The sequence below is a fragment of the Bacillus sp. FSL R10-2201 genome (genome assembly GCF_038008665.1).
Taxonomy (GTDB): Bacteria; Bacillota; Bacilli; order Bacillales; family Bacillaceae_G; genus Bacillus_A; species Bacillus_A mycoides.
On sequence record NZ_JBBOZP010000001.1, the window covers coordinates 337,672 to 453,014 of the forward strand.

At 35.8% G+C, this 115,343-nt stretch carries 99 protein-coding genes, 2 pseudogenes, 5 riboswitches and 1 other annotated feature (1 of these 107 running past the window's edge); of the genes and pseudogenes, 70 read left to right on the forward strand and 31 right to left on the reverse strand.

What is annotated here, in order from left to right:
• Positions 1 to 43: 43 nt before the first annotated feature.
• The 3 genes from NSQ69_RS01830 to NSQ69_RS01840 form a co-directional block, all read right to left on the reverse strand.
• Positions 44 to 235 carry a DUF3926 domain-containing protein gene (locus NSQ69_RS01830; protein WP_002091335.1) on the reverse strand — a complete coding sequence of 64 codons (192 nt, stop codon included), beginning with the start codon at positions 233 to 235 and terminating at the stop codon, positions 44 to 46.
• Entirely contained in the window at positions 228 to 1,409 is a 1,182-nt protein-coding gene (locus NSQ69_RS01835) for an ArsA family ATPase (protein WP_263894470.1), read from the reverse strand. The genes NSQ69_RS01830 and NSQ69_RS01835 overlap by 8 nt, the downstream gene beginning before the upstream one ends.
• Before the next feature lie 76 nt (positions 1,410 to 1,485).
• Positions 1,486 to 1,968 carry a MarR family winged helix-turn-helix transcriptional regulator gene (locus NSQ69_RS01840; RefSeq protein ID WP_000942491.1) on the reverse strand — a complete coding sequence of 161 codons (483 nt, stop codon included), beginning with the start codon at positions 1,966 to 1,968 and terminating at the stop codon, positions 1,486 to 1,488.
• 230 nt (positions 1,969 to 2,198) lie between these two features.
• Between NSQ69_RS01840 and NSQ69_RS01845 the strand changes: the two genes are divergently transcribed.
• The 10 genes from NSQ69_RS01845 to NSQ69_RS01890 all read left to right on the forward strand — a co-directional run bounded on the left by NSQ69_RS01845 (position 2,199) and on the right by NSQ69_RS01890 (position 13,196).
• Positions 2,199 to 2,435, forward strand: coding sequence for a YiaA/YiaB family inner membrane protein (locus NSQ69_RS01845; protein WP_002029490.1), 237 nt, complete (start codon positions 2,199 to 2,201; stop codon positions 2,433 to 2,435).
• A gap of 141 nt (positions 2,436 to 2,576) precedes the next feature.
• Complete coding sequence (gatC, locus tag NSQ69_RS01850; RefSeq protein WP_000086999.1) at positions 2,577 to 2,867, forward strand: Asp-tRNA(Asn)/Glu-tRNA(Gln) amidotransferase subunit GatC; 291 nt, start codon at positions 2,577 to 2,579, stop codon at positions 2,865 to 2,867.
• A 14-nt stretch (positions 2,868 to 2,881) separates the two neighbouring features.
• Positions 2,882 to 4,339, forward strand: coding sequence for an Asp-tRNA(Asn)/Glu-tRNA(Gln) amidotransferase subunit GatA (gatA, locus tag NSQ69_RS01855; protein ID WP_002010048.1), 1,458 nt, complete (start codon positions 2,882 to 2,884; stop codon positions 4,337 to 4,339).
• A gap of 14 nt (positions 4,340 to 4,353) precedes the next feature.
• Positions 4,354 to 5,781, forward strand: coding sequence for an Asp-tRNA(Asn)/Glu-tRNA(Gln) amidotransferase subunit GatB (gene gatB, locus NSQ69_RS01860; protein WP_002010050.1), 1,428 nt, complete (start codon positions 4,354 to 4,356; stop codon positions 5,779 to 5,781).
• Between the two features lie 559 nt (positions 5,782 to 6,340).
• Positions 6,341 to 7,246 (forward strand): diacylglycerol kinase, encoded by a 906-nt coding sequence (locus NSQ69_RS01865; RefSeq protein ID WP_002010051.1) that lies wholly within the window; start codon positions 6,341 to 6,343, stop codon positions 7,244 to 7,246.
• A gap of 194 nt (positions 7,247 to 7,440) precedes the next feature.
• Entirely contained in the window at positions 7,441 to 8,187 is a 747-nt protein-coding gene (locus tag NSQ69_RS01870; protein ID WP_002010052.1) for an HAD family hydrolase, read from the forward strand.
• Positions 8,188 to 8,342: 155 nt separating this feature from the next.
• Complete coding sequence (gene gabT / locus NSQ69_RS01875) at positions 8,343 to 9,707, forward strand: 4-aminobutyrate--2-oxoglutarate transaminase (RefSeq protein WP_002124901.1); 1,365 nt, start codon at positions 8,343 to 8,345, stop codon at positions 9,705 to 9,707.
• Positions 9,708 to 10,013: 306 nt separating this feature from the next.
• Complete coding sequence (locus NSQ69_RS01880; protein ID WP_002167042.1) at positions 10,014 to 11,381, forward strand: sigma-54 interaction domain-containing protein; 1,368 nt, start codon at positions 10,014 to 10,016, stop codon at positions 11,379 to 11,381.
• Positions 11,374 to 12,825 (forward strand): NADP-dependent succinate-semialdehyde dehydrogenase, encoded by a 1,452-nt coding sequence (gene gabD, locus NSQ69_RS01885; protein ID WP_002091321.1) that lies wholly within the window; start codon positions 11,374 to 11,376, stop codon positions 12,823 to 12,825. Before NSQ69_RS01880 ends, gabD begins: the two co-directional genes overlap by 8 nt.
• Before the next feature lie 47 nt (positions 12,826 to 12,872).
• Positions 12,873 to 13,196 carry a DMT family transporter gene (locus NSQ69_RS01890; protein WP_000263259.1) on the forward strand — a complete coding sequence of 108 codons (324 nt, stop codon included), beginning with the start codon at positions 12,873 to 12,875 and terminating at the stop codon, positions 13,194 to 13,196.
• Between the two features lie 40 nt (positions 13,197 to 13,236).
• On the opposite strand, the gene NSQ69_RS01895 is transcribed toward NSQ69_RS01890, so the two are convergent.
• Together NSQ69_RS01895 and NSQ69_RS01900 are read right to left on the reverse strand one after the other, a co-directional pair.
• Complete coding sequence (locus NSQ69_RS01895) at positions 13,237 to 14,466, reverse strand: aminopeptidase (protein WP_002169285.1); 1,230 nt, start codon at positions 14,464 to 14,466, stop codon at positions 13,237 to 13,239.
• Positions 14,467 to 14,582: 116 nt separating this feature from the next.
• Complete coding sequence (locus NSQ69_RS01900; RefSeq protein ID WP_002167040.1) at positions 14,583 to 15,665, reverse strand: polysaccharide deacetylase family protein; 1,083 nt, start codon at positions 15,663 to 15,665, stop codon at positions 14,583 to 14,585.
• Positions 15,666 to 16,170: 505 nt separating this feature from the next.
• Here NSQ69_RS01900 and NSQ69_RS01905 point away from each other — a divergent pair.
• Positions 16,171 to 16,878: a hypothetical protein gene (locus NSQ69_RS01905; protein WP_002186818.1), complete on the forward strand. Its 708-nt coding sequence runs from the start codon at positions 16,171 to 16,173 to the stop codon at positions 16,876 to 16,878.
• Positions 16,879 to 16,924: 46 nt separating this feature from the next.
• Here the strand turns inward: NSQ69_RS01905 and NSQ69_RS01910 are convergent, their stop codons facing one another.
• Complete coding sequence (locus NSQ69_RS01910) at positions 16,925 to 18,121, reverse strand: NupC/NupG family nucleoside CNT transporter (protein WP_002063580.1); 1,197 nt, start codon at positions 18,119 to 18,121, stop codon at positions 16,925 to 16,927.
• 197 nt (positions 18,122 to 18,318) lie between these two features.
• Positions 18,319 to 18,420, reverse strand: a riboswitch (purine riboswitch).
• A gap of 121 nt (positions 18,421 to 18,541) precedes the next feature.
• Between NSQ69_RS01910 and rlmD the strand changes: the two genes are divergently transcribed.
• The 7 genes from rlmD to NSQ69_RS01945 all read left to right on the forward strand — a co-directional run bounded on the left by rlmD (position 18,542) and on the right by NSQ69_RS01945 (position 28,003).
• A complete protein-coding gene (gene rlmD / locus NSQ69_RS01915) occupies positions 18,542 to 19,918 on the forward strand; it encodes a 23S rRNA (uracil(1939)-C(5))-methyltransferase RlmD (protein WP_002124913.1) in 1,377 nt (458 codons plus the stop codon).
• 201 nt (positions 19,919 to 20,119) lie between these two features.
• Entirely contained in the window at positions 20,120 to 21,109 is a 990-nt protein-coding gene (locus tag NSQ69_RS01920; RefSeq protein WP_002124914.1) for a tRNA dihydrouridine synthase, read from the forward strand.
• A gap of 214 nt (positions 21,110 to 21,323) precedes the next feature.
• On the forward strand, positions 21,324 to 23,342 hold the full coding sequence (locus NSQ69_RS01925) for a GAF domain-containing sensor histidine kinase (protein ID WP_002124915.1): 2,019 nt from the start codon (positions 21,324 to 21,326) through the stop codon (positions 23,340 to 23,342).
• Between the two features lie 376 nt (positions 23,343 to 23,718).
• The gene (locus NSQ69_RS01930; protein WP_003187106.1) at positions 23,719 to 24,237 is read left to right on the forward strand and encodes a YehS family protein; all 519 of its coding nucleotides are present in this window, start codon (positions 23,719 to 23,721) and stop codon (positions 24,235 to 24,237) included.
• 94 nt (positions 24,238 to 24,331) lie between these two features.
• On the forward strand, positions 24,332 to 25,039 hold the full coding sequence (locus NSQ69_RS01935; protein WP_063226350.1) for a M48 family metallopeptidase: 708 nt from the start codon (positions 24,332 to 24,334) through the stop codon (positions 25,037 to 25,039).
• A gap of 243 nt (positions 25,040 to 25,282) precedes the next feature.
• A complete protein-coding gene (locus tag NSQ69_RS01940; protein WP_341098893.1) occupies positions 25,283 to 26,764 on the forward strand; it encodes an ATP-binding protein in 1,482 nt (493 codons plus the stop codon).
• A gap of 387 nt (positions 26,765 to 27,151) precedes the next feature.
• Positions 27,152 to 28,003: a hypothetical protein gene (locus tag NSQ69_RS01945; protein ID WP_341098894.1), complete on the forward strand. Its 852-nt coding sequence runs from the start codon at positions 27,152 to 27,154 to the stop codon at positions 28,001 to 28,003.
• 144 nt (positions 28,004 to 28,147) lie between these two features.
• Here the strand turns inward: NSQ69_RS01945 and NSQ69_RS01950 are convergent, their stop codons facing one another.
• Both NSQ69_RS01950 and NSQ69_RS01955 read right to left on the reverse strand, forming a co-directional pair.
• The gene (locus NSQ69_RS01950; protein WP_341098895.1) at positions 28,148 to 28,843 is read right to left on the reverse strand and encodes a GNAT family N-acetyltransferase; all 696 of its coding nucleotides are present in this window, start codon (positions 28,841 to 28,843) and stop codon (positions 28,148 to 28,150) included.
• A 14-nt stretch (positions 28,844 to 28,857) separates the two neighbouring features.
• Complete coding sequence (locus NSQ69_RS01955; protein WP_002124921.1) at positions 28,858 to 29,967, reverse strand: mandelate racemase/muconate lactonizing enzyme family protein; 1,110 nt, start codon at positions 29,965 to 29,967, stop codon at positions 28,858 to 28,860.
• A gap of 93 nt (positions 29,968 to 30,060) precedes the next feature.
• Between NSQ69_RS01955 and NSQ69_RS01960 the strand changes: the two genes are divergently transcribed.
• A complete protein-coding gene (locus NSQ69_RS01960; RefSeq protein ID WP_002124924.1) occupies positions 30,061 to 31,338 on the forward strand; it encodes a hypothetical protein in 1,278 nt (425 codons plus the stop codon).
• Here NSQ69_RS01960 and nhaC read toward each other — a convergent pair.
• A complete protein-coding gene (nhaC, locus tag NSQ69_RS01965; protein ID WP_002010164.1) occupies positions 31,335 to 32,756 on the reverse strand; it encodes a Na+/H+ antiporter NhaC in 1,422 nt (473 codons plus the stop codon). The genes NSQ69_RS01960 and nhaC overlap by 4 nt on opposite strands.
• Before the next feature lie 289 nt (positions 32,757 to 33,045).
• On the opposite strand from nhaC, the gene NSQ69_RS01970 reads away from it, so the two are divergent.
• Entirely contained in the window at positions 33,046 to 34,161 is a 1,116-nt protein-coding gene (locus NSQ69_RS01970; protein ID WP_002124929.1) for a M20 peptidase aminoacylase family protein, read from the forward strand.
• A 151-nt stretch (positions 34,162 to 34,312) separates the two neighbouring features.
• The gene (locus tag NSQ69_RS01975) at positions 34,313 to 34,921 is read left to right on the forward strand and encodes a methyltransferase (RefSeq protein WP_078203775.1); all 609 of its coding nucleotides are present in this window, start codon (positions 34,313 to 34,315) and stop codon (positions 34,919 to 34,921) included.
• A gap of 50 nt (positions 34,922 to 34,971) precedes the next feature.
• On the opposite strand, the gene ahpF is transcribed toward NSQ69_RS01975, so the two are convergent.
• Both ahpF and ahpC read right to left on the reverse strand, forming a co-directional pair.
• Positions 34,972 to 36,498, reverse strand: coding sequence for an alkyl hydroperoxide reductase subunit F (ahpF, locus tag NSQ69_RS01980; protein ID WP_002124933.1), 1,527 nt, complete (start codon positions 36,496 to 36,498; stop codon positions 34,972 to 34,974).
• A 14-nt stretch (positions 36,499 to 36,512) separates the two neighbouring features.
• Positions 36,513 to 37,076: an alkyl hydroperoxide reductase subunit C gene (gene ahpC / locus NSQ69_RS01985; protein ID WP_000924420.1), complete on the reverse strand. Its 564-nt coding sequence runs from the start codon at positions 37,074 to 37,076 to the stop codon at positions 36,513 to 36,515.
• Positions 37,077 to 37,666: 590 nt separating this feature from the next.
• Between ahpC and mtnK the strand changes: the two are divergent.
• From mtnK to NSQ69_RS02000, 3 genes and pseudogenes are all read left to right on the forward strand, one after another.
• Positions 37,667 to 38,901 (forward strand): annotated as a pseudogene (mtnK, locus tag NSQ69_RS01990) (S-methyl-5-thioribose kinase).
• 12 nt (positions 38,902 to 38,913) lie between these two features.
• Complete coding sequence (gene mtnA, locus NSQ69_RS01995) at positions 38,914 to 39,957, forward strand: S-methyl-5-thioribose-1-phosphate isomerase (protein WP_002124936.1); 1,044 nt, start codon at positions 38,914 to 38,916, stop codon at positions 39,955 to 39,957.
• A 54-nt stretch (positions 39,958 to 40,011) separates the two neighbouring features.
• Positions 40,012 to 40,653 carry an L-fuculose-phosphate aldolase gene (locus NSQ69_RS02000; RefSeq protein WP_002010177.1) on the forward strand — a complete coding sequence of 214 codons (642 nt, stop codon included), beginning with the start codon at positions 40,012 to 40,014 and terminating at the stop codon, positions 40,651 to 40,653.
• A gap of 44 nt (positions 40,654 to 40,697) precedes the next feature.
• Here NSQ69_RS02000 and NSQ69_RS02005 read toward each other — a convergent pair whose 3' ends face one another.
• Genes NSQ69_RS02005 through NSQ69_RS02015 form a run of 3 tightly spaced genes read right to left on the reverse strand, consistent with a single transcriptional unit; the run spans position 40,698 to position 43,708 of the window.
• On the reverse strand, positions 40,698 to 41,705 hold the full coding sequence (locus NSQ69_RS02005) for a FecCD family ABC transporter permease (protein ID WP_002191791.1): 1,008 nt from the start codon (positions 41,703 to 41,705) through the stop codon (positions 40,698 to 40,700).
• Positions 41,702 to 42,742, reverse strand: a complete 1,041-nt coding sequence (locus tag NSQ69_RS02010) for a FecCD family ABC transporter permease (RefSeq protein WP_002029518.1) — start codon at positions 42,740 to 42,742, stop codon at positions 41,702 to 41,704. Before NSQ69_RS02010 ends, NSQ69_RS02005 begins: the two co-directional genes overlap by 4 nt.
• Before the next feature lie 48 nt (positions 42,743 to 42,790).
• Complete coding sequence (locus NSQ69_RS02015) at positions 42,791 to 43,708, reverse strand: iron-hydroxamate ABC transporter substrate-binding protein (RefSeq protein WP_000732562.1); 918 nt, start codon at positions 43,706 to 43,708, stop codon at positions 42,791 to 42,793.
• Positions 43,709 to 44,038: 330 nt separating this feature from the next.
• On the opposite strand from NSQ69_RS02015, the gene NSQ69_RS02020 reads away from it, so the two are divergent.
• Positions 44,039 to 45,088, forward strand: a complete 1,050-nt coding sequence (locus NSQ69_RS02020) for an NAD(P)/FAD-dependent oxidoreductase (RefSeq protein ID WP_002124939.1) — start codon at positions 44,039 to 44,041, stop codon at positions 45,086 to 45,088.
• A gap of 231 nt (positions 45,089 to 45,319) precedes the next feature.
• Here NSQ69_RS02020 and NSQ69_RS02025 read toward each other — a convergent pair whose 3' ends face one another.
• Positions 45,320 to 45,688, reverse strand: coding sequence for a hypothetical protein (locus tag NSQ69_RS02025; protein WP_002029521.1), 369 nt, complete (start codon positions 45,686 to 45,688; stop codon positions 45,320 to 45,322).
• Between the two features lie 182 nt (positions 45,689 to 45,870).
• Here NSQ69_RS02025 and NSQ69_RS02030 point away from each other — a divergent pair, with 182 nt between their 5' ends.
• The 7 genes from NSQ69_RS02030 to NSQ69_RS02060 all read left to right on the forward strand — a co-directional run bounded on the left by NSQ69_RS02030 (position 45,871) and on the right by NSQ69_RS02060 (position 51,674).
• Positions 45,871 to 46,110, forward strand: coding sequence for a helix-turn-helix domain-containing protein (locus NSQ69_RS02030; RefSeq protein WP_002029523.1), 240 nt, complete (start codon positions 45,871 to 45,873; stop codon positions 46,108 to 46,110).
• Between the two features lie 247 nt (positions 46,111 to 46,357).
• Positions 46,358 to 46,882 (forward strand): hypothetical protein, encoded by a 525-nt coding sequence (locus tag NSQ69_RS02035; protein WP_002029525.1) that lies wholly within the window; start codon positions 46,358 to 46,360, stop codon positions 46,880 to 46,882.
• A 20-nt stretch (positions 46,883 to 46,902) separates the two neighbouring features.
• On the forward strand, positions 46,903 to 47,346 hold the full coding sequence (locus NSQ69_RS02040; RefSeq protein ID WP_002029527.1) for a hypothetical protein: 444 nt from the start codon (positions 46,903 to 46,905) through the stop codon (positions 47,344 to 47,346).
• Positions 47,347 to 47,524: 178 nt separating this feature from the next.
• Entirely contained in the window at positions 47,525 to 48,193 is a 669-nt protein-coding gene (locus tag NSQ69_RS02045; RefSeq protein ID WP_002029528.1) for a hypothetical protein, read from the forward strand.
• A gap of 232 nt (positions 48,194 to 48,425) precedes the next feature.
• The gene (locus NSQ69_RS02050; protein ID WP_002016709.1) at positions 48,426 to 49,691 is read left to right on the forward strand and encodes a hypothetical protein; all 1,266 of its coding nucleotides are present in this window, start codon (positions 48,426 to 48,428) and stop codon (positions 49,689 to 49,691) included.
• 143 nt (positions 49,692 to 49,834) lie between these two features.
• A complete protein-coding gene (locus tag NSQ69_RS02055) occupies positions 49,835 to 51,061 on the forward strand; it encodes an ATP-binding protein (RefSeq protein WP_002186822.1) in 1,227 nt (408 codons plus the stop codon).
• 229 nt (positions 51,062 to 51,290) lie between these two features.
• Positions 51,291 to 51,674: a hypothetical protein gene (locus tag NSQ69_RS02060; RefSeq protein ID WP_033708170.1), complete on the forward strand. Its 384-nt coding sequence runs from the start codon at positions 51,291 to 51,293 to the stop codon at positions 51,672 to 51,674.
• A 25-nt stretch (positions 51,675 to 51,699) separates the two neighbouring features.
• Here the strand turns inward: NSQ69_RS02060 and NSQ69_RS02065 are convergent, their stop codons facing one another.
• Positions 51,700 to 52,332 carry a cyclase family protein gene (locus NSQ69_RS02065; protein ID WP_002091277.1) on the reverse strand — a complete coding sequence of 211 codons (633 nt, stop codon included), beginning with the start codon at positions 52,330 to 52,332 and terminating at the stop codon, positions 51,700 to 51,702.
• Between the two features lie 85 nt (positions 52,333 to 52,417).
• Positions 52,418 to 52,530: riboswitch (SAM riboswitch) on the reverse strand.
• Positions 52,531 to 52,679: 149 nt separating this feature from the next.
• Here NSQ69_RS02065 and NSQ69_RS02070 point away from each other — a divergent pair.
• Entirely contained in the window at positions 52,680 to 53,789 is a 1,110-nt protein-coding gene (locus NSQ69_RS02070) for a PRK06851 family protein (protein ID WP_078422397.1), read from the forward strand.
• A 113-nt stretch (positions 53,790 to 53,902) separates the two neighbouring features.
• Positions 53,903 to 54,685 (forward strand): nucleotidyltransferase domain-containing protein, encoded by a 783-nt coding sequence (locus NSQ69_RS02075; RefSeq protein WP_002124948.1) that lies wholly within the window; start codon positions 53,903 to 53,905, stop codon positions 54,683 to 54,685.
• 134 nt (positions 54,686 to 54,819) lie between these two features.
• Here the strand turns inward: NSQ69_RS02075 and NSQ69_RS02080 are convergent, their stop codons facing one another.
• Both NSQ69_RS02080 and NSQ69_RS02085 read right to left on the reverse strand, forming a co-directional pair.
• Entirely contained in the window at positions 54,820 to 56,121 is a 1,302-nt protein-coding gene (locus NSQ69_RS02080) for an MFS transporter (RefSeq protein WP_002016702.1), read from the reverse strand.
• A gap of 142 nt (positions 56,122 to 56,263) precedes the next feature.
• Entirely contained in the window at positions 56,264 to 57,790 is a 1,527-nt protein-coding gene (locus NSQ69_RS02085; protein ID WP_341098896.1) for an FAD-dependent oxidoreductase, read from the reverse strand.
• 578 nt (positions 57,791 to 58,368) lie between these two features.
• Here NSQ69_RS02085 and NSQ69_RS02090 point away from each other — a divergent pair.
• On the forward strand, positions 58,369 to 59,454 hold the full coding sequence (locus tag NSQ69_RS02090) for a fatty acid desaturase family protein (RefSeq protein ID WP_002091268.1): 1,086 nt from the start codon (positions 58,369 to 58,371) through the stop codon (positions 59,452 to 59,454).
• A 50-nt stretch (positions 59,455 to 59,504) separates the two neighbouring features.
• Here NSQ69_RS02090 and NSQ69_RS02095 read toward each other — a convergent pair whose 3' ends face one another.
• The 3 genes from NSQ69_RS02095 to NSQ69_RS02105 all read right to left on the reverse strand — a co-directional run bounded on the left by NSQ69_RS02095 (position 59,505) and on the right by NSQ69_RS02105 (position 61,942).
• On the reverse strand, positions 59,505 to 60,197 hold the full coding sequence (locus NSQ69_RS02095) for an amino acid ABC transporter permease (protein ID WP_002186825.1): 693 nt from the start codon (positions 60,195 to 60,197) through the stop codon (positions 59,505 to 59,507).
• Positions 60,198 to 60,303: 106 nt separating this feature from the next.
• A complete protein-coding gene (locus NSQ69_RS02100; protein WP_078203778.1) occupies positions 60,304 to 61,098 on the reverse strand; it encodes an ABC transporter substrate-binding protein in 795 nt (264 codons plus the stop codon).
• 121 nt (positions 61,099 to 61,219) lie between these two features.
• Positions 61,220 to 61,942: an amino acid ABC transporter ATP-binding protein gene (locus NSQ69_RS02105; protein WP_002029539.1), complete on the reverse strand. Its 723-nt coding sequence runs from the start codon at positions 61,940 to 61,942 to the stop codon at positions 61,220 to 61,222.
• A gap of 376 nt (positions 61,943 to 62,318) precedes the next feature.
• On the opposite strand from NSQ69_RS02105, the pseudogene NSQ69_RS27685 reads away from it, so the two are divergent.
• Together NSQ69_RS27685 and NSQ69_RS02110 are read left to right on the forward strand one after the other, a co-directional pair.
• Positions 62,319 to 62,504: pseudogene (locus tag NSQ69_RS27685) on the forward strand (HAMP domain-containing protein); the annotation flags it as partial.
• A 15-nt stretch (positions 62,505 to 62,519) separates the two neighbouring features.
• Positions 62,520 to 63,446 carry a methyl-accepting chemotaxis protein gene (locus NSQ69_RS02110; protein ID WP_412675106.1) on the forward strand — a complete coding sequence of 309 codons (927 nt, stop codon included), beginning with the start codon at positions 62,520 to 62,522 and terminating at the stop codon, positions 63,444 to 63,446.
• 30 nt (positions 63,447 to 63,476) lie between these two features.
• On the opposite strand, the gene NSQ69_RS02115 is transcribed toward NSQ69_RS02110, so the two are convergent.
• Positions 63,477 to 64,811 carry an FAD-binding oxidoreductase gene (locus NSQ69_RS02115; protein ID WP_002124960.1) on the reverse strand — a complete coding sequence of 445 codons (1,335 nt, stop codon included), beginning with the start codon at positions 64,809 to 64,811 and terminating at the stop codon, positions 63,477 to 63,479.
• 377 nt (positions 64,812 to 65,188) lie between these two features.
• Here NSQ69_RS02115 and NSQ69_RS02120 point away from each other — a divergent pair, with 377 nt between their 5' ends.
• The 4 genes from NSQ69_RS02120 (at position 65,189) to NSQ69_RS02135 (ending at position 72,655) form a co-directional block, all read left to right on the forward strand.
• Entirely contained in the window at positions 65,189 to 66,853 is a 1,665-nt protein-coding gene (locus NSQ69_RS02120; protein WP_078203780.1) for a glycoside hydrolase family 13 protein, read from the forward strand.
• A 201-nt stretch (positions 66,854 to 67,054) separates the two neighbouring features.
• Positions 67,055 to 68,692, forward strand: a complete 1,638-nt coding sequence (locus tag NSQ69_RS02125) for a PTS transporter subunit IIBC (RefSeq protein WP_002029549.1) — start codon at positions 67,055 to 67,057, stop codon at positions 68,690 to 68,692.
• Between the two features lie 4 nt (positions 68,693 to 68,696).
• Positions 68,697 to 69,488, forward strand: coding sequence for an endonuclease/exonuclease/phosphatase family protein (locus NSQ69_RS02130; RefSeq protein WP_063226361.1), 792 nt, complete (start codon positions 68,697 to 68,699; stop codon positions 69,486 to 69,488).
• A gap of 305 nt (positions 69,489 to 69,793) precedes the next feature.
• Complete coding sequence (locus tag NSQ69_RS02135; protein ID WP_002124969.1) at positions 69,794 to 72,655, forward strand: YhgE/Pip domain-containing protein; 2,862 nt, start codon at positions 69,794 to 69,796, stop codon at positions 72,653 to 72,655.
• Between the two features lie 39 nt (positions 72,656 to 72,694).
• Here the strand turns inward: NSQ69_RS02135 and topB are convergent, their stop codons facing one another.
• Complete coding sequence (topB, locus tag NSQ69_RS02140; protein WP_341098897.1) at positions 72,695 to 74,884, reverse strand: DNA topoisomerase III; 2,190 nt, start codon at positions 74,882 to 74,884, stop codon at positions 72,695 to 72,697.
• 228 nt (positions 74,885 to 75,112) lie between these two features.
• Positions 75,113 to 75,222, forward strand: a riboswitch (TPP riboswitch).
• Positions 75,223 to 75,294: 72 nt separating this feature from the next.
• Between topB and thiM the strand changes: the two genes are divergently transcribed.
• Both thiM and thiE read left to right on the forward strand, forming a co-directional pair.
• A complete protein-coding gene (gene thiM / locus NSQ69_RS02145) occupies positions 75,295 to 76,104 on the forward strand; it encodes a hydroxyethylthiazole kinase (RefSeq protein ID WP_002124973.1) in 810 nt (269 codons plus the stop codon).
• Positions 76,105 to 76,117: 13 nt separating this feature from the next.
• Entirely contained in the window at positions 76,118 to 76,777 is a 660-nt protein-coding gene (gene thiE, locus NSQ69_RS02150; RefSeq protein ID WP_341098898.1) for a thiamine phosphate synthase, read from the forward strand.
• 131 nt (positions 76,778 to 76,908) lie between these two features.
• Here the strand turns inward: thiE and NSQ69_RS02155 are convergent, their stop codons facing one another.
• Positions 76,909 to 78,222: an anaerobic C4-dicarboxylate transporter family protein gene (locus NSQ69_RS02155; protein WP_002029556.1), complete on the reverse strand. Its 1,314-nt coding sequence runs from the start codon at positions 78,220 to 78,222 to the stop codon at positions 76,909 to 76,911.
• A 282-nt stretch (positions 78,223 to 78,504) separates the two neighbouring features.
• Positions 78,505 to 78,589: riboswitch (cyclic di-GMP riboswitch) on the forward strand.
• A 142-nt stretch (positions 78,590 to 78,731) separates the two neighbouring features.
• Here NSQ69_RS02155 and NSQ69_RS02160 point away from each other — a divergent pair.
• The 6 genes from NSQ69_RS02160 (at position 78,732) to NSQ69_RS02185 (ending at position 85,520) form a co-directional block, all read left to right on the forward strand.
• On the forward strand, positions 78,732 to 80,471 hold the full coding sequence (locus NSQ69_RS02160; RefSeq protein ID WP_059037279.1) for a methyl-accepting chemotaxis protein: 1,740 nt from the start codon (positions 78,732 to 78,734) through the stop codon (positions 80,469 to 80,471).
• Positions 80,472 to 80,532: 61 nt separating this feature from the next.
• A riboswitch (TPP riboswitch) is annotated at positions 80,533 to 80,634 on the forward strand.
• Positions 80,635 to 80,735: 101 nt separating this feature from the next.
• Positions 80,736 to 81,056 carry an MTH1187 family thiamine-binding protein gene (locus tag NSQ69_RS02165; RefSeq protein WP_000082898.1) on the forward strand — a complete coding sequence of 107 codons (321 nt, stop codon included), beginning with the start codon at positions 80,736 to 80,738 and terminating at the stop codon, positions 81,054 to 81,056.
• Complete coding sequence (locus NSQ69_RS02170) at positions 81,028 to 81,801, forward strand: ABC transporter permease (RefSeq protein ID WP_341098899.1); 774 nt, start codon at positions 81,028 to 81,030, stop codon at positions 81,799 to 81,801. Before NSQ69_RS02165 ends, NSQ69_RS02170 begins: the two co-directional genes overlap by 29 nt.
• Positions 81,798 to 82,796 (forward strand): ABC transporter substrate-binding protein, encoded by a 999-nt coding sequence (locus tag NSQ69_RS02175; RefSeq protein ID WP_002124979.1) that lies wholly within the window; start codon positions 81,798 to 81,800, stop codon positions 82,794 to 82,796. Before NSQ69_RS02170 ends, NSQ69_RS02175 begins: the two co-directional genes overlap by 4 nt.
• Positions 82,793 to 83,542: an ABC transporter ATP-binding protein gene (locus NSQ69_RS02180; protein ID WP_002124980.1), complete on the forward strand. Its 750-nt coding sequence runs from the start codon at positions 82,793 to 82,795 to the stop codon at positions 83,540 to 83,542. The genes NSQ69_RS02175 and NSQ69_RS02180 overlap by 4 nt, the downstream gene beginning before the upstream one ends.
• Before the next feature lie 445 nt (positions 83,543 to 83,987).
• The gene (locus tag NSQ69_RS02185; RefSeq protein ID WP_002167016.1) at positions 83,988 to 85,520 is read left to right on the forward strand and encodes an ABC-F family ATP-binding cassette domain-containing protein; all 1,533 of its coding nucleotides are present in this window, start codon (positions 83,988 to 83,990) and stop codon (positions 85,518 to 85,520) included.
• Positions 85,521 to 85,992: 472 nt separating this feature from the next.
• On the opposite strand, the gene NSQ69_RS02190 is transcribed toward NSQ69_RS02185, so the two are convergent.
• The gene (locus NSQ69_RS02190) at positions 85,993 to 88,017 is read right to left on the reverse strand and encodes a glycosyl hydrolase family 18 protein (RefSeq protein ID WP_078203785.1); all 2,025 of its coding nucleotides are present in this window, start codon (positions 88,015 to 88,017) and stop codon (positions 85,993 to 85,995) included.
• A 372-nt stretch (positions 88,018 to 88,389) separates the two neighbouring features.
• On the opposite strand from NSQ69_RS02190, the gene NSQ69_RS02195 reads away from it, so the two are divergent.
• From NSQ69_RS02195 to NSQ69_RS02225, 6 genes are all read left to right on the forward strand, one after another.
• Complete coding sequence (locus tag NSQ69_RS02195; protein WP_002010200.1) at positions 88,390 to 88,761, forward strand: DnaJ family domain-containing protein; 372 nt, start codon at positions 88,390 to 88,392, stop codon at positions 88,759 to 88,761.
• A gap of 10 nt (positions 88,762 to 88,771) precedes the next feature.
• Positions 88,772 to 89,086, forward strand: a complete 315-nt coding sequence (locus NSQ69_RS02200) for a thioredoxin family protein (RefSeq protein ID WP_002063639.1) — start codon at positions 88,772 to 88,774, stop codon at positions 89,084 to 89,086.
• Between the two features lie 13 nt (positions 89,087 to 89,099).
• Positions 89,100 to 89,351 (forward strand): hypothetical protein, encoded by a 252-nt coding sequence (locus NSQ69_RS02205; protein ID WP_000394370.1) that lies wholly within the window; start codon positions 89,100 to 89,102, stop codon positions 89,349 to 89,351.
• A gap of 293 nt (positions 89,352 to 89,644) precedes the next feature.
• A complete protein-coding gene (locus NSQ69_RS02215) occupies positions 89,645 to 90,226 on the forward strand; it encodes a TetR/AcrR family transcriptional regulator (RefSeq protein WP_002124986.1) in 582 nt (193 codons plus the stop codon).
• Between the two features lie 66 nt (positions 90,227 to 90,292).
• On the forward strand, positions 90,293 to 91,510 hold the full coding sequence (locus NSQ69_RS02220; RefSeq protein ID WP_002124988.1) for an MFS transporter: 1,218 nt from the start codon (positions 90,293 to 90,295) through the stop codon (positions 91,508 to 91,510).
• A 71-nt stretch (positions 91,511 to 91,581) separates the two neighbouring features.
• Positions 91,582 to 91,833 (forward strand): helix-turn-helix transcriptional regulator, encoded by a 252-nt coding sequence (locus NSQ69_RS02225; RefSeq protein ID WP_033708235.1) that lies wholly within the window; start codon positions 91,582 to 91,584, stop codon positions 91,831 to 91,833.
• Positions 91,834 to 91,908: 75 nt separating this feature from the next.
• Here the strand turns inward: NSQ69_RS02225 and NSQ69_RS02230 are convergent, their stop codons facing one another.
• Together NSQ69_RS02230 and NSQ69_RS02235 are read right to left on the reverse strand one after the other, a co-directional pair.
• Positions 91,909 to 93,192 carry an MFS transporter gene (locus tag NSQ69_RS02230; RefSeq protein ID WP_002169236.1) on the reverse strand — a complete coding sequence of 428 codons (1,284 nt, stop codon included), beginning with the start codon at positions 93,190 to 93,192 and terminating at the stop codon, positions 91,909 to 91,911.
• A 108-nt stretch (positions 93,193 to 93,300) separates the two neighbouring features.
• The gene (locus NSQ69_RS02235) at positions 93,301 to 94,614 is read right to left on the reverse strand and encodes an alkaline phosphatase family protein (RefSeq protein ID WP_002124992.1); all 1,314 of its coding nucleotides are present in this window, start codon (positions 94,612 to 94,614) and stop codon (positions 93,301 to 93,303) included.
• Between the two features lie 154 nt (positions 94,615 to 94,768).
• On the opposite strand from NSQ69_RS02235, the gene NSQ69_RS02240 reads away from it, so the two are divergent.
• A complete protein-coding gene (locus NSQ69_RS02240) occupies positions 94,769 to 95,062 on the forward strand; it encodes a YesK-like family protein (RefSeq protein WP_002124993.1) in 294 nt (97 codons plus the stop codon).
• A 93-nt stretch (positions 95,063 to 95,155) separates the two neighbouring features.
• Positions 95,156 to 95,363, forward strand: a binding site (T-box leader).
• Between the two features lie 45 nt (positions 95,364 to 95,408).
• Positions 95,409 to 96,839, forward strand: a complete 1,431-nt coding sequence (proS, locus tag NSQ69_RS02245) for a proline--tRNA ligase (RefSeq protein WP_002124994.1) — start codon at positions 95,409 to 95,411, stop codon at positions 96,837 to 96,839.
• Positions 96,840 to 97,107: 268 nt separating this feature from the next.
• Here proS and NSQ69_RS02250 read toward each other — a convergent pair whose 3' ends face one another.
• Positions 97,108 to 98,301 (reverse strand): cell wall anchor protein, encoded by a 1,194-nt coding sequence (locus tag NSQ69_RS02250; RefSeq protein WP_341099854.1) that lies wholly within the window; start codon positions 98,299 to 98,301, stop codon positions 97,108 to 97,110.
• Positions 98,302 to 98,534: 233 nt separating this feature from the next.
• Here NSQ69_RS02250 and NSQ69_RS02255 point away from each other — a divergent pair, with 233 nt between their 5' ends.
• The 7 genes from NSQ69_RS02255 to NSQ69_RS02285 all read left to right on the forward strand — a co-directional run bounded on the left by NSQ69_RS02255 (position 98,535) and on the right by NSQ69_RS02285 (position 105,113).
• Positions 98,535 to 99,413 (forward strand): ROK family protein, encoded by an 879-nt coding sequence (locus NSQ69_RS02255; RefSeq protein ID WP_002124997.1) that lies wholly within the window; start codon positions 98,535 to 98,537, stop codon positions 99,411 to 99,413.
• A gap of 128 nt (positions 99,414 to 99,541) precedes the next feature.
• Complete coding sequence (locus tag NSQ69_RS02260; RefSeq protein WP_002029589.1) at positions 99,542 to 100,138, forward strand: TerD family protein; 597 nt, start codon at positions 99,542 to 99,544, stop codon at positions 100,136 to 100,138.
• Between the two features lie 23 nt (positions 100,139 to 100,161).
• Positions 100,162 to 100,746: a TerD family protein gene (locus tag NSQ69_RS02265; RefSeq protein ID WP_002124998.1), complete on the forward strand. Its 585-nt coding sequence runs from the start codon at positions 100,162 to 100,164 to the stop codon at positions 100,744 to 100,746.
• A gap of 80 nt (positions 100,747 to 100,826) precedes the next feature.
• Entirely contained in the window at positions 100,827 to 101,405 is a 579-nt protein-coding gene (locus NSQ69_RS02270) for a TerD family protein (protein WP_002010227.1), read from the forward strand.
• Between the two features lie 73 nt (positions 101,406 to 101,478).
• Complete coding sequence (locus NSQ69_RS02275) at positions 101,479 to 102,270, forward strand: TerC family protein (protein WP_059037950.1); 792 nt, start codon at positions 101,479 to 101,481, stop codon at positions 102,268 to 102,270.
• Between the two features lie 110 nt (positions 102,271 to 102,380).
• Positions 102,381 to 104,012 carry a YceG family protein gene (locus NSQ69_RS02280; protein WP_341098900.1) on the forward strand — a complete coding sequence of 544 codons (1,632 nt, stop codon included), beginning with the start codon at positions 102,381 to 102,383 and terminating at the stop codon, positions 104,010 to 104,012.
• Between the two features lie 18 nt (positions 104,013 to 104,030).
• Positions 104,031 to 105,113 carry a toxic anion resistance protein gene (locus tag NSQ69_RS02285; protein WP_002029585.1) on the forward strand — a complete coding sequence of 361 codons (1,083 nt, stop codon included), beginning with the start codon at positions 104,031 to 104,033 and terminating at the stop codon, positions 105,111 to 105,113.
• A 188-nt stretch (positions 105,114 to 105,301) separates the two neighbouring features.
• On the opposite strand, the gene NSQ69_RS02290 is transcribed toward NSQ69_RS02285, so the two are convergent.
• Entirely contained in the window at positions 105,302 to 107,968 is a 2,667-nt protein-coding gene (locus tag NSQ69_RS02290) for a cation-translocating P-type ATPase (protein WP_341098902.1), read from the reverse strand.
• Between the two features lie 192 nt (positions 107,969 to 108,160).
• Positions 108,161 to 108,385 (reverse strand): DUF1128 domain-containing protein, encoded by a 225-nt coding sequence (locus NSQ69_RS02295; protein WP_002010236.1) that lies wholly within the window; start codon positions 108,383 to 108,385, stop codon positions 108,161 to 108,163.
• Positions 108,386 to 108,560: 175 nt separating this feature from the next.
• Between NSQ69_RS02295 and NSQ69_RS02300 the strand changes: the two genes are divergently transcribed.
• The 3 genes from NSQ69_RS02300 to NSQ69_RS02310 are packed head-to-tail and all read left to right on the forward strand — an operon-like array spanning position 108,561 to position 110,469.
• The gene (locus NSQ69_RS02300; protein ID WP_002125006.1) at positions 108,561 to 109,025 is read left to right on the forward strand and encodes a low molecular weight protein-tyrosine-phosphatase; all 465 of its coding nucleotides are present in this window, start codon (positions 108,561 to 108,563) and stop codon (positions 109,023 to 109,025) included.
• A 53-nt stretch (positions 109,026 to 109,078) separates the two neighbouring features.
• On the forward strand, positions 109,079 to 109,594 hold the full coding sequence (locus NSQ69_RS02305) for a DUF4075 domain-containing protein (RefSeq protein ID WP_002125007.1): 516 nt from the start codon (positions 109,079 to 109,081) through the stop codon (positions 109,592 to 109,594).
• A gap of 5 nt (positions 109,595 to 109,599) precedes the next feature.
• On the forward strand, positions 109,600 to 110,469 hold the full coding sequence (locus NSQ69_RS02310) for a YihY/virulence factor BrkB family protein (RefSeq protein ID WP_002125008.1): 870 nt from the start codon (positions 109,600 to 109,602) through the stop codon (positions 110,467 to 110,469).
• A gap of 181 nt (positions 110,470 to 110,650) precedes the next feature.
• Here the strand turns inward: NSQ69_RS02310 and NSQ69_RS02315 are convergent, their stop codons facing one another.
• Entirely contained in the window at positions 110,651 to 112,576 is a 1,926-nt protein-coding gene (locus NSQ69_RS02315) for a heavy metal translocating P-type ATPase (protein WP_002169232.1), read from the reverse strand.
• A 365-nt stretch (positions 112,577 to 112,941) separates the two neighbouring features.
• On the opposite strand from NSQ69_RS02315, the gene NSQ69_RS02320 reads away from it, so the two are divergent.
• From NSQ69_RS02320 to lepB, 3 genes are all read left to right on the forward strand, one after another.
• Complete coding sequence (locus NSQ69_RS02320; RefSeq protein WP_002186856.1) at positions 112,942 to 113,892, forward strand: DMT family transporter; 951 nt, start codon at positions 112,942 to 112,944, stop codon at positions 113,890 to 113,892.
• A 124-nt stretch (positions 113,893 to 114,016) separates the two neighbouring features.
• On the forward strand, positions 114,017 to 114,697 hold the full coding sequence (locus NSQ69_RS02325; protein ID WP_002029577.1) for a lysoplasmalogenase: 681 nt from the start codon (positions 114,017 to 114,019) through the stop codon (positions 114,695 to 114,697).
• 286 nt (positions 114,698 to 114,983) lie between these two features.
• On the forward strand, positions 114,984 to 115,343 hold the 5' portion of the coding sequence (gene lepB / locus NSQ69_RS02330) for a signal peptidase I (protein WP_002029576.1). It continues 177 nt past the right edge of the window; only the first 360 of its 537 coding nucleotides appear in the window; it begins with the start codon at positions 114,984 to 114,986; the stop codon falls past the right edge of the window.

Below are 115,343 nucleotides of genomic sequence, written 5' to 3' on the forward strand. Positions count from 1 at the left end.
GGGATAGAAAGCCTATAAGAAAAGGCTTTCTACAAGGGTATAGTTATTCAATTATGATGCTTTTTAAATTACTCTCAGGTTGCGGTTGTTCTTCAGCATAAGAGGAGAGCTCCTCTTGCAAAATATTTAGTGCGTGCTTAGCTGATTGCTGAATCGGATTCGGTAGCTCTTCTAATATACGCATACCGATTTTTATTTTTGTACGAATTACCTTTCTTAGTAATTCATCATGCATGTACTACACCTCCAAACCGAATGTTTAGTACATCATCTTCAAACTTAGCTCCTTGAATAGAAAGGTGTGTTAATGTTTTTGGTAAGGTGATATTTCGCTTCATAGAGCCGGCTCGAATAATAAGTTCATCACCTTTTTGATTTAATGAAAGTTCACTTTTGTTTGAGAAGGGAATGGACAGTACGAAAATATACTCATCGCCATCTTTTTTTACATATTGTGTGCGGCCATTAAATTTCACTTCAGTAGGAGAGGGGTCTGATTTAAATAAAGCATTTCCTACACGCTCTAACATAGGTAAACCAACAACTTCTTGTTCAAACATGGGAGCTTCGTAAATAGGAAGTGGCTGAAAACTATCTTTAATTAACGCCTTATATTTCTTTTGTGTATCTTTCCATGCCTGAAAGTAAGGGTCGGTAACAGTGTTAGGGATGACGCGGTTAATCATAATGGCATCTACGTTATAATCGTATAAGTTTAAATAAGTAAAACTACGCTGAGCTTCTTTAATGACCATTTTTTCAGGATTTACAACAACGCGAATACTCGTTACTTCTCGGTTTGATAAAATATCTCTCATTTCTCCAAGTTGTTCAAGCGTATTCGTTAATTCGTCCATAATATCATCAGTTGGAAGGGGGACACCAAGAAGTGGTTGAGCTACAGGACGAACAACTTTTAAAATCTTCCTTTTAATAGGAAAGAGTTTTTCCATCCACCAGCCGAGCATGTCTGGAAAGCTAAGCATTGCTAAAGTTTCTCCAGTCGGTGCGCAATCAATAATGATGACGTCGTAAGTGTTGTGTTTATAGTAATCGAGTACTCGAAGTAAGCTAATTAAATCTTCCATACCAGGGAACATCGTTAATTCTTCTGTTGTAATATCATCAGCTGCTTTGGAAGTGAAGAGTAGTGTAATATATTTCTGCAATTTCCCCCAGCTTTTTTCCATTTCATAAATAGTGTTAATTTCTTGTGCCCACAAGTTTTCGCGAATTTCTAGTGGCTCAGAAGATAGTTTTATGCCAAATGAATCCCCTAAACTATGAGCAGGATCTGTACTCATTACTAATGTTTTTAATCCTTGTTTTGCACTTTGGATTGCTGTTGCTGCTGAAATGCTAGTTTTTCCAACGCCGCCTTTACCTGTATACAGAATAATTCTCATCATTAATATCCCCTTTGTTTCGAATATCGAATATTACGAGTGTCGAAATATTTAATTGAATAAAAACCCAACTAGGGTCTTATTCAATCGGAATGTTTTTCATTTTAGGTGTAGAAACCTTTTCTTCTGTTTTTTGCTGTGACGTAGCAATGTGATTCATGATCTTTTGGAATATTTGTAGTAAGAATGCTTTTTCTTCTTCTGACAATGCATCTGTCACTAGGCTAAAGTAATGGGCCGCATTTTGTTTTACTTCTTGAACGAGCATTACGCCGTTTTCTGTTAAACGAATTAATACAATGCGTCGATCGCTTTCATTCCGGTAGCGTTCAATATATCCCTTTTTTACAAGGCGATTTACAACGCCCGTTGTTGTACTCATCGGTATATCAAGAAGATCAGCAATTTTTGTCATTGTAATATCCGTATTTCGCTCCATCCAAAGTAAACAAAATACTTCTGTCTTGGAAAGTGTTAAATCAAGACTTACCCATTCTTCAGGATAGAAAAGTTTCTTGGCGTTATCTAGCAGTAAGTCTAAAAAATGTTCATATTGTAACAATTATTTCCACTCCCGTATATTTCGAGGTTCGTAATATTTGTTTTTATTTTATGTGGAATTGAAATAAATGTCAATGTTTTTAACTGTTTTTTCAGATTAGAAAGAAAATTATCTTCAAAATAGAAATTTTTTGTGATAGATTAATAAATAGAAAAATGATTTTACATAAAAAACCATTGTGATAAATATATTTATCTATAATAGGTGTACAGCTAACGAGGGGGAGAACGATGAGAAGACGAAATACGCAAGCGTTCACGTTTTTAGCATGGACTTCATTTGTTTGTGCGCTTTCAGGAATGCTAATTGGGATTTACACGTTAGATGAAACGCTTAGTGTAAAAGGGTACTATTTAATCGGAACATTATTTTTAACGATGTCTTGTTTTGTATTACAAAAAACAATTCGTGATAATGAGGAAGATAATGAAAGATTTCCGAAAAATAAATCGTTAGATAAAGAGTAAATTGTAAAGAAAGGCACTTGCCTTTCTTTTTTTATGTAAAAATGCCGTAAGTGCCGTGTGTTGACTTGCTTGAAGTACTGAAAATTTGGTATCATCAATAGTATTGTAGATTGAACGATATATTATGGAGGTGGCCTAGCCGTGTCAAGAATTTCCGTTGAGAATGTAAAGCACGTAGCACATTTAGCACGTCTTGCAATTACTGATCAAGAAGCAGAAAAATTTCAAAAACAACTAGATGCAATTGTTACATTTGCAGAACAGTTAAATGAATTAGATACAACTGATGTAAAACCAACAACTCATGTATTAACTATGAAAAATGTTATGCGTGAAGATGTGCCAGAAAAAGGTTTACCAGTAGAAGAAGTATTAAAAAATGCACCGGATCACAAAGATAATCAAATCCGTGTTCCAGCAGTATTAGAATAGAGGAGGGAATTTCGATGTCATTATTTGATCATTCTGTATCAGAGTTACATAAGAAGTTAAACAACAAAGAAATTTCCGTTACGGATTTAGTAGAAGAATCTTACAAACGTATTTCGGATGTTGAAGATAACGTAAAAGCTTTTCTTACATTAGATGAAGAAAATGCACGCGCGAAAGCGAAAGAATTAGATGCAAAGATTGGTGCTGAGGATAATGGTTTATTATTCGGTATGCCAATTGGTGTAAAAGATAACATTGTAACTAACGGTCTTCGTACAACTTGTGCGAGCAAAATATTAGCAAACTTCGATCCAATTTACGATGCGACAGTTGTACAAAAGCTAAAAGCTGCTGACACAGTTACAATCGGTAAATTAAATATGGACGAGTTCGCAATGGGTTCTTCAAATGAAAACTCAGGCTTCTACGCTACAAAAAATCCATGGAACTTAGATTACGTTCCAGGCGGATCTAGTGGTGGTTCTGCAGCAGCAGTAGCAGCAGGAGAAGTATTATTCTCTCTAGGTTCTGATACGGGTGGTTCTATCCGTCAGCCAGCTGCATATTGTGGCGTTGTAGGTTTAAAACCAACTTACGGACGCGTATCTCGTTACGGATTAGTAGCATTCGCATCTTCACTTGACCAAATCGGACCGATTACACGTACAGTAGAAGACAATGCATACTTATTACAAGCTATTTCAGGTATTGACCGTATGGATGCAACTTCTGCAAACGTTGAAGTAGGAAACTACTTAGCTGGTTTAACAGGTGATGTTAAAGGTTTACGTATTGCTGTACCGAAAGAATACTTAGGCGAAGGTGTTGGCGAAGAAGCTCGTGAGTCAGTACTAGCTGCTTTAAAAGTATTAGAAGGTATGGGCGCAACTTGGGAGGAAGTATCTCTTCCGCACTCTAAATACGCTCTAGCAACGTATTACTTATTATCTTCTTCTGAAGCATCTGCGAACCTTTCACGCTTTGATGGCGTACGTTACGGTGTTCGTTCTGATAATGTAAATAACTTATTAGATCTTTACAAAAACACACGTAGCGAAGGTTTCGGTGATGAAGTAAAACGTCGTATTATGCTTGGTACATTTGCTCTTAGCTCTGGTTACTATGATGCATATTACAAAAAAGCACAACAAGTACGTACATTAATTAAAAATGACTTTGAAAATGTATTTGCTAACTACGATGTTATTATTGGACCAACAACGCCAACTCCAGCATTTAAAGTGGGCGAAAAAGTGGACGATCCAATGACAATGTATGCAAATGACATTTTAACAATTCCAGTAAACTTAGCGGGTGTTCCAGCGATTTCTGTTCCATGTGGATTCGGTGCTAACAACATGCCACTTGGTCTACAAATCATTGGTAAACACTTCGATGAAACGACGATTTACCGCGTTGCACATGCGTTTGAGCAAGCAACAGACTATCATACAAAAAAAGCAAGTCTGTAAGGAGGCGAGCATAGATGAATTTAGAAACAATTATTGGTTTAGAGGTTCACGTTGAGTTAAAAACAAATTCGAAAATTTTCTCTGCGAGTCCAACAGAATTCGGAGCGGAGCCAAATACACAAACAAGTGTAATTGACTTAGGATACCCAGGGGTACTTCCTACTTTAAATAAGGAAGCAGTTAACTTTGCAATGAAAGCTGCAATGGCATTAAACTGTGAAATCGCAACGGAAACGAAGTTCGACCGTAAAAACTATTTCTACCCAGATAATCCGAAAGCTTACCAAATCTCTCAATTTGATAAGCCAATTGGTGAAAATGGTTGGATTGAAATCGAAGTAGACGGTAAAAAGAAACGTATCGGTATTACACGTCTTCATTTAGAAGAAGATGCTGGTAAATCAACGCATGCAGCTGACGGTTCATTAGTAGACTACAACCGTCAAGGTATGCCTTTAATCGAGATCGTATCTGAGCCAGATATGCGTACTCCAGAAGAAGCATATGCGTACTTAGAGAAGTTAAAATCAATCATTCAATATACAGGTGTATCTGATTGTAAGATGGAAGAAGGTTCTCTTCGTTGTGATGCGAATATTTCACTTCGTCCAGTTGGACAAGAGAAGTTCGGTACAAAAGCAGAACTGAAAAACTTAAACTCTTTCACTTACGTGCAAAAAGGTCTTGAGCATGAGCAAGTGCGCCAAGAAAAAGAATTATTATCTGGTGGTATCATCCAACAAGAAACACGTCGTTATGACGAAGCAACGAAGAAAACAATCTTAATGCGTATAAAAGAAGGATCTGACGATTACCGTTACTTCCCAGAGCCAGACTTAGTTGAACTTTACATCGACGATGAGTGGAAAGAAGAAATTCGTGCTTCTATTCCAGAACTTCCAGATGCACGTAAAGCTCGCTATGTTGAAGAAGTTGGCTTACCAGCTTATGATGCGCATGTATTGACATTAACGAAAGAGATGTCTGATTTCTTTGAAGCAACAGTTGCAGACGGTGCTGATGCGAAATTAACATCAAACTGGTTAATGGGTGAAGTACTTGCATACTTAAACAAACAACAAAAAGAATTAAAAGACGTTGCATTAACGCCAGCTGGCTTAGCTAAAATGGTTCAATTAATTGAAAAAGGTACAATTTCTTCTAAAATCGCGAAGAAAGTATTTAATGAATTAATTGAAAAAGGTGGAGACCCAGAAGAAATCGTTAAAGCGAAAGGTCTTGTTCAAATTTCTGACGAAGGAACACTTCGTAAGGTTGTAACAGAAATTCTTGATAATAATGAGCAATCTATTGAAGACTTTAAAAACGGTAAAGACCGTGCAATTGGCTTCTTAGTTGGTCAAATTATGAAAGCTACAAAAGGACAAGCAAATCCACCGCTTGTTAATAAAATCTTACTTGAAGAGATTAATAAGCGCTAAAAAAAGAGAAGAATTCTTATTTTTGAACGCTAAAATAGTATAGATTCTTAAAGATTAAACAGAAAAAACACCCGTATTTGGGTGTTTTTTCTGAGTTAATCAAACGTTTGTTTAAATGGTGAAAAATAATTTAAACAAACGTTTGATTAACTGTCAAAAGTGAAAAAATGTTTGTATAGCAACTATGGTATGATAGTTGCAAAAAGGTGGGAATAATGATAAATCTAGACATAGAGAGTTTTTTCATCTCATGAAATAATAGATAATTATTATTCATTATATGTAAATTGATGTGAGAGAATGGATAGACATAAAGTGAAACTTTAATCAGTGGGAGTTTTACTGCCTGCAAATAGCGGGATAAATTTCTTGGTTAAATAAAGCAAAACTATCAGGAGTGAATAGTTACTTTTGATGGGCTACACGAATCGGGTTCTTACTGCCTGTTTGAGCGGAATTAAAGAAGGATAGGAAGATGAGAGGAGGTAAGCATAGGGATACTGAATAAGGGTTCGGTGTATTCGTTTTTCAATGAATAAGGAATTTCCTGTGCTAATAAATGATGAAGCGAGCAAGAATTATTTATAATCCTACTTCTGGGCGCGAGCTATTTAAGAAGAGCTTACCAGAAGTATTACAAAAATTAGAACAAGCTGGATATGAAGCGTCTTGTCATGCGACAACTGGTCCTGGAGATGCGACTGTGGCAGCGAGGCAAGCTGCGGATCGTAAGTTTGATGTTGTTATCGCAGCTGGTGGTGATGGTACGTTAAATGAAGTAGTGAACGGTTTAGTAGGACATGAGCATCGTCCAAAGTTTGGAATTATTCCAGTTGGAACGACAAATGATTTTGCGCGTGCGATCGGTGTACCTCGTGTTATTGAAGAGGCTGCGGATATTATTTGTGAAGGAACAACGGTACCGTTAGATCTTGGTAGAGCAAATGATACATATTTCATTAATATCGCTGGTGGCGGCCGTATTACAGAATTAACATATGAAGTACCAAGCAAGCTAAAAACGGTATTAGGCCAACTTGCTTACTATTTAAAAGGAATCGAAATGTTACCATCATTACATCCAACATATGTTGAAATTGAGTATGATGGGAAGTTGCTACAAGAAGAAATTACGATGTTTTTAATTACGAATACTCGTTCAGTTGGTGGATTCGAAAAAGTAGCACCATATGCATCTATTAACGATGGATTATTTGATTTATTAGTACTGAAAAAAGGTTCTATCGCTGATTTAATTAAAGCAGCAACACAAGCGCAGCGTGGGGAACATATTAACAATCCGAAAGTACTATATACACAAGCGAATCGTATTAAAGTGCATTCACCTGATAAATTAATGATCAACTTAGATGGTGAATATGGCGGAGATGCACCAATGGAATTTGAAAATATATATCATTGTCTGGAACTATTTGTTCCTGAACATCAAGAGGATGCCCTGTAAAGGCATCTTTTTTTTGCTTTCACCTCACTATTTGCGAGTAATAAGATTCCCCCACTGATTAAAGTTTCTCTATGTGCAGATGAATTGTAAATTGTAAGTTAGTTTGATTTTTATGGTATTTTTACAATCCGTTTATTTTATATCCATATTTTATTGATACACTGGAAGAGATAAGAAATGAGAGGTAGGATGCTATGGAGAAGGTAAAAGCAATATTATTTGATAAAGACGGGACATTAATGGATTTTCATTCAATTTGGATAAAAGTAGCTGAAGAGCTTGTCGCTGAATGTATAAAATTATATCAACTCCCACAGTCAATGCAGCAGGCTTTATTAAAAGAGATTGGCGTAGATGGAGCATTTGTTCACCCGCGTAGTGCGCTCGCTGCTGGAACGAGTCTTGATGTGGCCAAGGGGCTTTGTAAGTATATTGCATCATCTAGAGAAGAAGAGATGCATCAATGGGTGAGTGAAAAGTTGTTTGCTCTTATGTACGAGCATCGTTCACATATGAGAATGACGGCAGATTTACCGAAAGTTTTACAAGCGTTAAAGGATAGAGGGTTTATTCTAGGTGTCGTTACAGCTGATGATTTCGCGCCGACAGAATTATTTTTAAAGCAATATCAATTGGAAGCTTTTTTTGATTGTGTTATAGCTTCAGATACATTTCCAGCACAGAAGCCAGATAAAAAAATTGTAGAATCGTTTTGTGAGAGATTTAATTTAGAGACATGTGAAGTAGCAGTCATCGGGGATACACCGACGGATTTACATTTAGCGAAAAATGGTGGCGACTGTTATGCGATTGGCGTACTATCTGGTACGGGTGATCGTCAAACGTTAGAACCACTTGCAGATTTAGTATTACAATCTGTTGAAGATTTAATTTCTCATTCAGGTGAGTTTATTTGGGAACAAGGAAAGTCTAATGTATAAATGAATAAGTCTATAAAGACTCTATATGAGTCTTTATAGACTTATTTTTTTATGCCGAGATAGTAAGAGAATGGGATGAATACTAGAAAGAGGAAGTTGGCATGCATCTTGCAATATAAAGAGAAAACATTGTATAGAAAAGGATGGGGTACACAGTGAACACAAAAAAATTTGCTAAAGTAAATGAACAAATTCCAGGACCGAAAGCAGCGTCTTTATTAGAACGCCGCCAAAATATAGTACCAAAAGGAGTAAGTAATGGGATTCCAACATTTGTACAGTCTGCAAATGGTGCACTCGTAACAGATGTGGATGGAAATCAGTACATTGATTTCGCAGGAGCAATTGGGACAATTAATGTAGGACACTGTCATCCAGCCGTTAAAGAAGCGCTTCATAAACAAGTAGATCAATATATTCATACTGGATTTAATGTGATGATGTATGAGCCATATATTGAATTGGCAGAAAAGCTGGCCGCATTAGCGCCAGGTAATTTCGATAAACAAGTGCTGTTTTTAAATAGTGGGGCAGAAGCGGTTGAAAATGCAGTGAAGATTGCTCGTAAATATACGAAGAGACCTGGAATTATCGCATTTTCTAAAGGATTTCATGGGCGTACATTAATGACAATGACGATGACAAGTAAAGTAAAACCATATAAATTTGGATTTGGCCCATTTGCTCCAGAAGTATATAAAGCGCCATTCCCATATGAATACCGTCGCCCAGAAGGGTTAACAGAAGAGCAGTATGATGATTTTATCATTGAAGAGTTTAAGAACTTCTTCATATCAGAAGTAGCACCAGAAACAATTGCAGCAGTTGTAATGGAACCTGTTCAAGGGGAAGGCGGATTTATCGTTCCAAGTAAGAAATTCGTTCAAGAAGTACGCAGCATTTGTTCAGAGCACGGTATTTTATTTGTAGCTGATGAAATTCAAACAGGCTTTAGTCGTACCGGAAAATACTTTGCAATTGATCATTATGATGTCGTTCCAGACTTAATTACGGTATCTAAATCATTAGGTGCTGGTGTACCGATAAGTGGTGTCATTGGGCGTAAAGAAATTATGAATGAGTCTGCACCGGGAGAACTGGGCGGAACATATGCAGGAAGCCCACTAGGATGTGCGGCTGCATTAGCTGTGCTTGATGTAATAGAAAAAGAGAAATTAAATGATAGAGCGATAGAAGTAGGGAAAGTCGTAATGAACCGATTCCAAGAGATGAAAAACAAATATAATTGCATCGGTGATGTGCGCGGCTTAGGGGCAATGTGTGCATTCGAGCTCGTTCAAGATCGCAAGACGAAAGCGCCTGATAAAACACTAGCGTCTAATTTATGTGCAGAAGCAAATAAGCATGGATTACTTCTACTATCAGCAGGAACATATGGAAATGTTATTCGTGTTTTAATGCCATTAGTGATTACAGATGAGCAACTTGAGGAAGGTTTAACAATAATTGAAGAATCATTGCAAGCTTGTTATGAGCAAGCAAATATCGCTCGTGTTTAAAGAATTGGGATAACTTAAAAAAGGGCATAAAGCTTTTCTTTTTAGGCGGAAGAGAGCATCTGGTCATATATAGAATCGATCAGCCCCTTTTCCTGCCCCATGCCAAGCTAAAACAAAGTGAGGGTGTGGTTGCGATGGTATTCTGTATTTTTCAAGGCAGCGAATTATGTGTTGAAAAATATAAATAGATTTGTATAAATAACAAATTGAAAACATTCTAGCTTACTCTATATAAAATGCAGAAAATTCACTTTATAATAAAGGTAGTGAAGTGAATCGATGGATTTAAAGTAAGGGGTGGCTAGGATGGTTGCAGAAAAGGAACGAGTGTTGATGGATTTACAAGATGTATTTGAATATGCATTTGACGAAATTTTTGTTACGGATGATAAAGGAATCGTTGTACGTGTAAATAGCATGTGTGAAAGACATTACCAGCTCTCTGCTAAGGAATTAGTAGGAAAGCATGTAAAAGAACTACAAAAAGAAGGGATTTTTTATCCGTCTGCAACGTTAGAAGTAATTGAAAAGAAAAGGCCAGTTGAACTTGTTCAAACAACGAAATCAGGAGAGTATTTGCATGTTCGTACAAGGCCTGTTTTTGATGATGAGGGAAATTTAAGAAGAGTGATTAGTTATTCTCGTGATCTTACAGAACTCTATCAATTACGTCAAAAGGTAGAGGAAATGGATAATCAGTTAAAAACATATAAAAAAGAATTAAGAGAAACATATGAACACGAAGGACTTATTTTTAAAAGTATCGCTATGCAAAAAATAATCGAAACAATAAAAAAAGTATCAGTAGTAGATAGTACTGTTCTCGTATTAGGTGAGACTGGAGTGGGGAAAAGCCGATTAGTACGCCATTTGCATGAAGTGAGTCACCGGAAGAATGAAAGTTTCTATGAAATTAATTGTGCGGCATTGCCGACGAATTTAATCGAATCTGAGCTTTTTGGATATTCAGGTGGGTCTTTTACAGGTGCAAATCGTGAAGGGAAAAAAGGGCTATTAGAATCAGCGCATAAAGGAACCCTTTTCTTAGATGAAATTGGTGAAATGCCGCTTGAAATTCAAGCGAAGCTTTTGCAAGTATTGCAAGAAAAAACGTTTCGTCCTATAGGCGGAAGAGAATTAAAAAAGGTGGACGTTAGAATTGTAGCGGCAACAAATAGAGATTTAAGTACGATGGTGAAACAAGGAACATTCCGGAAAGATTTATACTATCGTCTGAATGTCATTCCAATTTCAATTCCACCACTTCGGGAGAGAACAGAAGACATTTTGCCGCTCATCTATCATTATTTACAGCATTTTAATAAAAAGTACGGACGGGATGTAAAGTTAGCTCCTAGTACGTTACAAATGTTTGTAGGGTACCCTTGGGAAGGAAATAATAGAGAGATTGAAAATGTAATTGAACGAATTGTTATCACTGCAGATGATTTTGTAATGGTAGAAGATTTGCCACTATCTATGCAAGAGGCCACAGTTGAACAATCCGGACAAAGTCTTTATAGAATGCTGGAAGAGGTAGAGCGAAATATTATTCTTAAAGCGTATAAAACGTATGGATCAAGTTATAAAGTGGCTGAGTTTTTACAAATAAGTCAATCTGCTGCTACTAGGAAGATTAAGAAGTTCATAGAGGAGGAAGAAAACATTGGATAAAAAAGCGACGTTCGTAAACTTAGAGAAAAAAGCGATGTATATAAATGGTGAGTGGATTACACTGCAAGAACAAATCGAAGTGAATAATCCAGCGACAAAGGAAGTATTTGCAACTGTACCAAAGGGCGGGATTACAGAGGCAAAGCAAGCAGTTGATGCTGCACATGAGGCTTTTAAATTATGGTCAAAATTAACGGCAGCGGATCGCGCAGTAAAGTTAAAAAAATGGTTCACGCTCATTGATGAAAATAAAGAAGAAATTGCAGCAATCATGACGAGAGAGCAAGGGAAGCCGTTTGCAGAAGCACTTGGTGAAGTGAATTATGCAAATAGTTTTGTTGAATGGTACGCAGAAGAAGGAAAGCGAATATACGGTGAAATGATTCCTGCTTCTCATCCGAATAAGCGTATTTTAGTTATGAAGCAACCAGTTGGGGTTATGGCAGCTATTACGCCTTGGAATTTCCCGGCTGCTATGATTACGAGAAAGGTAGCTCCAGCACTTGCAGCAGGCTGTACGGCAGTTGTGAAACCAGCGAGTCAAACGCCATTAACTGCATTGAAGTTAGTTGAATTAGCACATGAAGCAGATATTCCAAAAGGTGTAATAAATATTGTAACAGGTAGTGCAAAAGCAATTGCTGATACGTGGATGGAAGATGAGCGCGTTCGAAAAGTTTCCTTTACAGGATCAACTGAAATTGGAAAAGAATTAATGGCTAGCGCTGCGCAAACGATGAAAAAGGTTTCGCTTGAATTAGGTGGTCACGCTCCATTTATTGTTATGAATGATGCTGATTTAGATAAGGCGGTAGAAGCGGTAATTGGTTCGAAATTCCGTAACGCAGGACAAACGTGTATATGTACAAACCGCATCTTTGTTCAAGAAGAAGTGTATGAAGAATTTGCAGGGAAGTTCACAACAGCTGTAGAGCAGCTTAAAGTCGGAGATGGATTCGGCGAAGGAACAACTGTAGGTCCACTTATTGATGCGAATGCAGTTTCGAAAGTACAAGAACATATTGAAGATGCAATTCAAAAGGGCGGAGAAGTTTTATACGGTGGCCATAAATTTGCAGAGTTAGATGGTTATTTCATTCAGCCAACAGTAATTGGATTGGCAAATGACACGATGCTTTGTATGAATGAAGAAACATTTGGACCGGTTGCACCAGTTGCGAAATTTAAAACAGTTGAAGAAGTAATCGAACGAGCAAATAATACACCATATGGCTTGGCTGCTTATATTTTCACAAAAGATATTAGCCAAGCATTCCAAATTAGTGAAGCGTTAGAGTACGGAATTATCGGCTTAAACGATGGCCTTCCATCAGTTGCACAAGCACCATTTGGAGGCTTTAAAGAAAGTGGTATCGGCCGTGAAGGAGGCCATTTCGGTATCGAGGAATATTTAGAAATTAAATATATTTCGTTAGGACTATAAGTAGTATACTAGAATCTCTATAAGGTAACAGAGAAGGAGATTCTAGTATGGTATATTGGCTATTATTACTCGTAACAATTATTTTTGAAGTAGCTGGAACGATTGCGATGAAGTTATCGAACGGTTTAACAAAGCTTGTTCCAAGTGTACTTATTTTCGTATTCTATGGAATTTGTTTCAGCGTGTTTGCTATCGTTGTTAAAAAGATTCATTTAAGTATTGCTTATGCAATTTGGTCTGGTGTGGGAACGCTACTTATTACAATCATTAGTGTGTACTTTTTTAAAGAGCATATTAATTTATTCCAAGCATTTTGTATTCTCTTTATTGTTTTAGGAGTAATTGGACTGAAAGTGTCATCGGCATCATAAAAGGCTATCTTCCGGCGTGGAAGATAGCCTTTTATTTTTATTAAAACGCCCAGTTACCTTTACGGAAGATCGGCTCATGTCTTCCATCAGCTGTAATGCCGTCGATATCAAGCTCAGCTGATCCAATCATGAAGTCTTCGTGTGTAATACTAGCATTTGCGCCATTTTCAGCAAGTTCTTCTTTAGACATTGTTTTTCCGCCAATTAAGTTAAATGCATAAGCATTTCCGATTGCAAGGTGGCAAGATGCATTTTCATCAAATAGCGTATTGTAGAATAAAATATTTGTGTTTGAAATTGGTGAATCATGAGGTACTAAAGCTACTTCGCCTAAGAAGTGAGAACCTTCATCTGTTTCTACTAAATGTTTTAAAGCCTCTTCACCAGATTCAGCTTTATAGTCTACGATACGTCCGTTTTCGAATGTTAATGTAAAGTTATCAATAATATTACCTGCAAATGCTAACGGTTTTGTGCTAGATACTTGGCCGTTCACACCTGTTTTAAGAGGCATTGTAAATACCTCTTCAGTTGGAATGTTAGCCATAAATGCTACGTTCTTTTCATTTAAGCTACCAGCACCAGCCCATACATGCTTCTCTGGAAGTTCGATTGTTAAGTCTGTTCCAGGGCCTGTATAGTGAAGAGCTTTATAATGTTTTTCGTTTAAGTAATCTACTTTTGTATGTAGTGTTTCATCATGTTCTTTCCATGCTTCCACAGGATTTTCTAAATCAGCACGAGTAGCTTTGAAGATAGCATCCCATAGTTTTGTTTCTTGTTCTTCTGGCGCTACGTCAGGGAATACTTTTGCAGCCCATTCTTTCGTAGGAACAGAAATTACGCACCAGCTTACTTTATCTGCTTGTACATAATCACGGTATACTTTCATCGCTTCTCCAGCTACTTTATGAGCTGTTGCAATTTTCTTTGGTTCTACACCTTTTAATAGATCAGGATTCTCTGCATAGATGGACATAAATGCAGCGCCTTCTTTTGCTAATTCTTCACGAGCATGTGCTTTCCAAGAAGGGAATTCAGAGAAAGCTTCTTCAGGAGCTAGATCGAACTTTAAGCGTGTTAACGTCTCATCATTCCAATCAACATATACGTGTTTTGCACCAGATTTATATGCTTTTTCTGTAACTAGGCGTACAAACTGTACAGCCTCAAGAGGTGCACTGATTGATAAAGTTTGTCCGGGTTGAATATTAACACCAACATTGACTGCAAGGGCAGCATATTTCTCTAACGTTTGTTCAAATGACATATGTATAATCTCCTTTAGTTTGAAAGATTTCTTACTATATATAATACAAGAAAATTCTAAAAATATATATAAATATAACGTAAAAAGAGAGCTCAAAATGTATTGAGCTCTAATAGTTATTTAATCGAAGAAGCAAATTGTTCTACAGTCGTTGTATGGTGTATGCGAACACGCTTCATTTTTAACAACTCATCAGGTTCACCCTTCGTAATGAATTGTCCAGGCTTCGTTGTTGTTGCAAATTGATAGTGTTTCTTTGTTTCTGCGACAACTTTATCATCTACATGACCGAAAGGATAAGCAATTGCGATAACAGGCTTACCTGTTATTTTCTCTAGCTTTTCTTTTGATCCTTTTAACTCTTCATCATAGTTTGTAATTTTCGGCAAGTCTGCGTGTGTTGCTGTGTGAGATTGTACAGAAAAAATACCTGAATCAACCATTTCTTTTATTTCAGATGTAGAAAGAGCTCCTTCTACATCAACGTTATCAACAATCATATATTCTGTTGCCGCTGGTTTAAATGTATCGTCTTTTAGTTTTTGTAAAACATGAAATGCATTCATATTATTTTTCATACCGTCATCAAATGTAACGAAAATCGGCTTGTTTACTTTATTTATATCGCCCCAGCGTTCAAACGTTAACAAAGTATAACCATTTTCTTTTAAATACTTCATTTGTGCTTCAAAGTTAGCAGGCGATACGAATAAATCTTTAATACCTTGTCCATGATAATCATCAATTGCGTGGTACATAAGAACAGGAACTTTTTGCTCGAAAGTAATAGTAGATTTCGTAAGTGGAATAGTTTTTCCGCCCTCTGTTGTTCCTGTAGCTTCAATTTGATATTCACCGCGTTTTCCTTCAAATTCTTTTATATCAAAGGGAAGTGTAAATTGTTGATTTTTCTCTTTAGAAGAAAAGGATTTAGCACTTTCCTTTCCATCAGCAGTGCGCCAAATTTTATATTGTACTTCGGTTAAAGAATCTTTTATGTCTGTAATATGAATATTTGCGTTTGTAGATTCGTGCGTAATTGGATTATAAGAAATTTTACCTTGTTCCCGCACCGTCTCTTCTTGTTTTTTGACCTCTTGTACCTTTTTCTCTTTTTTAGGTTCTTGGCTTACATTGCTAGTATTACAGCCTACTAGAATAGCAGATGTACATAAAGCAATCGCTGCATATTTTCTCATAAAATCACCTTCTATTGTGTATTATGTTGCATGCTTACATTAAAATCCCCACCGCTATAAGAGAGGTGGGGATATACCCTTGTTCATCATATCATTTTTAGGTGAATGGTAGGTTAGTGACTTTGAATAGAGGTATTCTTGCGTTTCTTATTTGATTTGATAATGATATAACCTACTACAAAAATAAGAGGGATAATGAATACATAGATTGGCATTCCCCATACATAATAGCTTTTCATGCTTAAAACTAGTAAGTGTAAGAAGTCGAAAAGGGCGTGAGCTTTCATAATATCCTCCAATATATTTTTTACAAATTATAACATTGTTCATTTGTAATTTGTATATTTTGGTAAATAATTTAAGTTAATTTTAAAGTAAGAGAAAGGTTTATTAATATGCAATTTTGCATATGTAGAGTAGTTTCTATTAAAATATCAGGATCTTGGACTATAATAAGAACCGCTATAAATGTAAGTAAGAATGATGTACGGAGTGGAGAACAGAAATGAAATATAAAAAACTAGTATATATCCTTTTCATATCGCTATTCATAGTCGGTTGTCAAAGTGAAGTGAGTAAAGCGAATAGTGTGGAGGAGTATATTCCATCACGCCTTATGAATGCGGAAGTTACGGCGGATATTATGACGATTGAAATGGATCGTGATACCTTAAAAAAAGTAGAGGTTATTACTAAAAAAATGAGTGATCATGTGAAAAATGATAAAGAGTGGTATGTAAACTACATATCGGGGCATATAGATAAACAGGTGAAGCCATATCATCCTAATTTTGGTATTACAGAAGAAGAATATAACTTTTTTAGGAACGCCGTTGAGAATAGTAGTTTATCTAATACAAGTGATGGAAAACTGCAATTTAAACAAAAAAGTAACCATGAGATAGAAATTGTTTCAAGCAAAAACTTAGAGCTATTTCGAAATATAGTAATTGATACGGAGAAAAATATAGTAAAAACTTCGTTTGGAGAATGTCAGTATGTTGGAGAAGAAAAAACATCTTTGGAACAAAAGATAACGGGGCCCTGGCATGGCAAGCAATGGATGCTAAAAGAACAAAATTTAATTTATATATTTTCTTTGGGTAAGCTTGAAGGAGAGGATAAATCCATTATTGATATTTCAGTAAAAGGTATACACGAAGGAAAACTTATTAGTAAAGAGGAAGTAATTGAATTCCGTTCTATTTCATAAGGAATCAAAAAAATCACCTTACTTAAACAAGTAAGGTGATTTTTTATTAAATAAACAATCCAGCGATTGTTGCAGATAAAATAGAAGCAAGTGTCGATGCAAATAGCATTTTCCAACCGAATTTTGATACGATGCTTCCTTGCTTTTCAGAAAGGGCACGGATTGTACCAACGATTGCACCAATTTGGCTAATACTTGCAAAGCTAATTAAGAATACAGTAACGATTCCAACTGTACGTGGATCTAATGTTGCAGCAGCGCCTTTTAAATCAAGGATTGCTACAAACTCGTTTAATACAATCTTCGTACCCATAATACCACCAGCTGGGATAATATCATGAGTTGGGATACCCATTAAGAATGCGAATGGAGCAAGTATATAACCGAAGATTTGTTGTAAAGTAACAGCATATCCCATTGCACCTGAAGCAGCGCTAATTACGTAGTTTACAACTTCCATAACACCGATAAAGGCGATCATTAATGCGGCAACGATACCAGCTACTTTTAAACCATCAAGCGCACCGTTAATCATTGCGCCGATAAAGCTGTCTCCGAATAGAGTTCTATCAAATTTTTGAATCACTTCATCTTCCTTTTTCGTATCAACTGGTGTTAATAACGAACAAACGATTAAGCTTGAGAATAAGTTTAGTGGAAGAGCTGCTAGTACATATTTCGCATCTAACATCATTACGTATGATGCTGTAACAGAAGCAGAAACTGAGCTCATCGCAGAACAACAAATGATAAACATACGGTTTTTATTAAAATGCTGTAAATCGTTTTTAATAACGATTAACGCTTCACTTGAACCGAAGAATACAGAGTTTACTGCGTGGAATGATTCAACGCGTGGTAAACCAGTAATTTTTGAAATTGCACCGCCGACAACGCGAACGATGAATGGTAAAACACCTAAATAACTAAAGATAGAAAGTAGTGCTGAGAAAAATACGATAATTAATAATACATTTAAGAAAAAGACAAAATCTCTTTGAATTCCATTAAAGAGAAAATCGACACCTGTCGTACCAAGTTTAATTAGTTTGTTGAAAACTTTACTAATGAAGATGATAATTTGTTGACCAATTTTTGTGCCAAACATAAACCAACCGATTAAAATTTGGAAACCAATCATAATAGCAATTGCACGGAAGTTGATTTTACTTTTGTTGTTTGACAAAGCAAAGCATAAACCTAAAACGACAAGAATACCGATAATGCTCATTACATATTGCATGTAGTTGCCCCTTTCAGAAGTTCGTATAAAGTTTTTACATAAAACGCTCGTTATATTACTAAAAATAAAGTAATGGAAGTTTCATGTCATACGTAAGATGTCTGACCTTTTTGAAAAATAAAAAAAAGACCCCTATGGATTCACTTTCATCTATGAGAGAAAGCTAATCAATAGGAGTCTTTTTTATACATAGGCTAATATTCATTAGTTTTCCCCATAGTCCAGCAATTTAAGGTTGCCGGGTAGAAACTCTCGATCCATATTATCGACTATATATGAGGTAACATCGTCCGTATTAAATTAGTAGTAGCGTAACATTACTAGAGAACTATCGTCAATAGCTTTTTTTCTTCCAATAGAAATAGACCATATAAGTATGATAAAATGTAACGCAGTGTTATGAAAAAGAGAGGTCGGAAAATGAGTATAAAAATGACGCCACCAGTTGAAAAAAACGAGTTTATAGATGTAGTGTTTGAAGATTTAACACATGATGGTGCCGGTGTTGCGAAAGTGAAGGGATATCCTATTTTCGTAAAAAACGGATTACCAGGTGAGGAAGCGCAAATTAAAATTATTAAAGTGAAGAAAAATTTCGCGTTTGGTCGTTTAATGAAGCTTCATCAAGAAAGTCCATATCGTAAAGATGCAGAATGCCCCGTGTACAACGAGTGCGGAGGTTGTCAACTTCAGCACTTAACATATGAAGGACAATTAAAAGCGAAAGAAAAACAAGTACGTGACGTTATGCAGCGCATCGGTGGATTAAGTGATGTTCCTGTTCATCCTGTACTTGGAATGAAAAACCCGTGGGTATACCGCAATAAAGCACAAGTGCCAATTGGAGAACGTGAAGGTGGACTTGTAGCTGGTTTCTATCGTCAAGGAACGCATGACATCATTAATATGGAATCATGCTTAATTCAGGCGGAAGAAAACGATACATTAATTCAAGAAGTAAAACGTATTTGTGAAAAACACGGTATTTCGGCTTACAATGAAGAGCGTAACAAAGGAACACTTCGCCACGTAATGGCTCGCTACGGACAAGTAACAGGGGAAATTATGCTTGTCTTTATTACACGTACAGCTGAATTGCCAAATAAAGAAGCAATCATTGAAGAAATCGCAGCGAAATTCCCAGAAGTAAAATCAATCGTTCAAAACGTAAACACGAAACGTACAAACGTTATTTTCGGAGACAAAACGACAGTACTGTACGGATCAGAATATATTTATGACTTTATCGGTGACATTAAATTCGCGATTTCAGCACGTTCATTCTATCAAGTAAACCCAGAACAAACGAAAGTGCTATACGATAAAACGTTAGAATACGCAAAATTAAATGGTAACGAAACAGTAATTGATGCCTATTGCGGAATTGGATCAATCTCCTTATTCCTAGCACAAAAAGCGAAAAAAGTGTACGGCGTTGAAATCGTCCCAGAAGCAATCGAAGACGCAAACCGAAACGCAGCACTAAACAACATGACAAACGCTGAATTTGGCGTAGGAGAAGCAGAAGTAGTCATTCCAAAATGGTACAAAGAAGGCGTAATCGCCGACACAATGGTCGTAGACCCACCGCGTAAAGGCTGTGATGAAGCATTACTAAACACAATCATCGACATGAAGCCAAAGCGCGTCGTATATGTATCGTGTAACCCAGCAACATTAGCACGCGACTTAAAAGTGCTAGAAGAAGGCGGATATAAAACACAGGAAGTACAGCCTGTTGATATGTTCCCGCATACGACTCATGTAGAGTGTGTGACTTGGCTTAAGTTGGTATAATAAAAAAGCAGTTGATATAGAAAAATCTATACCATCTGCTTTTTGGTTTATAAAAATACCATTCAGCAACGATTTTAGTTAAAATGAGTATTGCTGATTTTCACAAAATATAAATGTCCAAATGTACTTTTGCTATTTGGCTTTATATTTTTAAATTGAGAGTTTGAAATTGTATTCATATTGAGAGGATTTGAATTTGAAATGATAGATAATTTTTGGAATGATTTACCACGACCGTTTTTTGTACTTGCACCAATGGAAGATGTGACAGATGTTGTTTTTCGTCACGTAGTAAGTGAAGCTGGTTGCCCAGATGTATTTTTCACAGAGTTTACAAACTCGGATAGCTATTGTCATCCAGAAGGTATGAAAAGTGTACGTGGCCGTTTAATTTTTACAGAAGATGAACAGCCGATAGTCGCGCATATTTGGGGAGATACTCCTGAATATTTCCGCCAAATGAGTATTGGTATGGCAGAGTTAGGATTTAAAGGCATCGATATTAATATGGGGTGCCCTGTACCGAACGTAGCATCAAGAGGAAAAGGTAGTGGTCTTATTCTACGTCCAGACGTTGCGGCAGAACTTATTCAAGCAGCAAAAGCGGGCGGACTACCTGTCAGCGTAAAAACACGACTTGGCTTTAAAGAGTTAAGCGAGTGGGAGGATTGGTTAACGCACATTTTTAAACAAGATATTGCAAACCTTTCTATTCATTTACGTACAAGAGAAGAAATGAGCCAAGTAGATGCGCACTGGGAACTAATTCCGGAAATTAAAAAATTACGTGACCGTATCGCACCAAATACGCTAATAACAATCAATGGAGACATTCCTGACCGTCAAACTGGAATGGAACTTGCAGAAAAATACGGTATTGATGGCGTTATGATTGGACGAGGAATCTTTAAAAATCCGTTTGCCTTTGAAAAAGAACCGAGAGAGCATAGCAGTCAAGAACACCTTGACCTTTTAAGACTGCAGCTTGACCTTCAAGATCAATATGCAGAAGTACTACCACGTTCAATCACAGGGCTTCATCGCTTCTTCAAAATTTATGTAAAAGGATTCCCTGGAGCTGCTGAACTAAGAAATCAATTGATGAACACGAAATCAACTGATGAAGTGCGTGCGTTGCTTGATAAGTTTGAGGCGAGTGTTGATAAGGATGGAGATAGTGAAACAGTGTAACTTTTGAAAGTTAGAGGGGATAGGGTGTAGCGATTTTATGAGTGTTTGTTCCATTTTAATTAAGGTGAACCGTATCATAAGTAAGTGAGGTATTCTATGTAAAACAAGGGTAAGAAAAGAATACAGGAGAAAATTGAAAATGGCAGGTTGGTCTTGATTTTCACTGATATTATCATGTTTATTTTATTATGCCTATAACTTGGAGGCTATGTGAATGTTAAGTGATCAGACGAGATATTCTAGGCTCGCGAATATAACAAAAATAATAAATACAAAATTAGAACTACGTGAAGTATTGCAGCGTGTAACAATGGCGATATCAGAGGAGATTGTTAGGTGCAACGCTGTTGGAATTTATTTACCCCAGGAAGATGGAACATTTAGAGGGTTTGCAGGAAAACCAGAGACCATAAATGGCGTAACGCTCGATACTCAGGTAATTGATCCTGAAATAGACTTACTGGCAAAAGAAGTTATTGAAACCAAAAAAACCATCTCTATCCCTGATACCTCAAAGGATCATCGGCCGGATCCGAGACCAGTTGATGCGTTCAAAATTAAGTCCTTATTAGCCCTGCCTATCTCATTTGGGCAAGAGTTATTTGGTCTGGTTTTTTTATTTGATTATGGAGCTCCAATGAACTTAACAGATTCAGAAATTCAAAGTGTTGAAGCTTATGTAAATATGGCTGCGGTCGCAATTCAAAACGCAAATAATTTAACACAAAAGGAAAACCTTATTGCCGAGAAGCAGCTGTTACTAGATGTTACCCGTGAGTTATCAATGTGTTCCTCGATACAGGAGAGTTTTGATAAATGTTTTTTTTACTTAGGACAGATTTTAGAGAGTAAAAACATGGCTGCCCACCTTTTAGACCCGATAGACAAAACAACGATTAAAACAACGAAGTTAAGCAAGGACTGTGATTGGACAGAAGCGGATTGGATGGAGAAAAGCTATGAAGCCAAGATCCAAGAGGTTATTCAAACAAAAAATATAGATAGTAAGGGTCTACTGATGATTCCATTGGTTTCAATGGGAGAAGTATTAGGGGTAATCGTCGTGGGCAAAGAGGGAAAAGCTCACAATTACGATAATTCCCAAATTCAACTGGCAAAATCTATCGTTGATGCCACAGCTCCTACGTTTTCAAACTTGTTATATATGGATCAACTTGAAAGCATGGTGGAAGAGCGAACGAGGGAACTAGCTGCTGCTAATGAAAAAGTTACAAGTGTGATTGAAATTATTACGGATGGATTCTTTACTTTGAATAATAAATGGGAATTCACGTACGTAAATAAGCATCAATATTTTCCACAAAGAAAAACAGCAAAAGATGTATTAGGTAAGAATATATGGGAGGTCTTCCCGAGTAGCGTCGACGCAGTTATGTATAAGGAATTTCATCGTGCAATGTCAGAGCGAATTACAGTTCATTTCGAATTTTTTTCTATCTCTGATGAATATTGGCACGAAGTTATTGCATACCCGTATGATGATGGTATTTGTTGTATTTTTAAAAACATAACGGAAAAAAAGCAATATGAGCAGGAATTGAAAAGGTTATCCAACATAGATTTAATAGGACAAATGGCAGCAGGTATCAGCCATGAGATCAGAAATCCAATGACAACAGTACGAGGGTTTTTGCAGTTATTAAAAGAAGAGCACACCTATGAGAAACATAATAAGTACTTTAAATTAATGATTGAAGAACTTGACCGTGCCAATTCTATTATTACTGAATTTCTCTCAATGGGTAATACAAAGAAATCGGATTTGCAGATGTTAGATTTAAATTCAATTATCCACGATATTATTCCTTTAATAAAGATTGATACGTATAATCAAAATAAATATATTCAAGTCGATACAAATGACATTCCAGAATTACTTTTAAATCGTAATGAGATACGGCAATTATTAATAAACCTATACCGTAATGGCTTAGAAGCGATGAGCACAGGGAAAATTCTAACCATTAGCACCTACAAGGAATGTCAAAATTGTGTGGTGCTTGCAGTGCGGGATCAAGGAAAAGGTATCAGGCCTGAAGTATTAGAGAAACTGGGTACTCCATTTTACACGACCAAAGATAATGGAACTGGATTGGGATTAGGCGTATGTTATGCTATTGCTACCCGGCATAATGCGAAAATAGAAATTCAAACAGGCTCGGAAGGCACTACCTTTTTTGTTAAATTTAATTATGAAAATAATGAACAATAACCTCATTTAGATTAGTTACGGTGAACCGTACCACAAATAAAAAGAAAAACCTAAGTAAACACAATCAATATATTTCACCTGAATTTTGCGTAACATTCATGTTTGAGTTGCCCACTAAATTAGAGTTGCATAAAAAGAAATGGACTAACCTATATCAGGTTAGTCCATTTTTAAGTGTGTTAATTAATAGTAAATCCCCATCCGTAATTTTGCGCGATTATCCCATCCTTTTTTGCTGTTTTAAAATCATCCCCAAAAGCATTAATCCACCTAAGACTACAAAACCTACCTCTAAAATGTTAAAGTAGTAACTTAACGATATTAATTTATACATGCTAAAAGCATTACTATAATCAACATTTCAGGAGGAAATACAATGGCAATGAGCAACAACGATATATTAAAAAGAGTAAGGTACGCTTTAGATATAAGAGATATAGATATGGTAGAAATCTTTGAACTTGGCGGGATGGAAGTAACGAAAGAGGACGTACTTGATATGCTTACAAAAGTAAAGAGAAGTCCACAACATGAAGCTGAAAATGATGATGTAATCGAAGATGAGTACGTATTAACATGCGACATGATGATGCTAGAGGCATTTTTAAATGGATTTATTACTTTAAAAAGAGGGAAGCAAGATCCGAAACCAGGGCAACCGGCACCTGTACAGAGCAAGGAGAGTGCCAATAACCTTCTTTTAAAGAAAATGAAAATAGCACTATCTTTAACGAGTGAAGATGTGCTTGATATATTAGACAGCGTAGGAGTTATCGTAACAAAAGGAGAATTAGGCGCTTTATTAAGAAAGAAAGGCCATAAGCATTACAAAGAGTGCGGCGATAGATACGCAAGGAATTTCATTAAGGGATTGGCTGTAAAGTATAGAGGGTAATAAGTTTGTTAAAGCAGTAAATGATATAATAGGTAGAGTAGGGCGTTTGTGTCCTATTCTTTTTTATTTGTAAAATAATACACTAGGTGATGAAATGGTACATACATATTTAGGTGAGACAATTAATTTTCATATAACTTATAAGAAGAAAAAGTCGGTGCGTCTTTTTGTAGATTCGTACGGAAATGTGGAAGTGCAAGCTCCAAAGGGAACGCCTGTTGAATACTTAGTCCAATTGTTAGAGGAGAAATGGGATTGGATTCAGAAAACACGTAAGGAAATGCAGGAGCGAGCGCTTGGTCCACAGGAAAAGGATTATGATCAAGGCGAGGGCTTTCTGTATTTAGGGAATACGTATCCGATACAGATTTCTCAAGATGCAAGTATTACGCAAGACAATGCAGTTTTTGAAGGGGATAAGCTACACATTTATGTGAATGAGCTTAAGGATGAGAAAATACAACAAGCTTTAAAACGATTTTACTATAAGCAGTGCAAAGTATTAGTAGAGAAGAGTATTAAAGAGCATCAAAGTAACTTTAAAACAAAACCGCGTTCTATTCGTATTACAGATAGTAGTCGTACGTGGGGAACTTGTGATTCAAATCTACAATTAACGTTTAATTGGAAGCTAGCAATGGCACCTCAGAGGGTAATTGATTATGTAGTTGTTCATGAAATGTGTCATATGGTTCATTTAAATCATGATCGCTCTTTTTGGCGTCTTGTCGGGAAGATAATGCCTGATTATAAGGAAATGGAAAACTGGTTAGCGTTATCTAGTTGGAAGATGACGGTTTAGGGGTACTATTAATTTGGTTGAGTAGAACCAAAATTTATTTTAGAAGACACTATTTGAAAAATGTAATTAAGTAACCTGTGTCCTATATTAATGGGAAATTAACATGAAAAATAGCTTTTATAGTTTAGTCTATTAAAGGATAAATAAATTTGGTTATGAGTGCGTGAATTTCATTTAAAAAGTTTAGATCTCAAAAAACATGTGTATAAATAGAATAACTAAGTAGTTAAGGGGATGGTGTATGTGGAAAAAATACTAAAAATATATAGTATCGCCCCAAATGTTGATGAGAACGGTTTCTGGGAAGGGATAGGGAAAAGTTTCAAAAATCTATCACAAGCACTTTGGGAAATTATTGATAATGCCATTTCAAATTTATTATCAAATCCTAAGAGCTTTCGACAAATAATAATAACTTTTAAGAAGACTTCGAACGGGTATCTTATTCGAATAGAGGACTCAGGTACAGGTATTTTGGATTTGGAAAAAGCCTTTTCTGTGGGGAATAGAGGAAATCAAACAACTACGTTAAACGAGCATGGCTATGGCATGAAAAATTTCTTTGCATTTTGTGACCCTACTAATTCATCGTGGTCTGTTTATACCAGGAGTACTACAGATACTCCTGGTACATATAGAAAGGTTTCAGCACCATATTCGACTCAAGAGATGACAGTAAAGGTTATTTCAGAAAAAGAGACATATTGGCCTGGTCTTTTTAAAGGAACAGGAACAATAATAGAAGTAGAAATTTCAAATGACCTTTTTTTAACTCTTCGTGAACGAGGAGGGTCAACAGCTTTAGCTACTAAATGCTTTGAATATTTATGCGAAGATATAGGATTTGTGTACAGTACATTAATTGATCAATATAATATTGCAATCCGTGTAGATGCAGATGAAATCCCTGAAGGAACATGTCAAATAAAGTCCCTGAGACCTGAGGGAGAAATGTATAATTCATTCAAGGATTTAAAGCGAGATTTTGGAGGGGGACAGGTTTCAGTAGATATTAGTTGGAGAGATATTAAAGATCAAGCAGGAATTAATCGTTATTATCGCAGAAGTGCTCGTTGTTCAGGGGCTGAAATCCGATTAAATGGTCGTGTAATTAGTTATAATCTCTTAGATGAGATTTGGCCGAGAGACAATCACCCATCAACTAATGGATTTTTATTACAAGTAAATATTATTTCAAATAATAAACATGCCTTACCGAGTACAGATCGTACAAAAACAGCACTTTTAGAATCAGACCCGAAAACACAAGCGCTCTATAACTGGATTCGGCAAGAGTGTCCTAAGCCACCGAAAGCAAAGCCGAGCGAACTTAGGGAATTACAGATGTTTAATCGATTAGCGGAGACGGTAGAGAGGATCCATAAAATAACACGCCCTAATGCACACAGTGAAACGAATTATAATGTGTATCGTTGTTATAATTCAGCTGTCAAGGCAGACATGCGTTTTTATGATGGTGAGGCTGTAATTTATTATGAAGGAAAAAAAGGAGAAGCTGATCTCTTGGCGTTTTATCAATTACTTATGTATTGGGATGGGGCAGTTGCTGATAATGATCCACCTACCAAAGCAATTTTAGTTGGAGAGAGATTTAGTCAAGGTGTTAGTGAAGTAATGGATTTTTATAATTCGCGATATGATTCAATGGGCAGACCTTATATGTTTGAAATGAAAACTTGGAAAGAAGCTGGATTGGAAGGATAAGAATTAAATATATGGTGATAATATGAAGTCAGTCTTGTAGGTTCAAGGCTGACTTTTTGATGTTGAAGAGAAAAGTCGTTGTTATATTTAGAAGAAAGGAGAGATTTAGTTTCAATTTTAATAGTAGAGATGCGGTTTATTTTAGAATCTTAGTAATATAGTTCTTTATACTAATTTTTATATGCCCTGTTAACTTATACATTGAGCAGAGAAGTTATCAATGTATAAGTTTTTATAAAAGGAAACCCGGATCAAAAACTTTATAGTTTAATATTAGGATTTAAAACTTGGTATATATTGACTCGCGTAATCAATATATAGTAAAATATTTTTATATTAACACTAAATATATGAAAAAGGGGTATGTTTGTGAGTATTGAAACGGTTTTGTATAAACATAATGGTATCGAGGAAAAAATTGAAATTGATGAAATGGAAGAACATGAAGATTTTGAAATGATGAGAAAAAACATCTATTGTGCATTTGAGGGGTGTGCAGCTAGATTAGAATATGTGCCTAAAGGGAAAAATAAGGCGCATTTTAAAACATGGCCTAATGAAAACCATTCAAAGGATTGCTTTGATTTTTTTGAGAGAGAGAAAAAGAAGAAAAGTGAGAGAGGATCAGCGACCATTAACGTCCCACTTTCATCCAAACATATTAGTAGGGTTTTAAGAGAGTTATATAAAGAAGCGAATGAGAGTGAAGAAGAAAGGAAGAAGAGACTCGTTAAAAAGAGGAACAACAAAAATAAGAAAAAAAATATTATAAAGGATGATTCAGAGGATACGATTTCTATTGGGAGAGTAAACCCTACCACTGCAGAGGTAACAGAAACGCATGGAGAAATCAAAAGGGCACCAAGTGTGAGGAAACGTTCTAATATTCAGCTTTTAAGTGAAAGTGATGTTGGGTATACAAGGGCTGTCAATGGGGATGTTAGGAATATTTCCATTAAGAGAGATAGGGTGGTTATGGAAATTTCGTCAAAAAAGAAAAAGTGTAAAGTTTATTTTGAAGAGGAATTTTTTGCTCATGCAGTAGTAAATATTTTAGGTATGCTCCAAAACGCAAAAGAATATTTATCACAGGGGCGGGAGTTACAAATAACATGTGTTGGAGAAGTTGAAAAAAGAGGAGAAGAATTCCGATTAGTTGTGAACAAGCAACATAATTTCCGGCTAAATGGTGAGCCAATAGCAGTTTTCTCATTTAAGTACTTAAATAATGAGTTTTAACAAGGTCTATTGAAACAAGTTGTTATAAACTACGTTTTTTATATGCCAACGAGAAAATGTAATTTATAAAAGGTGAGTAACTATTAATAGAGTACTCACCTTTTATATAAGGTGAAATTTTAAATGTGAATTATATCCTAGGTTTTATTTTCGGAATTGGATTAAAGATTTGTTTGGATGATAGTGTAATTGAAAACCGTAATACCCTTCAGCTAATAACGCCTGCTGACCACAAAAATCTTCTAACTCAACAGACCTAACATTCTTTGACTGTTTCTTTTTTTTGTTGAGCAATTCCTTCACAAAAACATACCGCATACTACCGCCATACTTCTCCTTCAGTGCAGCAATTTCCATCCCTTGCGCAAATTTATCTTTTAAACTCGGAATGTTAAAAGGTGCAACGGTGCAACAAACATAGTCGTACTGGCTGTCTTCTTTTTGTAATTCATCCATGATGACTGTGGCTAATATTTTTTGCATGCCATTTCCTCGACAGTTTGGATGAACGTTTGAGATTTCTTGATAGATGACGCGGTGTAGCTGACTTTCTGGTAGACCAATATCAAGCCCTAAATGTTCATCGTCGATAGGAGGGACTAGTAGGGCACGAAATGCGATGAGCTCGTTTTGTATAAACGCCCCGATCATCATGCCGTTTCCTTCTAGAATGTATTGAAATTCTTCTAGCGAGAGTGGTTGTAAACGACCTTTATCTTCTAGCGCTTCAACTATAACGTTTTGTAATGATAAAATTTGTTCCATATGTTCTAAAGATAGTAATGTAACGTGAAATGAATCGTTGTTTTGTTTTAATTTTCCTTCGTAAAGAATCGTCATGTGTTAGTCCTCCTTTAGCGTACAACGTCTTGAAAGACGGTTAATTCTTGTAATGTATTTTCGTTTATTTCAATGCCGAGTCCCGGCTTTTCGTTTAAGCGAATAAATGGTACGTCGTAATGTAAGTTTCCGATGTCTTTCGTGAATTTTAATGGTCCTGTTAGCTCGACGCTAGTAATGATTTTTTTTGAGAAAGCGACATGGAATCCTGCGGAAGAGGCAACAGATGATTCGACCATGGATCCAACTTGGCATTCAATGCCTGCCATTTCAGCTTGATGAGCGAGTTTTACAGCTGGATATATGCCGCCGCATTTCATTAGTTTTATATTCACTTTATCAGCTGCGTCTAATTTAATAATTTGGCGCATTTCACGAGAGCCTTTTAGTCCTTCATCAATCATAAGCGGAAGATCTGTTTTCGAACGAATATGAGCCATTGCGTCAATATCGTCTGCGACAACAGGCTGTTCAATCCAGTCGATGTTTAAATGTCCTAATGAACGAAGTGCTGTTAATGTGTTTGCGCTATTTTTCCAGCCTTGGTTTACATCAACACGAATCGCGATATCATTTCCTACACGTTCACGTACAGCTTCAATTCGTTTTACATCTTCTTTTACATTCGTGCCGACTTTCATTTTGAAAGATTGGTAACCTTTCTTAATCATGGAAGCTGCTTCTTCAGCCATATTTTCTGGATCGGCGATACTTAAGACGTGAGTGACAGGAAATTCTTCATGGTAGCGTCCTCCAATTAATTGATATACAGGTTGATTTAGTTTTTTACCCAGTATATCAAAACAAGCGATATCAATCGTAGCTTTCGCGGTAGGAATACCATAAATTGTATTGTCCATCATATCGTGTATTTTTTCGATATTCATTGGATTTTTCCCAATTAGAGCAGGAGCTAGTGTATGTTTTAAAACATGGAAAGTACTTTCCCATGATTCACCTGTAACGTGATCATCAGCAACGCCTTCACCGTAACCGATAATGCCTTCATCTGTTTCCATTTTGACGATAATAGAAGGCATATCAGAATAAGAACCATAACTAATAACAAACGGATCGCGAAGTGGTAAACGAATTGCGTAAAGATGAATAGCTGTAATTTTCATTGAATAAAGACCCCTTCCTGTTTACAATGGTTTTGTACATTTGATATAGTTGACGTTAAATAGTCGTTAATTAATGATAAGGAGTTAGAGAAAATGATGATAAAAATTGCAGTTGTCGGTTCAAAAGAGTTTATGGAGAATCTTTTACCTATTGCTCATAAACTAGAAGAAATAGAGATTGATCCATATATTTACCTTCATCCAGCAGAATCTTCTGAACTATTAAAGCGTTTAAAACCTTGTGATGCTATCTTTTTCTCGGGTGCCCTACCTTATTATATGGCAAAAGAAATAAGAGAACAATTACCAATTCCAAGTGTATATTTGCAGCAAGACGAGACAACTGTCGCATCTTCACTCCTTTCTATAATATACCATCAAAGTATTCAACCTCATAAAATTTCAATTGATTTAGTAGATCGTTCGTTTATTACAAATGTGTTCCATGACATCGGTCTACAAGAAACGCCGCAAGTGATGGATTATGAAAATATGTTATGGAGTAATGATGAAATTAAGAGAATCATTGATTTTCATTTAGCTAAATATCAATCTGGAGAGGTTGATTTAGCTTTAACTAGTATTCACGCTGTCTACGATGAACTTCAAAAAATAGGGATTCCTTCAGAGCGTATGATAGATCCAACGCAATCAATTATACATGGGTTAAAAGATGCAAAAATAAAAGCTGAGTTAGCAAAAAGCCATTCAGCTACTGTTGGTGCTTGTATTATATCCTTTATAGAGTTACAAGAAAGCTCGCTTGAACAATTAAATGTAATTTCAAAAGAATTACGTGGTTCATTTAAACAAGTTGATGAAATGACTTTTATTTTGTATACAACTCGTGGTGATATTGAATTGAGTATAAAAACAAATACGATAGACCGTTTATTTATGAATATAGAAGGCGCAGTATCTATTGGATTTGGTTACGGAAAAACAGTAAATGAAGCGGAACAAAATGCAAAAATCGCTCGAGGTTTCGCAAAGAATAATCCGATAGAAAGCTGCTTTTATATACTAACAAGTGATAAAGAATTATTTGGTCCGTTCCCGAAAGAACAGAGAGTACAAAGTTTAAAAAACGATAATCCTGAATTAATGAAAATAGCGAAGGAAACGAAGCTTAGTCCTGCAAACTTGTCAAAAATTATTCAGTTTAGTCAATCGCATCCATCATTGAAATTTACAGCGGCGGATCTTTCTGAGTACTTACAAGTGACTCGGCGATCGACGGAAAGGCTGTTAAAGAAATTAGTTGATTACAGATATGCCAATATTTGCGGCGAGGAAATGCCCTATCAACAAGGGCGCCCTCGTGCAATATATGAGCTGAATTTACCGTTGTATTCGTTTCAAAAATTTTAAGCTTCTAGTTGTGCTTTTTGTTTTTTCAGTAGGTCTGCTTTTTCAATATCAGATAGCTTCGTAATTGTGAAGCCAGTTATACCATAAATGATTGAGATAATAGGTACGATGAAATTCAATATAGCATAAGGAGCATATTCGAATGCACCGACTCCAAGTGTTGCGAGTATAAATACACCACATGTATTCCAAGGTACGAAAACAGAAGTTAATGTTCCACCATCTTCTAATGCTCTGGATAAATTTTTAGAATGTAGTCCTTTTTCTGTGTACGCATTTGCATACATTCTTGAAGGAACAACAATCGAAATATATTGTTCAGAGCAAGTAAGATTCGTTGCAAAGCAAGATGCGATGGTAGAAGCGATAAGTCCTTTTGATGATGTCGCTAATTTTAAAATTTGATTTACAATTGAGCGAAGAATGCCAGTATGTTCTAGTACTCCGCCGAAAGTCATAGCGACAATTGTCATAGAAACTGTATTCATCATAGAGCTTAAGCCACCACGGTTAAATAGTTCATCTACTAGCTTGTTTCCAGTGTCTATGACAAATCCACTTTGGAGTGCACCGACAGCTGATGAGACAGAGCCACCTTGAATAAAGACTTGTGATAAGAATCCTAAAATAACACCTACGAGAATAGCTGGTATAGCAGGGACTTTTTTAGCGACCAATACCATAACGACTACGGGTATAATTAATAGGAAAGGCGAAATAACAAAGTTTTGTTGCAATACTTGTAACGTTTGATCGATGCTTTTTGCATCGATATTGTTATCGCCGAAGCTTCTTCCTAAGAAAGCATAGACGATAAGAGTAATAATTAAACCTGGAATTGTAGTAAATAACATATGACGAATATGTGTGAATAAATCTGTATTTGTTAATCCAGCTGCTAAGTTTGTCGTGTCTGAAAGCGGTGACATTTTATCGCCAAAATAAGAACCGGAAATTATAGCGCCAGCAACCATTGGAGCTGGGATTCCCATACTTAGGCCAATTCCCATTCCAGCAACACCGATTGTTCCCATTGTAGACCAAGAGCTACCGATTGCTAATGCAACGATAGAACAAATAATTGTAATTGAAACTAAAAATAGTGATGGAGTTAAAAGTTTTAAGCCGTAATAAATCATAGTAGCGACGATTCCGCCGCCAATCCAAGCACCGATCGTTAAACCTACAAGAATAATGATAACGATAGCGGGTAATGCAAGGCGAATTCCTTTATACATCGATTCTTCAATGTCATTCCATTTGTAACCGTACCGCCAAGCGACGATCGAAGCAACGGTTGTACCGATAATAAGTGGGACGTGAGGGCTTTGTTCTAATACAACAATTGTAACCATCATAACTGCAACTGTAATGATAATAGGGATTATTGCTATGCCAAAAGGTATTTCTCTTTTCATAAACTGCCTCCTCATTATGTATGTTTGTATTTTTAGAATTGTCGCAAAATAGACGTTATTAAGTTATAATAACTAAAAATAGATGTAAGCGTCAATATAAAAACAGAAAATATAGAATCTTCTATTTGTATGGATATCTTTATAAGATGAGTTGAAATCGGGTATTAACGGTATTGAAAAATAAACAATTGACTTTTTTCTTAAAATTCAATATGTTCATAAAAACATCTGTTTTTCATAAGTATAATTAATCTGAATGGTTTGTAATTAGGGGAAGGAGAATGAAGCTTTGAAAACATTAGAACTACAAGAGCGTTTAACTGAAATTTTTCAGCATTTACATGAAAACCCTGAAGTAAGCTGGAAGGAATATGAAACGACAGCTTATATTACTAACTTTTTAAAAGAAGAAGGAATTTCATATAAAATATTTGATGATTGCCCTGGCGTGATTGCTGAAATCGGAAGAGGGAATCCAGTTATCGCGATTCGTGCTGATATGGATGCACTATGGCAAGAAGTAGACGGAGAATTTAAAGCGAATCACTCGTGCGGCCACGATGCTCATATGACAATTGTGATGGGCCTTATTTTACAATTGAAAAATATGAGATGGGATAGTGGTACTGTTAGATTTATTTTTCAGCCGGCAGAGGAAAAAGGAAATGGTTCCTTAAAGATGGTAGAGAAGGGCGCCGTGGATGATGCTGATTTCTTATTTGGTGTTCATTTAAGGCCGATTGAAGAACTGCCTTTGAAACAAGCAGCCCCATCTATTCGTCACGGAGCTGCAGCATTTTTAGAAGGGATGATTCATGGAGATGATGCACACGGGGCACGCCCACATCAAGGTATAAATGCAATTGATGTCATTTCAATGATCAATATTGGATTGAAAAATATATGGTTACCGCCGCAGACGTCTTATTCTGTTAAGATGACGAGATGCCAAGCTGGTGGTGATAATCTAAATATTATTCCAGGTAACGGGCACTTTAGTTTAGATGTAAGAGCAGAAAATAACATATTACTAGATGAATTGAAGCGAAAAATAGAGCAAGTAATTCAGTCAGCTGAATCAATGGGATCTAAACTTTCTTATGAGTGGATTGATCTCGCACCAGGAGCTGAAGTGTCAGAAGAAGCTGAGCGTTTCATGCGGAAAGGCATTCTTGAAGTGTACGGGGAAGAGGGATGTACTGGACCACTGTATACGACAGGAAGCGATGATTTCCATTACTATACAGTGAAAAGACCCCATTTAAAAGCTGTCATGCTTGGACTAGGGGCGAACTTACAACCTGGATTACACCATCCGTATATGAAGTTTGATCATAGCTGTATAATGGATGGAGTAGAAATATTGAAACAAACTGTATTGAAAGTATTAGAAGACAGGGGCTAGAAAGCTCCTGTTTTTTTGGTAGGAATTTGTTGTTAAGTCGATATATTCGATTCCGCGATAATATAATTTCACGTACCAATTAATTTGATAAAAATGAGCATTCAGTACGTGGTGTATAATAATAGTAATATTTCTTAATAGGAGCAAACGAATGAACGAACAATATTACGATGCTGTATTAAATATAAAAACTGTCGGCGAGCAAAAAGGATTTAATAAGTCTATGCATTATCACCGTTATGAACCGACGCCATATAGCGGATTAGATGAGTTATTGAATCAATATGAAATAACAAGTAGCGATCGAATTGTAGACTTTGGGTGCGGAAAAGGGAGATTGAATTTTTACATGCACCATAAGTGCGATGCATTAGCGGTTGGAATTGAAATGAATGAAGAGTTTTATAAAGAAGCAATGGATAATCGTGATCGTTATGCGCGAAAAGTGAGAAACAGTAAAGATAAAATTTGGTTTGAATGTTGTTTAGCGCAGGAATATGAGATTGATCCACGTGATAACCGGTTTTATTTCTTCAATCCATTTTCTGTACAAGTGTTTATGAACGTAGTGAATAACATTTTGCTTTCGGTAGAGGAAATAGAGAGGGAAGTGGATATTATTTTATACTATCCTTCTGAAGATTATATTTTCTTCTTAGAGAACCAGACTGCGTTTGAATTGAAGAGAGAGGTTAGATTGCCGGGTGCTTATGAGAAGAATGGGAATGAGAGATTTTTAGTTTATACATTAGGATTATAAAAAAAGCAGGTGCCTTGGCACCTGCTTTTTTAAAACTCACGTCTATATAATTAGTTACGGATTAAGTAATCAAATGCACCTAAAGCTGCATTCGCACCTGAACCCATAGAGATGATGATTTGTTTGTACGGATTATTTGTACAGTCACCTGCACCAAACACTCCTGGTACGTTTGTAGCGCCGTGCTTGTCTGTTACGATTTCACCGCGAACGCGTTCAACTGTTTCGCCTAACCAGTCTGTGTTTGGCACAAGACCGATTTGAACGAATACACCTTGTAATTCAACATGGTGTACTTCTTCAGTTTCACGATCGATGTAAGAAATACCGTTTACTTTATCAGTACCAGTGATTTCTTTCGTTTGAACGTTTTTCAGAACAGTTACGTTTGGTAAGCTGTTAAGACGTTCTTGTAATACAGCATCAGCTTTTAATTCTGGCATGAATTCAAGAACAGTTACGTGCTTAACAATACCTGCTAAGTCGATAGCTGCTTCAATACCAGAGTTACCACCGCCGATAACCGCTACATCTTTTCCGATGAATAATGGACCGTCACAGTGTGGGCAGTATGCTACACCTTTGTTTTTGAACTCAGCTTCACCCGGTACGCCAACATTACGCCAGCGAGCACCTGTTGAAACGATTACGCTCTTACTTTTCAGAATAGCGCCGTTTTCAAGTTCCACTTCAATAAGTTCTTTTTTCTCTAAACGTTTCGCACGTTGTAGATTCATTACATCGATGTCGTATTCTTTTACGTGCTCTTCAAGGCTTGCTACTAGCTTAGGACCTTCAGTGCGTTTTACGCTGATGAAGTTCTCAATACCCATAGTATCCATTACTTGACCACCGAAGCGCTCAGCAACGATACCAGTGCGGATGCCTTTACGTGCTGCATAAATTGCTGCACTTGCACCAGCTGGGCCGCCACCAACAACAAGAACATCGTATGGATCTTTATCAGAAAGCTCTGATGCATCTGGACCGTTACCCATTTTAGCTAAAATTTCTTCAAGTGTCATACGACCGCTTCCGAAAGATTCGCCATTTAGGTAAACAGTTGGTACTGCCATGATGTCTTTACTTTCTACTTCCTCTTTAAATGCAGCGCCATCAATCATAGTATGTGTAATACCAGAGTTTAGAACGCTCATCACGTTAAGAGCTTGTACAACATCAGGACAGTTATGACAACTTAGGCTGATATAAGATTCAAAATGATATTCGCCTTGAATGTTTTTGATTTGATCGATTAATTTTTGTTCAACTTTTGGAGCACGTCCACTAACTTGTAGTAAAGCTAACACTAATGAAGTAAATTCGTGTCCTAATGGAATACCAGCGAATACGACACCAGTGTCTTCACCAGGGCGATTTACGCTAAAGCTTGGTGTTCTCTCTAGTTCAACTTTTTCTACTGTAATCTTAGATGACATAGTAGCTAATTCATCTACTAGAGATAACATATCTTTAGATACGTTATCGTCTCCTGCGCTTACTTTAAGTAAAATATCGTTCTCCATTAACTGAAGGTATTGGGATAGTTGTGTTTTTATATCTGCATCTAGTATCATTTTGATCGAACTCCTTAGATTTTGCCTACAAGGTCAAGGCTTGGTTTAAGTGTTGCAGAACCCTCTTGCCATTTAGCTGGGCAAACTTCACCTGGGTTGTTACGTACGTATTGAGCTGCTTTAATTTTGTTAACAAGGATGCTTGCGTCACGGCCGATACCGTCAGCATTGATTTCCATAGATTGGATAACGCCGTCTGGATCGATGATGAATGTACCACGAGCAGCAAGACCTTCTTCTTCCATTAAAACGTTGAAGTTTGTAGTGATTGTGCGAGTTGGGTCACCAATCATAATGTATTCGATTTTGCCGATAGTTTCTGAGCTATCATGCCATGCTTTGTGAGTGAAGTGAGTGTCTGTAGATACAGAGTATACTTCAACGCCTAAGTCTTTTAGAGTTGCGTATTGGTTTTGTAAGTCTTCAAGTTCAGTTGGACAAACGAATGTGAAGTCTGCTGGATAGAAACAAACTACGCTCCATTTTCCTTTTAAACTTTCGTCAGTAACTTGGATAAATTCTCCATTATGGTAAGCATTAGCTTTAAACGGTTTTACTTCTGTGCCGATTAATAACATATTAAAATTCCTCCTAAAGGTTGGTTTTGAGCATCGGAAATTAGTTTGCTCATAAAATATATTTTTTAATTAACTATAATAATTCTAATTCGATATTAATTATCATATAGAAGTGGTTATTTTGTCAAGAGAATAAACCAACTTTATACCAATTTAATTAATATTTATTCTCAATTAAGGCTGCTAGGGAATTAAAAGGTAATTTTCAAGTCATAAATTTTCAATGAGTGTTTGAAAGAGTAGTGTGTATGTTAGAGACATGGTGTAAGTATAAATTCTTAGGAAGGAAATATTTCTTAGAAGTTGTGGATTTGAAAAGGAACTGCTTACTTCTATTTTACAAAGAATTGTGCAATAAATAAAACAAAATGTATCGGAATCTTTGTGAACAATTATTGTCATCATAAATATATATAATAAGAAGTATATTGCAATGAGAAATAGAAACATTGACGCTCATTTCTAACAAGATATAATAAAAGCGAGATATGTATTGCAATAGAGAAGATATAGTATAGATTGAAAAAGTTTCAGTCTATTATTTTTTACGGCTTTTAGAAAACGTTTACATTTAGTGTGGAGGGGAAACCATGTCTAAGTTCACGAAGTATTTTTTAATGGAAGCTAAAGATGTGATTGCATATGTGCAAGAGAAATTACCTAAGTTCGAGCATGCAAAGGGGCTAAAGTGTAAAGAAATAGGTGATGGTAATTTAAATTATGTGTTCCGCGTTTGGGATGAACAGAAGAACATTTCTGTCATTGTAAAGCAAGCTGGGGATACAGCGCGTATTTCAGATGAGTTTAAGTTGTCGACGAATCGAATCCGTATAGAATCAGATGTTTTGCGATTAGAAGGAGAGTTAGCATCTGGACTCGTGCCAAATGTATATTTGTTTGATAGTGTGATGAATTGTTGCGTGATGGAAGATTTATCAGATCACACAATATTGCGTACAGCACTCATAAATCATCAAATGTTTCCGAGGCTTGCTGATGATTTAACTACTTTTATGGTAAATACCCTTCTATTAACATCAGATGTTGTAATGAATCATAAAGAGAAGAAGGAACTCGTGAAGAATTATATAAATCCTGAGTTATGTGAGATTACAGAGGACCTCGTATATTCAGAGCCATTCACAAACCAAACCATAATAAACGCAACGAATTGTTTCAATTAAATGCAGGATGGATTAGGGAGCATATTTATAGTGATAAAGAGCTTCGTATGGAAGTAGCAAAACTTAAGTTTTCGTTTATGACGAATGCACAAGCGCTACTTCACGGTGATTTACATACTGGTTCTGTTTTTGTAAAAAGTGATTCTACAAAGGTTATTGATCCTGAATTTGCTTTTTATGGACCTATGGGATATGACGTTGGGAATATAATGGCGAATTTAATGTTTGCATGGGTGAATGCAGATGCAGTGATGCAATCTGGTATTGAGAAAGATACATATATGAACTGGATAGAATCTACCATGATAGATGTAATTGATTTATTTAAGAAGAAGTTTTTAGACGCTTGGGATATTCATGTGACAGAGATTATGGCGAAGGAAGAAGGCTTTAACCGAGTTTATTTACAATCTGTATTAGAGGATACAGCTGCAGTGACGGGTCTTGAGTTAATTCGTCGTATTGTTGGTCTAGCGAAGGTAAAGGATATGACTTGTATTGAGAATGAAGAGGCGCGTGCTAGAGCGGAGCGAATTTGTCTTCAGACAGCGAAGAAGTTTATTTTACAAGCGAATCAATATAAAACAGGTAGCAGCTTTGTAGAAACGTTAAAAAAACAGTCAATGCATAGTGCGAAATAAGGGGAGAAGATGATGGCAGAGCAATTAATACCAATTCAGTGGAAAGATGATGCTTTAGTGTTATTGGATCAAACGGTATTACCGAACGAAGTAGTCTATGAATCTTTTAAAACGGCTGAGGGTGTGTGGGATGCGATTCAAGTAATGAAAGTACGAGGAGCGCCGGCAATAGGTGTTTCAGCAGCCTACGGTGTGTATTTAGGAGTAAAGGAAGTTGCGGAAAGTTCGGCGGAAGAATTCATAGCGGAAGTAAAAAAGGTATGTGCATACTTAGCGACATCAAGACCGACGGCAGTAAATTTATTTTGGGCGCTTGAAAGAATGGAAAGTGTCGCGAAAGAGAATGCTCACTTATCAATTGCGCAGTTGAAAGATAGATTATTAGAAGAAGCAAAAGAGATTCATAGAGAAGATGAAGAAATTAACCGTCAAATTGGAGAACATGCATTAACATTATTCCATGATGGCATGGGGGTATTAACGCATTGTAATGCAGGTGCGTTAGCAACGACTAAGTATGGAACTGCGACAGCTCCAATGTACTTAGCGAAAGAAAAAGGATGGGACTTAAAAATCTATTCCGATGAAACACGCCCTAGATTACAAGGTTCAACGTTAACGGCATTAGAACTGCAGCGAGCGGGAATTGATGTAACGGTCATTACAGATAATATGGCGGCAATGGTCATGTCACAAGGGAAAATCGATGCAGTAATCGTTGGATGTGATCGTGTAGCAGCAAACGGGGATGTAGCAAATAAAATTGGAACATTAGGTGTTTCGATTTTGGCTAAATATTATAACATTCCGTTTTATGTAGCAGCACCAACGCCGACAATTGATTTGAAAACACTGACAGGAAAAGAAATTCCAATTGAAGAAAGGGATGCTTCTGAAGTGATCAATCGTTTCGGACAATACTCTGCTCCTCAAGAAAGTAAAGTATACAATCCGGCATTTGATGTCACGCCATATGAAAATGTAACAGCGATTATTACGGAAAAAGGAATTGTGAGAGCACCGTTTATGGAGAATTTAAAAAAGCTATTTCAATAAGTAGATAGTTTTTAGAAAAATAGTCATCATAAGTTTCTTACTAGGGGGATGTATATGTTACTGCAAAAAGAAAGAGAAGAAGTTGTAGCGTACGGAAAGAAAATGATTTCTAGTGGTTTAACAAAGGGGACTGGCGGTAATATTAGTATTTTTAATCGTGAACAAGGTCTTGTTGCAATTAGCCCAAGTGGTCTAGATTATTATGAAACGACGCCTGAAGATGTAGTTATATTGAATTTAGATGGTGAAGTGATAGAAGGAGAGAGAAAACCATCAAGCGAATTAGATATGCACCTTATCTATTATAGAAATCGTGAAGATATAAATGCGCTTGTACATACACATTCTCCTTATGCGAAGACAATCGCATCATTAGGATGGGAACTTCCTGCTGTATCATATTTAATTGCTTTCGCAGGCCCGAATGTACGCTGTGCACCATATGAAACATTTGGTACGAAGCAATTAGCAGAGGCAGCTTTCGAGGGCATGATTGATCGCCGTGCAGTTTTACTTGCGAACCATGGTTTAATGGCCGGAGCGAATAATATAAAAATGGCGTTTACTATTGCAGAAGAAATTGAGTTTTGTGCTCAAATCTATTACCAAACGAAAAGTGTTGGGGAACCAAAATTATTGCCAGAAGACGAGATGGAGAATTTGTCGAAGAAGTTTGAAGGGTATGGACAGCAGTAAAATGAAATGAAAACACCCTCAAGAAAAAATCTTGAGGGTGTTTCTTACACTTTCTTAAGCAACAAATACATAAAGTAAGGTGCACCAATTAAAGCAACGACAATACCAGCTGGAATACCGCTAGGTTCGACGATATTTCGTCCAATTGTATCCGCTAGTAGTAATAACCATCCGCCGATTAAAACGGCGATAGGGATGAATATTTGATGCCTTGGACCTACTAAAGATTTGGCGATGTGAGGAGCCATAAGTCCGATAAAGCTAATGCCTCCTGTTACGGAAACAGCAGCGGCAGCAAGTGCAACGGCTGCGATTAATAAGTATCTTCGTTCTTTTTCAATTTCAATTCCAACACCGATTGCTACTGGCTCGTTTAATGCTAGTATATTTAATCTATTTGCCTTATAGAAAACAAATGGGATTAATACGATTAGCCAAGGAAGCATTGCTAAAACAAATGTCCAGTCATCTCCCCAAATGTTTCCGGCAATCCATTTAGCGATAAAGTCTACTTTCATACGATCTGCAGATGAAATAAGTACAATCATCGCGCCAGATAGTGCAAAGGAAAAACCGATGCCGGTTAATGTTAATCTTATTGGCTGAAGGCCTGTGGATTTGCTATATGAAAATACGTAAATTAGAACAGCTGTTAGAAACGCACCGATAAATCCAACGACTGGTAGTAGGTAAAGGAATGAACCTACGTCTATCGGGAAGTATAGAAAGAAAAAAGCAACTGCAACACCAGCACCAGCGTTAATGCCGAGAATACCAGGTTCAGCTAAATCGTTTCGGGTAATACCTTGTAATACAGCACCTGATAAAGCGAGTGCCATACCAGCTAATAATGTAATGACGATTCTAGGTAGCCTTAAAGAATATAAAACGAATTCTTCTTTAAATGAACCTTGTCCCATAAGTGTTGGGATTAATCTGTCATAGGAGAGAGCGGCAGAACCGAGCCCCATTCCAATTACAATTGTTGTGATGGTAAGTATGAGTAATGCAAGTATGATAAGGCGTTGTTTCTTTAGAATAGATTGCATCATGAGAAAGATCTTCCTCCTTTACGTACAATAAATAGGAAGAATGGTAATCCTACAATTGCGACGATTGCAGCAACTGGTGTTTCATACGGAGCGTTAATTGTGCGTCCGATTGTATCTGCGAGCAGCATAAAGGAAGCACCAGCGATCGCTGACATCGGTATAACAAAACGGTAATCTGGTCCAACGATTGGACGAACCATATGAGGTATCATTAAGCCGATAAATGCCATGTTTCCGACAAGCGCTACAGAAGCACCTGCAAGCAAGATAATAATGATAAATAAAATTGTTTTAATGACGATAATCTTTTGACCGAGTCCAACAGCAACTTCTTCACTGAAACTAAGAACTGTTAATTTCTTTGCAAGTAAGATAGCGATAAATATACTTATTGAAATAACCGGAATAATAATTTTTAATTGGCTCCAACTCGTTCCAATTACGCCCCCAGCCGTCCACATTGATACATCTTGTGAAATTTTAAAGTAAATGCCAACACCTTCTGAGATTGCAAGTAGAAATGCTGAAACAGCAGCACCAGCTAATACAATTCGAAGAGGGGAAAGTCCGCCCTTTTTCACCATGCCAATTCCAAATACCATAATAGCGCCAATTGCAGCACCGATAAAGCAAGCTAGTGTTAAGTAAAGATAGCTTATAGAAGGATTGAAGGCAAGTGTTAGTGCAAGTGCAGCATTTGCGCCACCAGTTAGGCCAAGTAATCCAGGATCGGCAAGTGGGTTTCGCGTTAATCCTTGCATAATTGCACCAGAAACAGCGAGTCCAGCTCCTACAAAAATAGCAGCAACTTCACGTGGTAAACGTATTTCACGAAGGATGGATAGCTTATCTCCTTTAGCAGAGGAAGTAAGTGCTAACCATACGTCTTTTATAGAAGTATCTGCAGCGCCTAACACCATTGCAAACATAAAAATAAGAAAGAATGCAATGATACTCAAAATTAATTTGTATGTAAAAGCGTTGGAACGTAGGTTGTCTTGCTCTTTTTTCATTCGTTTCACATCTTTTCTTTTCATAGAATAAAGGAAGAGGAATTCTTAAATTAAGAATTCCTCATGTTTGTATTATTGACCAAGAAAGCTCTTCTTGAAGAAGTCTAGTTGGAAATCTAATGTAAGTGGATCATTGAAATAGAATTCCATCATGTTTGCTTCATATACACGATTATTTTTTACTGCTGGAATGTTTTTATATGATTCTGTCTCTTGGAATGAGTTATCAGTATCTTTGTTTTTACTTACGATTAAGTAATCACCAGCAAACTCAGGTAATACCTCAGTAGATAATGCGTAGTATCCTTCTTTTAAAGCTTTTTCTTTTACTTTTTCAGGCATTTTTAATTTCATTTCTTGGTAAAGAATTTCTGTTCCACGGCCCCAGTTTTCGCCGTATACGTAAAGCTGTTTGTTGAAGTTTTCAACAACAGAAACTGTTGCATCTTCACCAATCTTCGCTTTAATGTCTTTTCCAGCTGTTTGTGCGCGTTTCTTGAAATCATCAACCCAAGTTTTTGCTTCTTTTTCTTTATTTAATAATTTACCGATTTCTAAGTGTTGTGTTAAGTAATCAACTTTTCCGTAAGTGTATGTTACAGTAGGAGCGATTTTCTTTAACTTATCAACATTTTTAATATTTGATAAACCAATGATTAAATCTGGATTTAATTCTGCAATCTTTTCAACATTTTCATCTGATACTTCAGCGACATTTTTCAGTTTGCTATCGAAACGTGGGTTTTGTTTAGACCATGAATCTACCCCAACAAGATTTACACCTAATGACATTACGTTACCAGCGAATGATGATAGGACAACAACACGTTGTGGATTTGCTGGAACTTCTACTTTACCATTTTCAGATTGGTATGTAATTGTTTCTGATTTCTTACCTTTTGCGTCGTTCTTCTTGTCTGTTGAACCGTTGCTACAAGCACTCATAACAAGGACGAACAGAACTGTTAGTGAAATAAATAATTTTTTCATCGTCTTTCTCCTTTTGATAGATGATATGTGATATACAATAAATTGTTTAGCTTTGATCTTTTGAAAAGTTAGTGGTAATACAAAAGTCTTATTAACAATCTTGAACTTGAGATTTTACCATGTAGTATTCACCATAGTAATAGAAGAAGATGTAATCTCACAGTTGCTAATAATTAACAAATTGATAATGATTATCACTATTGATTCTTTAAATACTATAATTTTATATAGGTGTATTGTCAATAGTGATTTTGATTGTAAAATTTATAAAAACAAGTTATATTTTATTGAGAATGATAATCAATTATTAGTAGCTGAGGAGTGACACGAATGAATCAAGAAGAATTGTTTGATGTAACTGTGATAGGCGGAGGACCTGCAGGGCTTTATTCAGCTTTTTATAGTGGACTAAGAGAGATGAAAACGAAAATAATAGAATTTCAACCACAGTTAGGTGGAAAAATACATGTTTATCCGGAGAAAATGATTTGGGATATTGGCGGATTATTACCGGTCACTGGTGAGAAATTAATTGAGCAACTTGTACAACAAGGATTAACATTTCAGCCTGAAGTTGTATTGAATACAAAAATAGAATCAATTATTCGTAATGAAGAGGGTATTTTTACGTTGAAAACAAGCTCTGGGGAAGAACATTTTTCAAAAACAGTGATCGTCGCAACTGGGAGTGGTATATTGAATCCACAAAAGTTATCAATTGAAGGTGCTGAGAGATTCGAAGTCTCAAATTTAAATTATACAGTTAAATCGTTAAAACGTTTCAAAGATAAAACGGTAATTATTTCAGGCGGAGGGAACTCTGCAATTGATTGGGCAAATGAATTAGAACCGATTGCGAAAAAAGTTTATTTAACATATAGAAAAGAAGAATTATCTGGTCATGAAGCACAAGTAAAACAACTTATGAACAGTTCGGCAGAATGTTTCTTTAATACATCGATTACAAAATTAATTGCTGGTGATAACCATGAAGCGATTGAATATGTAGAATTAACAAATCATGAAACAGGAGAGATTTCTCATTTATCTATCGATGAAGTTATTATTAATCATGGATATGAACGTGATATAACATTATTAGAAAATAGTGAGCTAGATGTTGCAATTATAGATAATTTTTATATTGCAGGTAATGCAAATAGTGAGTCGTCTGTAGATGGATTATATGCTGCTGGAGATATTTTAAAGCATGACGGGAAATTACATTTAATTGCAGGGGCATTCCAAGATGCTGGAAACGCTGTGAATAAAGCGAAACAATTTATTCAACCTGATGCAAGTGAGTACGGAATGGTTTCTTCCCATAATGAAGTATTTAAGAAGAGAAATCGAGAATTGATTAAGCAGATGATGAAATAATAAAGGAACAAGTATACCCCCATTTACATCTCTATTTCTATGGACGAGAGATACAAATGGGGTTTTTCCTGTTTACTATATTTTCAATCATTTTCATGACACCGTTTTCATTAGTTCATGTCATATGAATGTATTTCTATAAAAAGGGAACACAAAGACTTGAACATTTTATTTGTGAATATTTCCAGAGAACAATGAATCTATAGTTGGTTTGTGCGGACCATTATTAAATTATGCTGTCCCTTTTTCCTGTTCATTAGGAAATGGAATATTTAGTATAGACGCAATGTATTGTTTTCCATGTTTTCGAGCTAATGATTCTAATATTTGACGAACGCGTTTTGTAAGATGACCCTGTTTTTTTATAGACTCACAATATGCGTCATAGAAAACGTATTTAGCCCAAAGGAAATCATCTTGTTGGAATAAGAAATGATTTTTGTACCATTCGCCAATTGTATGATAGCAATTGTTTTCATGTACTGCTGCACTTTGTGAAAGAATACGATCGGATAAAGAATTAGATAGATGAGAAATTGTGTTTTCTGTTTCAACTTGTAATGTTTTTTCTAACATTGTAATGATGTGACGAGTAGCCATATGTTAACTCTCCTTTGTGTAAATGGGTAATACCATTCTATATTTAAAAAAATACTTACTATACTATTATACAATATATGGAATGCATCTACCTGCTTTTTAATTTGTATTTACAAAATCTTTTTTATTTGTTTACAAAAATAAAGTAAGATACAGTATATATATGAAAAAATAATAAAGGAATGAACACATTGTATATAACGATAGAAGAGGCTGCGGAGTATTTGAAATTACCAAAATCGTATGTTGAAGACTTAATTCAGCAAAAGAAAATTCGTGCACTGTTTGATGGAGAGCAATATTTAATAAACAAGGAACAGTTTAATACACATTTAGAACAAATGGAGAAATATAAGCAGTTAGTGGAAGAAATATTAAACGAACCAATTCCAGAAGATATGGATGTTAAAGACGAAGATTAAATTTATAAAAGCCCCCGTATTAAGATATGCAGAAATGTATCTTAATACGGGGGCTTTTTATATTAAGGGATGAAAAAGTCATCCGAAATCCCAGAGTTACTTTAAGGAAAAGAAGATTTTATAGGGATTAGTACTATTAGTTAAAAGCATATTTTTTTATACAGGGGACAAACATAGAGAACGTAACCTGTACAGATACATATACTATCAGTGCAAAAGCTTATAAATTAATGGAAGGGGTTTTCTCGTGAGTTTATTTCATTGGGATTTTTTGAAAGAATTAATTGGATCTTATGTAAGAGTAAACAGAGGTGGACCGGAATCTCAAAAAGGAATAATAGTGTCAGTATGTACGGACTACGTCGTATTACAGAATGAAAAAGGAGAGTACCATTACTACCAGCTTCGCCATCTGAAAAGCATTACAAAAAATACGAAAGATGGTGGGATAGGTGATTCTGTATGGTCGGAAGAAGACAGTGCAGAAGACTTTGAAACGCTACTTCAAGGCTTCAAATACCGCTGGGTGAAAATTAATCGTGGTGGTCCAGAGAAAGTTGAAGGTATTTTACAAGACGTTTCTTGCGATTATGTAACGTTAATTATAAAAGAAGAAGTGGTATTAATTGCACTATCTCATATTAAGAGTGTTAATTATAATGCACCAGTAAGTGGAGAGAATAGTGATGAGAGTAGCGATGAGAAAAGTAATGAAAACAGTAATAATTCAAGTCGCGCTCGTGCACAAAGACAATCAAGTAGAGGAAGATAATAAGAAAGGAGGGTACAAAATTGGAGAGTGTATTATGCTGTGATCAAATTAAAGGTTTAGTCGGTGAAAATGTAAAAGTAAATCTTCGCGGACCAGAAAGTAGAGTAGGTGTACTCGTATCATTAGGAAAAGATTACCTTACACTACAATTGCCTCTTGGAGAATTAGTATATTACCAGTTGAAACATGTGAAGAGTCTAGTTAGGAAAGTGAAAGAAGCACCGGGAGAATATGGTTCATATTTCTATGCTGATGAAGATACTTTTTTAGATGTATTAAATGACTTGAAGTATAAATGGATAAAGATTAATCGTGGTGGACCAGAGTGTGTGGAAGGTTTATTAAGTGATATACATGATGGAAGTATTACACTAGTAAACGGTGATGAGGTCATTTATATAATTAATTCTCATATTAAGAGTGTGAGTCAAATAGTTAAAAACAAAAAGAATGAAGAAGAATAATGTTTAATAAATAAAAGGGGCATTATGATTGAAAGTGAAGAACGATTTCATATTTTGCTGCAATAATTTCGCGGTATATGAAAAAGAATTCTTACTATTAAAAGACGGAACATTGCCCCTGATTATTTTTTTGAAATGGAAGACAGAAAAGCGCAATTTCATAGAAAGGAGGATATAGATGAATGAGTTAAACAAGAACATTGGGGAAAATATATACGTTAAATTAATCGGTGAAAGAAAGTTTAGAGGTATATTAATTGATGTAGGGAATGATATTGTTGTTCTTTACAATGGACAAGACTATGTATATATATCTTTATACCATATCCAATATTATAAATTTTTAAGAGAGCATGATGAAGAAATATTAAAGCCTGGTGTGGACTCTGTAATTAAGAGGGAATCACCTTCAATTTCTTTGAGAAAAGTATTAATCACATCTAAAGGGATTTTTACAGAAATTTATGTGGCAGGAAATGTTCCGATACACGGTTATGTTACAAGTGTAATGAACGATTATATTGTTTTTTATAGTCCAGTTTATAAAACGGTATATATATCTTTAAAGCATTTGAAATGGCTAATTCCTTATAAAGAGAACCAAGTCCCTTATTCCCTCAATAAAAATGAACTCCCCGTAAATCCATTAAATATTACTTTAGCGAGAACGTTCGAAGAACAGCTTATTAAAATGTCTGGGAAAATTATGGTGTTTGATTTAGGTGAAGAATCTAACAAAATCGGAAAGATGGCGAAAATTGATGAAGGGCATATTGAAATATTAAAAGCACGTGATGCAAAAATGTATGTAAATATTCAACATGTAAAATCTGTCCATTGTCCGTAGACTAGTTGAGAGGGCTGGCTTTTTCTTTTATATATAGGGAAGAAAAGGTCGAGCCTATTTGTTTAATTCGATTTGGATATGAGGGGGAAAATGAATTGAATATCATATAGGTATGTTAGTGTGATCTTTGAAGGGGCAATCTTGTACTAAAGGTGTACGAGCTACCTTTTTGTGTATTCAACTCACTTTTGAGGAAGTGCTGCTCAACTACTTTATTAAAGGGGTTTTGTTTGTGGAGCAGTTTCCAGATTCGTTTTCGATTACATTACTTGGCAGTGCGGGTGGAGCAGCAAAAGCAGTGTTAGCAATTTTGAATCAAGCGGTAGTAAATGAAAAAGATCCAATTTATGAAGTGATAAAGAATGTGAACTTCCATTTGGTGGATATAAAACAAAAAGATAAAAGTTATTATGATGAGTTGTTTCCAAATTTGAAAGAGCAATTTTTTTTATATGAAATAAACCTTCAAGATGTAGTCAAATTTAAACATCATTTAAAGGAAAAAAGAACGAAGGTTGTTATTGATGTTTCAGGTGCAGATACAATTAGGGTACTGAGTTGTTGTAATGACCTTGGCATTTGTTATATTAATTCGGCTTTGGAAAATGAGGCAGTAGATCAAGACGATAGTTTACTTGGTTTTCAGCTTACGGAAAGGTATACGAGGTTTGAGAAGGAGAAAGAAACATTTACAAATACAAGAGCGATTATAGGCTCAGGTATGAATCCTGGTGTTGTTCAATGGATGGTTGTTGAGCTTATGAAAGAACGTCCAAATGAAAAGCCGCGAGCATGCTATATTGTAGAACATGATAATTCATTTTTGAATGATAAAGAGCTTATAAAACCTCATACACTTTATGCATCATGGGCAGTTGAGCGTTTTCTTGATGAAGCGATATGGAGTTATCCTATGTATATGAGTCATCATCGTCCACTTTACTTTTATGAGGATGTATATGCTTCAGAGTATAAAGTAAAGTTAGGTGAAAAAGAATTTTATGGTTGCTTAATGCCACATGAAGAAGTTTTAATTTTAGGGAAATCTTTTAATATGGAAGTGGGTTTTCTTTATCGGATCAATGAGTATACAACAAACTTAATTAGACAGAACTTAGACAAAGTGGAAGATTTATGGAATTGGAATCGTAAAGTATTTAATCCAGCAGAAGATGATATTATAGGAGAAGATTTAGTCGGTGTGTTACTCGTTTATGAACATAATGAGACATACATGTATAATGTAATGAATAGTAGCCAAGTTTTTCAAAAATATAAAACAAATGCGACGTACTTCCAAGTAGGGTGTGGAATTTATGCTGGCTTATGTAGTTTACTGTTAGATACTTTTGGACAAGGCGCTTATTATGTAGAAGAATTATTATTAAATACTGAAAGTAAGTATGGGGAATATTTAAATTTATATATGAAGGATTTTGTAGTAGGACATAATAATTTCACAGATGGATTGCTAAATGATAGGGTAAGATGGATATAAATTGTAACTGAAAAGGAAGGAGATGTATCTCCTTCCTTTTAGTATTAGAAGGTTACATGTTGCCCTGAAAGCAATTTCATAATTATAATTTAAAGAGATAACACTTGAAATGTTTTTTTGTATTGATCAAGAGGAGTTTTTATATGAACAAATACAAGAGCTTGATTTATGAAGAAAGAGAAGCTTTAAAAGTATTTATATTATTATTCTATATTATATTATTTTTATATGACGTTATCTATTATTTTATTTATCCCGCTATGAATATTAATGAAGCAAGGGTAGGGTGGCCAGAAGGTGGTATGGGAATAGGTGTATATATATTAGTAATATCTTTATTTCCTATTTCAATATATCTTCAAAAACAAGGTTATGTATATTTTGTGAAATACTTATTTTTAATTGGGTATATGCTTATTGATCTTATTAATAACTTAATGATTTATTTACACAGTGATCGTGTTTTTGAAAATGGAAATATGGTTGAAATATTTTTAATTTTATTTGCACCGATTTTCGTGAACAGAAAATATTTTTATTTCGTGTCCTGTAGTGTAATTGGAAAATATGTATTTTTTACTTTGATATTACAAGATGTAAAAGTTGTGATTCCGCTTGTATTATGTATATTCTTTTTCATCATTTCGCATTCTTTATTAAAGAGATTTCAATCTTATGTAAGGACAGTTGTTGAGATGATGAACAGTATGGAAGAGACAGAAAATTTAGCGGTTATTGGGACTATGTCTACAACAATCGCTCATGAAATTCGAAATCCATTAACAGCTTTAAAAGGATTTACACAAATTCAAAAAGAAAGAAATCCTGAAGATACGATGAGCTATGAGATTATGCTGCAAGAAATTGAGAGAATTAATGGGTTTGTTAGTGAATTGATGTTATTAGGAAAACCGAAACCAACAAATTATGAATGGTGTAATATAGGGGAAATCCTTTTATATGTTGTACAGTTAATGGAAAGCTATGCGACTCAATATAAAGTGAAATTTAATTTGCAAGTAGATGGAAATTTACCCGTTATAAATGGTGATGATAAGCAATTAAAACAAGTGTTGTTAAACATCATCAAAAATGGAATTGAATCGATGCCAGGAGGCGGGAATATTCAGATTCTGGCATATGAAAAAGCTGGAGAGAACTTGTGTATTTCTGTTGAAGATCAAGGTCTTGGGATAGAAAATGAGAAAATAGAAAAGATCGGAAAAGCTTTTTATACAACAAAAGAGAATGGTACAGGTCTTGGATTAATGATTACATATAAAATTATTGAAGAACATCAAGGGAGTATCGCGATTGAAAGTAGTATGGGGATAGGAACGAAAGTGGAAATTTATTTACCAACAGTGTAGTGCATTAGACGAAATTACTTTTCAGAAAAGTGTTCTTGTTGTGTAAATATAAACATTTTATAAAATGTTTCAAGAAGGGTTTTTTTTATAAAAAACTTCGTTTATAATGGAGGAAAATATCGACATAGAGCTTTTAGCTCATGTAACGGTTCAGTAGTGTTATGAAAAGAAAAGAAGGGGTGCACGCGCATCCTTTTTTCTATGCGGATATGATGAAAGGGGTGGTATGATGGAATTAACATTAAATTCGACTGTATGTTTACACACGATTCAATTTCGAAAAGAGCAAAAGAACTATATTGTAAAAGATACGATTACAGGAGAGACATATGAAATGCCGCCACTTTGGATTGATGCACTAGCAATGATGCGTGACGGTTTTTTATTGGGAGAAATTGAGGAGAAATTAAAAGAAGAATATCCAGCAGAAGAAGTAAATATGGTAGCATTTACGAGGCAACTGTTAGAGCTAGAACTTGTCGAAATGGTAGATGGAGAAGAGATAGCTTGTACAAAGAAGAAAGATAAAGATTATTTAGCTTGGATACGACCAAGGGTGGAGCAATTCTTTTTTAACTTAAATAAAAAATATAAAAGCAAAGGTCAAAAGTGATCTTTGCTTTTTTTGTAGACCATGTTTAAAAAATAACAGCGAATGCCCTTGCGAAAGCACCGTCACTATTTTTAATTTTTAAAGGTGCTGCTGAGAAAAAGAATCGTTTAGCTTTAATGGCATCTAAGTTTGTTAAGTTTTCAATTAAGTAAATATTATTTCCTAACAGTATGTGATGAATCGGTGATGTTTCTGTCGTTACCTCATCAGGAGAAATAAAATCTAAACCGACAGATTTTACTTTTAATTGAACTAGTTCTTCAGCTAATTCTTCGGAAAGATAAAACGCTTCTTTCTCATAAGCTTCGGTATTCCATTTATTAGATAGATTGGAATGGAAAATGACAATATCGCCTTCTTTTATGTCGACAGTATGTAATACTTCCTTAGGTAATTTTCGCTCTTGAACATGAGTCACATCGATAAGAACAGCTTCGCCTACAAATTGATTTAGGGGTAATTGATCAATAGTGGTTGCGCCTGAAATGAAATGAGCAGGCGCATCACAATGCGTACCAACATGAACGACAGAATGAAAATTCGTAACTTGATAACCTGTTTCTTCAACGCTTGTAATGGCTTCTAGTTGGATTTTTGGTGTTCCAGGAAATTGAGACATATTATTTTCAAACGTTTGTGATAGATCAATTACTTTCATTTTACATACCTCCAATATATTTTTTTCAAATAATAAAAAGCCCATCCTTCATAATCAAGAAAGATGAGCTTTACATACTAGTTGAGTTTTATCTTCCAAAATGCAATGCATTTTGCAGGAATTAGCACCTATTCAGTTTGCATAAACTGAGGTTGCTGGGCTTCAAAGGACCGGTCCCTCTGCCTCTCTTGATAAAGGTTTATTCGATTTTAAATTCGGAATATTCGCGATATTTAAATTGTAATTCATTTCCTTTTTTCGCGCAATACAAATTAGGTGTTCACCCAAATAAAGTTGCTCGCATATTGTAGCTTATGTAAGTAGACTGTTGCGAAGGAGTGAGTGCAGTGACAGGGAATGTATTAAATTATTATGCCGGTGGAAATACAGCTAGAGGATTTCACAGCTTATACGAAGAGAATTTGAAGGGGCTAGACAGGTTGTTTATTTTAAAGGGAGGCCCAGGAACGGGAAAATCTTCTTTAATTAAGGCAATAGGTCGTGAATGGGTTGAAAAAGGATATGATATTGAACTTTTGCATTGTTCTTCTGATAATAAGTCAGTTGATGGGGTGATTATTCCGAAATTAAAAGTAGGAATTGTTGATGGAACATCACCGCATGTTATTGAGCCGAAAATGCCAGGAGTTATTGAAGAGTATATAAATTTAGGAGTTGCTTGGGACTCAGATAAATTAAGAAAGCAGAAGTTAGAAATTGAACGGTTTGTATTAGAAGCGGGCAAGGCTTTCAAATCTGCTTACGGATGTTTTAAAGAGGCGTTAGTTATACATGATGAGTGGGAGAAAATATATATTAATAACATTGATTTTAATAAAGCAAATGAACTAACAGAACAGCTAATTCAGAAATTATTTGCAGATAAAAAGGGAGAACAATCGATTGTGAAACATCGTTTTTTAGGAGCTGCTACACCGAAAGGAGCAGTTGATTTTGTTCCTAATTTAACAGAAGGATTACCACATCGTTATTTTATAAAAGGACGCCCGGGTTCTGGAAAATCAACAATGCTTAAAAAGTTATCGAAGGCAGCAGAAGAAAAAGGTTTTGACGTTGAAGTATATCATTGCGGGTTTGACCCGAATAGTCTTGATATGGTTATCGTAAGAGAATTAGGATTTGCAATTTTTGATAGTACCGCACCACATGAATATTTTCCAAGTCGCGAAGGTGATGAGATTATAGATATGTATACTCTTATTGTTAAACCAGGGACGGATGAGAAGTATGCTACAGAAATTCGTGACGTTTCCATTCAATATAAAACAAAAATGAATGAGGCAATGTCTTTCTTAGCAAAAGCAAAATCAGTTCGTGATAAATTAGAACGAATTTATATTGCTGCTATGGATTTTTCAAAAGTGGATGCATATAAAGAGGAAATTCAAAAAGAGTTTGAACGAATTACTGCTACTGTAATTGAAAAGAAAAAATAAGTGCTTTATTGAGCTGTCAGAAATTGTCTGACAGCTGTTTTGGTATATAGTAAAATTAGTCGTATATTTGTCGAATTCCCAGGGAAATAATCAAAAAATGGAGATGGTATGAAATGAGAGAGAAAATTGAATTAGAACTAGAGCGAATTGAAAAAGAGAATGGTGTGAAAATTTTATTCGCTGTGGAATCAGGGAGTCGGGCGTGGGGGTTTCCATCGAAAGATAGTGATTATGATGTTAGGTTTGTTTATATACACCCTGTAGAATGGTATTTATCAATCCATGATAAGCGTGATGTAATCGAATATCCAATTAGTGATGATTTAGACATAAGTGGTTGGGATATTAAAAAGGCATTGCAACTATTCGCGAAGTCAAATCCAGCTTTACTTGAGTGGATTCGATCACCAATTTTTTATTCGAAAAACTCTAACTTTCCAGAGCAGCTTCAGCAAAAGAGTGAAAAGAATTTTGATCCAAAAGCAACGATATATCATTACTTACATATGGCTTCAAAAAATTATCGTGAATTTTTGCAAGGTGAAAATGTAAAGTTGAAAAAGTACTTTTATGTATTACGTCCTATTTTAGCTTGTCAGTGGCTAGAAGAGAAAGGGACATTACCTCCAGTAGAATTTGACCGATTACTTATAGAACTATCTATAGAACGTAGTGTATTGAATGAGATTGAGAAGTTGTTAGTAAAGAAAAAAGCGGGTACGGAATTAGATGTTGGATTGAAAGTTCAGGCGTTAAATCAATTTTTAGAAGAACAAATTGATTATTATCAGCAATACGTGAAAGGGATTGAAAAGGGATTAGGGATTGATATTGAGAGTTTGAATACATTATTTCGAGATATATTGTTTGAAGTATATGAAAAAGAGCACAAATGAGTTTGTGCTCTTTTTTATCCCGCATTAACGGGCAGTAAGACTCCCACCTCAAGATTCGGCTGGAGCGAAGAAGTTAGGTGGGAGGTCAACTGCCCGTAAACGCCCGATTGGTAAGGGCTGATTAAAGTTTCACTTTATTTTGTAGGAATAAAGAAAACAGATATAGCTGCGATAAGACCTGCAAAGGAGAATAAGTAAAAATTCCACGCCAAGTCATATTGCATTGTCATAATAATACCGACAAGAATAGGGCCAGCAATCGCACCAACTCGGCCAAGTCCAAGTCCCCAGCCTAAGGAGGTAGCTCGTATATGTGATGGGAAGTATTGTGTTACATAAGCATTTAATATTTGAGTAATACCGACTGATCCAATTCCAGCAAGACCAATTAAAAGATAAATGATTGTAACAGATGGTTTAATTGTTAATAGTCCAATACATATGGCTGCCATAAGATAGGAGATACTAATAACAATTTTTGCTCCTATACGATCGGCAATCGCCCCAGCAAATAATGCACCGATAGCTGCAGTAATATTTAGTATAAGTAGAAATGATAAACTAGATCCAAGAGGGTATCCTGCCTGGCGCATCATCTGTGGTAGCCAAGTATTTAAACCGTATATTAAAAACATTCCCATTATATAAGTGAGCCAAAAAAGTAGTGTTGCTTTTATGTAATCTTTTGAGAATAACGTAAGAAATCCATTTTTCTTTTGTATATTAGATGGTGTTTCAGGAATTTCATCTTTTACATGGAATTCAATTTGAAAGCGATTAAGAATTTTATTCACTTCTTCTTGTCGATTTCGCGATAATAAAAATTGAATGGACTCAGGTAAATAACGAATAATGAAAGGAATGAGGAGTAGCGGAATCATTCCGATGCCAAACATAATTCTCCATCCGAAATCTTCTAGCATAAACATGGATAAAATAGCGCCTAACACGATACCTAAAGGATAGCCGGTAAACATAAGAGCATAAATAAAAGATTGCCGTTTTTTTGGTGAATATTCAACAGTAAGTGCTGAAGCCGTTGGGATAACACCGCCTAATCCGATTCCTCCGATAAATCGAGATAACCCAAATAATTCAGGAGAAGGAGCAATTGCAGCTAAGCCCATTGTGATAGAAAAAAGGGCTAAACAGCATATAAGTGTCCATTTTCGTCCAATTAGATCTGTAATGGTTCCAACTAGAATAGCACCAATAAACATCCCAAATAAAGCATAGCTGGCAATTGTTCCAGCGTGGGCTGGTGATAGTGCCCAGCTTTTGTCTTCTAGGAGCTTTGGCAGAACGGCGCCGTAAATACCTAAATCATATCCGTCAGCTAGAATGGCTAGCCAACAAATAAAAACAACAAGTTTTGTAATAGAACTTGAAAAGATAGTTTCTGTAGATTCTAGATGAGGTGGAGCAGAAGGTTGCATAGTATTCACTCCTTTTATTTGTAGATGAATATATTATTTTATTTAATGTTAATATTTCCCTGCGTATGTCGAAATTTATATGAAAAGGTGTCATGAAAAATAAAAAAGTTCAACAGGATTCCCGTTGAACTTCTTTGTTTTTTTATTCGTTATCAACTCGCTTTAATGGTTGATCTGCTGGACCTTCCATAACATCCCCATCAATTGAAAAACGGGAACCGTGACAAGGGCAATCCCAAGTACAATCACCGCTATTCCATTCAACTTCACAGCCGAGGTGTGTGCAAGTTGTATCGACGATATGTAATTTTCCTTCTTTATCTTTATAAGCACCTGCTCGTTTACCGTTGACATGTACAACAGAACCTTCGCCAACTTCAAGATTTTCTGGCTTACGTAATGCGGTTTCAATTTTTCCTTCAATTAAGTGTTTAGCAACATCAATGTTCTGAGAGAGGAAAGTTTTTATATCCGGATTTGCATGAAAGCGTGATGGTGCAAACAGTTCTTTATATGGGCTGTGGACTTTTAGAATGGAGTCCTTCAGTAAATGAGCTGCTGCAGTTCCAGTCGTCATTCCCCATTTACGATATCCAGTTGCCACAAATATATTTGGATTCCTTTCGTTAATATGTCCGATATAAGGGAGTTTATCTAGCGTGATTAAATCTTGCGCTGACCATCTATAAGGAATTTCATCTACTCCAAAAGTAGATTCAGCAAAGGAATATAGTGCATCATAATGAAGCGTCGTATTAATTCCTTGGCCTGTTTTATGGCTCTCTCCGCCAATCAATATCAACTTTTCTCCATTGCTTGTCGTATAACGTATGGAGCGTTTTGGATCATCGATACTTAAATACATGCCCCCTGGATAATCCGTTTTTGCTTTTATTGCGAGGGCATAGGAGCGTTCTGCGTACATTCGCGTAAAGAAAAAGCTATTAGCATCATAAAAAGGAAAATGTGAACAAGAGACAATATATTTACAAGTGATGCGATGGTCACCCTTTGTAATAACTTGTGGATAATCTCCTTTTTCCACATCAATGGCTGTTGTTTGCTCATAAACTTTTCCGCCCATTTCCACAAACTTTTCTAAAAGTGTTTTTAAATAAAGGAGGGGATGGAATTGCGCTTGATTTTTCATCACAAGTGCAGATTGTACGGGAATAGGAATCGACAGGGATTGAACATAGTCACAAGGAATATTTAATTTTTGATAGGCTTCATATTCTTTCGTTAAATTTCGCAGGCCATTATTGGTAGTTGTATATAAATACGAATCTTCATTTGTGAAATTACAGTCGATTTTATATGTTTGTACAGTCTCGTTTATGAATTGTAGAGCTTTACTATTTGATTCGTAGTAAAGCCTGGCTTTTTCAACACCAAAATTGTTTATTAATTCATCATAAATAAGATCATGTTGAGCTGTTACTTTTGCGGTTGTATGCCCAGTTGTTCCATTTAAAACAGAACCAGAATCAATTAAAACGACTTTCATTCCTTCTTTAGCGAGTAAATAGGCGGTGGTAATGCCTGTAATACCAGCTCCGATAACAGCAACTTCTGTCTTTATATTTTCGGATAAATGAGGAAAAGTAGGAAATTGAGTAGATTCAATCCAATAGGATGATGGTAACTGTGGAAATGTGTCATCTGTCATTTTGAAAACCTCCAAATTAGAACAATTTTCCTTTTAATATTTCCATATTATATGGAATTCATGTATGTTGTTTTCGTAGCGTTCTATTCTTACTAAATGAAAGAAAAAATATTTTAATATAATTATTTTATTGGGGCAGTATGAAGAAGTAGGATTTATATAAAGCTAAATTCAAGTGATTCCATTTGTTGATTACATAGAGAGTTCTTGAATAAGATAGAGTCTATGTTGTTTAAGTGGATATGTATATATACCTGATAAAGCCTTATGAAATCTATGCTTTTTCTTTAGTGAAATAAAGTATAATTATAAAAATATAACCAACTTTTATTACTAGGTCATAAAAGTTGTTGACAATATAGAAATTCTATTGTTATGATTCATCATGTGGAAAGGTTGATAGAGAGTAAAAAGAGAAATGTTTTTCATTGATAATAAAAGCGAAAATTAAGTGACGATAGAGTGAGTATATTTTCCTTATGATAAATGCTTTTTGGATCACGTAGTAAAATCAATCTGGAAGCAAGAATTGATATATGCAAGTTGCGCGGGGCGCGGCATAAGAAAGGGGCAAAAGGATGAAGGAGCTTCATACGTTTGGGTGGTATGCAGCACGTGTAGCACCACATTTGCCGAAAAAAGCATTTAAACCAGTTCCTAATCGATTATTTGGTGGACTGGCTTATTTACTTGTGGCATTGGCTGGTTTAATAACGATCGGTGTATTTGAATTGAATGTGTGGGCAAATCTAGGAATTGCAATTGTTCTTGGATTATGTTTTGCTTCACTTGGATTTTTAGGACATGAAATTTTACATGGAACAGTTGTAAGAAAGGCATGGCTTCGTGATTTTTTAGGTGCGATAGCATTTATGCCATTATCAACTGGCCCAAAACTTTGGAGAAAGTGGCATAATGCAACGCATCATGTTCACACACAGCATGAAGAGAATGATCCAGATGCATGGCCGACATTTGAGAAACTGAAAAAGAGTAAGTTTTTGAGCTGGGTATATCGCATGCCTCTTCATGTACGTTCATTCTTTAGTTTCCTGTCACTAACAATTCAATTTACGTTACATTCGACTCGAATGTTCTTTCATTTTATAAAAGAATTTAAGTCATCCAATCAAAAATCTGTATGGCTTCAACTTCTTTTGCCCTGGACAGTTTGGATTAGTTTATTGTTTATTATGGGACCTACAAAGTGGTTCTTTGCATACGTGATTCCGTTGTTAATTGCTAACTTTATTGTAATGGCGTATATCGCAACAAATCACCGCTTAAATCCTATTGTTCCAGTAAATGATCCTTTAGCAAACTGTTTATCAGTAACAGTACCGCGCTGGGTAGACGTTTTACATTTCAATTTCTCATACCATACAGAACATCATCTGTTTCCTGCTATGAGTTCTAAATACTATCCATTAGTAAAAGATAAAATTAAAGAAATGTGGCCGGAACGCTATCACGAAATGCCGATGACAAAAGCTTTGGCAGCACTTTGGAATACACCACGTGTGTATTATCACGGAAGTGAATTAGTTGATCCGCATAGGGAGCATTTCTATGGTTCTTTAGGAAATGGATTGGATCCTCATAATATTTCATATCGTGAGGAACATATAGAGGAAAAAGAGACTATAAAAAAAGTAAATCAATAATAGACATATCTTACGATGAAAAAGCAAGCTCTCTTAGAGCTTGCTTTTTGTTATAAAGAGACTTCTTTCTTGTTCTTCGTCTTGACCTGGACAGAGTTATTTTCTTTTCGTTGTAGTCGTTTTTCTAGAAGACTGACAAGATAAGTAAATAGAAGAACTAGTGCGAGATAGTATACACCAACAATGATATATGTATCTAATTGCTGGAAGTTACCTGCGGCAATTGATAAACCGGATCCCCATAATTCGGACATTCCTACATAAGCGACAAGTGAAGAATCTTTTAATCCAATAATAAATTGGTTCCCTAGAGGGGGAAGAGATAGGCGAAATGCTTGTGGTAATATAATCCGGCGCATCGCTAAAGGATAAGGCATACCTAAAGAGCGAGCAGCTTCCAATTGTCCCCGGTCAACGGATTGAATAGATCCACGGAAAATTTCGGTAATATATGCACCGTTATGAATTGCTAAAGCAATTGCTCCTGCCCAAAAAGGGGTGAAAACAACAACGGATGTAATCCCAAAATAGAGAATAGCAATTTGAACAATTAAAGGTGTACCACGAATAATGGCGATGTATACATGAGCAATACTATTTAAAATTTTATTGTTAGAGATTCGAAAGAACGCGAATAATAATCCAATTAATGAACCGAATACTAGGGAGGTTAATGTTAATTGTAATGTGACAATAGTAGCCTTTAAGAGTGTCGGATAGGTAGAGATAAAGATTTCAAACATGTGTGTCACCTCATATTGGATGGATTTTAGTAGAGAATGAAATACCCCACATAAAGTGAAACTTTAATTAGTGGGGCATGATTTATTGAAACTTTGAAGAGATAACTTACTTCGTTTTTGCTTCTTCTCCAAGAATATTACGCCCAAACCATTTTTTACTGATTTTTTCATACGTGCCGTCTTTAATGATTTCATCTAGCGCTTTATTTACCTTTTCGACCATGTCTTTATTGTCTTTATGAATAGCAATTCCCATTTCATCAAGGTTTAACGGTTTTCCAGCTTCTTTTATATTGGATTTACCTTCTTTAATCATACGAAGACCAACCATTTGATCAGTAATAACTGCGTCTACACGTCCTGGTTCTAAGTCCATAAGTGCAGTAATATCACTATCATATTCTGTAATTTGATCTGTATATTTTGCAACAAGGGTTTTGAAAGTACTTGCTTTTACAACACCTATTTTTTTACCTTTCAAGTCCTCTGGAGAAGAGATAGATGTATTCTTTTTAGCTACAAAAATTTGTGCACCAGAGCGATAATATGGATTTGAGAAATTCACGGCTTTTAATCGCTCTTCTGTAATAGCCATACTTCCTAATATCACATCATATTTTTTTGATTGTAGTCCTTGAATCAATGTTTCCCAAGGATTTGTAACAGGAACAGGTTTCATTCCCATCTTTTTCCCGAGAGCTTCACCTATTTCTACATCAAAACCGACAAGTTTCCCGTCATTTTCTTTATAGTTAAAAGGTTTGTATAAACCACTCATAGCATAACGAAATTCCTTTTTACTATTAGATGAAGTAGTAGCACTTTCCTTACTACAGGCTCCTAGTATGAAGGATGTACATAATGTAATACTCGCAACAATGGTTAATAGTTTTCTTTTCATAAAACCCCTCCTATATATTGATCATACGGATGGTTTTAAGTATGTTACTGAGATATTTTATTTGGACAATTAGTTGTGCACCGTATGGATGTATTTCTTTTCATTTGAAACAGAAGTTACATTATAAAACGTTGCGTAAAAATTGTTTTGCTCGTTCATGTGATGGAGCTGAAAAGAATTGTGCTGGCGGAGCGTCCTCTACAATCTTTCCGTCATCCATAAATATGACGCGATCAGCTACATCTCTTGCGAAATTCATTTCATGAGTAACAATAATCATGGTCATTCCTTCTTCAGCAAGTTCTTTCATAACTTGCAATACTTCTCCAACAAGTTCAGGGTCTAAGGCTGAGGTAGGTTCATCAAATAGCATAATTTTAGGGTTCATAGCAAGAGCTCGTGCAATCGCAACGCGTTGTTTTTGACCACCTGAAAGTAGGTGAGGAGTTACATCCGCCTTATCTTGTAGGCCGACTTTTTGTAGGAGTTGATTCCCAACATCCTTCGCGTCTGCTGTCTCCAATTTTTTTACGTGAATAGGTGCTTCTATGATGTTTTCTAGTGAGGTCATATGAGGAAAGAGGTTAAAGTGTTGAAAAACCATACCGACATTTTCACGGACTTTGTTTAAATTTGAATGCTTCGGATCAATTCGTTCACCTTGTAAGTGAATTTCACCTTCATCGTACATTTCTAAAAAGTTAAGACAGCGAAGTAATGTACTTTTGCCGGAACCACTGGCACCGATTAAAACAACAACTTCTTTTTCTTTTACTTCTAAATCAATTCCTTTTAAAACATCAAGTGAGCCAAATGATTTTACTAGATTTCGAACTTGAATCATACAAAACCCCCAGTCAAAAATATATTTTACAAATGTTGCCCCTTATTTCTGTTATTAGTCATAAATTGTCAGAATCCTTTATTTTTTTCAGGGGGATTTAATATTCAAAGAAATAATGATTTTTAAAATCCCTATATCTTTCTATAACGAAAATATGGATAATAATATATAGGTAGTACTTATATTGCTTATAAGAAGGGGGAAAGAAGAGATGGGAAAAGAAAGAAAAACATTTTCCTTTGGCTTGCGTATACAGCTTATGTTATTTACTACAGTTTTAGCTTTCATTACATATTCAACAAGTTTAATTTTCATTTACGTTATATATGATTACTTTCAAAGTTATGTAAGTCAAACTGTTTATAATATTATCGTTATGTTATTAGGTGTAGTATGGTCTGGAATTTTAGCGTATGGGGCAGCAATATTTTTAATTAAACCACTTCGAAAGTTGGAAGAAGCAGCAAGGAAAGCGGCTGAAGGTGATATTCGTGAAGATGTCCCATTGCCAAAGACCGATGATGAGATTAAATCTTTAAGTGTTGCATTTAATATGATGCTAGGGAACTTAAGGGGCATGGTAAAAAATATCGATACTACATTTTCGTATACAAATAATCAAGTTCAGCAAATTAGAAAACAAACAGGTGAAGCGACAAAGCAAGCACAAGGTGTGTCTGAAACTCTTGCGGAGATTTCTTCCGGTGCCGAGCAATCAGCAGCATCGATTCAAGCGATCGTTTCTACTGTTGATACAACGACTTCTATTGCAAATGAAGTAGAAGGAAAAGCAAAACAGTCTGACGAGTTGTCTTCAGAAATGGTTCAAGCTTTAGGACAAAGTACACGTGTCTTTACTTCTTTAATTCAAGGTATTCAAACATTGGCGAGAGAAAATGAAGATTCGATGGAAAATGTACAGAAATTAGAAGAGCGAATGAAACAAGTTGAACATATTGTTTCTGTTGTGAGTGAGATTGCTAATCAAACGAATTTATTAGCACTCAACGCTTCTATTGAGGCAGCTCGTGCAGGAGAGCATGGAAGGGGCTTTGCGGTTGTAGCAGAAGAAGTACGTAAACTTGCTGATGAAAGTGATCATTCCGCAAGAAATATATCGCAGTTATTACGGGATATGCAAGATGAAGTACAGCAAGTCGCATTGAAAATGACAGAGCAGGTGAAGACAGCTAAAGAAGAGGCGAAACGCGGAGAAGCTACAGAATTAATTTTAAAAGAAATGTCATCAAGTGTTATGGAAGTAGCCGATGCAACTAAGCAAATTAGTAGTTATATGAATGAACAAGCGAGTCACATTCATCAAACAGGAGCACAAACAAAGGCTGTAGCAGCAATTGCGGAAGAAACGTCAGCTGGTTCACAAGAAGTGGCACGTGTGACGTTGCAACAATCTAAAAATATGGTAGTAATCGATCAATTATTAAAGGATTTAGAGAAGCAAGCAGCGGACTTGAAACAAACCATTGAACGATTTTCAATGTAAAAAGGAAGAACAGAATTCTGTTCTTCCTTTTTACGTATGGAAAGGAGGAATGCTTTGTTGAAAACGAAAAACATTACAAGGATCATATGCTGTCTTCACTTTACGCAACCTTTGAAAATTAGAGCCATAATAACTAGTTTGCCAATTTTTTATGTCGATATCGGGCCAATTGACATAGTCTCCCAGTGTGTAAGGATCTAAGCTTTCCCGTAAATCTTTAACCCAGCGTATATTTCGGTTTTCTTCATCGTTGCATTTCCAAGAAGTAATATATTCTTGAGCAATAATTGCCTTGCGGTGGAAATAAGCTGTTTCATTAGGCGAAATGTTTTCTACAGCACCTACGAGTGATTGGTGCCAAATACTCGCATCTTTATTTGGTGCATGAGAAAGAAAATATTGTAAGATTTGAATACCTTTAAGAGGGATAGGTTTATATACGTAGGAACCAGAGCGTTTGAATTTTTCAGGAATATTGCCGCTATTAAAGAATTGAACAGCCTTTATATACGGGACTTCATCTATAAAGAGAGAAGGATTACCAGTTTCAAGAAGAGGAGATAATAGAGGATAGAGTTCAGAAGGAGAGCCGACAAATTCACCTTTCACCTCGATTTTATTTCGTTGTTTAGAGAATAATTCAATTGATGAAGTGAGACGTTCATCTATATAAGGTGCCCAGTTTTGCCAAGCTTGAAATGCAGCAATAAAGTCTTTCCATTCCCATGTAAGTGAGAAAATTGATACGTTTTTAATAGGGTGGACTCGAAAGGTTAAGGAAGTAATAATCCCGAAATTTCCACCGCCACCGCCACGGCATGCCCAAAATAGGTTAGGGTTTTCTTGTTCATTTGCACGAATGATTTTTGCACCAAATTTCCCGCACGCTTGTACCATTTCGACTTCTACTAATTGATCACATGTTAGTCCAAATAAGCGTGAAAGCATGCCAATGCCACCGCCGAGTGTTAACCCCACAATTCCGACACTTGCACTTGTGCCAGCTGGTATTGTAACACCATATTTCCAAAGTTCTTTATACACAGTGCCAAGATTTGCACCCGCTTCAATTGTTGCTGTTAATTTTCCTGTACTAACCGTAATTTGCTTCATTTCACTCACATCAATAATAAGCCCGCCATTTAAAAGAGAGAAATTTTCGTAGCTATGTCGTCCACTTCTTAAGCGAAATGGTATATGACGCTCACGTGCCCATTTTAAGGCGTTACACACATCATTTTTATTTTGACAAAAAACAATAATACAAGGGAATTTTGGAATGCTTAAATTTAAATTTATTCGGGCTATGTCATACCTAGGATCCGAGGGAACGACGATACGACCAGTTAATTTTGTTTGTTTCAATTTATATCTCCTTTCTGAAATAATATGAGCTTGTATTAGTATATGAAGAGTGTATTTAACACGCATGGACGAGAAGACGAGAAGGTTTAGATTTATCCCGTTATTTGCGAGCAGTAAGACAATATCCGGTTGAAGCAAAGAAGATAGGGCTGCTCGTAAAAGCTCGATTGGTAAGGGCTAATAATCAGCGGGGGATGGACATCTCCTTAACGATTAAAGTTTCACTTTATCTTTGTGAGAAATAAATAAGGCATAAGAATAAGGAAACTACATAGAGTTCAATGAAAACAGTTGCAAACTATTCATATTTTGTTATGATAGTGTTACGAAAACGTTTGCATAAAAAATCCGATGGGATGCAAAAGGAGAGAATTAGTATGAATAAGACATGGTGGAAAGAAGCTGTCGCTTATCAAATTTATCCACGTAGCTTTATGGATTCAAATGGTGATGGTATTGGAGATTTACAGGGGATTATTGCAAAGCTGGATTATTTAAAAGATTTAGGTATAGATGTAATTTGGATTTGTCCAATGTATAAATCACCTAATGACGATAATGGTTATGATATTAGTGACTATCAAGATATTATGGATGAATTTGGTACGATGGAAGATTTTGATATGCTACTAGATGAAGTTCATAAGCGTGACATGAAGCTTATTATTGATTTAGTTATTAATCATACAAGTGATGAACATCCATGGTTTATTGAATCAAGTTCTTCTAAAGACAATCCGAAGCGTGATTGGTATATTTGGCAGGATGGTAAAGACGGCGCGGAACCAAACAATTGGGAAAGTATCTTTAATGGTTCTGCATGGGAATATGATGAAGTGACAGAGCAATATTATTTACATTTATTCTCGCGTAAACAACCAGATTTGAACTGGGAGAATAAAGAAGTTCGTGAAGTTTTATATGATACTGTTAATTGGTGGCTTGATAAAGGTATTGATGGTTTCCGCGTCGATGCGATTAGTCATATAAAAAAAGAAGATGGCCTCAAGGATATGCCAAACCCAAAAGGGTTAAAGTATGTGCCTTCTTTTGACAAACATATGAATGTAAATGGTATTCAGCCATTACTAGAAGAATTAAAAGAAAACACATTTGCTAAATACGATATTATGACTGTTGGAGAAGCAAATGGTGTGAAAGTTGAAGATGCTGATCTTTGGGTTGGAGAAGAGAATGGTAAATTCAATATGGTATTCCAATTTGAGCATTTAAGCTTATGGGATGCAGAAAAGAAGAAAGATCTTGATGTTGTTGAGTTGAAAAAAGTATTAACAAAGTGGCAAAAAGGTTTAGAAAATAAGGGATGGAATGCTTTATATATTGAAAATCATGATAAGCCACGTATTGTGTCTACTTGGGGAAATGATAAAGAATATTGGCGTGAAAGTGCAACGGCTTTAGGAGCGATGTATTTCTTTATGCACGGCACACCGTTTATTTATCAAGGACAAGAAATTGGTATGACAAATGTTCAGTTCCCAAATATTGAAGATTACGATGATGTAGCAATTAAAAATTTATATCGTGAGAAAATTGCAGAGGGCGTATCACATCAAGATATGATGGAAATTATATGGGCTTCTTGCCGCGATAATTCACGTACACCTATGCAGTGGAACGATGAAATGAATGCTGGCTTCACAACAAGTACACCTTGGTTTAGCATGAATCCAAATTACAAAGAAATTAATGTTGAAAAGCAAAAAAATGAAGAAAAGTCTATTTTCAATTTCTATAAGAAAATGATTGCCTTGAAAAAAGAGCACGATGTACTGAACTACGGTACGTACGATTTACTATTAGAAGACGATCCACAAATTTATGCATATACACGTACGTTACAGGATGAAAAAGTCATTGTAATTAGTAATATCTCAAAAGAGGAAGTTGTGTATAATGAGCCTTTATTCGCACTAGAACGCAAACGTTTGCTTTTAAATAACTATGAAGTTGCGGAACATGAAAAAGTAACTACAATCACGTTAAAACCTTATGAAACAAGGTTTTATCGCATTTTATAATAAAAAAGGATGCTCCTTGAGCATCTTTTTTTATGAAAAAAAATAAATTTCTATTGCAATGTGAAAACGCTTTTATTAAAATAGATTTATGAAAACGGTTGCGTAAAGAGAAAAAGAAACATAAGGAATCGTTTTCATAAGAGAAACAGAAATTATAATTTAAATCATTATGTTGTTATAAATAAAGGGGAGGAAAAACAGATGAAAATTACGTCTTTTGATTTTTGGCAAAAGTTCGGGAAAGCGTTACTAGTTGTTGTAGCTGTAATGCCAGCAGCTGGTTTAATGATTTCCATCGGTAAGTTAATTGGGATGTCTGCTGGGGATGTTAACGCAGTTCATACCATTGCTCGAGTAATGGAAGACATCGGTTGGGCAATTATTACAAATCTACACATCTTATTCGCAGTAGCAATTGGGGGATCTTGGGCGAAGGATCGAGCAGGTGGTGCATTTGCAGCACTATTAGCATTCGTTTTAACAAACAGAATTACAGGAGCTATATTTGGCGTAAACGCTCAAATGTTAACGGATTCAAAAGCGACAGTTTCTTCATTTTTAGCAGGAGATTTACTTGTAAAAGATTACTTTACTTCTGTACTTGGTGCACCAGCATTAAACATGGGAGTTTTCGTAGGGATTATCACAGGTTTCTTAGGAGCTACTTTATATAACAAATACTACAATTATAATAAACTGCCACAGGCATTAGCATTCTTTAATGGAAAACGATTCGTACCATTCGTTGTAATTGTTTGGTCTACAGTCACTGCGATTGTATTATCACTTGTATGGCCATTTATCCAAAGTGGATTAAATGAATTTGGTCGCTGGATTGCAGCATCTAAAGATAGTGCACCAGTTATTGCACCGTTTGTATATGGAACGTTAGAACGTTTATTATTACCATTTGGATTACATCATATGTTAACAATTCCGATGAACTACACAGAGCTAGGCGGAACATATACGATGTTAACTGGCTCAAAGGTTGGACAAATTGTAGCGGGACAAGATCCGTTATGGCTTGCATGGATTACAGATTTAAATAACTTATTAGCAAATGGAGATACGAAAGCATATAACGATTTATTAAATAACGTTGTACCAGCTCGTTTCAAAGCTGGACAAGTTATCGGCTCAACGGCAGCGTTAATGGGGATTGCGTTTGCGATGTTCCGTAATGTTGATAAAGAAAAACGTGCAAAATATAAACCAATGTTCTTATCAGCTGCATTAGCAGTATTCTTAACAGGTGTAACAGAACCAATTGAATTCATGTTCATGTTTATTGCACCAGTATTATATGTTGTGTATGCAATTACAACAGGACTTGCATTCGCATTAGCGGATTTAATTAATTTACGTGTTCATGCATTTGGATTTATTGAGTTAATTACACGTACACCAATGATGATCAATGCAGGTTTAACGAGAGATTTAATCAACTTTGTCATTGTTTCATTAGTGTTCTTCGGCCTTAACTTTACGTTATTCAACTTCTTAATTAAAAAATTCAATTTACCAACGCCAGGGCGTGCAGGTAACTATATTGATAATGAAGATGAGTCAACAGAAGGAACAGGAAATGTACAAGATGGTTCATTAGCAACAAAAGTTATTGATTTATTGGGCGGAAAAGATAATATTGCTGACGTAGATGCTTGTATGACACGTTTACGTATAACAGTAAAAGATTTAGATGTTGTTGCACCAGAAGCACAATGGAAACAAAATGGTGCTTTAGGACTTATTGTTAAAGATAAAGGTGTACAAGCCGTATATGGCCCGAAAGCTGACGTATTAAAGTCAGACATTCAAGATATGTTAGGTGCGTAATAATATGAAATTGCTAACTTTAAATTGTCACTCTTGGCAAGAAGAGAATCAAATTGAAAAAATAAAGTATCTTGCTAAAGCAATTCAAGAAGAAGATTATGATGTGATCGCATTGCAAGAAGTAAGTCAGTCTATACAAGCTGAAAATGTATGCGGTAACAAGAAAAAAGATAATTTTGGGCTTTTACTGCTAGAAGAGTTAAGAGCATTAAATGTAAAAGAATACAATATTATTTGGGATTTCTCTCATATTGGATATGATGTGTACGAAGAAGGATTAGCAATTATAACAAAGCACAACATTGTAAAGGAAGATACGTTCTTTGTCTCAGAAAATAAGGATACAACGTATTGGAAAACACGCAAAATTGTAAGTGCAACAATTGCTTATAATGATAAGAATATAACGTTTTATTCTTGCCATTTCGGTTGGTGGAATGATGAAGAAGAATCATTCAAAGACCAAGTTGATCGTTTAATGGAGCGTGTAAATAGCAATGAACTTTCCTTCTTAATGGGTGATTTTAATAACAATGCTCGTTTGGAAGGAGAGGGTTATGAGTATACAATGCAAAAAGGTTTATATGACACATATGAACTAGCGATAGAGAAGGATGAAGGAACAACTGTCCAAGGAGAGATTGCTGGTTGGGATGAAAATAAACAAAACTTACGAATCGACCTAATATTAAGCAATCGAAGTAAAACAGTTAATTCTTCAAAAGTCATTTTTAATGGAACAAATCGAAATGTAATTTCTGATCATTTCGGTGTAGAAGTACAATTAGATATATAATAGAAGAAACCCTCACAGATAATGAAAAGCTGGGAGGGTTTTTTGATAAATACAAGTATTCCCAAGAGAAAATACTTGTATTTTTTATGACATTTCCTATATATTTGTTATTATTGAATGTAAAACTAATTTGGTCATTTTGTATGCATACTTTTTTTACTTCGTTATATAATGAAGTAAGTGAAATATTTAATGGGAAAAATAGTATGTTTTCGTTTAATCCACGCTGTAGAAAGTGATATAATTGCAAAATGTATGTATCATTTTCCAAAGAAAGAAAAATATATAATTAGGTGATTGCTTATATGAAACAGATTTGGCGTATTTATAAGACAGATTTACGGAATGTAGCCAAACATTGGGCTGCAATTGTTATTGTTTTAGGGTTAATGATTTTACCATCGTTATATGCATGGTTTAACATCAAAGCTTCTTGGGATCCTTACGGAAATACGAAAGGAATCCAGATTGCAGTTTCTAACCAAGATGTTGGATCAAATTTAAGAGGGAAAGATATTAACATCGGGAAAGAAATTGTAGATTCACTTAAGAAGGACAAAAATTTCGGGTGGAAGTTTGTTGATGAAAAGCAAGCAATTTATGGAGTAGAGCGTGGAGATTATTCCGCAAGTATTACTATTCCAAAAGATTTTTCTGAAAAGATTGCAACAGTCTTGAATGAAAATCCACAGAAGCCGGAAATTGATTACTATGTAAATGAAAAGGTGAATGCCATTGCACCGAAGATTACAGCTAAAGGTGCATCGGGTCTTACAGAAGAGGTTAGTAAAAACTTTGTTAAAACAGCAAACGGTGAGATTTTTAAAATCTTCAATGACCTTGGAATCGATTTAGAAACTAACTTACCAAGTATCGAGAAGGTAAAAGATCTTGTATTTAAGTTAGAAGCGCAGTTCCCAGAAATGAATACACTTATGGATAAGGCGTTAGATGATGCAACTCGAGCGGAAGATATCGTGAAAGTAGCACAAAAAGATCTACCTGTTGTAGAGAGTGTAATAAATGATGGGCAAGAAGCGTTGGCAAATTTAGATAAGTTCTTTGCAAGACAAGATCAAACATTAAAGAATGCTCCAGGAACGATAAGAAATGATTTAGTAGTAGCAAAAGGCGTTATGGATAGTGCAGCTGCATTTACTGACTTTTTAATGAATCCAGGTGTAGACTTAAATATTCCTGATTTGTCTGGAATGAATGGATTACCTGAATTCCCTGCAAGACCGGACCTTTCTAAGTTGAATAGTGATGGTTATAAAAATATAGCGCAAAATATTAATCAAACAGTCAATAATGTTTTAAGTTCATCCCGTGCAGGAACAGCTTATGCACAAAGTGTTATGGATGGATTGCAAAATGGGAGCGTTGACCCAGAGATAGCTAAGAAAAATATTTCAACTATATCTAATAATCTTCAAACGCATATTGACAATCTCTCTTATGTAATTGATGTTATGGCTCGTTTAGAGCAAGGAGCTCAAACTGAGTTTGGGCAAAATTTCTTTAAAACAAGAAAAGAGCATTTAACAGCTATTAAAGATGGACAACAAGATTTAAATAATCGATTTAAACGTTTAAATGATTTGATTAGCACAGGTCAAGAAGTAAAACAAGATGTGCGAGATGGAATCAATCAGAAACTAAATGAAACAAATGCTTTAATCGATCGAGCTGAAAAAGATTATAATGAAACATTTGTAGCAGATTATCAAAAAGCAGTTAGTACAGTAGATCAAGCTAAAGTTGATGCAAATGCAGCATATGACAATGCAAAAGCAGATTACGATAAAGCAAAAAATGGCCTTGAAGGTGCAAAAGCAGATTTACAAAAAGCGAAAGAAGATGTACAAAATAGAGGTGTTAACGGTTTAGATTCAACGAAAGTAGCTTTAAATAGCTTAAATGGTCAATTCCAATCTGGAATTGGTTTGATTGATGATATGATTCCAGTTCTAGAAAGTACAAATAAGGTTTTAGCGGATGTAAATAGTGATAAAAACCTTAATAATGGAATTACAAAATTAAACAAAGCGAAAAGCAGCTTACAAAAAGGTGTAGAGGCAACGAATAAGGGGATTACACTTCTTAACAATGGCCAGAAACCGACAAAAGATGTAATTGAAAGTATTAACAATGCTGCGAAAGGCGGATCAGCTCAATTAGCAGATGTATTATCGACGTATGATGCAGAAATTGTACCAGGCTTCAACACAGCAATTGCTCGTACAAAAGAGATGTCGAAAAATACAACTCAAATTTTAAATGATGCAGACAAAAAGCTTCCAGATGTTAAAAAATTACTAGAAGATTCATCCAAAGGCTTAGTAGACGGTAGAAAGAAATTAGCAGACATTAAAGCTGAAATGCCGGAGACTGAGAAAAAGATTAAAGAATTAGCAGATAAAATTCGTGATTTTGAATCTGAAGAGGATATAAAAGACATCATACGCTTATTAAAGAATGATGTTGAAAAGCAAAGTGACTACTTTGCAAATCCAGTAAATTTAAAAGAGAATAAATTATTTGCAATGCCGAACTACGGTTCAGCAATGTCACCATTCTATACAGTGCTTGCATTATGGGTAGGCGCATTATTAATGGTTTCATTATTAACGGTAGAAGTACACGAAGAGGGCGCGAATTATAAGAGCCATGAAGTTTACTTCGGACGTTTATTAACATTCTTAACGATAGGTCTTTCACAAGCGTTTATCGTATCAATGGGAGATATATTCTTACTCGGTACGTACGTAGTCGATAAGTTCTGGTTTGTGTTATTTAGTTTATTTATTGGGGGAGTCTTTGTTTGTATCGTATACTCACTCGTTTCTATTTTCGGAAACGTTGGGAAATCGATGGCGATCATTTTACTTGTACTGCAAGTAGCGGGATCAGGCGGAACATTCCCAATTCAAATGACACCACCGTTCTTCCAAGCAATTTATCCGTTCTTACCATTCACATATGCAATTAGTGCAATTCGTGAAACAGTTGGCGGAATGCTTTGGGATATAGTAACTAGAGATTTACTTGTGTTAAGTGTTTTCGTAGTAGTTATGATTGTTGCTGCGTTATTACTGAAAACACCAATTAACAAATCAAGTGAAAAATTCGTTGAGAATGCAAAAGGAAGTAAAATCATTCATTAATAAAAAGGTTCCTACCGATAGAGGTAGGAACCTTTTTATTTAATCAAATTTTAATTTCTTTAATGCTTCTGCGAATGGATTGTTTAATGGTTCTTCCTCTTTGTTCTGCTGTTTCATATATTTTTGAACGTCGCGTTTATCAGCTTTGCTGCCGGATTCTTTTTTACGTCTCTCTTGGAATGTAGAAAGTTTCTCACGATAGCCACATTTACATGCGAAAATTTGGCCTGCTCCTTCACCACGAAGTTCTAGTTTCTTTTTACACTGAGGACAGCGTGCATTTGTAGTGCGGGATACATTTTTACGGTGACCACATTCGCGATCTTGGCATACAAGCATTTTACCTTTTTTACCGTTTACTTCTAACATCGGTTTACCACAGTCTGGACAAGACTTCGTTGAAATGTTGTCGTGTTTATATTTCTTATCACTCGATTTAATCTCAGCAACAATTTCTTTCGTATAGTTCTTCATTTCTGAAATAAATACTTCTTTCTTTAATTTTCCTTTAGCGATAGCTTCTAACTTTTGCTCCCATTCACCAGTTAGTGTAGGAGATTTCAGTTCTTCTGGCACTAAATCAAGTAACTGACGGCCTTTTGAAGTAATGTGAATATCTTTACCACGTTTTTCAAGCAAGAACGAATTGAATAACTTGTCGATAATATCAGCTCGTGTAGCTACAGTACCTAATCCACCAGTTGACTTTAACGTGTCAGCAAGTTGTTTGTTTTGCGTATCCATGTATTTTGTTGGGTTTTCCATCGCTGAAAGTAATGTTGCTTCATTAAAACGTGCAGGTGCTTTCGTTTGACCAGATGTTTGGACAATTAGTTTTATGTTTAATGTATCGCCTTTTTCGATGCGAGGTAAGATTTGTTCTTTTACATCATCGCTTGCATCATCATCTTCAAATCGATTTTCATAAACCTCTTTCCAACCAGTATATAAAATCGTTTTTCCGCGTGCGATGAACGTTTCGTCACCAATTTTCGTGCGCAATGTTAGTTGTTCATATTCAAAGGCCGGGAATAAAACAGCTAAGAAACGTTTTACAACTAAGTCATAAATTTTACGTTCTTTATCTGTGAAAGCTGAGAAGTTTACATAGCTCTCTGTTGGAATAATTGCGTGATGATCACTTACTTTACTATCATCAACAAATGATTTATTAGATTTTACAGGTTTCTGCAATACTTTATGTGCTAAAGGACGGTATTCTCCAACTCCGCAAGCCTTCAGACGCTCTGGAAGTGTTCCGACAATATCAGATGAAATATAGCGTGAATCTGTACGAGGGTACGTTAAAACTTTATGCTGTTCATATAATTTTTGCATAATGTTTAATGTTTCTTTCGCAGAGTAACCAAATATTTTATTCGCATCACGTTGTAGCTCAGTTAAATCGTAAAGACCAGGGGCGAACGATTTCTTTTGTTTTTTATCAATGTCTACAACAGTAGCATTTTGCTTACTAATTTTGTTCACGATTGCATCAGTTTTTTCTTTATTAAAGCTACGGCTATTTCCTTTTGTATCTTGCCAAGTTAGCTTTAATCTCTCAGCTGTTTGAGCTTCGATACCATAGTAAGTTTGAGCTTTGAAATGTTTGATTTCATCTTCACGGCTTGCAATCATGGCTACAGTAGGTGTTTGAACACGACCACAATTTAGTTGGGCATTAAAGCGAGTAGTTAATGCTCGAGTCGCATTAAGTCCGATATACCAGTCAGCCTCTGAACGTGCGACAGCTGAAGCGTATAGATTGTCATATGCTTTTCCTGGTTTTAAATTTGCGAAGCCATCTTTAATTGCTTTATCGGTAACAGATGAAATCCATAGACGTTTAATCGGTTTCTGCATTTTAACTTTATCGATAATCCAGCGTGCGACCAACTCGCCCTCACGACCGGCGTCAGTAGCTATAATGATTTCATTTACATCTTTTCTAAGAAGCTGACTTTTTACAGCGTTAAACTGTTTCCCTGTTTGTTTAATAACGGTTAGTTTTAAACGCTCCGGTAGCATTGGTAAATCTTCTAAATTCCACTGTTTATATTTCACATCATAGCTTTCTGGATCAGCTAATGTAACGAGATGACCTAAAGCCCAAGTAACAATATATTTACTACCTTCAAGATAGCCGTTCCCTTTTTTATCACATTTCAGTACACGTGCGATATCACGTGCAACAGAAGGTTTTTCAGCAATTACAATACTTTTTGCCATATTTAAAAACATCCTTTCAAATTTCCATACGTTAAATATAGCATACATCTTTGTTCTATTCAGTCTTGCTGACGGTTTGAGTTATTTGTGGTGAAATATACGTGTGAGAGTTTTACTTATATAAAGGCGAAGAATGGTTGAACCAGGAGAGTTCTGATCTCTATCATTCTATAAAAGTAAAGAACTTGTTATTTTACTAGAATAAGAGTAGACTTTGAAGTAGATGAATAATAAACACATGGGAGTTTGTGGATGCAAACTGAGAGTATGACTAGTCCGTCATTGACCATTTGAACCTGTTGGATAATGCCAGCGTAGGGAGAGTGTAAAAGCACATGTTCAGGCACTTTGCGTACGCGCAAAGTGCCTTTTTGTGTATCTCCCATTACTATAGTTAGGAGATGAAAAGGATGAATATGAAAGAAATTAGTAAAGTAGTGGATTTGGTGAGAGAGTCTAATCCACTCGTGCATAATATTACAAATGTTGTTGTAACAAATTTTACAGCAAACGGTTTGTTAGCATTAGGAGCATCACCTATAATGGCGTATGCAAAAGAAGAAGTAGCAGAAATGGCTAGCATTGCGGGAGCCCTTGTTTTAAATATGGGTACACTTCGTCCTGAAGAGGTAGAAGCGATGTTACTTGCTGGTAAATCAGCAAATAAGAATGATGTACCAGTATTGTTTGATCCAGTTGGGGCAGGAGCAACTTCTTATCGAACAGAAGTTGCGAGATATATTCCAGCTGAAATCGATTTAGCTGTTATCCGCGGAAATGCGGCTGAAATAGCTAACGTTATTAATGAGAAATGGGAAATTAAAGGTGTAGATGCTGGTACTGGAAACGGTAATGTTTTAAATATTGCAAAACAGGCAGCGGATGAATTAAATACAGTTGCGATAATTACTGGACAAGAAGATGTTGTTACAGATGGAGAGCGAACTATTCTTATTCGAAATGGCCATCCTATTTTAACGAAAGTTACTGGAACAGGTTGTTTACTAACTTCTGTAATAGGAGCATTTGTAGCGGTAGAAAAGGATTATGTAAAGGCAGCAGTAGCCGCATTAACATTCTATGGAGTAGCAGCAGAAGTAGCGGCTTCGAAAACAGTAGAGAATGGACCAGGAAGCTTTCAAATTGAATTTTTAAATCAGTTAGCGAATACAACTTCAGATGATATTGAGAAGTATGGAAAGATTGAGGTTATACAGTAAGGAGAGGAACTAGATGTCGCGCATTACAATGGATGAAATGTCTAGGTTATTACCAGTATATTTTATTATGGGAAGTAACAATTGTACGAAGGAGCCACTACAAGTATTGAGAGATGCACTAGAAGGTGGTATAACAATTTTTCAACTTCGTGAAAAGGGAGAAGGGGCTTTAACGGGAGAGAAACGTATCGATTTTGCGAAAGAACTAAAAGCGCTTTGCAAGGAGTACGGTGTACCATTCATCGTAAATGATGATGTGGAACTAGCCCTCGAGTTAGATGCAGATGGCGTGCATGTTGGACAAGATGATGAAGGAATTACTTCTGTTCGTGAAAAAATGGGTGATAAAATTGTTGGTGTATCTACACATACAATTGAAGAAGCACGCTGGGCGATTGAAAATGGAGCTGATTATTTAGGAGTTGGTCCAATTTTCCCGACGAGTACGAAAAAAGATACAAAAGCGGTTCAAGGAACGGAAGGTCTAAAGTATTTTAGGGAACAAGAGATTACAATACCGATCGTTGGGATTGGTGGGATTACAATTGAAAATACAGCTTCTGTTATAGAAGCGGGTGCGGATGGTGTTTCAGTTATTTCAGCGATTAGCTTAGCGGAATCTGCGTATGAAGGTACGAAGAAATTAGTTGAGGAAGTAAATAAGAGTTTGTAGAGTCGCAAAATGAGTTGTTTCGTTTATCCTGCTATTTGTGGGAGTCTTACGCCGGTAAAAGCCCGATTGGTGCGGGCTAATAATCAGTGGGGGAAGAACAAAACCCCCCACTGATTAAAGTTTCACTTTATTTAAAACATAATTGAAATTAAGAGCATTCCAATTCCGATAGAAGTAAAGGTTGCGATCAGGCCCGGAATCATAAAGCTATGATTTAAAACATATTTACCAATTCCTGTTGTACCAGTACGGTCAAAGTTAATTGCAGCAACGATTGTCCCGTAGTTTGGAATGAAGAAATATCCATTTACTGCAGGGAACATCGCAATAAGTAATGCCGGCGGAATACCAAGTGATAGTCCGAGTGGCACTAAAGCACGAACTGTTGCTGCTTGGCTATACAGTAAAATAGATAGAATGAATAGTGCAATAGCAAATAGCCATGGTGCACTTGTCACTAAGTGTTGAATTGATCCTTGAATTATATTTAAGTTTCCGTTGAAGAAAGTATCTCCCATCCAAGCGATACCAAAAATAGCAACAACTGCTGTTGCGCCTGCTTTAAAGACGTTACCAGTTACAATGCTTTCCACATTTGGTTTACAGAAAATAATAATGAGAGCAGCAATGGTTAACATGACCATTTCAATTGTGTTTGGCATGGAAAGACGAGCTAACTTCCCGTCAACCATCCATCCCGGACGAAGGGCTTCAAATGAACCAAGAAGTACGACAAGGAAAGTTCCTACTAGGAAAAGGATAACTGATAATTTAGCGCCTTTTACACCCGCAAATTCTTTTTTCTCTTCAAGTTTAGGGATCATTCCCTCTTTTAATCGCTTCAAGTATTCAGGGTCTTCATTTAATTCTTTTCCCATTTTACTAGCAACGAATGCAGCTACCATACAAGCAATAAAAGTAGAAGGGATACTGACTTTTAAAATATCTAACAAGGTGATTTTATAGTCGGCTAACATTGCTAAAAGTGCAACTGTTGCAGCCGATATTGGACTAGCTGTAATTGCCTGCTGGGAAGCGATAACGGCAATTGACATTGGTCGTTCAGGTCTAATTCCTGATTCGCGAGATACTTCGGCGATAACGGGAAGTACAGAATAAGCGACATGACCAGTTCCCGCGCATAGCGTGAATAAATAAGTAACAATAGGAGCAAAAAATGTAATACGCTTTGGATTTTTTCGTAATGCTTTCTCAGCAAGGTAGACAAGGTAATCCATTCCTCCAGCAGCTTGCAAAGCACCGGCAGCTGTAATTACTGCTAAAATCATAAGCATTACATCAATAGGAGGAGCTGTAGGTTGTAAGTGGAAGACGAAAACAAGTATTGCCATACCAACGCCACCCATTACTCCTAGACCAACTCCGCCTAAGCGTGCACCAATAAAAATGCAGAGTAGTAACGTAAGAAATTGTAGCCAAAACATGATAAACTACCTCCGAAATTCGTAAGTTAAGATATATTCGAATAATTTAATTTGAAAGAAAATTAAATTAATATCCGGAATAATCCTTGTGTTGTATACGTTTTTTATTATATAACACAAGAAATGTAACATTCACGAACTTTGTTAAATTATTTCGAAAAAATAATACATTAAAACTTCATATTTAAATCTCTAAATAAGTGGACATTTTAATTTTTATGTTGTAATCTTTGAAAGAGAATATTTAAATTCTCATAGAACTCCCATATCGTTCAACTCGTTCAGCGAGAAAGGCAAACTGATGGAAACATGAGGGCGCAAAACTACAGGGGCTAAGGTCAAATGACTATGCTAGCCAGTTACCGGACGGATAGGGTTGGTTTTGACCAATGCTTTTTCATTGGTCTTTTTTTTATTTGTAAACAAATGAGAATTGTTATCATTTATTGATGAGGTTTATATTTTAATAGTTTTACTTTATACTAAGTTAATTTAGAAAGGTGATGTTAATGGGAAAGTATTGGCACAAGCTATCATTTCTTCAAAAAAATGTATTGTTAACTGTATTAGTTATTTTGACGCTTGTTGGTAGTATGGGGGCGTTAAGTTTTAACATGTTTCAAAATAGTATGATGTCTATATTTGAAAGGCATTCTTTTGAAACAGGAGATACGGTATTACATAAATTAGACGCAGAAATAGTGAGAGATGTTGCAAAAGATCCAACGGCAGAAAGAGAAAAGAGAGAGAAGTTAACAGAGAAATTAGATGAATCAACGGAAGAATTGAACAGTGTTGGACAAACGTATATTGTTGGAGCAAAAGAAAATGAAAAAGGTGAGTTACAAATCGTCGACTTGTCTACAGACTTAGCAAATGTTGTTGAAGTAAAGCCAGGGGACTATTATAAACAACCAGATCTTTGGATGAAAGCATATGATAAGGTAATGAGCACGAAAAAAGCAAACATGACAGTAGTATATGAAGACGCATTAGGATCATGGGTAACGATATTAGAGCCAATTAAAGATGGAGAAGATAATATTGTGGCAATTGTTGCAGCCGATGTAGATGCCTCTATTGTTCCTATTACAAAGGGAAAATTCATTATACAAGGTTTAATGTTTATTTGTATTTCTGTTTTAATTGCAACTGTTATTCAATTCTTAATCGTACGTAACGCACTTGCTCCATTGCGGGATTTACGTGAAGGGTTGCGCAAAGTCGGTGAAGGTGATTTAAGTATTAAATTAGAGGAAAGACCAGATGATATTGGTATTATTAATGCGTATTTTAATAATACCATCGAGAAGTTTAAAGGAATTATAGATAAAGTGAAGCAGACAGCAGAACAGGTTTCCTCATCTTCAAAAGAATTGTCAGTGAGTACGAAAGAGAATAGCATGGCAGTTCAAGAAATCGTAAGTTCTATGGTTGAGTTAAGAGCTGGCGCCCAGTCACAAGAAACTTCAGTACCACAGTATTTAGGTATTGTATATGAAATGGAAGATAAGATGGAAGAGATAACGAATGCTGCAAAACAAATGGTGAAAGAGTCTGAAGGTATAGAGCATCATTCAGGAAAAGGAAATGGTGTTATTAAACAGGCGATTAATCAAATGAACATAATACAAAATGCAGTACAAGATTTATCTTCTATTATTTATTCTTTGGAAGCAAGATCAAAAGAAATTAGTGATATTGTAACTGAAATTACAGGTATTTCAAATCAAACTAATTCGCTAGCTTTACATGCTACTATTGAAGCTTCACGTGCTGAGGAAACTGGAGAGGGATTTGCCGTTGTTGCTGATGAAGTGCGTAAATTAGCAGAGCAGACGGAAGCATCAGCAAAAGATATAGCAAAATTAATTGGGGAAACACAAGCTGGAACGGAAGAAGCTGTTGTTTCAATGCAAAAAGCTTCAAAAGAAGTAGAATCAGGAATTAAACTTGTTGAAAGTAGTGGTGCTTTCTTTGAAAAAATTTCGAAATCAGCACAAACTGTTACCAATCAAGTTAGAGCTGTTTCTAGCAATTCAAGTGATATATTGCAAAATAGCCAAAATATTGTTCGTGTTGTAAATGAACTATCACTTATCGCAAATAAGTATGCGAATAGTAGTAGTAATGTTCAAGAAAGTATGAAAGAACAGGAAATGTCTGTACAAGATATTGCTGAATTAGCTAGTTCTTTAAGTTGGCTTTCACAGGAGTTACAAGAGTTAATTGGGGAATTCAAAAGTTAAATGAAGTGATTATGCATGCTTTTGTTTGTTCAATAAAATAAATCATGCTACAATGAAAACGAATTAAGAACCGGGGAGCCAATTGGCTGAGAGGATGTAAGTATACATCGACCCTCAACCTGATCTGGATAATGCCAGCGTAGGGAGTTACTTTAAAGTGATGTAGCATAAGTTATTATAGAATAACTTGTATACAAGGCTTTCCTACATGGTAGGAAAGCCTTTTCTTTTTTTGAAACCATATTTTGTAAGGGGGATTTTATTATGTCACAACAAGTTACAATTTCATTTTCAGTAGTACCACAAGCGAAGAACAAAGATGTGTATTCCGTTGTTGATAAAGCAATTGAAGTTGTACAACAGTCGGGAGTTCGTTATGAAGTAGGGGCAATGGAAACAACGTTGGAAGGAGAATTAGATGTACTTCTTGACGTCATTAAACGCGCGCAACAAGCTTGCGTCGATGCTGGAGCAGAAGAAGTAATCACTTCTATTAAAATTCACTATCGTCCAAGTACAGGCGTAACGATTGACGAAAAAGTTTGGAAGTACCGTGATGAATATGCAAAACCAGAAGCGATCTAAAATAATCACAACAATTTGGCTTATCCTTCTCATTGCTATATGGGAAGGATCTGTTTCATTATTTAAAATTGAGCCGTGGATTTTACCGAAGCCGTCTGGAATTGTGCAAGAGTTAATTGGAATGAAAGATTTACTATTACCGAATACAGTGCAAACGTTACAGGAAGTAATAATTGGGTTGTTTTTTGCAATTTTACTTGGGACGAGTATTGCTATCATTATGGATGTCATCCCTTTATTTCGGATTTTAATGAATCCATTGCTCGTTATTTCGCAAACAATTCCAATCGTTGTGCTCGCACCATTATTTATTATTTGGTTTGGATACGGAATGTTGCCAAAAGTAATGGTTGTTATTCTTGTTTGTTTCTTCCCAATTGCGCTTAGCATTTTAGAAGGTTTCCAAACGGTAGATAAAAATATGCTGAAACTGTTACAAACAATGAAGGCAACGAAATGGCAAGTTTACCAGAAAGTAAAGTTTCCAGCAGTACTCCCATACTTCTTCTCAGGTTTAAAAATTGCTGTTACATATAGTGTGATGGGGGCGATTATTGGGGAATGGCTTGGTGCCAGCGAAGGATTAGGAGTTATGCTTACAAGAGCAACAAAATCCTTTTTAACGGCTCGAGTATTTGGTGTTGCAGCGATTATCGTCATGGTGACATTATGTCTGTACTTTATTGTTGAATTTATGGCAAGAATAACAGCACCATGGATATACAGAAAGGGCGGCAGAAAATGAAAAAAGGTTTAAAAATTATGTTAGCTGCATTATTAGCAGTAACTGTTGCTGGATGTAATCCGGCGAAGAAAGAAGAAAGTTCAAGTAAAGATAAAAAAGTAAAAGTCGTTTTAGATTGGTTTCCAAATACGAATCATACTGGCTTATATGTAGCGCAAACGAAAGATTATTACAAAAAGCAAGGGCTTGATGTAGAAATTATCCAGCCTGGTGATAATGTAACGGCAGAGCAGATGATTGCTTCTGGGAAAGCAGACTTTGCGATAAGCGCACAAGAAAATGTAACATTAGCTCGTGTTGAAGGAATCCCAGTTGTTTCTGTTGGTGCAATTATTCAGCATAATACCTCTGCTTTTGCATCTCTAAAAAAAGATAATATGACGTCACCGAAAGATTTTGAAGGTAAACGTTATGGCGGCTGGGGGGGACCAGCAGAAGAAGCGACGTTAAAGACGATTATGGAGAAACATCAAGCTGATTTTAATAAAGTTGAAAAAATTATTCTTGGACAAACAGATTTCTTTAAATCAATCGGTCGTGATGCAGACTTTGAATGGATTTATTATGGATGGGATGGAATTGAAGCGAAGCGTCAAGGAAAAGAGTTAAATACAATTATGGTAAAAGACTTAGATCCAGCGCTTGATTTCTATAGTCCTGTTATTATTACAAGTGAAAAACATACGAAGCAAGATAAAGATTTTGTGAAAAAATTTATGACGGCAACGACAGAAGGTTATGATTTTGCAATTAAAGAACCGAAAGAAGCTGCGGATATTTTAATTAAAGCTGTTCCAGATGTGAATAAAGAATTAGTACAAGAAAGCCAAAAGTGGTTAAGTACAAAGTATCAAGATGATGCAAAAGCGTGGGGAGTACAGAAGGAAGAGATTTGGACGAATTACATGAATTTCTTATATGACAACAAAGTTATTAAAAAGAAAATCGATGTAAAAGATGCCTTTACAAATGAATTCCTTCCAAGTGAAAAATGAGTGGATTACAAATAAAAGATATTGTAAAAGCTTTCGATGGAAAGAATGTATTAGCAAATATTAGTGCGTCTATACAAGAGGGAGAGTTTGTCTCTTTTGTAGGTCCGAGTGGTTGTGGAAAAAGTACATTATTAAATATGATTGCAAGTGTTGAAGAGCCAACGAGCGGAGAAGTGTTTTATAACGAGGAGTATGTAAAAAAACAAGATGTTGTTAGTTATATGCCGCAACAAGATTTATTACTACCGTGGCGATCGGCTTTGCAAAATATCGTTCTTCCATTGGAAATCGAAGGGAAGCCTAAAAGACAAAGGCTGACAGAAGGAATGGAAGCATTAAAGCAATTTGAGCTAGATGAATACGCAGATCATTATCCAGATGAGTTATCAGGTGGAATGCGTCAAAGAATTAGTTTCCTTCGTACGTATTTATGTGAAAAGCCAATTATGCTGCTGGATGAGCCTTTTGGAAAATTAGATGCATTTACAAAAATGGAAGTACACAGTTGGCTTTTAAATTCTTGGCATCAAGAAAAGCAAACAATTGTTATGGTTACACATGACTTAGATGAGGCAATTTTACTTTCTGATCGCGTATTTATTTTATCTCAAAGACCAGCATCAATAGTTGGCGAGGTCCAAGTGGAATTACCTAGGCCGCGAACGATGGATATGTTAACATCTCTTGAGTTAAAGAAGGATAAGGAAGAAATTTTAAGAGTATTGGCTCCTTACATGAAAAAATAGAAAAAAGTCTTTTAACAGTTTTTTGTATAATTGCTGTTAAGAGGCTTTTTTCTATTGAAGGAGAAAGATGAAATCTATAGGGGAAATAGTGGGTTCATTAACATCGGATAAATTGGAAGAAGGAACAAAAGAAAAAGTAGAGAATAGAATATAACAGAGTGATTTATACTCTTAATATAACAAACGTTAAAGGAGTGAAAGGATAAAATGACTTTATCAACTGTTCTTCAAATGGTTTTAGCTTGATACGGGAGAAGTCTGCCCATTTTTAAAGATGAAGCTAAATTGAAGACAGCAGGTAAAGAACCTTAATCCTTTCTTACGATAATATGTAATGGGTAAGGTGTATTCACCTTACCCATTTTTATATGTATAACTAAATAAGGCTTTATACTGTTGTTCTCTCTATTTAGCTTATGGATCATAAGAAAAGGAGAGAGAAAAGATGAGTATATTAACAGTAGAAAATGTAAGTCATTCATATGGTGAGAAAACCATTTTATATAATACGTGCTTTCGATTATTAAAGGGCGAACATGTTGGGCTAGTAGGGAAAAATGGAATTGGAAAATCAACATTATTACGCTTGTTAACGGGAGAACTTATACATGATGATGGGAAAATTGAATGGTTTCCACATGTGAAGATTGGCTTTTTGCAACAGCATATAGATTTACAAGAAGGCATAACAATTGAAGAATACTTGCAAAGTGCGTTTTCTAACCTGTATGAGTTGGAACGTGACATGTTAAAACTTACAGAAGAGATGGCTGGAGCAGGAGAAGTAGCGAAATTGTTAGTAAGGTATGGAGAGTTACAAACTATATTGGAGAATTCTAATTTTTATCAAATTCATACAGAAATTGAGGAAGTAGCAACAGGCTTAGGCTTGTTTGAAATAGGATTGGAAAAGGATGTTTCAAAGTTAAGTGGTGGTCAGCGGACAAAGTTGTTACTTGGGAAACTCCTTTTAGAAAAAGCGGATGTTTTATTATTAGATGAGCCAACTAACTATTTAGATACAGCACATATAGAATGGTTGCAATCATATTTACAAATGTATGAAAAAGCTTATATTATCATTTCGCATGATGAAATATTTTTGAACAATATTACGAATGTTATTTATCATCTAGAAGAACGAAAGGTTAAGCGCTATGCGGGAGATTATGAAACCTTTTTGCAAAGTTATCAATTACAAAGGAAACAATTACAAGCGGCGTATGCGAAACAACAAAAAGAAATTGTACATTTAGAGGGTTTTATTCAAAAAAATAAAATTCGTAAAGCGAAACAAGCGAAAAGTCGTGAAAAAGTATTAGAGAAAATGAAAAAGGTTGAAAAGGTTAACGATGTACCTCGCGCCCGTTTTGATTTTAATGTTTATACTGAGCCAGTGAGCCGTATATTACAGGTAGAGAAACTGAAAATTGGTTATGGTGAACCGTTATTTCCGGAATTGGATTTTCAAGTGAAAAAAGGGGAAAAGATTGCGATTATTGGTCATAATGGGATTGGAAAAACAACAATGTTAAAAACATTACTAGGACAAATAAAACCGTTAGGCGGCTCAGTTTCTGTTGGGGAACGAGTAAAACCCGCTTATTTTGCACAAGAGGAATTTTCCTCAGAAATAACTGCACTAGAAAGAGTATGGGCAGGGAGACCAGATATGACAAGAAAAGAAATCCGACAAGCATTAGCAAAGTGCGGATTGAAAGAAGAACATGTATTAAAACCTATCCAGTTATTAAGTGGAGGAGAACAAACAAAAGTACGATTATGCGAACTTATCGTAACTAAAAGCAATGTTTTAATTTTAGATGAACCAACTAACCATTTGGATACAGAGACTAAGACGGATTTACAGGAAGCGTTAAAACAATATAAAGGTACAGTTTTAATTGTTTCACATGAGCCCTCTTTCTATGAAGCATGGATAACGAAAATATGGAATATCGAAAAATGGAACGTTTAACAATAATCACAAAGAAAAGGCATTAGCTTTTATGAGTTAATGCCTTTTCTTTGTGATTAACATGATTTTCGAGAACTCTCAAATGAGAATTGTATGAAAAAGAACTCTTATGGTGCGCTTATAAGCGCACCATAAGAGTTCTTTTTCTTTGGTTATATTTATAATAATACTAGATGCCTTTCCCTAATAGGCTACTATCTTTTTTATATATATAGATAGTTTGAAATGGAATGGAAATGATTCCTATATGTAAAGGATAATGTGATTAGTATGGGAAGACAATAGAACTTAAAGGAAATTCATGTAAAATTCAGATGAACTTCACGCGAACTTCATATTAGAAACTAAATATAATTATAATAGGTTATTGTAATATGAATTGTGATTTTTCATAAAATTAAAAGTTTGAATTTAGGATAGAGCACTCAAACCTAAATTCAAACTTTAGTGAAATAATTAATGGAGGTTACGTTTAGTTTTCGTTAATGGATGCATTTACAAGTTCGGCGGGATTGCCTGTTCCTGCCCCTCCGATTGTAACTGATCCACCAGGAGGAATTTCACCATTCCATCCTGCATTCGTAATTACGTAATGATTATTTATTTTACTACTAATTTTAGAATCCCAAACTTGTGTTAAATTGCCGTTATAATCAAATTCTAATTTCCAGTTTTTAATAGGGGTCGTTCCGCTATTTTTAATTATAATTGAGAAGTTGTAACCACTTCCCCAATTTGAAGTGACTGAAAAGGTAGCATTGCCATTTCCACCAGGAGGTGTTGTGTTAGCATCATCTGTTTTTATAAGAATAGAAGTAGGTTGTGATTTGTTACCAGCAGCATCTTTTGCTAATACTGAAAATGTGTATTCTGTATTAGGTTTCAAGTTTTTAATTGTAATGCTATTTGTTGTTGTACTCCATTTCTCTTCTCCGGCAGTAATTTCATATTCAGTAACGCCTACGTTATCAGTAGATGCAGTCCAGTTTAATTGAACTGAGTTTGAATTTTTATTTGTAACAGCAATATTTTTTACGTTTGTTGGTGGTTCAGTATCTTTTTGAGTAATAGGTCCACCAAGTAATTCTTTTACTAGCGTATCAAGTAATTTTGGTCCACTACAACTATATTTTGGACTTGTACGGCAATCCCCGCTTAGTTCCCAAAACATTGCGCCACTTAAACCCTTTGTCTTTATATAGTCTGTTTTATATTTCATAGATTCATTGTCATCATAGCTAATAAAGGTTCCTGTAGTCGTATTATATAAATAAGGTACTTTCGCTACATCGTTCCATCCGCGAACAAAACCATTTTTATTCACATAATTAGATGCTAAATCACCATAATCGTACACACCTGTGTCACCGGTAGAATAATCATCCCAAGTACCTTTAGAAGCGAGCTTTCCGTCACTACCTGGTTTACAAGGTTGGTATTGCCCATTATTTTCTTTTCCGCAACTTTTCCATCCACGTCCGTAAAAAGGTACACCTAATACGAGTTTATCCGCTGGAACCCCTTCATTTGTATAAATGTCTATCGCACCATCTACGTAAAATTTCGTATCCGCTGCGGGGTCATTTGGATCTTTGTATAGTGCAGCATTATGGTTAGAAGTAGCTTCCCATCCACCGTGGAAATCGTATGTCATAATATTAATCCAATCCAGTATTTGAGAAATCTTCTTTAGCTCTGTATGATCCGCATAACGTTGGCTTGCACCTGACGCGATTGTTAGTAAATATTGTTTACCATCTTCTGCACCAGCTTTCGTTAATGCATTTCGAACATCTTGAAGCAGAAGGGTGAAGTTTTGTTTATCTTCAGGACGATAACTACCACCAGGAATCGTTTCAACACCCGGGTATTCCCAGTCTAAATCAACGCCGTCAAATCCATATTCGCGAAGAAAAGCTACTGTAGATTCAGCGAACACTTTTCTTGTTTTTTCATCAGCGGCCATATCAGAAAAGCGGTTAGACCAAGTCCAGCCACCAACTGAAATAATTGTTTTTAAGTGAGGATACTTAGCTTTTAATCGTTTCAGTTCTCCGAAATTTCCACAGCGGGCATATTTATCACAATCTTCCCAAGTTGTACCCGATCCCGGATAAGATTTTGTGACATCAGCCCATGGTTCACCGAGTACGAGAGTGCCATTAGGGACCTCTTTATTTTGCAGTGGTACACCAGATTCTTTACAGTTCCACGTTTGTTTATTTGGATTATCGGGGTGAGTAGAAGGGTTTCCATGTTTTCCATTCCAGCAAATATCAGCGAAAGCATAGTTTAAATGAGTTAGCTTTGATGCATCAATGTCTGCAACTTGATAATTACGTCCGTAAACGCCCCATGAAGGAAAATACCCAACAATTTTTTGACCTTGCTTTGGTGAATCTGCTAATGCGAAATTTGGAGTAATAAAGTTTGTGAGAAAAAGAGGTAAGAAAAGTAGTAGGGATAGTAATAGCAGCGTGAATTTTTTTGATCTCATAGTCATTTCTCCTTTCAAAATAAAAGATATATTTAAAGGCATGCGCCAATAAACCAAAGTGAATCTAGACGTATGAAACGTCTAGATAAAAATGATCAGACATCACGAAGTCTATACAAGGGAGCTGGGGGTGATTAAATCGTAGCAAATGCAAGATTTGGTGTAAACGCTTTATTGGATTCACAAAGATTTTCTCAATATTAAATGGCTCTAATACAGACTACACATGAAAATAAAATATTGATTAGGGAGGAAAAGGCTCCTTGTAATTAAATTTGAGAAAAAATTGTATAAAGTCAATTTGTAATAGCGTAGCAAGATGAGAAAATATCATGTAAAATAATAGTAAAAATATGTAAAGGAGCGAATGGTGTGGATGTCTTTTTGAACATTGCTGAAGAAAAAATTCGACAAGCAATACGGAATGGTGATCTCGATCATATTCCGGGGAAAGGAAAACCACTACAATTAGAAGACCTTTCAATGGTACCTCCAGAACTTAGAATGAGTTATAAAATCTTGAAAAATGCAGGTATGATTCCACCAGAAATGGAACTACAAAAAGATATATTAAAAATAGAAGACTTAATTGCGTGCTGTTATGATGAAGTAGAGAGAAAAGAATTACAAGAAGAGTTAACAGCAAAAACGCTGCGTTTTCAGCAGGTAATGGAAAAGAGAAAGATTAAAGATAGTTCAGCTTTTCGTATGTATCAGGGTAAAGTATTTCGTAAATTACGCTAAGAGGGATAAGATGAATACATTTGAAACGATAGAAGAATTAGCGACATATATTGAAGGACAACAATTAGTACTGCTGTTTATTAAAACGGAAAATTGTGGTGTTTGTGATGTTATGTTAAGAAAAGTAAATTGCGTGTTAGAGAATTATGATTACGTAGAGAAAGTAGAAATATTACTACAAGACATGCAAGAGATTGCGGGGCGATATGCAGTATTTACAGGGCCAACAGTTTTATTATTTTATAATGGAAAAGAGATCCTTCGTGAATCGCGCTTCATTTCACTTGAAAATTTAGAGAGAACCATTCAATTATTCGAAGATTAAGGGAGGCTTTTATATGGAATTTATTATTGTCATACTATTATTTGTTGTAGTTGGAACGATCGTAACAGCAGTTCGATCAAACAAAAAGAAGGTAAATCTTACAAAACAAAATAACATTCATAATTCATCCAACAGCTCATCACCATTATTTTTCTTTGCTGGATCGGATAATGATAGCTCGCACGATGGCGGTTCACATGATTGCGGAGGTTCTTTTGGTGGAGATAGTGGAGGTAGCTGCGGTGGTGGAGGCGGTGGTGATTGATGAGAATACGCCTTATAGGGGGCGTATTTCTTTTTAAACAAACGTTTGATTAGTTGGCTTACATATGCATAAAAACAGTTAAACAAACGTTTGATTAAATATTTTTAACATGCTAGGGGAAATGAAAAGGGAACCGTATTTCTTACTAAATGAGGATTTAAATTTGGAATAATACATATGATTCGAATGTGGTTTGAAAGTACGTTTTCTTAAATAAGGAGTATAGCCTCTTGCGATAGAGGTTTTTTATTTGTTATTATTAGACTGAACGGTCGGTTTAAAGAGGTGTGAATATGAGAAGAAGCGCAGAAGAGATAAAGAAAGAAATTGCCTATAAAGCAGAAAGTCTGTTTTCACAGAAGGGCTATGCAGCTACATCTATGGAAGAGATTTGTGAAATTACAGAGAGAAGTAAAGGAAGCATTTATTATCACTTTAAAAGTAAAGAAGAATTATTTTTATTTGTAGTGAAACAGCATACGTATGATTGGCTTGAAAAATGGAATGAAAAAGAGAAGTTGTATAGTACTAGTACTGAAAAACTATATGGTCTCGCGGAATATTATGTAGAGGACATACAGCAACCCATTTCAAATGCAATAGAGGAATTCTCTATGAGCCAAGTTGTAAGTAAAGAAATTCTGGATGAACTGTTAGCTTTAACTAGAGAATCATATGTTATGGTTGAGAAATTAATTGAAGCAGGTATACAGTCTGGAGAGTTTCAAGAAGATGATACGCGTGATCTTATGTATATTGTGAATGGATTATTATCGGGGCTTGGAGTACTTTACTACGAGTTAGATTATAAAGAGCTGAAACGTATTTATAAAAAGGCAATAGATGTATTGTTAAAAGGAATGGCAGCTGAATAATAGGTCAGTTGCTTTTCTTACAAAATAAATTAGACCGAACGGTCGGTTTATGAAAGGGGAATGAAAATGAACGCTTTATTTAAAAACCGAGCATTTATGCTCGTTATGGCATCTGATATTTTACAACAATTTGCAATTTGGATCAGAAATATGGCTCTTTTGTATTTCATAATGGAGCGAACGAATAATGATCCAGTTTCAGTTTCTTTATTATCGGTTATGGAATATGCACCTATTTTTATTTTCTCGTTTATCGGTGGGGCGCTAGCTGATCGCTGGAATCCGAAAAGAACGATGGTTGCTGGAGATGTATTAAGTGTACTGTCTATTGTAGGAATTGTCTTGTTGTTAAAGCTGGATTATTGGCAGGCTATATTTTTTGCAACACTCATTTCCGCGATTGTAGGTCAGTTTTCTCAGCCATCATCTTCGCGTATATTTAAACGCTATGTAAAAGAAGAACAGGTAGCAAATGCGATTGCATTTAATCAAACATTACAGTCGCTATTTATGATTTTTGGACCAGTGGTAGGATCGCTTGTGTACACACAACTTGGTTTATTTACGTCACTATATAGCTTAATTATTTTATTTTTGTTATCTGCTATCGCTCTTTCATTTTTACCAAAATGGGTGGAACAAGAGCAAGTGGCGAGAGGTTCATTAAAAAATGATATAAAAGAAGGTTGGAAATACGTTCTTCATACGAAAAATTTACGTATGATTACGATCACTTTCACCATTATGGGCTTAGCTGTTGGACTAACGAATCCATTAGAAGTGTTTCTTGTAATAGAACGGCTTGGAATGGAAAAAGAAGCCGTTCAATATTTAGCCGCAGCTGATGGAATCGGTATGTTAATTGGTGGTATTGTTGCTGCAGTTTTCGCTTCAAAAGTGAATCCGAAAAAGATGTTTGTATTCGGTATGAGCATATTAGCGATGTCATTTTTAGTAGAAGGGTTATCTACATCATTTTGGATTACTAGTTTCATGAGATTTGGAACAGGTATTTGTTTAGCCTGTGTCAATATCGTTGTCGGTACGCTTATGATTCAACTTGTACCAGAAAATATGATTGGCAGAGTAAATGGAACGATTTTACCACTGTTCATGGGGGCAATGTTAATTGGAACTTCACTAGCTGGAGGATTGAAGGAGATGACCTCACTAGTTACTGTATTTTGTATAGCAATGGCACTTATTTTATTTGCGATAGGTCCGGTTTTACGTATGCAAATAAAGAAAGAAGATATTGTGAATCGAGAGGAAATGACGAATTGATTAGTTTCGAAATAGCTATTGTAAGGGAGCAGAATTGCTCCCTTTTCTTGTGGCAATCTTTTGACAATGACATGCCCCAACTATATACTGATGATGTAAAAACGATTTTACAGGTTAGGAGAAACGGTGTGAAAAATCAAATCTATGAATTGCGCACTGCAAATAATATTTCACAAGGTGTATTAGCGGATAAGTGTAACGTATCAAGACAGACGATAAATGCAATTGAGAATAATAAATATGATCCAAGCTTAGCACTAGCATTCCGGTTAGCAGAAGTATTAGGAACAACTGTCGATAAACTATTTTTGTACAAGCTTTAGAGTTTTTAATTGTAGGGCGTTATCGTTAAAAATATAAGAGAAAGATCCCCTTCTTGTGTGAAGGGGATCTTTCTCTTATATTGTTTTAGTTTTCGGATTAGGTGGTGTAACGGACGTATCATTTTCAGGTACTCTAGTTAATAAGAATCCACCGATAATAAATAGGACAATAATACTAAGGACACCAGCGTTTGTTTTTCCTGTTAATTGTGTTGTGACACCTACTAATACCGGACCCATAATTGCTGCGAATTTACCAAAGATATTATAAAATCCGAAGAATTCATTTGCAGATTCTTTCGGTACTAGTTTTGCGAAATAAGAACGGCTAAGTGCTTGAATCCCGCCCTGAGAAGTAGCAACTAACATTGCTAAAATCCAGAAATCAAACGTCGTTTTTAAGAAATAAGCATATGTGCAAATAATGATATAAATGATAATGCCGACATATAGCATTTTTTTACCGGTAAATGTTTCCGATAGTTTTCCATATAATAAAGCAAATGGACAAGCGACAATTTGTGTTACAAATAAGATGATTAATAGATTGGTTGCACTAATACCGAGATCTGTTCCGTAAGCAGTAGACATAGTGATAATTGTATCTACCCCATCAATGTAGAAAAAGTAAGCTATTAGGAACATAAATACAGTTTTATATTCTTTAATATTTTTAAACGTATTAGCAAGGCGCTTGAAGCTCATTGCAATTGGTCTTGGATGACGTTCAATATAGTGTGTTTGCTCTACATTTTTTAGCATTGGTATCGTAAATAGTCCCCACCAAAGAGCTGTTATTGCAAAGGAAATTTGACTAGCAATTCCGACTGATAAGGGGATAGTTCCTTTTTGAGCAAGAATAATAAGAGCAATACAACCGATAAAAGGAATTGTGCTCCCAATGTAACCTAATGCAAAACCTCGCGTAGAAATTCGGTCCATTCTATCTCCAGAGGTAACATCTACTAGAAATGCATCATAAAAAATATTTGCTCCAGCAAAGCCAACTAATGCGAGCATATAGCATCCTAGTAATAAGTACCACTGAGATGTTGGAACAATTGCTAGCATACTTGTAAATACGATACCGAGTCCAAAGAAGAATGTGAAAAATCGTTTTTTAAATCCCTTATAATCAGCAACTGTGCCGAGAATAGGAGCGAGTATAGAAATTAAAAGTGTAGCGACCGAGTTTGCATATCCCCAATAGGCTGTTGAAGTTGCGCCAGATAGTCCAGCTTCTTTTGCAGCTGCTTTAAAGTAAATTGGAAATAATGCAGTTGTAATGACGAGCGAATATACCGAGTTCGCCCAATCGTACAATATCCAGCTTTTTTCTTGTCTGGACATTTTTTTCATATAATGTTCCCCCTTAAATTTCTTCTACTAACAGTGTACAAAAATAAAAATTATAAAAAGAGAAACAGTGATGATTTTTACATAACTTTTACATATATACACAGTTCTTTACAATTGAAGTAAATCCTCTACAATTGCGCCGTCTGTTTCACCTAAGTGCAAACCGAGTAACCTAGCGATAGTCGGACCTTCATCAATCAGTCTCATATACGGAATTGTAACGCCGCTTTGAATGCCTTTCCCAGCAGCCATAAAAATTGTTTCATAGTTAGGTTTTGTTGGGGAATATCCATGTGTTCCAAATGTATATTTCTTACTAGAATTAACATCTTCTTTATTAATTTCTTTTATGAAATCACCTGTATAATTTTCAATGAAGTAATAACCTTCCATGGCCTCTAGCATAAATAAGCAATTACCATCAGCGCCACGTTCTTTTGCATCTTCATCGTGCAGAATAAATTCAATTCCATTTTGTTTATCCTGAAGAAGCTCTTCAAGAAGAAGTTGAATCTCTTTAATCGTTTCAGTATCATTTTTATCCTTTACATGTACGTAGGCAGATCCATCACAGCTTTGGCAATAAGCTTTCCAATCGTGTATTTTTCCACGTTTATTTACGGATATAAGCCCTTTTTGACAGAATAGGACATTTAATTGGATTGCTTTGTTTTCACTTAAAGCGCTATGGTCACCAAGTGCAATAATTGTACTTTCTTCGTATATACCACTTTCTTTTAATGTATGGATAATTTTTCCGAGGCGTTCGTCGTGTCTGTGGATTGCAGCTACTGTTTCCTCAGACTCGAAGCCATGGTAATGTCTTTGAGTATCTAAATCAGTAAAATGTACAAACATAACATTAGGCTTTTTCGTCTGAATTGTATGTACGGCAGAAGCAAGGACGAAATTATCAAGCTCAGGCTGTGACAATCCATTTCGTATATGGCCGAAACGACGATTTAAATCTAATTGATATAGCGGGCTACCGCTAAATAATGAAACTAAAATTTGATTTTGCCACGGTCTATTTGGAAAAATTTCTGGTAAATTGTAATCGATATTTGCTCTTCCAGTAACAGGCCATAGAAGGGCTGCTGTCGTTAAATTTGCTTTGCGTGCTTCATCATATAAAGTTGTCCCGTTAATGGACTTTCGGTACCAATGCCAATCTGGTGACTCACGTCCTGGTTGAAGTAATGTATTGCTGACAACGCCATGCTTATTAGGATAATTACCGGTTACGATTGTTGAGTGGCTTGGATATGTTACAGAAGGATAAATTGGCTCCACTTTTTTCGCAATTGCGCCCCTTTTTATTAAAGTTTGGAAATTAGGTAGTTTTTGTAATATAGGAAAATCTAAAGCTGATAAGCAGTCAAAAGATAAAATAATGACGCGATTTGTTAATGCTTTATCCATAAAGTTTCCCTCCTGATTATATAAAACCTATTCTTATATATTACTATTAATACCTGGTAATAAAAATATATTTTTGAATAAAATTTTGTTATTTATTTTCAGAAAAATTAAACATATAATAAGTATAAGGGAATGAATGGAAGGAGGGAATACTATGGATTGGCTAGATGGATTTGGTATCTTTTACATCATTGGTGGAGTCACCGTTCTCCTTGTATTTTTTATGTCATATTTACTAAAGAAACGTTTTCCAGACAAACAGTTTGATATTATATTTGCACTTAGTTTAGTACTTCTTTGTTTAGCTTTCTTTCCTGTAACAATGATCGCTATTGGTGGTTGGGAAGGAATGGGATACGGATTTATTTGTTTCTTCGTTTTAATTGGTACACTAATTGGTATGGTTGCTCATCAACTTGTAAAAATAGTTCGGAAAAGTTACGTATAAAACAGTGATAATTGAAAATAATGTATAAAAATAAGAAAATTGGCTCTTGTTTTGAAATAAAATTTATATTATGATATTCAACAAATTTATTTTGTTATAACGATGAAAAAGGAATAGTACATGTCTTACCTTTTTGCAGAGAGAGAATCCTTTTGGCTGGAAGATTCTTAAAGAGGCGATATGGAACCTACCTTTGAGTTCTGCATATGCAGCGGGAAATTCCCGTTATCAAAAAGAGAGCATACTCAATTTTTTTGTGTATGAATCAGGGTGGTAACGCCGACAAAGCTCGGTCCCTATTTGGGGACGCGGGCTTTTTCTATTTTCTAAAGGAGGAAGAATAACTATGGTAAAAGAACAAGTACAAGCCATTACGAAAATGGAAGAAGACTTTGCTCAGTGGTATACCGATATTGTAAAAAAAGCGGAGCTTGTTGATTATTCAAGTGTGAAAGGTTGTATGATTTTACGTCCATACGGTTATGCATTATGGGAAAATATGCAGAAAGTGATGGATGAAAAATTAAAAGAATCTGGTCATGAAAATGTGTACATGCCAATGTTTATTCCAGAGAGTTTATTACAAAAAGAGAAAGATCATGTTGAAGGATTTGCTCCTGAAGTAGCATGGGTTACTCATGGCGGAGATGAGAAATTGGCGGAAAGACTTTGTATACGTCCTACATCTGAAACTCTATTCTGTGAGCATTTTTCAAAAATTGTTCAATCATATAATGATTTACCAAAGTTATATAACCAGTGGTGTTCAGTAGTTCGTTGGGAGAAGACGACGAGACCATTCCTTCGTACAACTGAATTTTTATGGCAAGAAGGTCATACGATTCATGAAACGGCAGAAGAATCTCAAATTGAAACATTAAATATTTTAAATCTATATGCTGCTTTTTGTGAAGAGTATTTAGCGATTCCGGTTATTAAAGGGCAAAAAACAGAAAAAGAAAAGTTTGCAGGAGCGAAGGCAACTTATACGATTGAAAGTTTAATGCATGATGGAAAAGCACTTCAAACAGGAACATCTCATAACTTTGGAACGAATTTCTCTGAAGCATTTGATATTAAGTTTTTAGACCGTAACGGTAAATGGCAATACGTACATCAAACATCTTGGGGTGTATCAACAAGAATGATAGGTGGACTTATTATGGTTCATAGCGATAATAACGGACTTGTAATGCCGCCAAAAGTCGCTCCAGTACAAGTTGTTATCGTTCCTATTGCTCAGCACAAAGAAGGTGTGTTAGAAAAAGCAACAGAGTTGCAAGGACGTATTCAGAAGGTTGCACGTGTAAAAATAGATGCTAGCAATAAAACACCTGGCTGGAAATTTAATGAGTATGAAATGAAGGGTGTTCCAATTAGATTAGAAGTTGGTCCAAAGGATATTGAAAAGAATCAAGTTGTACTTGTAAGGCGAGATACGAAAGAAAAAGAGTTTATATCAATGGATCAATTAGAAGAACGCATTCCAGTACTACTTGAGGAAATTCACCATTCTTTATTTAGCAAAGCAAAAGTATTTCGCGATGAGAATACGTATAGTGTGACGAATTTCGAAGAGATGAAAAAAGCGGCTGATGAAAAGCAAGGATTTATTAAAGCGATGTGGTGTGGAGAACTAGCTTGTGAAGAAAAATTAAAAGAAGAAGTTGGAGTATCTTCACGTTGTATTCCGTTCGAACAAGAAAGTTTAGCTGACGAATGTATTTGCTGTAGTAAAAAAGCGAAGCAGATGGTGTATTGGGGAAAAGCGTATTAATGCTCTTTCTACTAGATGGCAAAAAGGACTTTGATTGCATAATAAAATGCAATCAAAGTCCTTTTTAGTTTTATCCCGCTATTTGCCAGGCAGTAAAACTCCCACTTCAAAATTCGGCTGGAGCAAAGAAGTTAGGTGGGAGCCCTGCTGCCCGTAAAAGCCCGATTGGTGAAGGTTAATAATCAGTGGGGGATGAACAAAATCCCCACTGATTAAAGTTTCACTTTATAATCTGTTTCATGTATTTTTAGATGGAAGGATGATTTTTTTATTTTGCGTTTTTACGACGAATAAATAGTAACACACCAATTAGGAATGTCGAAAGACCAATTAAAATAGATGCAGGATAATGCGTTGCAGTATTAGGCAATTTATTGCCTTGTTTTGTTGCATTATCTTTTGCGTTACCGCTTTGAGAGCCGCTATCGCCTTTAACACGGTTGCCTCCCTGAGAGCCATTGCCACCTTGAGAACTGCTGTCGCCTTTAACACGGTTGCCTCCCTGAGAGCCATTGCCACCTTGAGAACTGCTGTCGCCTTTAACACGGTTGCCTCCCTGAGAGCCACTGCCACCAGAACCACTGCCACCAGAACCACTGCCACCAGAACCGTTGCCGCCAGAACCACTGCCACCAGAACCGTTGCCACCAGAACCGTTGCCACCAGAACCGTTGCCGCCAGAACCACTGCCACCAGAACCACTGCCACCAGAACCGTTGCCACCAGAACCGTTGCCACCAGAACCGTTGCCACCAGAACCACTGCCGCCAGAACCACTGCCACCAGAACCGTTGCCACCAGAACCGTTGCCACCAGAACCGTTGCCACCAGAACCATTGCCACCAGAACCGTTGCCACCAGAACCATTGCCGTCAGAACCGTTGCCACCAGAACCACTGCCACCAGAACCGTTGCCACCAGAACCGTTGCCACCAGAACCGTTGCCACCAGAACCATTGCCGTCAGAACCGTTGCCACCAGAACCGTTACCACCAGAGCCACTGCCGTCAGAACCGTTGCCACCAGAACCACTGCCACCAGAACCACTGCCACCAGAACCGTTGCCACCAGAACCGTTGCCACCAGAACCATTGCCGTCAGAACCGTTGCCACCAGAACCACTGCCACCAGAGCCATTGCCACCAGAACCACTGCCACCAGAACCGTTGCCACCAGAACCATTGCCGTCAGAACCACTGCCACCAGAACCACTGCCACCAGAGCCATTGCCACCAGAACCGTTGCCACCAGAACCATTGCCGTCAGAACCACTATCGTCCTGAGAACCATTGTTTCCTGGAGGTTTATTATTATCTTTTGAATTACCTTCTGCTAAATTATCGTTATTTTGTACAATAGCGTTTGTTATTGGATTGAAGTTTTCAGTTGCAGCATTACCAATATTTAAGCCGCTAAAAAAGGATAAAGAAAGTGTTGATGCTAAAATGAAGATTTTTGTCATTGTTTTCCTCCTGAAGAAAAAATTATTGTTCCATCTAAAATACACCCCTTTGTAATATTTCATAGGAAAAAGAGTTTTATGCAAAAAAACTATATATAGAAAAAGGGAGGGCACTGAACAAGTCCACTTCATAAGAAAAAGGAGGTGTATTTCTAAAGGGAGAAAAGAGTTAATGTGAATATAGTAGAGTGATGGAGAATTTACACTCATAATAGTAGAGGAAGTGGTAACGGATGAAAGAGTATATTGCATTTGATATTGGTGGTACGCAAATTAAATATGGAATTGTTTCAGAAATAGGGGTAGTACTAATACATAAAAAGGTCCCAACAGAAATTCACTTGGGCGGGGAACAAATTGTTCAAAAGCTTATATATTTATCAAAAAAGTTAATGACTGAACATACTATTTCCGGAATTGGTATTAGTACAGCGGGAATTGTTGATATTGATAAAGGAGTTATAACGGGAGGTGTGGATCATATTCCGCGTTATGCTAATATTTCTATTGTTGAGAGACTACAAGAAGTATTAAAAGTTCCTGTATCTATTGAAAATGATGTTAATTGTGCGGCCTTAGGCGAGAAATGGAAAGGTACAGGGAGGGGAGAAAGCGATTTTATTATGCTTACGCTTGGAACGGGCATTGGTGGAGCAATTGTTATAAATGGGGAGTTATACCGTGGACATTCGTTTGGCGCTGGGGAATGGGGGAGCATGTTAATAGAAGGGAATACTTTTGAGGAGGTTGCCTCAATTTCGGGATTAATTCATCTCGTACGAAGATATAAAGGTGAAAAGGAGTGGGATGGTAAAACAATTTTCGAATTATATGATAAGGGTGATAGCAGTGTTATTCAAGCCGTGAAGATTTTCTTTAAACATTTGGCGATTGGAATTAGTAACCTTGCTTATATTTTTAATCCGAAAATGATTATTATTGGTGGGGGAATTACTGAAAGAGGAGATGATTTTTTAAATGAAGTGAAGGAAGAGATAGGAACATACTTAAATCAAGATATTTATAGTAATTGTGAGATTAAACTTGCGCAAAGCGGCAATTGTGCAGGAATGATTGGTTCTATTTACCACTTATTACATCAGTATAAATAAATATAGTATCTGTTTTCATATAATTGAGAATTTATCCTTTTTCTCATTAGATAAATAATGCTACAATATAAGAGGAGAATACAATGTTTTCCGATTTGGAAAATGCTTTGTAGAAAGGAAGAAACTTCATGCCTATTATTTTAGAAAAAGGACAAAAGATTGATTTAACAAAAGGACAACCGAGAGTAGCGAAACTGCAGGTTGGCTTAGGCTGGGATCCAATTGGGCAATCAGGTGGGTTTCTGTCTTCTTTATTTGGAAGTAAACCAAGTGTAGATTGTGATGCATCTGTTGTTATGTTAGAAGGGGATCGTTTTTTAAACAAAAATGATCTAGTTTACTTCGGCAACAAACTTTCTACTTGTGGTAGTATCATTCATTCAGGAGATAATTTAACAGGTGAAGGCGCTGGTGACGACGAAACAATTTTCGTAGAATTACATAAAGTTCCGAGCCGTATTAATCGTTTAGTATTCGTTGTAAATATTTATGACTGTGTAAATCGTCGTCAAGATTTTGGGATGATTCGCAATGCATATATTCGTATTCAAAACCCACAAACAGGTGAAGAATTAGCACGTTATAACTTGTCAGATAATTACGCTGGCAAAATGACTTTAATTGCAGGGGAAATGTATCGAGACGGAAACGAATGGAAGTTTTCAGCAGTTGGAGAAGGAACACAAGATAAAAACTTAAGTGAGATTGTATCACGTTACCAATAAGATAAACCAAGGAGGAATTGTATATGGCATCAATTTCATTGAAAAAAGGACAAAAGGTAGACTTAACAAAAACAAATCCAGGTCTTTCGAAAGTTCTTGTAGGACTTGGTTGGGATACGAATCGTTATGACGGACAGAGCGATTTCGATTTAGATGTTAGTATCTTCTTAGTAGGTGCTAACGGTAAAGTTTCAGGAGCAGAGGATTTCGTTTTCTATAATAATCCAAAAGGTGCGAATGGTGCTGTAGAGCATTTAGGAGATAACCGTACAGGTGCAGGTGAAGGCGACGATGAAACAATTAAAATAGACTTAAAAAATGTTCCTGCACATATCGAGCGTATTTGCTTCACAATCACAATTTATGATGGAGAAGGCCGTAGCCAAAACTTCGGACAAGTTTCTAACTCTTTCGTACGCATTATGGATGAAGAAAAGAATGCAGAATTAATTCGTTACGATTTAGGAGAAGATTTCTCTATTGAAACTGCAGTAGTAGTAAGTGAATTATACCGTCACGCAGGTGAATGGAAATTCAATGCAATCGGAAGTGGATTCCAAGGTGGATTAGGTTCTCTATGTAATAACTTTGGTTTAGATGTAGAGTAATAGATTTATATATCCATCGGTGAAACGCGTATTTACTGATGGATATATTTTTTGAAATTAAAATATAGAGGTGAAAATATATGGTTATTCAATTGCAAAAAGGACAGAAAATAGATTTAGCTAAAACAAGCCCAGGTTTATCAAGAGCAGTAATTGGTCTTGGATGGGATATTAAATCTTATGATGGTGGATCTGATTTCGATTTAGACGCATCTGCCTTTTTATTAGATGCGAACGGGAAATGTACGAAGGAAACTGATTTTATTTTCTATAATAATTTACAGTCTCCTTGTGAATCAGTTTTACATACAGGAGATAACCGTACAGGTGCAGGTGACGGTGATGATGAGCAACTTGTTGTCGATTTGAAAAAGGTTCCAGCAGATGTTCATAAAATTGCTATTACAGTTACAATTTATGATGGAGAAGGCCGTAATCAAAACTTTGGACAGGTTGCAAATGCATTCGTGCGTTTAGCAAATGAAGAAACAAACGAAGAAGTTCTTCGTTTTGATTTAGGGGAAGATTTCTCCATTGAAACAGCAGTTGTCTTTTGTGAATTATATCGTCATAATGGACAGTGGAAGTTTAGTGCAGTAGGAAGTGGATTCCAAGGTGGATTAGGTGCGCTTGTAAGAGCGTATGGCTTGGATGCATAAGAAGGGAAACGGTATTCGTTTCCTTTTTTTGACCTTTCTATAAATCTAGCAAAGAATAGGGGATAAAGGTAAGATGAGTATTTTGCAAGGAATCCTTGATACGTATGCTCAGTTTTTCGACTTGGACATGTGGATTAAAGTGTTACAAGATCCAGTATCTTGGGGGTTAATAGGTACACTTGTTGTACTTGAAGGGTTATTATCTGCTGACAATGCACTTGTGTTAGCGGTAATGGTAAAACATCTTCCAGAAGAAAAACGAAAAAAAGCATTATTCTATGGACTTATTGGAGCTTATGTATTCCGTTTTATTGCAATTGGAATCGGAATGTTCTTAATTAAATTATGGTGGGTAAAAGTGTTAGGTGCACTTTACTTAGCTTGGCTTTCAGTTAAATACTTCATTGATAAAAGAAAAGGTAATGCAGAAGAAGAGGAAGCTCATGGTATGAACCAAAATGGTATTCTCTTCAGAATGTTCGGTGTCTTCTGGGGGACAGTTGCGATGGTTGAATTAATGGATATCGCATTCTCTGTAGATAGTGTACTTGCTGCATTTGGTGTATCGAATGAAGTTTGGATTTTACTATTAGGTGGAATGCTCGGTATTTTAATGATGCGCGGTATTGCTGGCGTATTCTTAAAATTGTTAGAGCGTATTCCAGAACTTGAAACGACAGCATATATTTTAATCTTAATTATTGCAGCAAAAATGCTACTGTCTGTCATTCATATTGAAGTAAGTCATACGCTGTTCTTTATTATTTTAGTTATAGCGTTTGGAGCAACATTTATACTTCACTACATGAAGAATTCTGGACAAGCTAAAGAAGAAGTTGCAGCTACTAAAAATGAACATAAATAATTGAAATGGGTTTGCTCGTTATGCGAGCGCCCATTTTTTATAACTAAAAATAGTTTATAATAGAAGAGAGACTTTATAAAAAACGTAAATGTTTTTGGAGGTGAACTGTTGTGTTTTCACGTTTTACACTTCAACCATGTGCATTAAAAGATGAATCAGATTTAAAGCAATTTGAAGCGCATTTAGAAAAACGCCCACAATATGAACTGACAGAGAATGAGATGAAATTTAGTTATATAGCAAGTCGCATTCTTGGTGTTCCGAATGATGTAGATGAATATTTCAATGAACTATTTGATTATAATGAAGCAAAAGGGATCGAGGTTTTGCATGAACAAAATTTAAATAAGGTGATTGATCCCGAAAAACTGCGCCATATTCAAGAAGTTTTTGCATTACATCAAGAAGCGCCGAATGGACTTACAGTAAATAGGCTTGTAGCACATTTGTCTGGAAAACAACTATTACCGCAAGTAGACAATCCTGATTTACAGCATTATATACATACGACGTTTATTTCTGTATTGAAATTGTATGAGAAACAACATAATCAATCTTTAAAAACAGAAGGATTCCGGCGTTTCTTAATCGATATGATTAAATTAAGTGAAAATTACGTAGCGAAGTGGTTCTCTACGATTAATTATAAGAAACAAATGCCGCGTATCGTTTGGTACGGTGATGCGACGGAGAGTCGTATATATTTCTTATACTTTCTTATTATGCTCGGCTGCGATGTGCTTTATTATCACCCAGAAGGAAAAGATGGATTTGAGAGTGTAGATGAGGAAAGAAAGACCTTTGTCGTATCTCATTCAGGCCGTATTTCATTGGAACCATTTCCTGATCGGCGTCGTGAACGCGTCGCAACGGTAGCTTATCAAGCTTCAAAAGAAATCGAGCAAGTACTTCACCACGATAATTCATTATTATACAAACCGTGGCAATTCCGTTCGTATACACCTGTAGCCCGTACGCTCAAAACGACGTACGATGAACTCTTTTTAATTACGAAAGAAAAGGCATTTGTACGTCCAACATTCTTTGTTGAAAATAAGCATATTTATATTCCTTCTTTATTTGCAAAAATATCAGGTGTTTCAAAGAATGATAAAGAATATTTTCAGCGATTAAAGGCTGTTACATCATTTGATAACAGTTTCTTGATTAATACATTCCCGTTTACGAAAGAACAAAAAGCGAATTTCCAATATCATTATCGAGATGCATTGGACCGCGCAGGGAAGTTACATCCGGATTTAATTATGAACAGCCATTGGTGGCCACATAAGCGATTACCAGAAGGATTACAACATGGTATTGCAGAAGCAATCATCCATACGTGTGAAAGTGAAATGTGTAAACCAATTGCGAAAGAGACGAAACAAGATGTAGCACTGTATGTTTTCGCACAACTCTCTCAAATACCACCGAACATTTTAGAGCAGCTTGAGAAATTTGATTATTCGCAAGAAGTACCGAAAATTGTTATATTTAATAATGAGAAGAGCGGAGAATTAAGTCGTTCTGATGCTGTGTTATTACTATTTTTAAATCAAATTGGAGTAGATGTATTCCACTTTAATCCAACGGGGAGAAACGATATTGAACCGTATATTGAATCAGGAGCATTTGATTCACATTGGCTTGAAGAAGTTAATTTCGATCTTGAATTTCATGGTTCATCAGCCTATAAAAATTTATCACAAACAATAAAAGGACTATTTCGTCCATTTTTATAAGGAAAGGGAGAATACCATATGAATAACCCAGTCGTACTAGATTCGAAAACAGAATTGAATGAGCAAACCGCACAAGATGTTCGCTTGCAACTTAGACAAGATGCAGAAGTGCAACGTATTTATAACGCAGTAGACATTAAAGATCAATTAGAATTAATTGAACTCGGAAAAGAACCTTCTATGGAAATTTCACGTTTCGCTGATCAAATTTTACATACAATGTCTTTATCGAAAGTAGAAGACTCTGGTGAATTATTAAAACAGCTTGGTAAAATTATGGACAGATTTGATAGTAAAGACTTTGCGGAAGAGAAAAGTGGTTTCTTCTCACGTATGTTCAAAAAAGCAGATAAAATGATTGAACAAATCTTTAGTAAGTATCAGACGATGGGTCGCGAAATGGATAAAGTATACGTAGAAATTACGAAGTATCAAGATGAAATGAAAAAATCAATTGGTACGTTAGATGGTTTATATGAGCAAAACTTAAAGTATTATTTAGACTTAGAAAAATACGTAGTAGCAGGGGAAATGTTATTAGAGCGTTTAAATACAGAGTTAGTTCCGATGTACGAAGAGCGCATACGTAATAATGATCAGTTAGCGGGTATTGAATTAGAATCGCTTAAAAACTCTGTTGAAATTTTAGAACAACGTATTGATGATTTAGAAAAAGCACGTATGGTTGCTCTATTAACGGCACCACAAATTCGTATGATTCAACGCGGTAACAATAAATTAATCGGTAAAATCAATACAGCATTTATTACAACGATTCCTATCTTTAAAAATGGTATCATTCAAGCGGTAAATGCGAAACGTCAAAAGCTTGTTGCGGACTCTATGGCTGAACTTGATCGCCGTACAAATGAATTACTTAAGAAAAATGCACAAAATATCGCAACTCAAAGTGTGGAAGTAGCGAGATTATCAGGTTCTTCTAGTATTAAGATGGAAACACTTGAGGAAACTTGGAACATTATTTCAAGAGGTATGCAAGAAACACAACAAATTGAAGAGCAAAATAAACGTGAGCGTGAAGAAAGCCGCAAGCGCATGGCTACATTAACAGAGAACATCAAAAAAGAATTACAAGGATAAAGTGAAACTTTAATCAGTGGGGGGTGTTCATCTCTCGCTGATTATTAGCCCACACCAATCGGGCGTTTACGGATAGCAGGGCTCCCACCTAACTTTTTTGCTCCAGCCGAATTTTGAGGTGGGAGTTTTACTGCACGGCAAATAGCGGAATAAAATAAAAGGCAATGAGGAACAGTCCTCATTGCCTTTTATTTTTTCTTAAATAATTTAATGATTTCATTTACAACAAGCGGAATGATACTTAATAAGAGAACAAATCCCCAATCGCGTAATGTTAATGCATGTACACCAAATATATTGGCAAGAGGAGGAATGGAGATAATACAAACTTGCATAAGAACACCGATAAGAAGTGAGAAGACTAAATATTTATTTGTAAATATCCCAATTGAAAAAATTGATTTCGTTCTTGAACGTAAGTTAAATGAATGAACGAGTTGAGAGAAACTAAGAACGACAAATGCCATCGTTTGAGCGTGTAATAGCGCGTCTTCATCAATTTGGTCTGGGAAGAGAGGAAATAAATTTGTATCTCCTGTATAGAGCTTTGCCCCAACGATAAAGGCTGTTAAAGTAAGAAGTCCAATTACAACCCCATTGAAAATAAGAAAAGGAACGCTACCGCTAAATAAGCTTTCTTTCGCATGCCGTGGTTTTTCCTTCATCACATCTGGATCTTCAGGATCAACACCGAGTGATAATGCAGGCAGTGTATCTGTGATTAAATTTACCCACAAAATGTGAATCGGGCGTAGTGGTGTTGCCCAGCCGAGTAAAATAGCTAAAAAGAGAGCTATAATTTCGCCGAAATTACAAGAAAGTAGGAAGAGAATAGACTTTTTAATATTACGATAAATATTTCTTCCTTCTTCAACAGCTTTCACAATAGATGAGAAGTTATCATCTGTTAAAACTACATCTGCTGCGCCTTTTGCGACATCTGTTCCTGTAATTCCCATTGCTACTCCAACATCTGCTTGCTTTAAAGAAGGAGCATCATTTACACCGTCACCAGTCATGGAAACGATATTTCCTTCAGCACGTAATGCTTTTACAATCTTCACTTTATGTTCTGGAGAGACCCTAGCGAATACATTTAAGTGATTAATTTTACTTGCTAGTTCTGTATCTGAAATGGTATCTAATTCAGTTCCAATCATAATTTCAGATTTTTCTTCAGCAATACCAAGTTCTTTGGCAATTGCAAAGGCGGTATCCTTATGATCACCAGTAATCATAACTGTGCGAATACCAGCTTTTTGACATTCTGTAATTGAATCTTTTACTTCTGTGCGTGGTGGATCAATCATACCGACAAGACCGATAAAGATAAGATTTTCTTCGAGGTGATTTATATTCACATCGTTTGAATCGTATCTTTTATATGCGAATGAAAGTACTCTTAAGGCTTCTTGTGACATTGACCCGGCAGCTTCTAATATTTGATTTTTATCAGAATCTGTTAAGATCTCAATTTTATTATTTATAAAGATATGGGTACAGTGAGGTAAAAGTTTATCAATTGCACCTTTCGTCATGCTATAGTAGCTTTCATCGTACGTATGTACAGTTGACATCATTTTACGATCAGACTCGAAAGGTAATTCGTTAACACGTTCATGTTTATTTTCTAAATGATCTTTTTGAATGTTAAAAGAGCTTCCGGCAACAAGAAGGGCAATTTCTGTAGGATCCCCTGTTTGTGAGTCGGTACTGTAAGAGGCATCGTTGCATAAAACCATATTTTCTAATAATAGACGGTGTACATCATTATTTATATTCAAATTTTCTAGCTGGTCGTATGTGCGATCACTATAAAAGTGAGTAACGGTCATTTTATTTTGAGTTAATGTACCTGTTTTATCTGAACAAATAATTGTGACAGAACCGAGAGCTTCAACAGCTGGTAGTTTACGAATGATAACGTTTTGTTTAATCATACGCTGAACACCAATTGCAAGAACGATGGAAACAATAGCTGGTAAGCCTTCTGGAATGGCTGCAACAGCTAAACTAATTGCAGTCATAAACATTTCCAAAGTATCTCGTCCTTGTAAAAAACCGATGAGAAACATAATAGCGCAAATAGCTACAGCGACAAAACCTAAATATTTTCCTACTTGTGCTAAGCTTTTTTGAAGTGGTGTCATATCATCGTCTGCTTCATGTAAAAGGGTAGCAATCTTGCCAATTTGTGAGTTCATCCCAGTTTCAACAGCAACACCAGCGCCACGTCCATACGTTACTAACGTCGACATAAATGCCATGTTTTTTTGATCGCCTAATGGTACTTGCTCATCACTTTGCATGGAAGGGTGGTAGACTGCATCTTTATCGACAGGGACGGATTCACCAGTTAGAGCAGATTCTTCAACTTTTAAATTTGCAGTTTCGATAAGGCGTAAATCGCAGGGGATATACCGCCCAGCATCAAGCATAACGATATCACCTGGAACGACGTGCTCAGATGGAATTTCTTTTAGTTCACCATCTCGCTTTACGATAGCTTTAGGTGTTGCCATCTTTTTCAATGATTCTAAAGCCTGTTCTGCTTTCGATTCTTGGATTACACCGATAACGGCATTTAAAACTACAACGAGCGCGATAATACTTGCATCAGCCCATTCACCTACAAAGGCGGAAATAAGGGCAGCGATAATAAGGACATATACGAGGACGTCATTAATTTGGGCGAAAACGCGTTGCCATAAAGTACGTTTTTGTTTGGTAGCTAATTCATTATAACCATATTGCTTTAAACGTTCATTTACGATTTCATCTGTTAAACCGTGTTGTTCATTTGTTTCTAGGTCGATTAATGTTTGATTTTTCGTCTTACTGTACCAATTGCTCATAAGTAAGCACCCCCAGTAAAAACAGTTAGCAATGGTAGTGTGGCAATTTTTTTAGAGTAGTATGTATGGAGAAAAAATCTAAGGTGAGATTCTACTTTCATTGTACAGTATTTTAGAATGTGATGAGGAAAAGAGAAGAGTTGTCATGAATTTGTTGAAATTAAAAGAGCCTCGCATACGTGAGGCTCTTTGTTATTTTTTAATTAATGTACCTAGTTCCTCAGTAATAGCTTGCATTTCACTAATACTGAATGTTTCACGTTTCATAACATGCTCATAAATGTCACGTAAGTCCTCGTACATTTCTTCGTTAAAACTAGCAGCTCTCATTGCTCCAGCATTAACCATGCGTAATTTTTCTTTAATAGCTTCTACCATATATTCAACGTTTGCTTCTGATTTCACGGATAAATCCACCGAAGTGTCCCCCTTTAAAATAACATAAGGTTATCTTAACATTTTTTTATCATTTTCGTTAATGAAACTTTTCAATCCTATTAAATTAGTAGGGATTTCCTTTATAATTAATAATTGGTTGCTTATACTATAGATATATATTAAGAAATGCACCAAGAAGGGAAGAAACAAAAATATGGTCCGAGTATTGTTTGTTTGTCTTGGGAACATTTGTCGTTCTCCAATGGCAGAAGCAATTTTTCGAGATTTTGTCGTAAAAGAGGGACTCGAAGAGAAAATTGTCATTGATTCTGCAGGAACTGGAGATTGGCATATTGGTCATCCACCACATAAAGGAACACAAAAAATTTTAAAAGAAAATGAAGTCTCTTTTGAAGGAATTAAAGCACGGCAAGTAGAAAAAGAAGACTTAACAAAGTTTGATTATATTATTGCCATGGACAACAAGAATATAGCGGATTTAAAAAGTTTTGGTAAAACTGGAGGCTATATTGGTAGGCTGTCCGATTTTGTTCCAGACGGTGGCTGGACAGACGTTCCTGACCCTTACTTTACAGGGAACTTCCAAGAAGTGTATGACCTTGTAACAGAAGGGTGTGTAAAGCTATTAGCTTTCATTCGAAATGAACAAGGAATATGAGGAAGCTTAGAAAGTAATACTTTCTAATATAAGAAATGAAAGGGTGAAGGAATATGGCAAAGAAAAATAATATTGCTCGAAACATTGCGATTGGTGTAGCTGCAGGTGTAGCTGTATCTATGTTAAAGAAAGAAAACCGTGAAAAAGTAAAAAATACGGCAGAAAAAGCAAAAACAAAGATGATTGAGATTGGTGAAAATGCGAAGATAAAAGAAAAAGTGCAAACTGTTACAGATAAAGGACGCGAACTTGCTGATTTCAATGTAGTGAAAGCGAAAGTAGCAGAAATTAAAAAATTGACGCCGTCTGTTGTAGAAACGTTAAAAGAAACGAAAGAAATGTTTAGTAAGAAAAAGATTGTGCCAGTAGAAAAGCCGGAAACGATTGAAATTCAAGCTGTATCTCCAAAGGTAGATGAGCTTAAAGCAGAAGAAGAGCCAGTGGTAGCTGAAGATGGTGGTATGAAAGAAGCGCGTGAATTATTTATGAAGGACTCAAATGCAGAGGAAAAAAAAACTGAAGCATACATTGAGCTAAAGCAAAATAAAGAAGAGAAGAAAAGCGTCTAAAAAATATGAGAAAATTTCTAGAAAAAGCAAAAAGAAATCGCACTTTTTCGTTTGGGAAAGATTTATATGACCGGACGATGCGCGATGATGTAGCGGGCTTAGCAGCACAGCTCGCTTATTTCTTCTTGCTTGCGATTTTCCCTGGGCTTGTTTTCTTAATTACGCTTCTTGGCTTTATTCCCATTCAAACAGAGGATGTGCTTAGTTTATTAGAGGTTTATGTACCAGATGATGCGATGAACTTAATTGAGGTAAATGTAGATAAAGTTGTAAATCAGCAAAATGGTGGTTTATTATCATTTGGTCTATTATCGATGTTATGGTTTGCCTCAAATGGTGTTAATGCGGTTATGAATGCTTTTAACCGCGCTTATGATGTAACAGAAACACGCTCCTTTATTAAAACAAGAGCTTTATCTATCGTGTTCACGTTAGCAATAATTTTTATGATCGTGTTTGCACTAATCGTCCCAGTATTTGGACAAGTGATTGGGGCAGCCGTGTTTAAAGCAATTGGTTTATCGGATAGTTTTTCTTATGTTTGGAGCATTACACGTTTAGTAGCAAGTTTCTTCGTTTTAATCGCTTTGTTTAGCTTTTTATATACATTTGCGCCTGATCGTAAGTTAAAGAGAAGAGAAGTTGTTTCAGGGGCGTTATTTGCTACTATAGGATGGATTGTGGTATCGTACTCATTTGCCTATTATGTAGATAAATTTGCAAATTACGCTAATACATATGGTGGTCTCGGTGGTATTATTATTTTAATGTTATGGTTTTACTTAACTGGATGGGTAATTTTACTTGGCGGTGAAATTAATGGTTTACTCCATCATTATAGAACGGGTGACAATAATTCCCGTAATGAAAAATGAGCTCTTGTTCCATAATAAAAGGGAACAGGGGGGATATTTCATGAGTAATAATAAAAAGAACCACAATAATAAAAATAACAAACAAAAGAGCAGTTCGCATCCAAAGCATAAAACGAGCAGCAGTGCGAACGGTCACAATAGCTACCATTAAAAAAAGCGGGTCCTTTATGAGGGACCCGTTTTAATTATTTCCTTTTAATAATCGTAAGCCATTCAAAATTACAAGAATGGTACTTCCTTCATGTCCAATAACACCGAAGGGAAGCGCTAAAAACTGTAAAAAATTTGAACAAATCAGCATTGCAATGACAGCTAAAGAGAAGATAACGTTTTGCTTCACAATACGGTTCATTCGTTTTGATAAACGGATTGCTTGAGAGAGACGAGATAATTCGTTTTTCATAAGAACAACGTCTGCAGTCTCTAATGCCACGTCTGTTCCTTCACCCATTGCAACACCAATACTAGCAGTAGCGAGGGCAGGTGCATCGTTTATACCATCTCCAACCATGGCGACTATGCCGTACTTTTCTTTTAACTGCTTTATCGTTTCAACTTTTGTTTCCGGTAAACATGATGCGTAATATTCTTTTATATTACTTTCATTGGCAATTGCTTTTGCTGTTTCTTCATTATCACCAGTAATCATGATTGCTTCGACACCAATGCTTTGCAAATCACGAATAGCCGCTATCGTTTCTTGGCGAAGGGTATCTTTTAAAGCAATCAGTCCAAGAATACCATCCTCATCACTAATATAAACGACAGTTTTCCCCTCTTTTTCAAGTGAAGCAGAAATGCCATTATGAAATGTTTTTATTTCTTCTCCGATAAAATCAGCTTTACCAATTTTATAAGCTTTGTTTTCTAATATTCCTTTTAATCCAAAACCAGTTACATCTTCAACGTTTTCTGGTTTTTTTATCGTAATGTCGTAAGCATGTTTTGCATATTTAACAATCGCTTCTGCTAAAGGGTGTGTAGAGTGACTTTCAATCGCTGCTGTAATAGAAAGTACTTCACTTTCTGCTATGCCTTCTCGAACATATACATCTGTTACAGTAGGTTTTCCTTGTGTTAATGTTCCCGTTTTATCAAAGGCAATCGCCTTTACTGAAGCTAGACGTTCTAAATGAATACCACCTTTAAAGAGAATACCGTTTCTCGCTCCGTTTGAAATTGCTGATAAAGTTGCTGGTGTAATAGCTGCAACTAGAGCACAAGGAGAAGCGACTACAAGTAAGATCATAGCGCGATAAAACGTTTCATTCCAACTCCAATCAAGTAAGAAATGAGGAACGAACATCATAAGCGCAACAACGAGCAGCACACCTTTTACGTATGTTCCTTCAAATTTTTCGATGAATAGTTGTGATGGTGATTTTTCGCTTTGTGCACTTTGAACGAGACGAATAATCTTTTGGAATAATGTTTGATCGCTCGGCTTCGTAATTTTAACTTCGATAGCACCACGTAAATTTACAGTGCCGGCAAATACTTCATCGCCGAATTTTTTCTCATTCGGAATAGGTTCTCCTGTAATAGCTGCTTCATCAATATTTGTTTCACCATTATGAATTGTGCCATCAGCAGGAACACGCTCACCTGGCTTAATTAAAATAATATCGTTAATTTGTAATTGTCCAACTGGAATACGTTCCTCGGTTCCAGTTGAAATACGTAATGCTTCTTCCGGTTGTAGATTAAGAAGCGCTGAAATTTCTTTTTGGCTTTTACTTAATGTATAAGATTCCATTGCACCGCTTAATGCAAAGATGAAGATTAAAATAGCACCTTCTGCCCAGTAACCGATAACTGCGGCACCGATAGCTGCAAAAATCATGAGCATTTCAACATTTAGCTCTTTCTCTTCAATTGTGTCTTCAATACCTTCTTTCGCTTTTGCAAATCCTCCAATTACATAAGCAAGGATATAGAAAGTAATACCTGCACTTATTGCATCATTTTTTGTGAATAACCAACCAGCTAAAATAAAAATACCAGATGTGATTGCAAATATAAGTTCATAATGTTTCTTTAATGTATCCCATAAAGAGGGATGAGAAATATCTTTTTGTGCTTGTAATGTTTTTACTTCTGCGTTCATTAATACTCGCTCCTTCCGAATTCTTATTGAGAAAAAGAATCAAAATCGAAACCCCTATAAAACGACGAAAGCTGCCATCCATAATGGATAGCAGCATTTCTGTTGAATCTGATTTTAATAGTTATTATGTTGTAATTATTCTATAGTATAGCATATGTTTTTCTTAGATGATATGTTTTTGTTTTAGTATAAAGTGAAACTTTAATTAGTGGGGGTTTTGTTCATCCCACGCTGATTATTAGCCCTCGCCAATCGGGCTTTTACTGCCCGGCGAATAGCGGGATAAACTGAAAACTTGTGTTTTCGCATTTCCTTTGGTATATATGAATATTGTTCATAAAAAGGTCGGAAAGGAAGACATCAAGTTGAAGACAGAGAAATTTTTTACCCATCCGATTGGCGTGTTTATTGCTGCAATAGTAGCAACATTTTTATGGGGAAGCGCATTTCCCTTTATTAAATTAAGCTATGCTGAACTTGGAATTCAGCCACAAGAAGTCGGGGAACAAATATTATTTGCTGGCTATCGCTTTTTCTTATCTGGTGTAATGCTCTTATTATTTTTTAAAGCGTTAGGAAAAGATATGAAGTTCAAAAAAGGAACAGGAAAGCAGTTAGTTCAAATTGGCTTGTTTCAAACTTTTCTTCAATATATATGTTTTTATATTGGAATGAGTTACAGCTCAGGAATTGAAGGAGCGATTATTTCAGGAACATCATCATTCTTTCAAATTTTACTCGCACACTTTTTATATAAAGATGATGCTCTAAATAGGCGAAAAGTAATTGGAGTAGCTATCGGTTTTTGCGGTGTGATTTTAGTGAATGTACCGAGTGATGGAAGTTTATCATTTCATTTTGGAATAGGTAGCTTATTACTTCTTGGGGCAGCCATGATGTATTCGTATGGAAACATATTAGCGAAAGAAGGTAGTAAAACATTAGATATTGGGTATATGACAGCATATCAGATGATTTTCGGATCAATTGGGTTGCTATGTATAGGTGCATTTCAAGTTGGAATGATGCCATTCACATTTAATCTACATGCAATACTTATGCTCTTATATTTATCGTTCTTATCAGCAGCCGGATTCTGTATATGGAATACAATTATGAAGTATAACAAAGTAGGGAAAGTCTCGATGTATATGTTCTTTATACCAGTGTTTGGTGTGCTACTATCAAGTCTAATTTTAGGGGAAGCAATCCATTCCTTTGTACTATTTGGTTTAGCATGTGTCGCAGCGGGAATTATTGTAGTAAATCGTAACCCGGTTAAAAAGAAAGTTGAGCAAGAAAAACAAGTAGCATAGAGAACAGAAAAACGATTAAAATGGAAGAACAGTATTGTTCTTCTTTTTTTACATAGAAAAAGGAGAACGTGATATATGTAACGAAAAAAGTATAGAATAAAGCATTTATTGAGGAGAACATATTATGAATGTACTTTACATTGTGTTAGTCGGGCAAATTATTCTTTTTTTAATGGGAGCAATTTATGCAATAGGACAGACGAAGAGAACGAGAAATAATATGCCGTTACCTTTAGCAGTTCGTCTTATTCTTAGTTTTTCTTTAACAGGAAGTGCAATTTGGATATGGTTACAAGATCCATCGGCTGAGTACAGTACGTGGGTTGCACTCGGTATGACTTTATCAACTGTAGGGGATTTATTTATGGCAGGATTAATTCCAATTGGTCATCGATTAATTGGAGGAATGGTTACTTTCGCTCTTGCACATTGTTTCTATGTGAAAGCATTTTTACAAACAGGTATTTCATGGAATGGTTTTTGGATCGGTTTATTCGTATACGGACTCTTTCTAATTATAGGGTGGTTTTTCTTTATTCGAAATGAAAAACAAGACAAACTTTTTACAATAGGCGCTCTAATTTACGGTTTGTGGGTTGGAGGAATGGCATGTTTTGCATTCGCCTTATATTACGAGAATATAGGAATATGGTGGATACCAGCACTTGGTGGTTTACTGTTTGTGATTTCTGATTTTATTATCGGCGTGACAGATATCGGAGGGCGCAAACTGAAGTATGAACCGCTTTGGATTTGGTTTACATATGTCGCAGCGCAGATGTGTATTGTATATGTAGGATTATAAAAAGATACTCTCAAAAATAGTTGATAGACTATTTTGAGAGTATCTTTTTTATTGCTATGCTATTATATTTGTTTGTTTAATTTGTGCAGTATCTTATACTTTCTAAGCATAAATTTCATAGGAAAAGTCCTGTTTGATAGATGGAAAATATAGTATATAAAAATAGTGAATTTATAGGGATTATTATTTTATATTTGTAATATTCTAATGTTATAATTCAGAATTTTGTGGAAATTAACCAGTCGGAGTACTTATAATAAAAATAAAAAGATGATGAGATGGTGGAATGATGCAAAAGAAAAAATGTTTGCGTGAATTCTTTGAAATAATTGCAATTGCATGTTTATTAGTGTTTTTGGCAAAAATCTTTTTGTTTTTCCCTACGACTGTAAAAGGAGCATCGATGAGGCCGACGTTACAAGATGGAGATAAAGTAATTATTAATAAACTTGCAAAGAGATTTGAAAGTTATGAGAGAGAGGATATTATTGTCGTGAAGACAGATAATTTCTATGTGAAGAGAGTTATTGGATTACCAGGAGATGTAATTGAGATGAAGAATGATCAATTATATGTTAATCATCAAGTGAAAAATGAAGAGTATTTAAAGAATAATAAAAAACAGGCAGAAAAATTACTTATCAAT

Excerpts from the sequence above, each read along its gene's own strand:
- NSQ69_RS01830 (WP_002091335.1), bottom strand. The coding sequence starts at position 235 with ATGCATGATGAATTACTAAGAAAGGTAATTCGTACAAAAATAAAAATC.
- NSQ69_RS01835 (WP_263894470.1), bottom strand. The coding sequence starts at position 1,409 with ATGATGAGAATTATTCTGTATACAGGTAAAGGCGGCGTTGGAAAAACT.
- NSQ69_RS01845 (WP_002029490.1), top strand. The coding sequence starts at position 2,199 with ATGAGAAGACGAAATACGCAAGCGTTCACGTTTTTAGCATGGACTTCA.
- gatA (WP_002010048.1), top strand. The coding sequence starts at position 2,882 with ATGTCATTATTTGATCATTCTGTATCAGAGTTACATAAGAAGTTAAAC.
- gatB (WP_002010050.1), top strand. The coding sequence starts at position 4,354 with ATGAATTTAGAAACAATTATTGGTTTAGAGGTTCACGTTGAGTTAAAA.
- NSQ69_RS01865 (WP_002010051.1), top strand. The coding sequence starts at position 6,341 with ATGATGAAGCGAGCAAGAATTATTTATAATCCTACTTCTGGGCGCGAG.
- NSQ69_RS01870 (WP_002010052.1), top strand. The coding sequence starts at position 7,441 with ATGGAGAAGGTAAAAGCAATATTATTTGATAAAGACGGGACATTAATG.
- NSQ69_RS01880 (WP_002167042.1), top strand. The coding sequence starts at position 10,014 with ATGGTTGCAGAAAAGGAACGAGTGTTGATGGATTTACAAGATGTATTT.
- NSQ69_RS01890 (WP_000263259.1), top strand. The coding sequence starts at position 12,873 with ATGGTATATTGGCTATTATTACTCGTAACAATTATTTTTGAAGTAGCT.
- NSQ69_RS01895 (WP_002169285.1), bottom strand. The coding sequence starts at position 14,466 with ATGTCATTTGAACAAACGTTAGAGAAATATGCTGCCCTTGCAGTCAAT.
- NSQ69_RS01900 (WP_002167040.1), bottom strand. The coding sequence starts at position 15,665 with ATGAGAAAATATGCAGCGATTGCTTTATGTACATCTGCTATTCTAGTA.
- NSQ69_RS01905 (WP_002186818.1), top strand. The coding sequence starts at position 16,171 with ATGAAATATAAAAAACTAGTATATATCCTTTTCATATCGCTATTCATA.
- NSQ69_RS01910 (WP_002063580.1), bottom strand. The coding sequence starts at position 18,121 with ATGCAATATGTAATGAGCATTATCGGTATTCTTGTCGTTTTAGGTTTA.
- rlmD (WP_002124913.1), top strand. The coding sequence starts at position 18,542 with ATGAGTATAAAAATGACGCCACCAGTTGAAAAAAACGAGTTTATAGAT.
- NSQ69_RS01920 (WP_002124914.1), top strand. The coding sequence starts at position 20,120 with ATGATAGATAATTTTTGGAATGATTTACCACGACCGTTTTTTGTACTT.
- NSQ69_RS01925 (WP_002124915.1), top strand. The coding sequence starts at position 21,324 with ATGTTAAGTGATCAGACGAGATATTCTAGGCTCGCGAATATAACAAAA.
- NSQ69_RS01930 (WP_003187106.1), top strand. The coding sequence starts at position 23,719 with ATGGCAATGAGCAACAACGATATATTAAAAAGAGTAAGGTACGCTTTA.
- NSQ69_RS01935 (WP_063226350.1), top strand. The coding sequence starts at position 24,332 with ATGGTACATACATATTTAGGTGAGACAATTAATTTTCATATAACTTAT.
- NSQ69_RS01950 (WP_341098895.1), bottom strand. The coding sequence starts at position 28,843 with ATGACGATTCTTTACGAAGGAAAATTAAAACAAAACAACGATTCATTT.
- NSQ69_RS01955 (WP_002124921.1), bottom strand. The coding sequence starts at position 29,967 with ATGAAAATTACAGCTATTCATCTTTACGCAATTCGTTTACCACTTCGC.
- NSQ69_RS01960 (WP_002124924.1), top strand. The coding sequence starts at position 30,061 with ATGATGATAAAAATTGCAGTTGTCGGTTCAAAAGAGTTTATGGAGAAT.
- nhaC (WP_002010164.1), bottom strand. The coding sequence starts at position 32,756 with ATGAAAAGAGAAATACCTTTTGGCATAGCAATAATCCCTATTATCATT.
- NSQ69_RS01975 (WP_078203775.1), top strand. The coding sequence starts at position 34,313 with ATGAACGAACAATATTACGATGCTGTATTAAATATAAAAACTGTCGGC.
- ahpF (WP_002124933.1), bottom strand. The coding sequence starts at position 36,498 with ATGATACTAGATGCAGATATAAAAACACAACTATCCCAATACCTTCAG.
- ahpC (WP_000924420.1), bottom strand. The coding sequence starts at position 37,076 with ATGTTATTAATCGGCACAGAAGTAAAACCGTTTAAAGCTAATGCTTAC.
- mtnA (WP_002124936.1), top strand. The coding sequence starts at position 38,914 with ATGGCAGAGCAATTAATACCAATTCAGTGGAAAGATGATGCTTTAGTG.
- NSQ69_RS02000 (WP_002010177.1), top strand. The coding sequence starts at position 40,012 with ATGTTACTGCAAAAAGAAAGAGAAGAAGTTGTAGCGTACGGAAAGAAA.
- NSQ69_RS02005 (WP_002191791.1), bottom strand. The coding sequence starts at position 41,705 with ATGATGCAATCTATTCTAAAGAAACAACGCCTTATCATACTTGCATTA.
- NSQ69_RS02010 (WP_002029518.1), bottom strand. The coding sequence starts at position 42,742 with ATGAAAAGAAAAGATGTGAAACGAATGAAAAAAGAGCAAGACAACCTA.
- NSQ69_RS02015 (WP_000732562.1), bottom strand. The coding sequence starts at position 43,708 with ATGAAAAAATTATTTATTTCACTAACAGTTCTGTTCGTCCTTGTTATG.
- NSQ69_RS02020 (WP_002124939.1), top strand. The coding sequence starts at position 44,039 with ATGAATCAAGAAGAATTGTTTGATGTAACTGTGATAGGCGGAGGACCT.
- NSQ69_RS02025 (WP_002029521.1), bottom strand. The coding sequence starts at position 45,688 with ATGGCTACTCGTCACATCATTACAATGTTAGAAAAAACATTACAAGTT.
- NSQ69_RS02030 (WP_002029523.1), top strand. The coding sequence starts at position 45,871 with ATGAACACATTGTATATAACGATAGAAGAGGCTGCGGAGTATTTGAAA.
- NSQ69_RS02045 (WP_002029528.1), top strand. The coding sequence starts at position 47,525 with ATGAATGAGTTAAACAAGAACATTGGGGAAAATATATACGTTAAATTA.
- NSQ69_RS02055 (WP_002186822.1), top strand. The coding sequence starts at position 49,835 with ATGAACAAATACAAGAGCTTGATTTATGAAGAAAGAGAAGCTTTAAAA.
- NSQ69_RS02060 (WP_033708170.1), top strand. The coding sequence starts at position 51,291 with ATGGAATTAACATTAAATTCGACTGTATGTTTACACACGATTCAATTT.
- NSQ69_RS02065 (WP_002091277.1), bottom strand. The coding sequence starts at position 52,332 with ATGAAAGTAATTGATCTATCACAAACGTTTGAAAATAATATGTCTCAA.
- NSQ69_RS02075 (WP_002124948.1), top strand. The coding sequence starts at position 53,903 with ATGAGAGAGAAAATTGAATTAGAACTAGAGCGAATTGAAAAAGAGAAT.
- NSQ69_RS02080 (WP_002016702.1), bottom strand. The coding sequence starts at position 56,121 with ATGCAACCTTCTGCTCCACCTCATCTAGAATCTACAGAAACTATCTTT.
- NSQ69_RS02085 (WP_341098896.1), bottom strand. The coding sequence starts at position 57,790 with ATGACAGATGACACATTTCCACAGTTACCATCATCCTATTGGATTGAA.
- NSQ69_RS02090 (WP_002091268.1), top strand. The coding sequence starts at position 58,369 with ATGAAGGAGCTTCATACGTTTGGGTGGTATGCAGCACGTGTAGCACCA.
- NSQ69_RS02095 (WP_002186825.1), bottom strand. The coding sequence starts at position 60,197 with ATGTTTGAAATCTTTATCTCTACCTATCCGACACTCTTAAAGGCTACT.
- NSQ69_RS02100 (WP_078203778.1), bottom strand. The coding sequence starts at position 61,098 with ATGAAAAGAAAACTATTAACCATTGTTGCGAGTATTACATTATGTACA.
- NSQ69_RS02105 (WP_002029539.1), bottom strand. The coding sequence starts at position 61,942 with ATGATTCAAGTTCGAAATCTAGTAAAATCATTTGGCTCACTTGATGTT.
- NSQ69_RS02110 (WP_412675106.1), top strand. The coding sequence starts at position 62,520 with ATGGTAAAAAATATCGATACTACATTTTCGTATACAAATAATCAAGTT.
- NSQ69_RS02120 (WP_078203780.1), top strand. The coding sequence starts at position 65,189 with ATGAATAAGACATGGTGGAAAGAAGCTGTCGCTTATCAAATTTATCCA.
- NSQ69_RS02125 (WP_002029549.1), top strand. The coding sequence starts at position 67,055 with ATGAAAATTACGTCTTTTGATTTTTGGCAAAAGTTCGGGAAAGCGTTA.
- NSQ69_RS02130 (WP_063226361.1), top strand. The coding sequence starts at position 68,697 with ATGAAATTGCTAACTTTAAATTGTCACTCTTGGCAAGAAGAGAATCAA.
- NSQ69_RS02135 (WP_002124969.1), top strand. The coding sequence starts at position 69,794 with ATGAAACAGATTTGGCGTATTTATAAGACAGATTTACGGAATGTAGCC.
- topB (WP_341098897.1), bottom strand. The coding sequence starts at position 74,884 with ATGGCAAAAAGTATTGTAATTGCTGAAAAACCTTCTGTTGCACGTGAT.
- thiM (WP_002124973.1), top strand. The coding sequence starts at position 75,295 with ATGAATATGAAAGAAATTAGTAAAGTAGTGGATTTGGTGAGAGAGTCT.
- thiE (WP_341098898.1), top strand. The coding sequence starts at position 76,118 with ATGTCGCGCATTACAATGGATGAAATGTCTAGGTTATTACCAGTATAT.
- NSQ69_RS02155 (WP_002029556.1), bottom strand. The coding sequence starts at position 78,222 with ATGTTTTGGCTACAATTTCTTACGTTACTACTCTGCATTTTTATTGGT.
- NSQ69_RS02160 (WP_059037279.1), top strand. The coding sequence starts at position 78,732 with ATGGGAAAGTATTGGCACAAGCTATCATTTCTTCAAAAAAATGTATTG.
- NSQ69_RS02165 (WP_000082898.1), top strand. The coding sequence starts at position 80,736 with ATGTCACAACAAGTTACAATTTCATTTTCAGTAGTACCACAAGCGAAG.
- NSQ69_RS02170 (WP_341098899.1), top strand. The coding sequence starts at position 81,028 with ATGAATATGCAAAACCAGAAGCGATCTAAAATAATCACAACAATTTGG.
- NSQ69_RS02175 (WP_002124979.1), top strand. The coding sequence starts at position 81,798 with ATGAAAAAAGGTTTAAAAATTATGTTAGCTGCATTATTAGCAGTAACT.
- NSQ69_RS02180 (WP_002124980.1), top strand. The coding sequence starts at position 82,793 with ATGAGTGGATTACAAATAAAAGATATTGTAAAAGCTTTCGATGGAAAG.
- NSQ69_RS02185 (WP_002167016.1), top strand. The coding sequence starts at position 83,988 with ATGAGTATATTAACAGTAGAAAATGTAAGTCATTCATATGGTGAGAAA.
- NSQ69_RS02190 (WP_078203785.1), bottom strand. The coding sequence starts at position 88,017 with ATGAGATCAAAAAAATTCACGCTGCTATTACTATCCCTACTACTTTTC.
- NSQ69_RS02200 (WP_002063639.1), top strand. The coding sequence starts at position 88,772 with ATGAATACATTTGAAACGATAGAAGAATTAGCGACATATATTGAAGGA.
- NSQ69_RS02205 (WP_000394370.1), top strand. The coding sequence starts at position 89,100 with ATGGAATTTATTATTGTCATACTATTATTTGTTGTAGTTGGAACGATC.
- NSQ69_RS02215 (WP_002124986.1), top strand. The coding sequence starts at position 89,645 with ATGAGAAGAAGCGCAGAAGAGATAAAGAAAGAAATTGCCTATAAAGCA.
- NSQ69_RS02220 (WP_002124988.1), top strand. The coding sequence starts at position 90,293 with ATGAACGCTTTATTTAAAAACCGAGCATTTATGCTCGTTATGGCATCT.
- NSQ69_RS02225 (WP_033708235.1), top strand. The coding sequence starts at position 91,582 with ATGCCCCAACTATATACTGATGATGTAAAAACGATTTTACAGGTTAGG.
- NSQ69_RS02230 (WP_002169236.1), bottom strand. The coding sequence starts at position 93,192 with ATGAAAAAAATGTCCAGACAAGAAAAAAGCTGGATATTGTACGATTGG.
- NSQ69_RS02235 (WP_002124992.1), bottom strand. The coding sequence starts at position 94,614 with ATGGATAAAGCATTAACAAATCGCGTCATTATTTTATCTTTTGACTGC.
- NSQ69_RS02240 (WP_002124993.1), top strand. The coding sequence starts at position 94,769 with ATGGATTGGCTAGATGGATTTGGTATCTTTTACATCATTGGTGGAGTC.
- proS (WP_002124994.1), top strand. The coding sequence starts at position 95,409 with ATGGTAAAAGAACAAGTACAAGCCATTACGAAAATGGAAGAAGACTTT.
- NSQ69_RS02250 (WP_341099854.1), bottom strand. The coding sequence starts at position 98,301 with ATGACAAAAATCTTCATTTTAGCATCAACACTTTCTTTATCCTTTTTT.
- NSQ69_RS02255 (WP_002124997.1), top strand. The coding sequence starts at position 98,535 with ATGAAAGAGTATATTGCATTTGATATTGGTGGTACGCAAATTAAATAT.
- NSQ69_RS02260 (WP_002029589.1), top strand. The coding sequence starts at position 99,542 with ATGCCTATTATTTTAGAAAAAGGACAAAAGATTGATTTAACAAAAGGA.
- NSQ69_RS02265 (WP_002124998.1), top strand. The coding sequence starts at position 100,162 with ATGGCATCAATTTCATTGAAAAAAGGACAAAAGGTAGACTTAACAAAA.
- NSQ69_RS02270 (WP_002010227.1), top strand. The coding sequence starts at position 100,827 with ATGGTTATTCAATTGCAAAAAGGACAGAAAATAGATTTAGCTAAAACA.
- NSQ69_RS02275 (WP_059037950.1), top strand. The coding sequence starts at position 101,479 with ATGAGTATTTTGCAAGGAATCCTTGATACGTATGCTCAGTTTTTCGAC.
- NSQ69_RS02285 (WP_002029585.1), top strand. The coding sequence starts at position 104,031 with ATGAATAACCCAGTCGTACTAGATTCGAAAACAGAATTGAATGAGCAA.
- NSQ69_RS02290 (WP_341098902.1), bottom strand. The coding sequence starts at position 107,968 with ATGAGCAATTGGTACAGTAAGACGAAAAATCAAACATTAATCGACCTA.
- NSQ69_RS02300 (WP_002125006.1), top strand. The coding sequence starts at position 108,561 with ATGGTCCGAGTATTGTTTGTTTGTCTTGGGAACATTTGTCGTTCTCCA.
- NSQ69_RS02305 (WP_002125007.1), top strand. The coding sequence starts at position 109,079 with ATGGCAAAGAAAAATAATATTGCTCGAAACATTGCGATTGGTGTAGCT.
- NSQ69_RS02310 (WP_002125008.1), top strand. The coding sequence starts at position 109,600 with ATGAGAAAATTTCTAGAAAAAGCAAAAAGAAATCGCACTTTTTCGTTT.
- NSQ69_RS02315 (WP_002169232.1), bottom strand. The coding sequence starts at position 112,576 with ATGAACGCAGAAGTAAAAACATTACAAGCACAAAAAGATATTTCTCAT.
- NSQ69_RS02325 (WP_002029577.1), top strand. The coding sequence starts at position 114,017 with ATGAATGTACTTTACATTGTGTTAGTCGGGCAAATTATTCTTTTTTTA.